Origin of the sequence: Noviherbaspirillum sp. (assembly GCF_036563305.1) — a bacterium.
Lineage (GTDB): Bacteria > Pseudomonadota > Gammaproteobacteria > Burkholderiales > Burkholderiaceae_D > Noviherbaspirillum.
In genome coordinates, this window is record NZ_DATCMQ010000016.1 from 281086 (window position 1) to 392334 (window position 111249).

Here is a 111249-nt window from a genome sequence, read left to right on the forward strand (position 1 = left end):
CCGGTTTCCTTGCGGCGGGTGGAGGCGCTTCCGGTTTCGGAGCGGGTTCGACCTTGGGTGCTTCCGCTTTCGGCGCCTCCGGTCTTGTCGCCTCTGCTTTCGGCTGCTCGGCCTTCGGCGTGGTCTTCGCGGCGTCCGCCTTCAGGCGGGCGATCCGCGCCTTGGCCAGCGCCGCGAAGCGCCCGTTGGGATAAGTGTTCAGGTAGGCCTCGTAATCGGCCGCGTGACTGCTGTCCTTGATCGACTCCCAGAAGGCCAGTTCGTACTGTTCATTGCCGTCCTTCGGCAGGATCGCCACCGGGACCAGCGCCGCCGCCGCCGCAGGCCGCGCGCCCCGGTCGGCCAGCGTCGGCGCGGCGGGAAGCAGCAGCAAGGCGAGCAGTAGCGAGGAGGGGCGTTTCACTTGACAGTTCCGGTCGTGGTTGCCTGCTGGCGAGGCCGTACGCGGCTGTGCCGCCAGCAGTCGCGTGTTCATCTTTGGTTGGTATCGGCATGCCTATTCTGTTCAATATCAAACGGCCGCGAGTATTTTCCATCGCGCCCCGGCTTGTGGCCTAACGTGAAGAGCACGCCTTCACCCGTCACCCATGCCGCGTCCCCGCGGCCTGCCCAAGTGAAAACACTTACTGCCGCCAGCAGTCTCGTTGCCGCAGCCGTGTTCGGCCTTCCCGTCCTCGCACAGGAAAGTCCTGCGCCGCCTGGCGCGCGCGTCTATTTCATCTGGCCGCAGGATGGCGCGGTGATCAACGGCGGCAGGTTCTGGGTGCGCATGGGGTTGCGAAACATGGGCGTGACGCCGAAGGGAATCACGCACCCGATGGCGGGCCACCACCACCTGCTGGTCGACACGCCGCTACCGCCGGCGGGAGAGCCGATTCCATCGGATCGCAACCACCTGCACTTCGGTGCCGGCGAGACCGAGGCGCGGGTCGAGCTGCCGCCCGGCAGGCACACGCTGCAGTTGCTGCTCGGCGACCATGACCATGTGCCGCATGTGCCGCCGGTGCATTCGAAGCAGATCACGGTGACGGTACGGTAGGGGATGCGATGAACAGGGCAACCGCGGCGCTCGCTTTCCTCCTGATCTCGAACCTCGCCGTCGCCGCCGGCACGCCGGCTCCGGCTGACGCCTATCTCTACATCGGCTGGCCCAACAACGGCGAGGTGATCGCGGCCGGCAAGCCGTTCCGGGTCTGGTTCGGCCTGCGCGACATGGGCGTGGCGCCGGCCAACGTCAAATACCCGAACACCGGACATCACCATTTGCTGATCGACACCGAACTGACGCCGCCGGGACAGGAGATCCCGTCCGACCGCAACCACCTGCACTTCGGCGCCGGCGAGACCGAGACCATGCTTGAACTTCCGCCTGGCCGGCATACCTTGCAACTGTTGATGGGGGATGAGAACCACAGGCCCCACGACCCGCCGGTCTTCTCGCGGAAGATCACGATCACGGTCAGGTGAGCACCGCGGGGCCGGCGACCGCAGACCAGGACGCACCAAGATGGACAAGGGCAATCCTTCCGCCACGCATGGCAACGCCGTGGCCGCGTACCTCGAGATCATCGGGGACAGTGGCGGCCAGCCGGCATTCTTTCCTATCCAGGACGAACTGGTGATTGGCCGCGAGCCGCAGGATTCGCTCGGTCCGGGCCGCTTCCTGTGCATACCCCGGCACACCATCAGCCGACGCCACGCGCGCATACGGTGCCGCGGCGGGGAGTACTTCATCGAAGACCTGCATTCCTTCAACGGCACCTACGTGACAGGCAGCCGGCTGGCGCCGGGGCAATGGCATCCGCTGCATGACGGCGAGGAACTGGCCGTATCCAACACACAACTGGTATTTCACTCGCTGGTTGCGCCACCTATCGGCGCGATGCCCAGCATCATTTCGATGTCCGTCGACGCCAGCGACGCCACCCGCTTCGTCGCGCCCGCGCCCGACGCCAGCAAGGACGACCTGCAGCGTGCGGTGCAGAAGCTGCATGCGATGGCGCAGGTCAGCATCGCGCTCGGCGCGGTGAAGGACCAGGACACCTTGATCGAAAAGATCATGAACTTCATCTTCGACCTGTTTCCGCTGGCGGAGCGCGCCTTCATCGTGCTGCGCCGGAACAAGGGCGAGCAACCGGCGCCGGTGGCCGCGCGCCGCCGCGACGGCAAGGCCGAGGACCCGGCGCAGGCGCAGCTGTCGCGCACGCTGCTGCGCGAGGTGCTGGAGAAAAAGCGCGCGATCCTTTCGGTCGATACCCTGGCCGATCGTCATTTCGGCGCCCAGCATTCGATCATCGCGCAGGCCATCCGCAGCGTGATGTGCGTGCCGCTGCTGCTGGAAGACGAGTGCCTCGGCCTGATCCAGGTCGATACCTCATCGGATCCGCATGCGTTCAAGGAACAGGACCTGGAGCTGCTGACCGGCGTGTGCGCCGAGACGGCGGTCGCGCTCAAGAACTTCCAGCTCTATTCGGATATTGAGCAGCTGCTCGATGGTTTCGTGCGCGCATCGGTGCAGGCCATCGAGGAACGCGACCCGGTGACCGCCGGGCATTCGTTCCGGGTCGCCGCGTATGCCAGCCACCTGGCGCAGGCGCTGGAGCGTTCGGACGATCCGCAGTACCGCCGGTTTTCGTTCAGCCGCGACCAGCTGCGCGAGATCCGCTACGCGGCGCTGCTGCACGATTTCGGCAAGGTCGGTGTGGCCGAGCATGTGCTGCGCAAGGAAAAGAAGCTGTATCCGAAAGACATGCTGCTGCTGGAGCAACGCTTCCTCCATGCGCGCGCCTGTCTCGAGCGGCAGGCGTACCGCAAGCTGGTCGGCGGCGCGGCGGAAGCGGGCGGCCTGCACGGCGCGCGCGCGCGGATGGAGCAGGAACTGCAGCAGGAATTCCACCGGCTCGACAGCTTCCTGGAAGCGATCCGCAGCGCCAACGAACCGTCGATCTCCCATTGCGAGGGCGGGCACAATCTGCGCGAGATCCTCGACTATGGATACGAAGACGGCAACGACAGCGCGCGTTTGCTGCACCAGGCCGAATTCGAGGCGCTCAGTCTGCCCAAGGGGTGCCTGACGCCGGAAGAGCGCCGGCAGATCGAATCGCATGTGGCCGATTCCTATTCCTTCCTGATACTCATTCCGTGGACGCGCGACCTCGCCGCCGTGCCGACGATCGCGCATGGTCATCATGAAAAGCTCGACGGTTCCGGTTACCCGATGGGGTTGAAGGGAAACCAGATCAGCGTGCAGACACGCATCCTGACCATCTGCGACATCTTCGACGCGCTGACCGCCGCCGATCGCCCATACAAGAAAGCGGTGCCGGTGGAGCAGGCACTGGATTTGCTGTCTGCCGAATGTCGGGCGCAAAAGCTCGACGGCGGCCTGTTCCGGATCTTTGTCGAATCGCGGGCATGGACGGCCGCATGACTGCCGCGTATTCGGGAGATGGAAAGATGCGATTGTCAAAGTCATACGGGAACGTTCTGTGGCTGCTGGGCGCGGCTGCCCTCGGCGGCTGCGCCGATGTGTCGATGCCGACCTACCAGCGGCCGGAAGCGCCGATGAAGACCGCCTTCACCGAGCGCGAGGAGGCGCGTCCGCAAGCCAGCGAAGCCGTGCGGCAGGACTGGTGGAAGGAGTTCAGCGATCCCTACCTGGACAGCCTGATCGAGCGCGCGCTGGTCAACAACGTCGACATGCGCATCCTCGCCAGCCGCATCCGGCTGGCCGAGTCGCAGGTGGGCGAGGCGCGCGCCGGCGCGCTGCCGACGCTGGACGCCGGCGCCGGCGCGAGCTTCGAGAAGAGCACCGGCCAGAAATTCAGCAAGCAGTTCAACCTCGGCACCCAGGTCAACTGGGACATCGACATCTGGGGCAGGGTGGAGAAGGGCGTGCAGGCGCAGACCGCCGGCTTCCGCGCGAGCGAGGCCGACTGGCGGGCCGGCTATCTGAACCTGGTGGCCGGCGTCGCCACCACCTACTTCCAGATCCTGCAGCTGGACCAGCAGATCGACCAGCAGAAGGCGACCCTGGCCAAGAACAGGGAGATCCTCTCCACCTATGAGGCAATGCACCAGAACGGCCTGATACCGAATACCCGCGTGCTGCAGCAGCGCGCGGAAATCAACCGGATGACGACCGACATGCTGGAGCTGGCCCGGGCGCGCGAGCTGGCCGGCAATGGCCTGTCCACGCTGCTGGGCACGCCGGCCGGCGAATTCAAGGTGCCGCACGGGTACCTACAGGACAAGGTGCGGCTGCCGCAGGTGCCGGCCGGTATCCCGGCCGAGCTGCTCAAGCGGCGGCCGGACATCGTCGCCGCCGAATACCGGGTGCTGGAGACCTACAACCTGGTGGGGCAGGCGAAGCTTGCGCAACTGCCGTCGATCAGCCTCACCGGGCGCGGCGGCACCTCCAGTTTTGCGCTGACCGACCTGCTGCGCTCGTTCTCGTTCGGCCTGCTGCCGAGCATTAACATCCCGATCTTCGACCCGAACCTCAAGGCGCGGATACGCTCCTCGCAGGCGCAGTCGGCGGTGAGCGAGGAGGAATACCGCAAGACCGTCATCGCCGCGCTGGAGGAAGTCGAGAACTCGCTGGTCAACCTGGACGCCCACCGCAAGCAGCGCACCGAGCTGCAGCAGCAGGTCGAGCACCTGCAGGTGGTGGCCGCGCAGACCGAGGCCCAGCTCAGGGAAGGCGTGGTGTCGCAGCTGGAAGTGTTCGAGACGCAGCGTTCGCTGCTTTCCGCACAGCTGGCCCTGTTGGCCAGCCACCAACAGATACTGTCGGATACCGTCACACTTTACAAGGCGCTCGGCGGCGGCTGGCCCCCGGTCGACGTGGCGAGTGCGGGCAGATGAGCAACCTCTCCATGTCGGACCAGCCATACGCCCACGCCGAATCAACCACGGCCGATCCGGGGCAGGCACGGACCGGCGCGGCCGAGTACGAAATCGTGCTCAAGCCGCTGTCGCATCCCGAACTCGACGACATCTGCATCGAGGAAAACCTGTTTGCGGTGGGCCGCACCGAGCCGCCGTTCGATACCTATGCTTCCGCCATCGTTGCCGACCTGTCGCGCCGCCATGCGCGCATCTTCTGCGAATACGGCGCCGTCTTCATTGCCGACCTCGACAGCAAGAACGGCACGACCGTCAACGGCGTGGACATCCAGCAGAAGATCAGCCGGCTGCACGACGGCGACGAGATCTGCTTCGGCCGCAGCCTGTCGTGGCGCGTCCACCTCGGCAACCCCGCGCGCTGCGGCGCTTCCCGGGGAACGGCCAGGCTGGCCGGCCTGACACTGTCGCCGCGGCGCGAGGACGGCGGCCTGCAGCCCATCGTGATCACCCGTTTCCCATTCCTGATCAGCAAGGCGGATGATGCCTTCGCGCAGTACCGGAACGACAATCCGCACCAGGTCCACTACCTGTCCCGCCGCCACGCCCACATCTTCCTCAAGGGCGGAACGCCCTGGATCGAGGATCTCGGCAGCACCAACGGCACCTTCGTCAACGAGCGGCGGCTGGATGAGCATGCGGTGCCGCTCAAGGATGACGACGTGCTCGCGTTCGGCGGCCACCATTTCGTCTACACCGCCCGGCTGCAGATGGCGGAAGACCCGGTCGAGCCCACGGTGACGATGCTGGCGCCCGCCCCGTCCCCGGGAAAGGCGGCGCCGGCGGCGCCGGAAGCGCTGGAGCGCACCACCTTCGTTGCCGCTCCCGATTCCTTCCTCGATATCTTCTGCGTGGAGCAGGGGCAGGCGGAGGATGCCGAGGCGGCCTCCGGTCCGGCGCCCGAGACGGCGGCAGAGCCGGCCGCAGGGCCGCAGCGTGCGCGGCAGCGGCGTCGCCGCGGCAAGGTGGGCACGCTGATCGACGAACTCATGGGCGCCTTCCACGGGGACCAGCCCGTTCCGCGCAAAGGCCGCGTTGGCTGGTACGCCGCGGTGCTTGTCGTGATGCTGTCGGTCGGACTTGCGGCCTGGTGGAGCGGCAGCGAGGAGCGCCGGCTCAAGCAGTTGCTGGAGAACGGCGAGGATGCGCAGGCCGCGGCGCTCGCGACGGCCGCGCTGGCGCGCCAGCCCGGCGACGGCAGCCTGCAGGCGCTCGCCACCGAGGCCGTGCTCAGAACATGGGTGCCGCGCTGGATGGCGGCGCAGAAGGCGGGCGACTTCACGCGCGCGGCCGGGCTCCTGCACGACATGGCCGCCGCCGGCAAGGACAACGCCGACATTCCGCCGCTGGTGCGGGAGCTGGCATGGGTCGGCAAGCTGCAGGCCTTCGTCGCGCGCCGGCCGGGGGCGAACGCGCCGATCCGGATCTTCGCCGACGAGGAGACCATCAAGTCGCTGCTGTCGCACTGGGACCAGGATACGCAGTCGCACCAGCGCGCGCTCTCGCGCATTGCCGCCCATGTGCCGGCGTTCGCCGATCCCTATGCCGCCGCGCTCAGCCAGGTGCGCGCGCTGCAGGCGGAGAACGCGGTCTACCTGGCCGCCATCGACCGGCTGAAGGCGACGATTGCGTCCGAGCTCGAGCGCGGCCGTGCGCAGGCGCTGCGGCCGGTGCTCGACGAGTATGCATCGAAGTATCCGCGCATCGACGGGCTGGACGCGCTGCGCAACGACCTGAGGCAGTACGCGGCGATCGAGAGCGACCTGCGCGAACACGACCTGGGCGGGCTGGCGCTGCACCTGGGGCGGGCACGGCTGTCGACGCCGCCTTTTAAGGAGCGCCTGCGGGCGCTGACGGAGCAGGGACTGGCTCCGGGCGACGCGGTACGCAGCTACGGTCCGGTGCTCGCCGCCTGGCACAAGGGTGACGCGCAGGCCGCGCTCGAACGCCTGCAGCAGATCAGGGCCGGCGCCTGGGACGACGGTATAGCGCGGGAGGTGGCGCACAAGCAGGCGGTCCTCGCGCAGTTCGAGGCGCTGCGGAAGGGGCGCGACGCCAGGGGGCAGGACGAGCGGCTCCTCGCGTTCTACGGCGCGCTCGATCCGGAGCAGGACCGCTGGTTTGCCGAGGCGATGGCGCCGGAAATGCTGCGCCTCAAGGAGGCGGTGCTCAGGGGCGCGCAACAGCGCATGGCCGGCGCCGAGGCGCTGTGGGGCGAGTACCAGGTCAACGGCGGGTTGGAACAGGGACAGCGCATGGAGCAGGGCGTGTCCGCCCGTTTCCGGGCGCAGGCCGGTCTCCTGTCGCGCGCAGCCGCTTCCGCCGCGCAGGGCGTGCGCGCGCACCAGCAACTCGGGGCCGACACGCCGGTGCAATGGCGGCAGACTGCGTCCGCGATCCAGGCCGAGCTGCGTCAGCAGCGCAGCGCGCTGCATGAAGCCGGGGCCACGCTTGACGCCGCCACCTTGCGGGACAAACTTGCCCTGCTCAGGGAGCCCGAAGATGAATGACCGGTCGCTCCGGCCGCTGGCGGAGGCGCTGGAGGACCACAGCGCCGAGGGCATCTCGCTGCTGAGCGAGGAACCATCGCGTTTCATGCTGGCGACGGTGTTGACCATGCTCGGCCTGGTGGTGGTCGCGCTGCTGTGGTCGTTCTTCGGCCGCGCCGACGTGATCGTGACCGCGCAGGGCAGCCTGATGCCGGACTCCGAAGTGCGCAGGCTGTATGCGCCGATCGACGGCGAGCTCGCCAACCTCTACATCGCCGAGGGCCAGCCGGTGTCGAAGGGCGACGTGGTTGCGCGTCTGTATGCGCGCGGGGCGATCGAAGCCGCCACGCGTGCGCTCGAGGCGCAGCTCAAGCTCGAGGACGCCGAGCGCGAATGGCGCGAGTTTCCCGAGAAGGAGGCGATGCTGCAGCGGCGGGTCGCGACGCTGCGCAAGCAGATGGAGGTGGAAGAACGCCTGCACGAGAAGCGTACCGCCGAGGGCACCTCGCTCCTTGGCGAAGGACAGCGCGCCCAGATGCAGGAAGCCCGCACCAACGTCGAGGACGCACGCCGCGCGCGCGACGCCGCGCGCGAGGAGGCCGACAAGTATGCACGCCTGTTCAAGCTTCCCGGCGGTGGCGGCGTTTCGCAGCTGCAGGTCGAGACCAAGAGAAATGCACTGCAGGCCGCCGAGAATGCCTACCGTGTCGCGCAGTCGCGCCTGAGCGAACTTACCGCGCGCCAGAGCCTGGAATTCGGCCAGGCCAAGGCGCAGCTGGAGACCAGCGGGCAGGAACTGTCGCGCCTGCGCCTGCAGTACGAGGCCGCGGTGCGCGAGGTCGCCGTCACCGAGGACAAGCTGCGGCTGCAGGTGCAGACCGCCAGGCTGGTGGCCGATGCCGCGGCCCGCATCCGCTTCGAAAACATCGACAAGGACAACTTCCTGCTGATCCTTGCCGGCGTCGATGGCGTCGTTACCGAGCTGACCTCGACCCAGCCCGGCGACAAGCTGCAGGCCAACATGCCGCTGGCCGGCATCGCTCCCAAGAGCGCCCGTCCGTTGCTGCGGGTGGAGATCGCCGAGCAGGACCGGGCCTTTTTGCGCGAAGGGCTGGCGGTCAAGCTCAAGTTCGCCGCTTTTCCATACCAGCGCTACGGGCTGGTCGACGGGACGCTGGAGTTCATTTCACCGGCGACCAAGCCGGGCGCCAGGGACAAGCAGCCGGTGTACGAGGGAAGGATCAGGCTGGAGCGCGACCACTATCTGGTGGGGGAACAGAAATATCCGTTGCGGTACGGGATGACGGCAACCGCGGAGGTGGTGGTGAGGGAGCGAAGGCTGATCGACCTGGCGCTGGATCCGTTCAGGCAGGTGGGGGGATAGACATTCTTTGCTGCCGGGTCCGCGCCCTGTCTACAATACGGTACCGCCGCTGATGCTTCCCATTGAAGGCTGGGCCGGCATGGCCAGCCGGGCGTCGGCGTGCCTCCCTGCCGCTGCTCGCGCACGCTTCCTGATTTGCCTGTGCCAGTATCGGCCGAACCCGGTCGGGAAGGAGTGTGCTCGTGCGCCTGCACTGGTTGATTTTCCTCGTGCTGTCCGGCAGCCATGCCGTGCTGTTGCTGGATGCCCCTTACGCGCTGGCGCCCGCCGTCGCCGCGACGGTCTATGGGCCGCTGGCGTTGTTGCATGCCTTCGGCGTACCCGTGCTCGCGCCCGCGCCCTCCGGCGGGTGGCCCGGGCTGTCGCTGCTCGGCTGGGCGCTCGTCATCGCGCTGTGGACCGCCGTCTGGTGGACTGTGGCGTCCATCCTGTCGGGCGTGCACAAGAAGATGCATACCAGCGGATGAGGGAGGATGGCCTCCCGCGGTCCGGGCAGTACCCGGCAGCGCCGCGGCAGCCGGGTACGGCAACCCATCCTGCGCACGCCCGGCCCCGGGCAAGCGACCGCCGGCAAGCGTCAGTGCAGGTGGCGCTGACGGCGACCTTCAGGCTCTTCCGTCGCCTCTTCATCCAGGTCATCGTCGAGGTCGTACTCCGCCAGCCGGCAGGCGAGATCGCAGGCGATTTCCCTGGTGGTGAAACAGGTGACGGGAGCGCCGCCCGTGTCTTCCACCCAGCAGAGCGACACCTCCTGGCGATCAGGCGTGAGCACGGCGCCTTCCATCACCAGGTAGCGACCGAAACGCCGGACCGCTTGTTTGGCAAGAATCTCCACTGTTCCCTCCGTATAGCTTTCCCTGTCGTCGACTCCCTGGTTCGAACCCGTCCCGTTCGTCATCAAACCCGCTGCGTCGTCGGGGCGTTGGGGCGGGCGGGTTTGCCGGCCGCCTCGCCTTCCGGCGCGCTGCGTCATCCGCGTCAGGCACCCGACATGGCCGCTGCCATGCTTCCTGCCCTCAGGCGCATCGCGCCCTCAAGGTAATCCATGAGCGCTGCGGCATCGAGCGTCGTGCCGGCGCAGCCGACGTGGCCGTCGGGCCGCAACAGGAAGAAGGACGGCATGGGCAGGTGCGCGCGGCGCAGCACCGCGTCGTTGTGTTCATCCCGTGGCACCGCGAGGATCTGCACATCGCCCGGTAAATTCGCCACCCCTTTGTGCTCGGGGGCCGGCTGGCCGAACAGCAGCAGGGTGAACCGGGTGTCGTCCAGCCTGGAGAACAGGTCTTCCGCCGGGCAGTGCGGCGTGAACCGCAGCGCCAGCCAGGGAAAGCGATCGCCGGCACATGGCGCATCACCGGGAAGCGGGCTGAGCATGCGGGACAGCGGGCTGCGCGCATAGCGGATGCCGATCTGCGAAATGGTGCGGAAGGCCAGGCGCCGCCCGCGTTCCCGGCGCATTGCCATGGAGATCGCCCTGGGCAGGATGCGCGTACGGAAGACCTCGGCGTACCACCGCGGGGATACGAAGAATGTAAAACCCTGGTCGGTGGTCCTGAGCAGGCGCTCGGCAACCGGCGCACGCTCGGTGTCATACGAATCGAGCAGACCCGGGTCCGCCCGTCCGGCGCACACGAGTGCCAGCTTCCACGCCAGGTTGTAGGCATCCTGCAACCCGGTGTTCATGCCCTGCGCGCCCACCGGACTGTGGATGTGCGCCGCGTCGCCCAGCAGAAAGCAGCGGCGGTCGCGGAACCGCGCGGCGCGGCGGTGATGCACGCGATAGGGAGAGAACCAGCCGCAGCGCTGGAACGCCAGCGGGATGCCGGCTTGCCGCACGATAAAAGGCGCAACCTGCGCGAACGTAATGTCCTCGCGGGCACGCAGTTCCACCGGCACGATTCCCACGACGCGCCAATGATTTGCGCCGCGCATCGGGAAGAACAGATGGAAACCGCGCCGCCAGAGGAAGATATTCAGTTCGCCGGGTGTCATTCCGCCCGTCGCCTCGGTGTCGGCAACGAAGAACAGGTCTTCATACGGCGCGTCCGCGAAGTCGATGCCGCACAGGCGGCGCACGCTGCTGTGCGCGCCGTCGCAGCCGGCGACAAACTCCACGTGCACCTCGCGCGTCGTGCCGTCCGCCTGCCCGAGGGTAGCCGCCACGCCGTCGTGCGACTGGTCTAGCGCGAGGAGCCGGGTATTCCAGCTGACCGCATGGCCGCGATCCTGCAGGCACGCGCCGAGCAGGCGTTCATTGTCGTCCTGCCCGAGGATCAGCAGGAAAGGGAAGGGACTCAGGTCCTGCCCGATGTCCCCCATCGGCACGCGCGCGGCACGACGTCCTTCGGTCCATATGTTCGCGCCGTCAACCCGGTGGCCCAATGCCACCGCGGCAGCCGCAATGCCCAGATGGGAATAGATCTCCAGCGTGCGCGCCTGTACGCCGAGCGCCTTGGTACGGACGGAGGGGCCCGCGTTCTGGTCGATGATGCTGATCCTGACGCCGCGCCTTGCCAGCTGGTTCGCGAGCATCAGTCCGGTCGGTCCTGCGCCGACGATGAGTACCTCCGCATCCATGCGCCTCTCCCGCCAGGTTGATTTCCGCATGCCATCGAGACTGCTTCCTTCGATGCATCGGCCGGCATGCCACGCCGCCTGCTGCCCTATGAATACGCGCGGCAGTGGCCGGGTGATTGAGATCCATCAAAGGACAGAGGCGCAAAACCGGCGCAGGATCGGCTGCGGAAGATCGGGAGCATGACTGCATGATGGGGACCAATCTTCCCGAAAGGAGCATTTGATGCGCGCTGCATTGCCGATGTCCGGCAGGCCCGCTATTGCACCGCGGCTGACACGCGCGACGCGGCCGGGCCTTTCGTATTGGGGGCGTTGATCGACCTCGGCGGATGCGGACAGGGCGGGGCCGCCTGCACGCCGGTACGACGCACAACCGGAGATGGCAGGCGGGGAAGCGCCAGAGTCTTCCCGCCCGGCGTGCTCAGTGCAGCGCCGCCTTTGCCGCTTCCTCCGGCGAGAGGCCGTCGTAGAACATGTCGGTAAACCATTCCACCTGTTCTTCGATATGCTCCTGGGCCTGGGCCAGCGTTGCGCCGCCGGCAACAAGAAAGCCTTCCACTTCGGTGCACCACTGTATCAAGGCGGCTGTTTCCGGATCGATCTTTTCCTTCTTTGGCATCAATGTTTCCTGTGTGTGGTGACGTTTGCAGCGGCGCGCCGGCGACGACGGCTGCGCTTCTGGCGCGCCGTGCAGATAGTGCGGATCATACCAGCGCTGCCCTGGCCCCACGGCGTGCACAGCGAGAAGTCGCGGCAGGGCCGCACCGCAAATTGCGTGCCGCCGGGCCGCGGCGCAAGCGTGGTGTACGCTATGCGGGCAATCGTTCCGCACCGGCGATGGCCGGACGTCACTTCAACCCTTTTCGCAGCGAACGCCAACGTGACAGACATCCACCATCTCACGCCGCAGGATGTGCCTTTGCTCGAAGCACTCCTGGACACTTTCGGCGAAGCGTTCAACGACCGGGAGACCTACACGGCCAGGCGTCCGAGCGCGCAGTACCTGCGGCGACTGCTCGACGGGGACGCCTTCATCGCGCTGGCCGCGCTGAAAGACGGCGTGGTGGTGGGCGGCATCGCCGCCTACGAGTTGCGGAAATTCGAGCAGGAGCGCAGCGAGATCTACATCTACGATCTTGCCGTGGCGGACGGCCATCGAAGACAGGGGATCGCGACCGCCATGATCGGCAAGCTGCAGGAGATTGCGGCAGCCCGCGGCGCCTGGGTCATCTTCGTCCAGGCCGACACCGCGGTGGAGGATGCACCCGCGATCGCCCTGTACACCAGGCTGGGCGTGCGCGAGGAGGTTCTGCACTTCGACATACCGGTGCCGGGCGGGCGCCACGCCGGATAGCGTTCTCACACGGGAGGCATTCCGGTGTCACGCAAGCATGGCGCGCTTGCGCGGCGCCCCGCGACCTGCCGCGCATCATCGATCCCGGTCACCCTCAGCGCCTGCAGCGGCACATGCACGCGATTCCAGCCGGGCAACGCGGTCGGGCGCCGCCTGCTGCTGAAGCCGCCTTCGCCGACTTCGGCGAGAATGACGGTTGTTCGCAACGGAGGCTCCATGACGTATGAAGAATACCTGGATGAAGTGACAACCCTGATCACCGAGAAATACGATGTCAGCGACGAGGAGGCGATCACGCAGGTGATGCGGGCCCAGGAAGCCGGCTACTTCATCCAGCATGACGACCTTCCCGAAATGCGCACCCAGGAGCGGGCCGAGCAGGACGCGACGACCATTTTCGCTCAAAGCAACAAGTCGCGGCCGCACGCGCCTGCGAAGCGCGGCGGGAAAAAAAGCAAGGCATAGGCGCTTCATGGACGCGCTTCCCATGCCGCCCTGAAGTGCAGTGGACCAGGCAAGGACGCGTCCGGCACCGGTGCCTGACATGACGCAGCGCAGACCGTTCTGTTGTTCGCCGCGGCGTGCGGTTGGCGCCCTGAGATCATCGGGTCGGAACCAGGCCATTGTTGCTCCTGCGGTCCCGCGGCCGAGGAACGGGTAATGATCGGCCTAGAGCCTAGAGCAGCACTTCGACGGTGCTACGCCGCCTCGTGCGCCAGGTCGGCGGGGGACGGCCGTGCGAGTAGCGATTGCGCCAGCGTGAAACTTCTTACGATCGCTTCGAACGCCTGCTCCTGCAGTGCCGGGGACGGCACGCGCAATGCGTAAGCCGGGTGATAGCTGGCGATCAGCCAGCGTCCATCGACGTGCACCGGCTGGTTCAGCATCCCGGTCAGGTCGACGGTACTGGCATGCAGCAGCGACTTGAGCGCAGTTGCACCGAGCGCGATCACGACTTCCGGCTTCCGTTGTGCCAGTTCCTGCTCCAGCCACGGACGGCAGGCGGCCATCTCCTGCTGCGCGGGCGTCTTGTGCAGGCGCCGCTTGCCGCGTGGCTCGTGCTTGAAGTGCTTGACCGCGTTCGTCAGGTACAGCGCGTCGCGCGCGACGTCGGCCCTGCGCAGCGCGCGATCGAGCAGCGCACCGGCGGGGCCAACGAACGGGCGGCCCGCCAGGTCCTCCAGATCGCCCGGCTGCTCGCCCACCACCATGATGCGCGCGTCCCGCGGACCGCAGCCCGGCACGGCCTGGGTCGCCTGCCGCCACAGCGGGCAGCGCCGGCAGGCGTCGAGATCCGAGGGCAGGGCGCGTTCGGGTTGCGCGCGCTCGGCGGCGATCGCAATGCGCGCGCCTTCGCGTGCGCCCACTGCCTGTGCCTGCGCGGTGATGCGGGCGCCGCGCGCAGCATCGCTCACCAGTTGCGGAATCAGTCGTGCTTCCGGCATCAGCTTCCAGTAGCGCGCCGGCATATGCTGTTCCATCGCGGCCGTGTTCAGGCGCGCGGGATTGAAGATGCTGCGGTAGTAGGCCAGCCACAAGCCTTCGCCTGCATCCTCGATCTCTTCGATCCGCTGCGCGGGCGGTCCCTCGTGCAAGCGTTCGCCATCCCACAGCATGCTGCCTTCCGGCGTGGCGATCAGGAACGTCGCGCCGCCCATGCGCCGGGCGAAATGGGCCGCGATCTCGTCCAGGATATCGTGGCGCGGCTCGAACCAGCTGACAAAACGCGGCGCACCGACGGTAGGCGGACGCTCGCGGAAGCGAAGGAAGGCATGCATCTTGTGCGTATCGATACGGACTGCCCGGGCCATGCGATACAGGCGTTCGCCGTCGATGTCGGCTTCGGACATGACCTCCCGTTCGCCCGCGCACCAGCGCCACAACACTCGGTACAGCAAGGACCAGCGGTCCGGCGCGCGGAACCGGGCGGCGGACCGCAGCAGGTCCAGCACATGGCGCGGCACGCGCGCCGATGCGCCAGCGTGCGCGGCTTCGGCAGGTTCGGCGGCGCCGCGCTGCGCCTGCGCGAACAGGCCGGCGTCTTCGGCATCGATCCACTCCACCGCATGCGGCGCGACGCCCCGGTGCAGCAGGGAGCGTGCGGCACTTCGCCAGCCGGCAAAGTTCGTTGCATGCGCGGTCACCTGCGTCATGCCGCCGCCAGTGCCGGCCACAGGTCGAGCTGGCGCTCGGGCTGTTCCGCGAGGGCCGTGCGCAATGCCGACGACGGCGCCCCGTCGTTGTGCGGGCGGTAGTCGGCGGTGACGATGAACGGCTTGAGCTTGTCCATCGAGCAGCGCAAGCGCGCAAGGTCCGCATAGCGCACGCGGCGCAGGCGGCGCAGCGCGACGATACGTTTGGCGTTGCGCAGGCCGATGCCGGGCACGCGCGCAATCATCGCCGCCTCGGCGCGGTTCAGGTCAAGCGGAAAACACTCGCGGTGCGCAAGCGCCCAGGCCAGCTTGGGGTCGATATCGAGCGCCAGGTTGCCGCTGTCCGGCAGCAGTTCGCGCGCCCCGAAGCCGTAGCCGCGCAACAGGAAATCGGCCTGGTACAGCCGGTGTTCGCGCAGCAGCGGCGGCGGACGCCGGGGTAGCGCGCTGGGGCTTTGCGGGATAGGGCTGAACGCGGAGTAGTAGACACGCTTCAGGCGGTAGCCGCCGTACAGCGTCTCGGCGGTTGTCAGGATCGTGGCGTCGTCGGCGGCGTCGGCGCCGACGATCATCTGCGTGCTCTGGCCGGCGGGGGCGAAGCGGGGCGCCTTCGGCTCCTCGCGCTTTTCGTCGAGCCGCCTGCGGATCGATCCCATGGCCACCTTGATGGTGGAAACCCGCTTTTCCGGCGCCAGCGCCTGCAGGCTGTCCTCCGTCGGCAGTTCGATGTTCACGCTCAGGCGATCGGCATAGCGTCCCGCCTCCTCGATCAGCAGCGGGTCGGCGTCGGGAATGGTCTTCAGGTGGATGTAGCCGCGGAACTGGTGCTCTTCGCGCAAGGTCTTCGCCACCAGCACCAGCTGCTCCATCGTGTAATTGGCCGAGCGGATCACGCCCGAGCTGAGGAACAGGCCGTCGATGTAGTTGCGCAGGTAAAACCCGACCGTGAGCTTGACCACCTCCTCGACCGCAAAGCGCGCGCGCGGCACGTCGCTGCTGCGGCGGTTCACGCAGTACTGGCAGTCGTAGACGCAGAAATTGGTCAGCAGGATCTTCAGCAGGGATACGCAGCGTCCATCCGGCGTGTAGCTGTGGCAGATGCCGTTGCCGGTCGTCGCCCCGAGTCCGGTCTTGTGCTGCGAGCTGCGCTTGGGCGCGCCGCTCGACGCGCAGGAAGCGTCGTACTTCGCGGCGTCGGCCAGGATCTCCAGCTTGTCGAGTAACTCCATTTGCCCTCCCGCGCCAGTGCGCGAATACTGTTCATCCGTACAGCATTATAGGGAAGGGACGGACAGGCTGCTCGACAAAAACGGGGATTTGTTCCGGTGTTTGCAATGTGCAAAAACCGGCAGCGGGAGGGTTGTCACGGCGTCACCGCCGTCACGGTTGCTGCCAGCACAATGTGTATTGTGCAGCCTGACGTTCAGGCAAGAAGTCGGCTGCCAACGCGTGCCGCTCCTTCGGCAGAGCTGACAGCCGCCGCGTTTCCTGGCCTGAGCTGCCAGGCTGTATCGCGCTGCGGCGCGCTGCCGCCGGGCGGGGACACCGCGGCCGGTGGCGAGTATCCGCAGGCGGAGGATTTTCCGAATCCTGCAACGCGGGAAGGCGATCACGCCGTCCCGTCCCGGACGCGGTCCTTGCTGCCTACTGCTTCTGCTGCTTCTGTTCCGCCAGCAATTTCAGCACTGCCTGTGCTGCCTCGACGGAGGAAGCGGGATTCTGGCCCGTGATCAGCATGCCGTCGATCTGCACGTAGGACGACCAGTCCGGCCCCTTCGAATAATTGCCGCCGCTCTGCCGCAGCGCATCCTCGACCAGGAAAGGCACGACCTTCGTCAGGCCGGCCGCTTCCTCCTCCGTGTTGGTGAAGCCGGTGACGTGGCGTCCCTCGACCAGCGGCTTGCCGTCGTGGCGCTTCGCGTGACGCAGTACACCCGGGGCATGGCAGACCGCCGCAACCGGCTTGCCGGCGGCAAACATGCTCTGGATCATGGTCAGCGAGTCGGCATCATTCGTCAGGTCCCAGAGCGGCCCGTGACCGCCGGGATAGAACACGGCGTCGAATTCCTCGTGGGAGACGCTGGACAGCAGCACGGTATTGGCCAGCGCCTCTTGCGCCTGCTTGTCCGCCTGGAAGCGCCGGGTGGCCTCGGTCTGCGAATCGGGTTCGTCGCTTTTCGGATCGAGCGGCGGCCGGCCGCCCTTGGGCGAGGCCAGCGTCACATGCGCGCCGGCATCCTTGAACACATAGTAGGGCGCTGCAAGTTCTTCCAGCCAGAAGCCGGTCTTCTTGCCGGTGTCGCCGAGTTGGTCATGGGAGGTCAGGACGAACAGGATATTCATCTTTTTTCCTTGTTAGGTAGGCAATACGCTGGTAGATATCGCGTGCAGGCGGAAGTTCATCCGGCCGCGGTGTCGTCCACCAGGCTCGGCGGCGCCTCCGGCAATGGCTGGCCGAGCGGAATGTGAATGATCAGGGTAGTGCCCCTGCCGGGCGCGCTGTCGATCCGGAACTCGCCGTTCAACGCATGCACCCGTTCCTCGACGCCGACCAGGCCGAACGAGTTGCCGGACTTGCGCTGGGTCGGCACGATCCCGATGCCGTTGTCGGTGATCTTCAGCACCAGCTGCGCATCCGCCTGGTACAGGTCGACCAGGACATAGGTCGCGTTCGCATGGCGGATCACGTTGGTCAGCGATTCCTGCAGGATGCGGAAGAGGGATGTGGCCAGGTTGTCGTCGACCTCGAGGTCGCGCTCGTCCATCCGCAGCTCGCAGCCGATGCCGGTGCGCCGGCGGAATTCGGCGACCTGCCACTCGAAGGCGGCGGTCAGGCCGAGGTCGAGCACCGCCGGGCGCAGGTTGTTGATGATGGTCCGGATCGTCCTGACCGTCGCATCGATCTGCTCCAGCGCGCTGCGCACCTTCTCGTTCAGCCGCGGATGACCGCGCGCGGTGCGCGCCTCCAGCATCGATACATCGATGCGTAGCGCCAGCAGCGTCTGCCCGAGCTCGTCGTGGATCTCGCGTGCAATCCGCTTGCGCTCCTCCTCCTTCACCCGGTCCTGGTAGGCGGTCAGCTCGCGCAGCAGCTCGCGCGAGCGCTGCAGCGCCTCCACGGTCTCCTTGCGGTCGCTGATGTCCATGATGGTGCCGCGCAGTAGCGGCATCTGCCCGTCGTGGCCGAGGCGAGCGATCAGGTGCACCCAGCGCGTGCTGCCGTCGAGGCGGGAGATGCGGTGTTCCGCGTTGAACTCCTCCTCGCCGGCGAGGGCGCGGTTGAGGCCGGCGCGCACGACCTGGCGGTCGTCCGCATGCACGCGGCGCAGGAAGTCGTCGTATTTCTGGTGCGTGCGGAAATGGCTCATGCCGAAGATGCGGCTGGTCTCCGCCGACCAGTGCATCGTCTTGGTGTTCGGCTCCAGCGTCCAGCTGCCGAGATGGGCCATGTGCTGCGCTTCCGCCAGGCTTGCCTCGCTGTTGCGCAGGTCGTGCGTCATCTCGCGGGCGAGTTCCACCGCGCGGCCGCGGGCGGTCATCATCGAGTAGTAGATCGCGTAGAGAAGGGTACTGCCGGCAATCCCGCCGATCAGCATGATCCAGGGCAGCGTCAGGTCGAAGTCGCTGGCGAAGGCGTGGCGCCCGGCGCTGAATTCGGCTTCCCAGATGCGCGGGCCGACGTTCAGCATCACCCGCCTGACATGGGCGTCATGCGCCGCGGGATCGACGCCGGCGCCGCTGTCGAACAGCAGGCGCTCGGGATCGACCGTGCCGCTGACCGGCTGCCTGCCGGTGCCGCCGTCGAACACCCTTACCCGCATGTTCGCCAGCGTGTGCTCATCCAGCGCGCCCGCCATCAGCAGCGTGAGGTCGATGCCGGCGCCGACCGATCCGAGGTAGGCATTGCGGCGGTCGGCGACGGTTTCCAGCGGCATCGCGCTGCGGTACAGCGGAATGCGGATCGCCAAGCCGACGTGGTCCTGCGGCAGCTTCATGTGGATCAACCGTCCGGATGACGTGATCTGTCCGGAATCGCGCGAGACCGACAAGGCGTCGGCCGCCCGCGGGTTCGCCATCAGGTCGAGGCCGAAGGCGGCGTCGTCGGCGCTGGTCGGTTCGAGATAGGTCAGTATCTCGTACTCGTCCCGCCGGCCGGCGGGACGGATGTCGAAGGACGGGTAGCCGCCCGGCGCGATGCTCGTGTCGTTGCGCACGGCTGCGACAAAGTCGTCGATCCCGGCTTCGGTGACCCGTTGGGCGAAGTTCAGGTTGTCGATGCCGGGGAAGCTTTTTTCCAGGTCGAGCTGGCGGACATAGGCGACGAATTCGGCGCGGCTGACATCGTTCCGGGAGGCGAACAGCGCGGCGGCGCCGCGCAGCACGTCGACGTGGGAGCGCACGCGGGTCTGGATGGAGAGGCGGGCATTGTCCGCGTGATAGTTGAATTGCGCCTCGGTCTTTTCATCGACCACGCGAACGACGAGCAGGTACAGCATCAGGGAGACTGCCACGCCGAACCACCATGCAGTGGAGGTGAACAGCGACATGAAAAAGCGCTTGGAAATTCGCATCTCGGGTCGTCAGGTCTTATCGCCGTTCGCGGCGCACCCTGCCAGTGTATTACGGTTTGCCGCCGATGGCGCCTGCCGCGTCGCCCGCGCCCGGCCTTGGCCCTTGCCACCGCTTCCGGCATCCCGGTGCCGGGCTTTTGCAGCTTGAGGCCGGTCAAACCCCGTGCCCTTATGCAAGAGGCCGGGCGGCGCGACGAAATCCGGCGCGGCATCGCGACTTGCGAATAGAATTACCTGGTCTTCAACCCGTGCAGCCCGTCCGCCATGCCGACCGTCGATCCCCGCCGTCTCCTGCTTGACATGTATGCCGCCGCGGTGGAGGCGGTCAGCCCCGCGCGCTGCCTGCCGGACTTCCTGCCGCCGCCGCCAACGGGACGCACGATCGTGATCGGCGCGGGCAAGGGCGCCGCCGCCATGGCCAAGACCGTGGAGGACCACTGGCAGGGCGAGATCGGGGGCCTGGTCGTGACGCGCTACGGGCACGGCAGCGACTGCCGGCGCATCGAAGTGGTGGAAGCGGCACATCCGGTACCCGACGAAGCCGGGCGCGAGGCGGCGGGCCGCATGATGGGGCTGGTGCGGGGGCTGCGGGAGGAGGACCTGGTGCTGTGCCTGATTTCCGGAGGCGGCTCGGCGCTGCTGGCGTTGCCCGCGCCGGGCATCAGCCTGGAGCAGAAGCAGGCGATCAACAAGGCGCTGCTGCGGAGCGGCGCGAATATCGGCGAGATGAACTGCGTGCGCAAGCACCTGTCGGCCATCAAGGGCGGCCGCCTTGCGCTGGCGTGTGCGCCGGCCAGGGTGATCACGCTGCTGATTTCCGATGTGCCCGGCGACGATCCCGGCGTGATCGCCAGCGGCCCGACCCTGCCCGACCCGACCACCTGCGGGGAGGCGCTCGCCATCCTGCGCAAGTATCACATCGAGATACCGGAAGCAGTGGAGCGACACCTGCTGTCGGGCGACGGCGAGACGCCGAAACCGGGAGACGCGCGCTTCGCCCGCAATACCCATCATGTGACGGCCACGGCCCAGCAGGCGCTGGACGCGGCGGCGGAGGTGGCCAGGCGCGCCGGCATCACGCCATTCATCCTGTCCGACGACATCGAGGGCGAGGCGCGCGACGTCGGACTGGTGCACGCCGCCCTTGCGCGCCAGGTCGCCCTGCGCAACCAGCCGTTTCCCCGCCCCTGCGTGCTGCTGTCGGGCGGCGAGACCACCGTCACCGTGCGCGGCGACGGACGCGGCGGGCGCAACGTCGAATTCCTGCTCAGCCTGGCGGCGGCGCTCGACGGACTCGACGGGGTGCATGCGCTCGCGTGCGACACCGACGGCATCGACGGCTCCGAGGACAATGCGGGCGCGCTGTACGGGCCCGACACCCTGCGCCGCGCGCTGGAACGCGGCCTGCGGCCGAGGGCGATGCTCGACAATAACGACGGCTACGCCTTCTTCGCAGCGCTGGGCGACCTGGTGGTCAGCGGCCCGACCCGCACCAACGTCAACGACTTCCGGGCAATCCTTATCCTGTAGCCGGCCGCGTCGCCGGACGGCGTCAGCGCGGCCGGAAATGGCGGAGGAAGTCGAGGAAGACGCGGGCCGACAGGTCGGCATCGTCGGCGGTCATCGTCTCCAGCGGGTTGTGGCTGATGCCGCCATTCCCGCAGCGGGTGAACAGCATGGCCACGTCCGTAACCGCCGCCATCGCCATCGCATCATGGCCGGCCCCCGAGCTGAGCAGGAAGGGTTCGACGCCGGCACGGCGGACGGCACCGGCTAGCTGGTCCATCAGCCAGGGCGCGCAGGGCACGGCCGCGGCCGTCAGCAGCGGCTCCAGGCGCCATGCGATCCCGCGCCGGGCACAGATGCCCTCGACCTCCCGCAGGATGTCGGCGACCGCGGCGTCGCGCGTCGCGTCGTCCGCCGCGCGGATATCGAGCGACAGCCGGCAGGCCCCCGGCACCACGTTGACGGATCCGCCGGGCACGTGCAGCTGGCCGACGGTGCCGACCAGCGACGGCGCCTGCGCGCAGCGCCGCTCGACGAACAGCACGATCTCGGCCGCCGCCGCCGCGGCGTCCCGGCGCATCGCCATCGGCGTGGTGCCGGCATGACTCGCGACCCCGTCCAGCGACAGCTGGTAGCGGCTACTGCCGGCGATGGCGGTCACGACGCCGACCGGCAACCCGTGCTCCAGCAGTACCGGTCCCTGTTCGATATGCACTTCGACAAAGCCGAGCAGGTCTTCCGGACGGCGCGCGATCGCGGCGATGGCGCCCGGATCGTGGCCGGCGTCGAGCAACGCGGCGCGCATGCTGGCGCCTTCCGCATCCCGCCGGTCCAGCAAGCCCATGTCGAAGCGTCCGGCGATGGCGTTGCTGCCCAGGAAAGTGCTCCTGAACCGCACGCCTTCCTCTTCCGAAAAGCCGACGACCTCGAGATGGAAGGGCAGGCGCTCGCCGCGCGCGTGCAGGTGGCGCACGACCGCGATCGGCAGCAGGATGCCTTCGCGGCCGTCGTACTTGCCGCCGTTGCGCACGGTGTCATAGTGCGACCCGGTCATCAGCGTGCGCGCATCCGGCCGGTCCGAGGCATAGCGCCCGACCACGTTGCCGACCGCGTCGATGTGCACCTCCATGCCGGCCTCGCGCATCCATGCCGCGAGCTGCGCCGCGGTCTTGCGGTGGGCGGCGGTCAGGTAGGCGCAGGTCAGTCCCTGGGCGTCGTCGCTCCACGCGCCCAGCGTCTCCGCCCATGCCATGATGGTGTTGCCGAGCGCCGGCACATGGCCGAACAGCGCGTTCAGGCGCAACTCGGCGATGCGATGGATCTGCCGCAGCGCTTCCGCCATCTCGTCCGCACGGCCGTTGTTCACGCGCCGTGCGAAGGTGGCGATGATCTCCTGCCGCGCAAGCCCGGTGCCCAGCGGACCTTTCACGGCAAGTATGAAAGGAAAGCCGAACTTCGCGTTGTACCCGGCGTTCAGCCGGTGCAGCGTCTCGAACTCCTCCGGGCTGCATTGGTGCAGGCCGGCGTTCGCCTGCTCCCCCGTCGATTCCTTCGTCAGTGCGCCGGCAATCGCCGCCTTGCCCGCGAGTTCCGGATGCGCCCGGATCAGGTCGAGCTGCGCCTGCTCGCCCGCCGCGGCGACCGTGCGCTGCAAGGCCTGCTTGAGGGCGTCCAGCGAGGCAAACGGACGGGCCGCCGCGGCCCCGGCGGGAATCCAGGGCGAGTGTTCATAGATGCCGTGCAGCGCCGCCGAGAAAGCCTCTGCGCTGCAGCCGTTGAGCTGTTCGAGGGTAAGCGTCATGCCGGCTGCTCCGCGAAAGGGTGGGTGGCGCGCCAGTGCCGTGCGATGTCGATGCGCCGGGCGACCCACACCTTGTCATGCGACTGCACATAGTCGAGAAAACGGGCCAGCGCCGCCGCACGGCCGGGGCGTCCCGCCAGCCTGCAATGCAGGCCGACCGACATCATCTTCGGCCGGTCCAGGCCTTCCGGGTCGCCTTCCTGGTACAGCACGTCGAACGCGTCCTTCAGGTAGTCGAAGAACTGGGTGCCGGAATTGAAGCCCTGCATCGCGGCGAACCGCATGTCGTTGGCATCGAGCGTGTAGGGTACGATCAGTTGCGGCCGGACCGCCGGCCGGCCGTCGGCGTCGGTGAAACGCACCTGCTCCCAGAAGGGCAGGTCGTCGCCGTAGCAGTCGGCGTCGTAGACAAAGCCGCCGTGCTCCATCACCAGCCGCCGGGTGTTGGGCGAGTCGCGGCCGGTGTACCAGCCGAGCGGCGCGGCGCCGGTCATCTCGCGGATGATCTGCACCGCCTCCCGCATGTGCGCCCGCTCGGTCGCCTCGTCCACCTGCTGGTAGCTGATCCAGCGCAGTCCATGGCAGGCGATCTCGTGGTCCAGCTGGAGGAAGGCGGACACCGCCTCCGGGTTGCGCTTGAGCGCCATCGCGACGCCGAACACGGTGAGCGGCATGCGGCGTGCCTCGAACATCCGCAGCAGCCGCCAGAGCCCGGCGCGTGCACCGTATTCATAGATCGATTCCATGCTCATGTGCCGCATCTCGAACGCCTGCGCGCCGATGATCTCGGACAGGAAGGTCTCCGACGCCCTGTCCCCGTGCAGCACGCAGTTCTCGCCGCCCTCCTCGTAATTGAGCACGAACTGGACGGCGATGCGGGCGCCGCCGGGCCACCTGGCATGCGGCGGCTTCGGGCCGTAGCCCTTCAGGTCGCGGGGATAGTTGCTGTAGGTATCGGACACGGATGGCCTTGCGCGGGATGGAATGAGGGATGAGACGGATGGTAAAGCGTGCTGCCGCCGGCGATATATGGCGACGCTGATAACAGGGCTGGCCGGCCGGATATACCGGGCCCTGCTGCGCTGCTATCTCGACAACAGCGCGCGCGCGGTGCTGCCCACCAGTTCGCGCAGCCACTTGTGCTCCGGCGCCTGGTGCACGCGCTGGTGCCAGAGCTGGTAGAAGCGCATCGGCGGAAACTTGACCGGCACCTTGAAGACCTTCAGCGGCAGGTTCTTCTCGTAGAAACGCATGAACTGGCGACCGGTCGTCATCACCAGGTCGGTGCGGGTCAGCATATACGGAATCATCCCGAAATACGCCGACTCCACCACCACGTTGCGGTGCAGTCCCTGCTTGTCGAGCCAGGACTCGATCACGCCGTAGTACCCGGGCAGCATCTGCGACGGCGCCACGTGCGGCAGCGACAGGTAGTCCGGCAAGCTCATCTTGTCGGGGTCGGTGCGCAGCGCGTACGCGCAGTCGGCCCGCATCATGCAGGCGATCTCGTCCTCGAACAGCTTGGACATGTGCAGGTGGGCCGGCGGCTCATCCCAGTTGGCGATGACGATGTCGAGTTCGCCGTCGGACAGCAGCTTCAGGTAGTTGATCTCCGGCCCCAGGCCGTGGATCACCACCCGGCTCTTCGGCGATTCCCGCCTTACGGCGGCAACGACGCTGGGCAGGAACTGGCTGTCGAGGTAGTCGGGTGCGGCGATGTGGAAGCTGCGCGCCTGCTGCTGCGGCGCGAAGGCGACCTTCTGCGTGAACAGGCGCTCGGCTTCGTCGAGGATGCGCTTGGCCGGCTTCATCAGGCTTTCGCCGTGCTGCGTCGGTACCATGCCGCGGGCGCCGCGCACCAGCAGGGGGTCCCCGGTCAGCTCGCGCAGCTTGCGCAGCGAGGCCGAGATGGATGGCTGGGGCTGGTTGAGTTTCAGCGCGACCCGGGAAACGTTTTTTTCCGACAACAGCAGGTACAGGATGCGTATCAGGTGGATATCCAGGTGGTCCGGCAAGCCTGCCATGGCTTTCCTCTTATAAGGATTCTCGTATTTCAAATATACTTGATGGCCGATGTCGGTAGCTAGCGGAAACGCTATCTTCGACATCGGGTCTATTGGTCGCAGCGGCGCTTTCGACAGTGCGCGACCACCGGGGAAAGCATGCTTCCCCCCTCGTCTGAAGCGCCCGCGGAGGCAGACGAGCTTTCACATGGGGAATGCATGGAAGCCTTGCTGCTCAACTACGGCGTTGAATGGCTGAACCTGCTGGTGCGCTGGCTGCACGTCATCACCGGCATCGCCTGGATCGGCGCCTCCTTCTATTTCGTCTGGCTCGACAATACGATCCGCCCGCCCAGGCCCGGCTCCGACCTTGAGAAGGCCGGCGTGTCCGGCGAGCTGTGGGCGGTGCACGGGGGCGGGTTCTACAATCCGCAGAAATACCTGGTGGCGCCGAAGCAGCTGCCGCAGGACCTGCACTGGTTCAAATGGGAGGCGTACAGCACCTGGCTGTCAGGCTTCGCGCTGCTCGTCATCGTGTACTACTTCAACGCATCGGCGATGATGATAGACCGCTCGGTGGCCGACCTCGCGCCCTGGCAGGCAGTCGCCGTCGGGCTGGGCACGCTGGTGATCGGCTGGACCGTCTACGACCTGCTGTGCCGGTCCCCGCTCGGCAGCCGGGAAGGCCTGCTCGGCATTGTGATGTTCCTGCTGATCGTGCTTGCCGCCTACATCCTGTCGACGCTGCTCAGCGGGCGCGCGGCCTACCTGCACGTCGGCGCCATGATCGGCACCATCATGGTGGGCAACGTGCTGATGCTGATCATCCCCGGCCAGCGCAAGATGGTCGAGGCGATGAAGGCGGGCAGGGCGCCCGACCCGGTCCACGGGCTGCGCGGCAAGCAGCGCAGCGTCCACAACAACTACTTCACGCTGCCGGTGCTGTTCATCATGATCAGCAACCACTATGCGATGACCTACAACCATCGCTACAACTGGCTGGTGCTGGCGGTGATCATGGCGGCCGGCGTGTTGATCCGCCATTTCTTCAACCTGAGGCACAAGGGCCGCATCGCCTGGGGCTATCCGGCCGCCGGCACGGCGCTGCTGTTCGGCCTGGCCGTCGCCATCGCGCCGCGGCCGCCGATGCAGGCGCCGCAGGCGGGTCCCGCAGCAGCGGCAGCAAAGGTGGACGCGGCGGCGCTGCAGCCGGTGATTGCCCAACGCTGCGCGACCTGCCATGCCGACCGGCCGACGCAGCCGGGCTTTGCGTCGGCGCCGGCAGGCGTGATGCTGCATACGCCGGACCTGGTGCGCCAGCATGCGCAGCGGGTCTACCAGCAGACGGTGCAGCTGAAGGCCATGCCGCTCGGGAACCTGACCGGGATGACGGACGAAGAGCGCGCGCTGGTCGCGCGCTGGTTCGAGGCCGGCGCCCGCTGAGGCAGGCCGCGCAGGACAATCACACGGACAACGGAAACATAATGACTACCTTGCTTATTGACGGATTCACCCTCACCGCGGAACAGGTCGTCGCGATCGCGCGCGATCCTTCCCTCCGCGTCGGCCTTGCGGATTCCTCCCGCGCCGCGCTGAAGCAGAGCCGCGACTACATCGAGTCGACCTGGATGCACGACGAGGCGCCGATGATGTACAGCTTCAATACCGGCGTCGGCCTGCTGAAGGACACCCGGATCAAGGTCGAGCACATCGGCCTGTTCCAGACGCAGATGATCAAGGCGCATGCCGCCGGCATGGGCGAGCCGTTCCCGGAAGAGGTCAGCCGCGCCACCATGCTGCTGCGCGCGAATGCGTTTGCCAGCAACTACTCGGCGCCGCGGGTCGAGGTGGTGGACCGGTTGCTGGACTTCCTGAATGCCGGCATTCATCCGGTGATGCCGCAGAAGGGCTCCGTCGGAGCGTCCGGCGACCTCGCGCCCCTGGCCTACCTGGCGGCGGCGATCGCCGGTTTTCCGCAGGCCGAGGTGATCTACCGCGGCCAGCGCATGACCGCGCCCGAAGCGATCGCGCAGGCCGGCATCGCCCCGGTCGCGTTCGCGCTCAAGGCCAAGGATGCGTCGGCCCTGATCAACGGCTGCACCGTGTCGCTGGCCGTCGCCGTGCTGGCCGCCCGCGATGCGCGCGACATGCTGGCGGACGCCTGCCTGTCGCTCGGCCTCACGCTGGAGGCGCTGCGGGCCGAAATGTCCGCCTTCGACGAGCGCATCCACCGCGCGCGTCCGCATCCCGGCCAGGTGCGCACCGCGGCCATCGTCCGCAAGCTGCTGCAGGGTTCCACCCGTACCACCCACGCCGCCCGCGCCGTCCAGTTCCCGGAGGAGTCGCGGCGCACCGACATCCCGTACACGCCGCGCATCCAGGACGTGTACTCGCTGCGCTGCGCGCCGCAGGTCTACGGCCCGGTGTTCGACGCGCTCGCCTACGTCGACACCATCATCGGCAATGAAATCAACGCCGCCACCGACAACCCGCTGATCTTCGACAAGGAGGGCGGCGGCTTCGAGATCATCTCCGGCGGCAATTTCCACGGCCAGTACCTGGCGCAGGCAATGGATCTGCTGGCGATGGCGGTGACCGACCTGGGCAGCATCTGCGAGCGCCGCATCGCGCGCCTGATCGACCCGACGCTGTCCTGGGGATTGCCGCGCAACCTGATGACCGGCATCCGGGGCGTCAACACCGGCTACCCGGTAGTGCAATGCTCGATGAGCGCGCTGGTGATGGAGAACCGGACCCTGTGCATGCCGGGCAGCGTCGACAGCATCCCGGCCAAGGGGAACAGCGAAGACCATATCTCCAATTCCACCTGGTGCGCGCGCAAGGCGGCGACCGTCGTGGCCAACACCCAGTACATCGTCGGCGTCGAGATGCTCGTCGCCGCGCAGGGCCTAACGCTGACCGAACCGCTGCTGCCGGGCTTCGTGCTGGGGCAGGGCACGCAGGCGGCGTATGACGAGATTCGCCGCCAGATCCCGGCCTGCCTCGACGGCGACCGCTGGTTCCATGACGACATCGCGGTCGCGCGTTCCTTCGTGCAGACCGGCTCGGTGCGCAACGCCGTGGAGAAGAAGATCGGCAGCTTTGCCTGAGGTCCGGCCGGGTCCCTGCTAGCCGAGCTGGACGCCGACGTCGAACGATCCTGCATAGCCCTTGCCCTGCTCGCGCAGGGCGAGCATCAGCTCCCGCCCGCTGCGGCGGTAGATGCCGTCCGACCGGTTGATGCGGTCGCGCGGGCTGCGCCTGGCGTAGGGCGCCTGCGCCATCACGCTGTCGGTGACGGCGTCGTCGAAGTAGAGCTGCGAGGTGAGCTCGTACGGCTTTCCGTTCTTGCCGCGCGCGATCACCTTGAAGTGGATGTGCACCGTGCGGCCGGGATACCAGCCCGGATAGATGGTGCGGAAGCGCGCGATGCCGTTGGCATCGGTACGCTGGTAGCCGCGCAGGTACATCGAGCGGCTGCCGTCGATGCCGGAGTAGTTGCCGTCCGCGTCGGCGTGCCAGACATGCACGATCGCTCCCTTCAAGGGCGTGCAGACGGTCGCTTCGGCCGCCTGCACGCGCAGTTGCAGCGCCAGCGGCACGCCGTTGCGCCGGCTGCCGTCCGACGGATCGCTGCGCAGGTCGCTGCGGTTGAGCCGGTGGTCGAGGAAGTACGGGCCCTCGGTCTGTTCCGCGGTGATCACGCAGGCCGGGCGGCCGGCCGGTGCGGGTTGCGCCTGACCGCGCGGCGCGGCCACCGCGGCGGCGAGGGCGATCAGGGTGCGGCGTCGCGCCTGGCTGGGTGCGTCCTTCATCATGCATTCCTCCTTGGTAGAACAGGGGGATTTTAGCGCCGGCGGCTGCGCGCGGCGCTGTGCAGCAGGAGGCCGGCGCCGAAGGCGGCGTACACCAGGAACAGCGATGGCCGGGACAGGTGGGCCTCGTAGCCGGGATTCAGGCGCTGGGGGACCACCTTGTAGTCGACGAAGCAGGCCAGGGCCGCCACGGTCGCGGCGCCGCCGGCGGCGACGGCCAGTTCGCCCCGGTCCGCGCGCTCGCCAAACCATTTCTCGTAGAAAACAGCCCAGAAGGTGGCGGACGCGTGGTGGATGCCGTAGCCCAGCGCCGTGTAGCGCCCGCTCGGCCCGTCCCGCCGCTTGGCCCGCTCGCCCCACAGCCAGTGGCTGGTGGCGTTGGTCGGCGCATAGGACGAGCCGCTTTCCTTCCGGCCGCGGCGGCTGATGGCAATGGTCGAGAGGATGCTGGCGCTGCTTCCTGAAAGGATCGCGTCGCCCAGCGCCTGGCGCCAGGTTTTCATGGTTTTCCTTCGCGGCTGGAGGTGGATGAACTCGGGGCTGGGCTTCCCGGTCGTAGTTGTACTATTTGTGACGCAGAAAGAGGGAAACCGGTTCCCGTCAACAGGGAGAACATCTTGGTCGTGCTGCTCACCGGCGCAAGCGGCTTCATCGGAAGACACGTGGCGGACGCGCTGGCGGCGGCCGGACACGAGGTGGTATGCGCGGTGCGCGACCCGTCCCGCCTGCACGATGCCCGTTTCCGCCATGTCCAGGCGGATTTCACACGCGACTTCGCGGCGGCCGATTGGCTGCCCCGCCTGGCCGGCGTCGACGCGGTGATCAACGCCGTCGGCATCATCCGCGAAACCGGCGGCCAGACCTTCGAGGCCATTCATGACCGCGCGCCGCGCGCCCTGTTTGCCGCCTGCGTCGAGGCGGGGGTGCAGCGGGTGGTCCAGGTCTCGGCGCTCGGCGCGGACGCGCAGGCGCAAAGCCAATACCACTTGAGCAAGAAGCGGGCGGACGACTTCCTGCGCAGCCTGCCGCTGCCGTCGGTGATCATCCAGCCGTCGCTGGTCTTCGGCGCCGGCGGCACCAGCGCCCGGCTGTTCACCACCATCGCCAGCCTGCCGCTGGTCGGGCTGCCCGGCGCGGGTCGGCAGCAGGTGCAGCCGGTGCATCTCGACGACGTGGTCGCGTCCGTCGTGGCGGCCCTGGAGGCGGCCCCGCGGGAGGGCAGCCTGACCGTGCCGGTCGTCGGTCCCCGGCCGATGGCATTGCGCGATTTCTTCGGCGGCCTGCGGCGGGCGATGGGCATGGGGCGGGCGCTCTTCGTGCCGACGCCGATGCCGCTGGTCAGGCTGGGCGCCGCCGCCGGCAGTCGGCTGCCGTCCAGCCTGCTGGACCCGGAAACCCTGCAGATGCTCGAACGCGGCAATACCGGCAACGCGGCGCCGCTGACCGCATTGCTGGGAAGGTCGCCGCGGCCGCTCGAGCGGTTCATTCCCGCGGCCGACGTTCCGTCGGTCCGCCTGCGCGCGCAGCTCGGCTGGCTGCTGCCGCTGCTGCGCATCAGCATCGCACTGGTCTGGATCGTGACCGGCATCGTGTCGCTCGGCCTGTATCCGGTGCAGGACAGCTATGCGCTGCTGGGGCGTACCGGCATCCCGCCGGTGCTGCAGCCGCTGATGCTGTACGGCGCGGCGCTGCTCGACTTCGCATTCGGCGTCGGCACCCTGGCCCTGCGCGGGAAATGGCGGCGACGACTGTGGCTGGCGCAATTCGCGCTGATCCTGTTCTACACCTTCATCATCACCTGGCGCCTGCCGGAGTTCTGGTTGCATCCCTATGGCCCGTTGCTGAAGAACCTGCCAATGCTGGCGGCGATCTGGCTGCTGTTCGAACTGGAGGAAAAACGCTGATGGACTACGTGACCCTGAAGTGGCTGCATATCATGTCCTCGACGTTCCTGTTCGGCACCGGGGTCGGCTCCGCCTTCTACATGCTGTTTGCCAGCCTCGCGCGCGACGTGCGGGCGGTCGCCTTCGTCACCCGCTACGTGGTGATCGCCGACTGGCTGTTCACGGCGACGACGGCGGTCATCCAGCCGCTGACCGGCTGGCTGCTGATCCGGACCGCCGGCTTCCCGATGAACAGCCGCTGGATCATGTGGTCGATCGGCCTGTACGCGCTCGCCATCGCCTGCTGGCTGCCGGTGGTGTGGCTGCAGATGCGGCTGCGGGACGTGGCGGCACGGGCCGCCGCCGCCGGCCAGCCGCTGCCGCCCGAATACTGGCGCTACCTGCGGATCTGGGTGCTGCTCGGCATCCCGGCGTTCTTCGCCTTCGTGATCATCTTCTACCTGATGGTAGCCAAGCCGGCGTGAGCGGCCCGGCAGGAAAGGCAAGTTCGCGTAAGATGATGGCCGCATCGACTTTCCGCACCTGCCATGACTGAATTCTCCAAGGATATCTACACCGAACCCCGCTTCGACCCCGATACCCTCGCCAACCTCGGCCCGCTGCGCGGCATGGCCGGCGTCTGGGAAGGCACGCGCGGGCTGGACATCAAGCCCAAGGCCGACGGCGCGCGCAAGCAGGCCTTCGTGGAGCGCTTCGAGCTGCAGCCGATCGATCCCCAGACCAACGGGCCGCAGCTGTTCTACGGCTTGCGCTACCACCAGCACGCGCGCAAGCCGGGCGAGGCCAAGACCTACCATGACCAGATCGGCTACTTCCTGTGGGAGCCGGCGACCGGCAGCATCATCCAGACGGTGGCGATCCCGCGCGGGCAGGTCGCCATGGCGGTCGGACAGGCGGCGGCCGACGCCGCCAGCTTCGAGCTGGTCGCCACCAAGGGCCATGCCAGTTTCGGCATCTGCTCCAACCCGTTCATCGCCCATGCGTTCGACACGCTGGAATACAGGATCAAGGTAACCATCAACGACGACGGCACCTGGTCCTACGACGAAGACGTCGTGATGATGATCCGCGGCCAGCAGGAGCCTTTCCACCACAAGGACCGCAACACCTTGCACCGGGTCGGCGAGCCCTTGCCCAACCCCGCGGTGCGCGGGTGAGATGAGACCGGAAATGGAGAACACGGACGACAGCCCCGCGCTGCAGCCGGAACGGCCCTGGATCGCGCTGCACACCACCTACGACGTCGAAGCCTGGATAGACAGCTACAACCGCGACCTGCAGCGGGCGGTGGATCCGAGGAACACCACCGGCTGCGGCATTTGCTTCATCCTCGCGCATGGCGGCGAGATCTACCTGCATACGAATGCCGACGGCGACGTGCTGCTCGACGTGACGCCGGAGGCGGAGTGGGTGGGGCCGTTGATCACCGCCGCCACGCGGGTGCCGGCGCCGCCGTCGCAGATCTGGTCGCTGCCGGGGGACGCCTTGACGGCACTCGTGCTAGGCCTGAGCCCGCTGGTCGCGGCCACGCGCATCGTGCCACGGCATGACTACAGGGTGAGGAAGTACTGAGGGTGGAAAGACATGGAGGCGGATGAAGCCTCCGCCACGCCTGCGGGCCCGGCATGCCAGTGCTGGTCCGCGAACACAACGGCACCGTCGGGGCGTTCCGACCGGACGAGCAGCATGCGTTGGCCGTCGACCAGGCCGAGCCATTCGGGATCAAGTGGGCTGCGCCACTGCGAACGGAAGAATATCAATTTCCCATTGTCGTGCCACTGCGCCATCTTGCTTCTGAAACGGTCCGGATACTGGTTAGCAGGACAGGCGATGTTTGCCCAAGGATCGCAAATCGCAATGTCTGACGGCCATTCCCTCATGCTTTTTCCCAGCATGCCATCCGGAAGCAAGCCGACCAGCGTCACCGCGTGCAGACCGCCGAGCCCAAGCCGCGAGATGTGCAACGCCGGGTCCAGCTCCGATAGCTTGTCCTCCGCCGCTTGGGCCAGCGAATCGCAGACCTGGCTGCGCGCGCGCCAGACACGGCTCGAGAACGGGCGCGTATCCACGGACTGCGGAGCGCCGAGCGAAGGGTCCTCGTGCTCTGCCCGGCGAAGACGCAGGTTTTCCTCGAGCGGGTCCTTGAACATGCTGAACTTGTTCCAGGATTTCACGGCGCCTTCCCTGCAGTACAGGTCCGCGCGGACATAGCGGAGTGCGTCAGTGGCGAAAAGCAGGTTGAACGCCCCGGGCCATACCTCGCAGGCCGGGACGGCGCCGGGATCCGATTGCGCGGGCGCTCCGCTGACGACGTCGCTGGCGGCGCCGGCTGTCGAACGCGCGCCTTCGAGTTCCGGCGCCGACCAGCGCCTGCGCAGCCTGGCGTCCGCCGAGCGGCCGCTCGCCACGCAGGCCATGACGGCACAGGCGGAGGCCGGCCTGTGCCTCGGACCGGAACTTGCGGGCCGCCGACCGGCGTCAGACGCCGCGCCGGCGGCGGTGTCGTCAAGGCCGCGGTCGGAAGCGACGACAGCCACGGCTGTAGCGGGAGCGATCACGGGAGAGGGCAGGCAAGCGCGAGAGCAAAATCGTTTGTGCCTTCGCGCGGGCCGCGGTTCCAATCGAAGCGGCGTCTACCCCCGGCCCGTCAGCCCGGCGGCCTGCCTTTCTCGCACATGCACGGCCCGTCCGCCGCTGTACGTCGCAGCCACCGCCCGGTCATCCCCCAGCAGCGCAAATGCGAACAGCAATTCCTCCAGGCTCTCGGTGCGCGCCGTCCGCCGCGCCAGCAGCGGCGTCGCCTGCGGATCGAGCACAATGAAGTCCGCTTCCGCGCCTGCGGAAAATCCGCCTATCGTGCCTTCCAGCTGCATGCTCCGTGCGCCGCCGAGCGTGGCAAGGTAGAACATGCGCAGCGCCGGCAGGTAGGTGCCGCCCATGCGCGCCACCTTGTACACCGCATTCATGGTCTGCAGCATGGAGAACGCGGTGCCGCCGCCGACATCGGTCGCGAGCGACAGCGGTACCCGGGCGGCATCGGCGCGGGCGAAGTCGAACAGGCCGCTGCCGAGGAACAGGTTGGAGGTGGGACAGATCGACGCCGCCGACTGTGTTTCGCGCATGCGCGTGCGGTCGTGCTCGTCCAGCCAGATGCAGTGCGCGTACATCGCGCGCGGGCGCATCATGCCATAGCTGTCGTAGACGTCGAGATAGCTGCGCGAAGCGGGGAACAGGGACTTCACCCAGTCGACTTCATCCGTGTTCTCGGCGACATGGGTCTGCAGGAAGGTGTCCGGGTAGGCGCGCGCCAGTTCGCCGGCAAGTTGCAGCTGCGCTTCGGTGGAGGTCGGTGCGAAGCGCGGCGTGATGGCATACAGCTGGCGTCCCTTGTTGTGCCAGCGCCGGATCAGGTCCTCGCTGTCCCGCACCCCGCCTTCCGCCGTGTCGCGCAGGAAGTCCGGGCAGTTGCGGTCCATCAGGATCTTGCCTGCCACCATGCGCAGGTTGCGCCTGTGACTCTCCTCGAAGAAGGCGTCGGCCGATTCCTTGTGCACGGTGCAGTACACCATGGCGGTGGTGGTGCCGCATCGCAGCAGCTCATCGAGGAAGAAGCGGGCGACTTCGGCCGCATGTTCGGGATCCTTGAACCTGCTTTCGTTCGGGAAGGTGTAGGTCTCGAGCCAGGGCAGCAATCCCTCGGCCGGCGACGCGATCATGTCGGTCTGCGGATAGTGGATGTGGGTGTCGATGAAGCCGGGAACGATGAGTTTTCCCCGGTAGTCGTGCACGACAGCGTCGGGCGGCAAGGCCGGGTGCAGCCGGACATGGTCGCCGGCGGCCAGCACGCGGCCGTCGGCCACGACCAGCAGGCCGTCCTCGTGCCACGCGTGGGCCTGCCCGCTGAACGCGGGGTCGTCGTTGAAATGCAGGATGCTGGCGCGGTAGGCCTGGCAGCCGGCGGGGAAGGGTATTGACATCATCATGTTCCTCGGCCGAGGCCGGTATCGTGTTGGTTGGTTCTCAGGCGTGGGCGGGGCGCGCCTCGACGCCGCTTGCGGCCGCCTGCTGCGCCTCCCACGCCTGCAGCAGCTGGGCACATACCGACGCGGCGATCACCGCGGGTTGCTTGCCGTCGATGCCGGGCAGGCCGATGGGGCACACCATCGTCTCCAGGGCTGCGGCCGGGACGCCGCGTTCGCGCAGGCGGTGCTCGAACTGCATCCGCTTGGTGTGCGAGCCGATCAGGCCGACCCATCCGGCATCCGCGCGGCGCAGGATGGCTTCGCAGAGGCGTTGGTCCAGCGCATGGCTGTGGGTCATGACCAGGTAGCTGGCGCCCGGCGCGGCGGCGGCGACCAGGGCTTCCGGCGTATCGGTGACTTCGGCCACCGTATTGGGCGGCAGCGACGGCGGGAACAGTTCCTCCCGTTCATCCACCCAGGTGACGTGGCAGGGAAGCTCTCCCAGCGCGCGCACGATGGCCGCGCCGACATGGCCCGCGCCGAAGAGTAGCAGATGCGGGCGAAACGCGCGGCAGGCGTCGGCAAGCCAGCGGCCGCCACCGGCGTCGCGCAGCAGTTCGGTGGATGAGGCGGCGCCGGGCTGCGGCGTGCCGGGGGTGCCTGCCAGCAGGCGCCCGTCCTCGTCCAGCAGCGCTGCCGCCCCGCCGTCCAGCGCAACCAGGCGCCAGCTGTCCTGGCGCCCCTGCCAGCGCGCATGCAGCCCGCGGAACAGGGGCAGGGTGGCCGGATCGACCAGCTCGAACGCGAGATGCACGACGCCGCCGCAGCACTGGCCGAGCGCCGGTCCGAGCGGAAAGCGGGCCAGTTGGCGCGCCTCGCCGCCGGCCAGCATCGCGCGCGCCAGTTCGACCGCGCGCAGTTCGAGGTGGCCGCCGCCTATCGTGTCGAATTGTCCATGCGCGCTCACCAGCATCTTGGCGCCGGGTTCCCGCGGGCAGGAACCTGCAATACCGGCGACCGTGACCAGCACCGCCGGCACGCCGCGTTCGCCGAGCGCGAGCAGCGCTTGCAGCCAGTCGTTCATGTCGCCGCCGCCCGCACCGCATCCACCGCATCCAGGATCGCCTCCGGCGTCGCCGGTGCCTGCAGCGGCGGATTGTGGCGGTAGTCGCCGACGGCGGCGATGGCATCGCGGATCGCGAAGAAGACGGAAAAAGGAAGCAGCAGCGGCGGCTCGCCGACCGCCTTTGACCGGTGGATGCTGTCGGCGACGTTGCTGTTCTCGAACAGCCTGACATGGAACGCGGACGGGCAGTCCGACACGGCCGGTATCTTGTAGGTGGAAGGGGCATGGGTCATCAGCCTCCCTGCCGCGTTCCACCACAGCTCCTCCGATGTCAGCCAGCCCATGCCCTGGATGAAGCCGCCTTCCACCTGCCCGATGTCGATGGCCGGATTGAGCGACTTGCCGGCGTCGTACAGCACATCGGCGCGCAGCAGTTTCCATTCGCCGGTCAGGGTGTCGACCACGACCTCGGCCACCGCCGCGCCGTACGCGAAGTAATAGAACGGGCTGCCGGTCATCGTCGACGCATCCCAGCTCAGGCCGGGCGTGGCGTAGAAGCCGTCGGACCAGAGCTGCACCCGCGCGTTGTAGGCGCGGCGCACCAGCGAGGGAAACGGCTCGGCGCTGCCGCCGGCATGCACGTGATTGTCGGCGAAGCGCACCTCCTCGGGGGCGACCTGGTACAGCTGCGCGGCGAAGGCCGCCAGCCGCTCGCGTATTCTGCGTGCGGCGTCCTGCGCCGCCTTGCCGTTGAGGTCGGCGCCGGTGGACGCGGCCGTCGCGGAGGTGTTGGCGACCTTGCTGGTGTCGGTCGCGGTGGCGCGTACCCGCGAGAGGTCGAGCCCCAGCTCGTGCGCGACCACCTGCGCCACCTTGGTGTTGATGCCCTGGCCCATCTCGGTGCCGCCGTGGTTGACCAGCACCGAGCCATCCACGTAGACGTGCACCAGCGCCCCCGCCTGGTTCAGGTGCGGCAGGTTGAACGAGATGCCGAACTTGACCGGCGTGACCGCCATGCCCTTCTTCAGCACCGGGCTAGAGGCGTTGAAGCGCCGGGTGGCGGCGCGCCGTTCACGATAGCCGCTGTCGGTCTCCAGCTGCGCGACCAGTTCGTGGATCACGTTGTCCACCACCTTCTGGCCGTAGGGCGTGAGGTTGCGCCCCTCGGCGGCGCCGCGGCCGTAGAAGTTGATGCGCCGCACGTCGAGCGCATCCTTGCCGAGATTGCGCGCGATCTCGTCGATCACGTATTCGATCGCGATTGCGCCCTGCGGCCCGCCGAAGCCGCGGAACGCGGTGTTCGACTGCGTATGGGTCTTGCCGCACAGGGCCAGGATGTCCACGTCGGACAGGTAGTAGGCATTGTCGAAATGGCAGACGGCGCGCGTGGCGACCGGCCCCGAGAGGTCGGCGGAGAAGCCGGCGCGCGACACCATTTCGACACGGGCGGCAGCAATGCGGCCGTCGTCGTCGTAGCCGATCTCGTATTCATAGTGGAAGCAATGGCGCTTGCCGGTCACCAGCATGTCGTCGTCGCGATCCGCGCGCAGCTTGACCGGGCGCCCGAGCCGAGCCGCGCTGATCGCCGCCGCCGCCGCCCACAGCGCGGACTGCGATTCCTTGCCGCCAAAACCGCCGCCCATGCGCCGGCATTCCACGGTGACGTGATGGGAGTGCAGGCCAAGCGCGTGCGCGATCACATGCTGCATCTCCGACGGATGCTGGGTAGAGCACCAGACGTGCATGGTGCGGTCTTCCCTGGGCACCGCATACGAAATCTGGCCCTCCAGGTAGAACTGCTCCTGGCCGCCCACATGCAGCGCTCCCTTCAGCCGGTGCGGCGCCTGCGCATAGGCGCGCTGGAAGTCGCCGCGGGCGAGCCGCATCGGCGGCAGCACCAGCGACTGCGCCTGCTTGGCCTGTTGCGGCGTGAGGATGGCAGGGAGCTCCTCGTAGTCGACCTGCGCCAGGCGCGCGGCGCGGCGCGCGTTGTCGTGGGTGTCGGCCACCACGATGAAGATCGGCTGTCCGACGTACTGGACCAGGCCGTCGGCCAGGATCGGGTCGTCATGAATGATCGGGCCGCAGTCGTTGAAGCCGGGGATGTCACGGGCGGTGTACACCGCCACCACGCCGTGTGCCTGCCTGACGGCGTCCAGGTCGACGGCGCGCAGCTTCGCATGGGCCTTTTGCGACAGGCCGAGCGCCGCGTGCAGGGTGCCGTGCAGTTCCGGGATGTCGTCGGTATACGTCGCTTCGCCGAGCACATGCAGCCGCGCCGACTCGTGCGGATGCGGCTTGCCGGCCTGGCTCCAGGCCGGGGGCGCCAGCGCCGCGAGGGATTCGGGTCTGTTCATGATGCTGTCCTCATGCCGCAAAAACATGCACGGCCCCGGCCGGGAGCGGATCGGCCGGGCGCGTCTCCAGCCAGAAACGACGCAACAGGTTCTGCGCGGCCTTCATCCGGTATGCGCTGCTGGCGCGCATGTCGGTGAGCGGCGCGTAGTCCTGCGCGAGCTTCGCCGCCGCATCCTGCGCGGCCGCTTCGTCCCAGGTCCGGCCTTGCAATGCCGCCTCGGCCTGCGGCGCGCGTCGCGACGTCGCCGCCATGCCGCCGAATGCGATGCGTGCCTCCCGGATCGTGCCGCCATCCAGTGTCAGTGCGAACGCCGCGCACACTGCCGAAATGTCCTGGTCGAATCGCTTGGCCAGTTTGTAGGTACGGAACGCAAGGCCTTCCCGCGGCAGCGGAATGCGCACGGCCTCGACCAGCTCGTCGGGGCGCAGGTCCTTCTTCTGGTAGTCCAGGTAGAACGCGTCGAGCGGGAGCACCCGCCGGCCCGTGGCGCCGTGCAGCACGACCTCGCTGCCGAGGGCAATCATCCAGGGGGCGGAGTCGCCGATCGGCGACCCGTTCGCGATGTTTCCGCCGAGGGTGCCCGCATTGCGGATCGGCAGCGAGGCGAACCGCTGCCAGAGTTGCTGCAGCGCCTGCGGGTAATGCCGGCAGGCCGCGCGGTAGGCGTCGTCCAGCGAAACCGCCGCGCCGATTTCCAGCATGCCGTCCCGTTCGACGATCCGTGCCAGCTCTCGCACCCGGTTGACGTGGATGATGTCACCCAGGTCGCGCAACTGCTTGGTCACCCACAATCCTACATCGGTCGCGCCGGAAAGAAGGGTGGCATGCGGATGTTGGGTGCGCAGCGCGACCAGCTGCTCCAGCGTGCGCGGCGCATGGAAGGACCGGCCGGCATGGGTATAGCTGAAGCACTCCTCCCGCTGAATCGCCTGCAGCGCCTGCTTGAGCGCCGTACGATCGAAAGCCACCTTCGGCAATTCCTGCATGCGCCGCGCGGCGTCGATGATCGGCCGATAGCCGGTGCAGCGGCACAGGTTGCCCGACAGCGCGTCGTCGATCTCGCCGCGCTCCGGCGCCCGGCCGTCCTGCTCATGCTTGAGATACAGGCTCCAGAGCGACATCACGAAGCCGGGCGTGCAGAAGCCGCACTGCGATCCGTGACACTCGACCATTGCCTGTTGCACGGGATGCAGGCGGTCCGTGTGATGCAGGTCCGGCGGCGTCGGGGCCGGTTGCGCCGGGCCTGGCTGTTTCAGGTCTTCCACCGTGAACAGCGCCTTGCCGTCCAGCGCGGGCAGGAATTGTATGCAGGCATTGACGGTCTTCAGTTCCACATCATCGCCTTTCAGCTCGCCGACCACGACGGTGCAGGCGCCGCAATCGCCCTCCGCGCAGCCTTCCTTGGTGCCGGTGCAATGGCGGTCCTCGCGCAGGTGCTGCAGGACGGTCCGGGTCGTCCCGACGTCCTTGATTTCATGCAGCTGGCCGCGGTGGAAATAACGTATGGCTGAAGACATGCTCTCTCCGTCTGTGCGCCTGCCGCGCTTGTCATCCTGTCAAGAGACGGTAGCGGGACGCATGGCTGCCGGGACCCGGCAAGTCCCGATGATGCGGGATGCCGCTGGCGTCGTGCGGCGGCTGCTGACATAGTAGGTATACAAGCTGCCATATATGCAGCGGCGCCGGTTGCGGGACAGCAAACAGGCGTCATCCGCCAGCGGGGATGCTCGGTATATCGCGGACTGGATGGCCGCCCGGCGCGCGGAAGCTATGATGGCTGCCACATTGGAGAGAGGAGGGAAGGAATGGGGAAACTGAGCACACATGTACTCGATGTCACGCAGGGCAAGCCGGGCGCCGGCGTCGCTTTGGCGCTATACCTCGTCGAGGGCGACAGCCGCCGGCTGCTGAAGCAGGCCGTGACCAACGGCGATGGCCGTTGCGACGGCCCGTTGCTGCAGGACGGAGAGATGCGAACGGGGATGTATGAGCTGGTATTCGACGCCGGCGATTATTTCGCGGCGCAGGGCATCGGGCTGCCGCAGCCGCGTTTCATCGACAGGGTGACGATTGCGTTCGGCATCGCGGATACAGCACAGAACTATCATGTGCCGCTGGTCGTGTCGCCATGGTCGTACTCGACCTATCGGGGAAGCTGAGGCGTGCCGGACCGGCGGCGCCATGCGCAATGCGCGGCGCCGCCCACCGCCCCGCACGGACCCGTCGCGTTGATGCAGCGGGATGGGAGGCGGTTGCGCATGCAATGGCTGGCGAAGGCAGGGCGGGTGGCGGCAGGCTTGGGGAAGTAGGGGAAGCAGGGGAAGTCGTGCAAAGACCGCGATGGGTGACATCGGGACCGCGCGCTGGCGCGGGCGGCATGGAGTGCTGCGCGGAGGGACGCACAGAGGCAGCAAGAATCCCGGCGTCGAATACGCGGGACCCTGGGATCGCCGGCACCTGCGCGTCCGTGGGGTGCCTATGTCGGTCTGCAAATTGCTGCTTGAACGTTGAACGTCTGTACGAGGGCTGAACGTCTGTACGAGGGTTGCGCGTCCGCACGAAGATAGAACGACTGGACGCGGACCGGGCGACGGGATGAGGATCGGCCGCGGACTGGAAGAAGCTTGAGCCATGTCGGCAGGGTGGCAGTCCGCCGGCGCCCGCCGGCCTTGCCTCGGTTGCGCGGGCCGCGGCAGTGCGCCGGCTGCACACGCTTCCGCATCTCGTATTGCATCGACATGCGGCAGCACCGTTATTCCGGAAGTAGGCCATGAGAAATTGCATATTTCATTGCAATTTCGGCACTGCTACGCTTGATGTGTCGGTCAGGACTTTCGCCGCATGCCGACGATCTCTCAGCGGATCGTCCGCTGTCGGCCGACAAAGCCGGACCGACGACTCCCTTCGGGGCCTTCAATGTAGGTCAACTTTCAGGAGGAATCATGGCGTTTGCAGTACTTTCGGAGGACGAAGTGGCGGCGGTATCCGGCGGCTTTGGCATTCCAGGTGCAGTGCTGGGTGGGGTCGGAAGCGGTATCGGGTACTGGTACGACAATCCCAGCGCAAATCTTCCCGGGCTGGTCACTTCCATCGGCACTGGTGCCCTCGGTGGCGCGCTGGGCGGGGTGGCCGGTTGGGGCATAGGTCTGAGCGGCGGCCTTTACGGGAATGAAGTGGGTTCGTGGTACTGACCAGCGCGACCTGCCGCCGAAGACCGTAGGTGATGAACAGCTTCTTCGACATTGGCCTGTTTGCCCTAGGCTTTGCTGCGCTCTTGCGCGACGCGCATTACCTGCGCAAGGGCGCCGTAGTACCTGCGCTGCTATGGGCTGCGGTGGCGTGGGCCGCTCTCATGGCGCGCGGTATTTTCCATGGCCCGCCACGGCCCATCGAGGAGCACGTCGGTTTCGGTTTTCTCTATGCCCTGGTATTTTTTGGCGTGACTGGCGTTGCACTTTTCCTCGGCAAAAGAGGAAGGCGCTGAAACCCGGACGCGTGAACGGCTTCGCGCATCGCCCAACCGGTCCGCATCCCTGCCAACGTTGTCAACAGTACGCGGCCTCGCGATAGAGGTCGCGTACATTTTCCTTTCTGTTCCCTTGCTCCTTCCTTCATTCCGGTTCAATCGCCCTGGCTGGCTGGCTGGCTGGCTGGCTGGATTGTTGGCCGGCTGGCTGGTTGGATCACCCCCTTGCTGGTTCGATCGGTCTGACCAGTTCCTGCACTTCTCTTGGTGCGATTACTCCTGCTGTTTCAACCAGCCTTGTTGGTACTACCCCTGCTGTTTCAATCAGCGTTGTTGGTGCGAATACCCCTGCTGTTTCAACCAGCGTTGTTGGTGCGAATACCCCACCTGTTTCAACCAGCGGGTTAGTGCGAATAGCCGTCCTGCTTTAATCAGCCTGACTGCGTGACTGATCCTTACTACTGCATGCACACTTGCTGGTTCGTCCCCCCTTGCTGGTTCGTCCCCCTTACTGGTTAATCTCCTGTAGTTGTCATTCACTTTCGAGTTTGCTTTCTCCTGGCTTCATCTCCTCGTGCTGCATGGACTTCTGCTGGCACATGATCTCCACCTGCCGCTTCAACACTTTTTTCTGTTCAATTGCTCCTTTCCGTGTTTCACCGCTGCCGCTACTTCCAGAACGCCTCGAGCGGCACAGCAGCAGGTGCACTCCGATACATCGCGCGACCGGAACTGCAACTGCACGCCTGGCGCAGGACGACTGCTTTGCGATGAGCATATCGAACGAGGTATAACGCAGACCGACAAACGGGACGAAGACCGACAGCGTTGCCTGCATATGGGCCGGACCCCAAGTTTCGGGTTGGTGCAGCCGGGGACCGGCTTCCTGATGTGAAGAGGTGCGTGCAGAGGTGCGCCCCGCATGCATGCGACATGTGTAGACGCGCAAGTGCGCGGTGTGCTGTTGCGCACGGCGCAATCCGACTGCTGTCAACCTGTCAGCGGTCGCCCGTCCTCTGGCGGATCCTTTCGCGATGGTTTGGCGAGAACGATTGAGTCCTGCTGTATTTTTCCGTTCGCCAGCACAATCACCCGGTCGGCGGTCGCAATCGTCTCGGGTCGGTGCGCGACGATCACCCGGGTGATCGCCAGCGACTTTACTGCGGCGTTGACTGCATGTTCCCGTGCAAGATCGAGATGGCTTGTCGCCTCGTCGAGGAACAGTATCCTGGGACGCTTGTACAGCGCGCGGGCGAGGAGAATGCGTTGTTTCTGGCCGCCCGACAGCACGGTACCCATGTCCCCGATCAGGGTGTTCCAGGCCATCGGCATGGCTTCGATATCCTCGGCGACCGCGGCCATACCGGCACATGCCGCGATCCAGTCCGCGTCGGCCTCGGGATCGAAAAAACTGATGTTCTCGGCGATCGTGCCGGCAAACAGTACATCGTCCTGCATGACGGTTCCCGTCATGGTCCGCAGCCGTGCCTTGCCCATACTGGCAAGTGGCACGCCGCCGATCCTGACCGTTCCCTCGTCCGGGGAGAGGATGCCGAGCATGAGGTTGATCAGCGTGGTTTTTCCGCCGCCGGAGGGGCCGGCGATGGCGACGGACTCGCCAGCGCCGATCCGCAGGCTCACGTCGTCGAGGACGAAGGGCTCCTGCTCGCCGTAGCGGTACTTCACCCGGGATAGCTCGATGGTCGCGGCCGGCCACGCTGCCTGGCTTTCCTCGGGGCCAGCGATACGATCATCGGTGACACCGTCATCCTCGGGCGGGGTCAGGACGATGTCCGCCAGCCGTTCCCCGTGGAGGCGCAGCATGCCCACTTCGACCAGCTTGTCGACCAGCGCGCTCACCCGGTTGTCGAACTGCCCCTTGTAGGCATGAAAGGCGATCAGCGCGCCAACCGTGAAATGGCCGTCGATGACGAGACGGGCGCCGAGCCAGATGATGAGGATGTTTTCGATGCCGAACAGCAGCCCGTGCGACAGGCGCAGCAGCAGCTGCAGCTTCTGGGTCCGGAGATCGGCGTTGACCTGGTCGACCAGCAGCGCCAGCCATGACGCATGGCGTGCCTCCTGGCGATGGAACAGCTTGATCGCCTTCATTCCGCGCACCGTCTCCAGGAAATGGCTTTGCTGCTTCGCTGCGTGAACGATCTGCTCCTCGCTGGCCCGGCGCAGAGGGCCATACCATGCCCAGCGGCCAAGCGCGTACAGGCTCATGGCGCCGACGGCAATCCACCCGAGCATGACGCTGTAGATGAACATCAGCGCCAGCGTGGCCACCGTCATGATCCCGTCGAGCACCGCCTCCAGGAATGCACTCGTCAGCGTTCGCTGGATCTGGTCGATCGCGCCGAAGCGCGAGACGATGTCGCCCAGGTGGCGCTTCTCGAAATACTGCACCGGCAGCCGTGCCAGGTGCGTGAATGCATTGGATCGCCACTGGATGTTCAGCGTCGTCCCGGTGTACATCAGCACCCAGCCCCGGGCGGTGCCGATGCCTTGTTGCAGCAGCATCAGCAAGCCGAAGCCCAGCGCCAGTGTCGTGAGCAGGTCGCGGTCGGCGGATACCACCACATTGTCGACCACCCATTGCAGGAAGAACGGACTGAGCAGCGACAGCACTTCGAGCGAAATGGCAAGCAGCAGGACCTGCGCGAGGGATCCGGACAGGCCGGTGACTTTCCCGACGAGCGCGCCCAGCGCGAGCGCTTGCCGCGCCGACCGCGGTTGAAAGTCGGATGCAGGCCAGAGTTCCAGCGCGACGCCGGTAAAGGATGCCGATACTTCCGCCATCGTCAGCCGGCGCACGCCAAAGGCCGGGTCGTGGATCGTGACCGCCTTCTGGCTTACCGACCGGAGCACCACGAAGTGATTGAAGCGCCAGTGCAGGATGCAAGGCAGGCGCAACTGGCGCAGGTCGTCCATCTCCAGCTTGACGGCACGAGACGACAGCTGCAAGCGCCCGGCCAGCCGGGTCAGGTGCGCGAGCGTCGTCCCCTTGAGCGAGATCGGGAAGCGATGTCGAAGGCTGCAGAGGTCGGTGCGATGTCCGTGGTAGCCGGCAACCATGCCGAGGCAGGCGAGCCCGCATTCGGCCGCCTCGGTCTGCAGCAACACGGGCAGCCTGGTGGAAAAGCCGAAGGAGAGCGCCTCCGGAAGCACCGCGGCGAGGCGGCGCATCAGAGCTTACGCCCCATGCTGTAGAGCGGCTCCAGCACCCATTCGTACAGGCGGCGCGTCTCCTGCAACACGTCGGCTTCCACGCGCATCCCGGATTGCAGGGCCTGTGGGCGGCCATAGGCGACGACCGCCTGGGCGGCGAGCCTGACGGTAATCCGGTACACCGGCTCGCCCCGCTCGATGGCGGCGTCACCCGCAAGCTCGTCTCCGGGCAGCGCGGTGCGCGCCACGTCGGCAACGGTGCCTTGCGCATGGCCAAATTTCTGGTATGGATACGCGACGTAGCGCAGCAGCACCGCGTCGCCCGGCCTGACAAAGCCGACCGCGCGACTCTGCGCGTAGAGATGGGCCTGCAGCACGGCGCCTTCCGGCACGATGCTGACCAGCGGGCGCGCCGGATCGACCGACTGTCCCGGTTCGGCGATGGCAGCGGTGGCGATGCCGGATTCCGGCGCGCGGATGGCAAGGTGGCGACGCGCTTCGTTCTCGGTCAGTTCCTGTTCAATGCCGACGATGGCGCGCTCGACCTGCGCCTGCTGGTTCTCGTGCCGCAGGCCGAGACTGCCGTATTCATGGCGCTGCGATGCCAGTTCGCGGGCTGCGGCCATGCGTTCGCGTTCCAGGTTCTGCAGGCGATTGCGCTGGTCGAGCACGTCCGCATCCTTCTGCTGGAGATGCTCGCGCGAGATGTAGGCCTGTGCCAGCAACTGCGCGTGGCGCGCCCGGGTTTCTTCCGCCAGCCTGACCCGGGTCTCCTGCCCGGCAATCTGGCCGTCCAGCTTCTCCATCTCGCGTTGCAGGCTCTCGATCCGCCTTCCCAGCGCCGCGTGCTCTTCGCGATGCAGGATCCGATGCTTGTCGCGTTCCTCCTGAAGCGACTGCCGCCGGGCGCGCAGCTGTTCGCTGACAAGCGCGTGGGTGCTTCCCTGTGTGCTGCTGTGCCGTTCGCCGGAAAGCGTGTAGAGGACATCACCCCGCTTGACGGCCTGGCCTTCGGCCACATGCCTGTCGACGATGACGCCGGCCTGGGGTGCATGGACCTTGACCAGGCCGGTCGCAGGCATCAGCTGCCCGGACACCGTGCTGCGCCTCGTATAGGAGCCTGTTGTCAGGAACAGGATGACCGCGGTCGCGCAGGCGAGTGCGCCACCGCACATCAAGGTGAAGGAAAGCGGACGGGCGAGGACGATATCGCCCATCCAGTGGCCGGCGCGGGCGTGCACCGCTTCTGTGCGAAATAGTGTGTTGTCCTTGGCCATACGTAAGCAGGTGTGGGAATCGTGGCGCCGCACTACCGGGGCAACTTCCCTGCCTCGGCAGCGGTGCTTCGCGGATATCGATGAAGCCCAGCGATGCTAACAACCCGCTTGCCATCGGCAAAGCTGGAATTTCTCATGGTCGTCGCGCCGATGTCGCATGGGCTCAGTGTCGCGGCATCAATACGAACGCCACTGCAGGTAGCCCAACGCCACCGCCTTGCTGACAGCCTGCGCACGGTTCGAGGCGCCAAACAGGCGGATCAGTGTTGCGACATGATTGTTGACCGTGCCTTCACTGATATGCAGGCGGGCCGCGATCTGCTTGGAAGCCACGCCCTCGCGCAGCAACAACAGAATCTCTTCCTGCCGGGGCGTGAGCCGGATCGGCGCGGGACGGACGTCCGGTGCGGCAAACACAGGCCGGCCCTCGATCACTGCATGCAGGTCCGATGTGAAATCCGCGAGCGGGGCAGTGCAGAGCAGGTAGCCCAGCATGCCGGAGATCCTTGCCTCGTGTATCCACGACGGGTTGCCGGAGCGGGCAAGCAGCACGCAGCGGTCCGCCAGGCCGAGCAGGCAGAAGCGGCGCGCGAGCGACAGCCCGTCGGCGCCGGGAATGTCAGGGGCGAGGAACACCCTGTGCCAGGCAACGTCCGATTCGATTGCGGTCATTGCGGAAGAAGCGCAGTCGCAAGTCGTCGTCACTATCCCGCGGTCCATCCTGTGGATCAGCTGTTGCAGCGCAAAGGCAACCAGCGCATGGTCCTCGACGATGAGGACGCGTTTGATGTCGGAGTCACTCTGCACCCATATCCTCCCAATGCCGATGGATCCGTATGCGAAGCATTCGATTCTAAGTAAGCGGCAATCCGGATGGCAACCGCAGATTTGTCTTCCATTCCTGGTCTGGCGGTCGCCATGGCGCGACCGGAATGGCTTGCACTTCCCGCCGGCCCCGATGCTGCCTGACATTCCGAGCGACGCACGGTCCTGTCCTGCGTCGCCGGCATGAGAAAGTGCATGTGTCTTGTCTGCGTCATTCCTCCCAACGCGTGAGGAATTGCCCGTTTCGCGTCGCGCGGGCGCCGCCTATGATGCGTTCCGCCGGTGTATATATCGCGCGCCTCGCAGAACGGCGCTGGTGATCTGACGCAGGTTCGGATGGGTGCGCCGCCGCCGTTTGGATTTCATCATCGGGAGGAAGTGCGCGTGACACTACAGGTGGGTCCGCGCCCGCGCCCGCGACCGCGACCGCAAGGCAGGCGGCGTCAGCATGCGGTGCGGCTCATGTCCGTTCCGCTGGCGTCGGGGACTCGGCGGAATCTCGTGCCTATGGCGGCGTCTGGACGGGCTGAAATACAAGCCAACGTCTCGTGTATGCATCGAGCGTGTCGCTGCATTCGCACTGAAACGCGCTGACAAAAGGACGCAAAGCCCGTGACATGATCATCGCCGTGGTTGATGTGGGGCAGCAGGGACCCCGAAGAGGCTGGGGCTGTCGGCAGTCCGGTTTGGCAAACGGTTGAAATTTCTACGCTGCGACCATGAAGCCATGGCGCCGTGGGGCGGAGCGCTTCGCGGAGAAACGCAGGAAGGCGCAGGCCGTACGCGCTCATAAACGTCATGACCCTGCGCTGGCCATCCAAGCATGGCGATCGCACCGCGCTTGAAATGCCATGTGCTGAAGGTGCCCGCGTACCGCGCAAAACCCGCGCGCGCGTGGTAGGGTCAGGATCAGACCGCCTTCATCATTCCAACAGCGCCGCGGGTGTGTCGTGCCAGGAGAAGCAAGCGGCTTTACCGTCAGTACTTTCCGTCGGTATCCGGCTCAATTGTCTACCGACTGTAGAGACAGCGAGCAGGCTCCATTGCGGCACAGGCTCGCCCTACCATGCTGTTGTCACGGCAGTCGCCACCCATGCCGCGCCAGAATGTACGTCGTATGCGGACTGCGCGCAATCGCGCATGCATGTTTCCCCTGCGGGGCTTCCGTCGTGTTTGCCGGGAAGTACGAGCGGAGCGGATTCCAAGGCGTTGCGGCAAGCGCGTCCACCGGCCACGCGCCGGCGGACAGATGCACCGTGGAGCGTACCCCGGCAACGGATGCATGCCACGCGGTGCGGCGCGGGCGCGCTCACAGGGATGAGGTTGCCGTCGCGTCGCACGCGGGGAGGAAGCATGCGCTAAACACGCTTGCTCGACATTCTGCTGCTGAGGTAGATCGAATACAGCGCGGACAGGCCGACCAGGCCGTAGATCACGCGCGAGATCGTGCTTCCTTCACCAAACAGCATCGCCACCACGTCCAGGTCCATCAGGCCGACCAGGCCCCAGTTGATGCCGCCGATGATCAGGAGCAGCATCGGTATCCAGTCCACGGCGGTCATGCGCTTGACAGTATGGACGGAGCGGGCACCTCCATTGCTGCGGCGGTCAGGGATATGTCGTCGCTCTGCGTGATTCAGTGTTGCTGCCATGGTAGCCTCCTTGCAAGATCAATCGGCAGAGCGGCGCCCTGCGTCGGGTCGGTTCGCGATGCAATCTCCATGCCGGTGGCGGCTGGTCATTCGGCGCCGATGTACATGTAGCGGAATACAAACACGGCGGCAATGATCCAGGCAATCACCGGTACTTCGCGCGCCCGCCCCGTCAGCAGTTTCAGTGCCGAATAGGAGATGAAGCCGAACGCGACGCCGTTGGCGATGGAGTAGGTGAACGGCATCATCAGTGCGGTGATCACGGCGGGTACGCTCTCGGTGACGTCGTCCCACTCGAGGTCGGCCAGTTCGCGCAGCATCAGGCAGGACACGTAGAAGAGGGCGGGGGCGGTGGCATAGCCCGGGACCGCGCCCGCCAGCGGCGCGATGAACAGGCAGGCGAGAAACAGCAGGGCCACCGCGACGGCGGCCAGGCCGGTGCGTGCGCCGGCCTGCACCCCGGCGGCGCTCTCGATGTAGGCGGTGGTGCTGGAGGTGCCGAGCAGGGAGCCGGCGGCGATGGCGGAACTGTCGGCCAGCAAGGCCTTGTTCAGCCTGTCCATCTTGCCCTGCCTGAGCAGGCCGGCACGGCTGGCGACACCCATCAGCGTACCGGTCGCGTCGAACAGTTCGACCAGGAAGAACACCAGGACCACGTTCAGGATGCCGATGGACAGCGCCGCCGAGACGTCGAGCTTGAGCAGCGTCGGCGCCAGCGAGGGCGGCGCGGAGACGATCCCCTGGAACTGGTTTCCGGCGACGATGAAGCTGAGGAAGGTGACCAGCACGATACCGATCAGGATCGCGCCTTTGACCCGCAGGCGTTCCAGCGCGACGATGATGAAGAAGCCGAGGATGGCAAGCAGCGCGGATGTCGCATGCAGGTCGCCCAGCGTGAGCAGGGTGGCGGGATGGGCGGCGACGATGCCGGCGTTCTTCAGCGAGATGATGGCCAGAAAAAGGCCGATGCCCGCCGTGATCGCGATCCGCACGGAGCGCGGGATGCCGTTGATGATCATTTCCCGCACCCGGATCACGCTGATGAACACGAAAAGGAGGCCGGATATGAATACCGCGCCGAGCGCCGCTTCCCAGCTGTAACCCATTCCCTGTACCACCCCGTAGGCAAAATAGGCATTGAGGCCCATGCCGGGCGCCATGGCGATCGGATAATTCGCATACAGACCCATCACCAGGGAGCCGAGCGCGGCCGCCACGCAGGTGGCGACGAACACCGCGTCCTTCGGCATCCCGGCGTCGCCCAGGATGGAAGGATTGACGAAGATGATGTAGGCCATGGTCAGGAAGGTGGTCAGGCCGCCCAGCAATTCGGTCCGTACATCCGTTCCGTGCTCTTTCAACTTGAACAGACGCTCAAGTGCGCTCATGCGTTCTCCTTGTTCTTGGCAAATTGTCACGGACGGCGCCGTGCGCGGTCCCCTGGTGCGATATTTACCCCAGCTTTTGCTTCCCGGCGTTGTCCGTGCACAGGCCTTGCTCTTCCTATATCACTGCGCTGACTCTACAATTCCTGTCCCGCAACATGTGGGTCGAGGGTACAGGCGAATGCACCGGTGCACATACCGCCGGGCCCATATTTGCCATAAAGACAAAGGTATATGGGTTCCGGGGATATCCTGTAATTTTTGCCAGTAACAAGAATGATTGACGACAGACCGACTACCGCGGCGCGTTCGTGCGGTAGCGCCAGACCAAGCGAGATATGCAAAGCCGCCTGACCCTCAGCAGCATCACCAAACGCTACCCGTCCGTGGTGGCGAACGACGGCATCGACCTCGACGTGCTGCCAGGCGAAATTCATTCCATCCTCGGAGAGAACGGCGCCGGCAAGTCGACCCTGATGAAGATCATCTACGGCGCAGTCCGGCCGGATGCCGGCAAGGTGTTCTGGGACGGCCGGGAAGTCCACATCGCCAATCCGGCCGAGGCGCGCAAGCTGGGCATTGCCATGGTGTTCCAGCATTTCTCCCTGTTCGACACCCTGACCGTCGCCGAGAACATCGCGCTCGGGCTGCCCGGCGATACCGACCTGCGGGAACTGAGCCGCCGCATCGAGAGCACTGCCCGTCAGTACGGCCTCGACCTCGAGCCGCAGCGCCATGTGCACACGCTGTCGGTCGGCGAATGCCAGCGGGTCGAAATCGTGCGCGCGCTGCTGGCGCGGCCCAAGCTGCTGATCCTGGACGAACCGACCTCCGTCCTGACGCCGCAGGCAGTGGAGAAGCTGTTCGGGACGCTGCGTCAACTCGCTGCGGAAGGTTGCAGCATCCTCTACATCAGCCACAAGCTCGACGAAATCCGCTCGTTGTGCGACAAGTGCACCGTGATGCGCGCCGGGAAGGTCACCGGGGTCTGCGATCCGACGCGGGAAACCGCCGCCAGCCTGTCGCGCATGATGATCGGTGCCGAACCGCCAGCAATCCGCGCCGTGCCCCGCGCGCCGGGCGAACAGCGCCTCGCCCTGCGTAATCTGACGCTGCCGAAAAGCCATCCGTTCGGCACCGCGCTGGCCGGCATCAGCCTCGACCTGCACGCCGGGGAGATCCTCGGTGTCGCGGGCGTGTCAGGCAATGGCCAGCAGGAACTGCTGGCAGCGCTCTCAGGCGAAGACATGCGCGCTGCAGCGGACGCTATCCTGCTCGGAGGCGAACCGGTCGGCCGCCTCGACGCGGCCCGGCGGCGCCGGCGCGGTCTGGGCTTCGTGCCGGAAGAGCGGCTCGGCCGCGGAGCCGTGCCAGACCTCTCGCTGGCGCAGAATATCCTGCTGTCGCACCAGGAGCGCGAGACCGTCACCCGCGGAATGATCCGTTTCGGCGCGATCCGGCAGCTGGCATCGTCGGTCATCGACCGGTTCAAGGTCAAGGCGCCGGGGCCGCAGGCGACCGCCGGCAGCCTTTCCGGGGGCAATCTGCAGAAGTACATCGTCGGGCGCGAGGTGATGCGCGACCCGAAGGTGCTGGTTGTCGCCCAGCCGACATGGGGGGTGGATGTCGGCGCCGCGGCGCAGATCCGCGCCGAGCTGGTCGCGTTGCGCGACGCCGGCTGCGCGCTGCTGGTGGTGTCCGAGGAACTGGATGAGCTGTTCGAGATTTCCGATCGCCTGGTAGTGATTGCCAAGGGCCGGCTGTCGCCCTCGATACGCAGGGAGGATGCCACGGTGGACTTGATCGGACTATGGATGAGCGGACTGTGGGACGACGCCGCGGGCCAGCGGGAGGACACCCATGCTTAAGCTGGAAAAACGGCCCGCCCCCTCGGTCCTGATGTCCTGGCTGTCGCCGCTGCTCGCGGTGCTGCTGACGGCGCTGTGCGGCGCCATCCTGTTCGTCTCGCTCGGCAAGGATCCGGCGCAGGGGCTCTCGGTCTTCTTCCTCGACCCGCTGGCCGACCTGCAGGGCTGGGCCGAGGTCGGCGTCAAGGTGGCGCCGCTGCTGCTGATCTCGGTCGGGCTGGCGATCTGCTTCCGGGCCAACGTGTTCAATATCGGGGCCGAGGGCCAGCTGGTCCTCGGCGCGATCGCCGGCGGCGCAGTCGCCCTGTACTTCGACCAGGGCGAGGGCGGCGGGGCGTTGATGATCACGCTGGTGCTGCTGGCCGGCGCGGCGGGCGGCATGGCGTGGGCGGCCATCACGGCCTTCCTTCGCGACCGCTGCAATGCCAACGAGATCCTGGTGTCGCTGATGCTGGTGTATGTCGCGCAGCTGCTGCTCAGCCTGCTGGTGCACGGCGTGCTGCGCGATCCCGAGGGGTTCAACTTCCCGCAGTCCCGCATGCTGTCGGACGGCTTCCTGCTGCCGATGATCGTCGAGGGCACCCGCCTGCATCTCGGCCTGCCGCTGGCCCTGGGCGCCGCGCTGCTGGCCTGGATATACCTGTCCCGCAGCTTCGCCGGCTACCGGCTGCAGGTGGGCGGCATGGCGCCGGCGGCCGCGCGCTACGCGGGGTTTTCCTCGCGCCGCGCGCTGTGGGCATCAATGCTCGTCTGCGGCGCACTGGCCGGCATCGCCGGCACCGTCGAGGTGATCGGGCCGATCGGCCAGCTCACACCCTCGGTCTCCCCGGGCTATGGTTTTGCCGCCATCATCGTCGCCTACGTCGGCCGGCTGCACCCGGTGGGCGTGGTGTTCTCGAGCTTCGTGATGGCCCTGTTCTATATCGGCGGCGAACTGTCGCAGTCCCGCCTCGGGATGCCAAGCGCGATCACCGGCGTGTTCCAGGGGATCCTGCTGTTCGCGCTGCTGGCCTGCGACGTGCTCATTCACTACAAGCCCAGCTGGAGGAAATAATGGAATCGTTCGCTCCGCTGATCGCCGCGTCGATCAATGCCGGCACGCCCCTGATGCTGGCCGCGCTCGGCCTGCTGATCAACGAGAAGTCCGGGGTGGTCAACCTCGGCGCGGAAGGCATGATGCTGGTGGCGGCCATCGTCGGCTTCGCCGCGGCCTCGACCAGCGGCAGCTTTGCCCTCGGGTTTGTCGCCGCCGCCCTGGCCGGCATGCTGCTCGGCGGCTTCTTCGCGCTGATGACGGTCTGGCTCGGGACCAACCAGTACGCCACCGGGCTCGCCCTGTCGCTGTTCGGCGGCGGCGCCTCCGCCTACATCGGCATCAGCTTCGTCGGCCGCAGCCTCGAAAGCGCGAAGCACGCGCTGCCCTTCCTGTCCGAGCTGCCGTTCGTCGGCGTCGCGCTGTTCCGCCAGCATCCGGTGGTCTACCTGTCGCTGCTGCTGTGCGCCGGCATCGCATGGTTCCTGTACCGTACGCGCGCCGGCCTGGTGCTGCGGGCGGTCGGCGAATCGCCGTCGTCCGCCCATGCGCTCGGCTACAACGTGCGGCTGATCCGCCTTGGCGCGCTGCTGTTCGGCGGCGGCTGCTGCGGGCTGGCCGGCGCCTTCATGTCGCTGGTCTACACCCCGCTGTGGGTCGAGGGCATGGTGGCGGGCCGGGGCTGGATCGCGCTGGCCCTGACCACCTTCGCCACCTGGCGGCCGGCACGCGTGCTGGCCGGCGCCTACCTGTTCGGCGGCGTCACCATCCTGGCCTTCCATGTGCAGGGACTGGGCGTGCCGGTCGCCGCCCAGTGGCTGTCGATGCTGCCGTACCTGGCGACCATCCTGGTGCTGGTGCTGATCTCCACCAATGCAAGCTGGATCAAGCTGAACATGCCGGCGTCGCTGGGCAGGAATTTCAATCCGCACTGATCGGCGGATAATAGGGGGTTTACGGGTTTCTCCCCTTGCCGATATCCCACCGGCAAGGGGCGCTGATAAGAACGAGTGGGATACACCTGTAGAGGAAAACATGTCGAAAAGCTTCATGCGCGGTGCCCTGGCCGCGCTTGCCGTCCTGCCTGCGGTTGCCGCCGCCCCCGCATTCGCCGCCGATCCGCTGGGCGTCGGATTTGTCTATGTGAGCCCGATCGGCGAAGCCGGCTGGACCTTCCAGCACGACATGGCCCGCAAGGAGATGGAGAAGGCGCTGCCCGGGAAAGTCACCTCGCGCTTCGTCGAGAACGTCCCGGAAGGCGCCGATGCCGAGCGCGTGATCCGCGACCTCGCGCAGCAGGGCAACAAGCTGATCTTCACCACCTCGTTCGGCTACATGAACCCGACGCTGAAGGTGGCCAGGCAGTTCCCGAACGTGAAGTTCGTGCACCTGACCGGTTACAAGACCGCTCCCAACGTCGCCACCGTCAATGCCCGCTTCTACGAGGCACGCTACCTGGCCGGCGTCCTTGCCGGCAAGATGAGCAAGTCCAACGTGGCCGGCTATGTCGGCGCGTTTCCGATCCCGGAAGTCCTGCAGGGAATCAACGCGTTCACCCGCGGCATGCGCAGCGTGAACCCGAAGGCCGAGGTGCGCGTGGTCTGGGTCAACAGCTGGTTCGATCCGGGCAAGGAACGTGACGCCGCCATCACCCTGATCGGGCAGGGCGCGGACGTCGTGACGCACCATACCGACTCGCATGCGACGGTGCAGGCGGCGGAGGAAAAGGGCAAGTTCGCGGTCGGCTATCACTCCGACATGAAGAAGTTCGGCCCAAAGGCGCAACTCGCAGCCGTTACGCACCACTGGGGCGACTACTACACCAAGGCGGCGCAGCAGGTCGTCGAAGGCAAGTGGAAGTCGACCGGGGTCTGGGGCGGCATCAAGGACGGCTTCGTCAAGCTGGAAGCCATCAATCCCGCCGTGCCGAACGACGTGAAGCAACTGGTGGCCGCCGCCGAGAAGGACATCGCCTCCGGCAAGCTCACCCCGTTCGACGCGCCGGTGAAGGATAACGAAGGCAAGGTCCGCCTCGACAAGGGCGCGCTCAACGACGACGCGCTCAACAAGATGGACTACTACGTCGAAGGCGTGGTCGGCAAGCTGCCGACGAAGTAAGCGCTGATGATGAACGAAAGGCCCGCGACGCGGGCCTTTCTGCTTCTGGCCGGGCCGGAATCGGCCCGGCAATGTCGTGGAGCGCGGCGCGGGCGTTGCTGCAGCCTCCAGTCCAAACAGGCCGCCGCCGGGTTGTTGCGGCGAATATCGGCGATGCAAGTTGCCGGGGGTGTGGCCCAGGTGTGGCCGATGACGGCGAGGAGGCAGCATGGACTTCATGGTCAATATCGATGTCGACGACATCGCCCGCGCCGAGCGCTTCTACCGGGAGGCATTCGGTCTCCGGCCCGGCAGGCGGCTCGGCCCCGGCGCCCTCGAGATGCTGGACGGTCCGGTGCCGCTGTGGCTGTTGCAGAGGGAGCAGGCATCGTCGGCGGTGCCGGGTGCCGGCGCCACGCGTGACTACGCGCGCCACTGGACCCCGGTGCATCTCGACTTCGTGGTGGAGGACATCGACCGTGCGCTGGCGACCGCGGTCGCGGCCGGCGCCCGGCTTGAGCAGGAAGTCTCGACGCATGCATGGGGCCGGCTGGCCCCGATGGCCGATCCGTTCGGTCACGGCTTCTGCCTGATCCAGTTCCTCGGCCGCGGGTATGACGAAGCGGCTACGCCGCGAACACCGGATTCACCGAAAGCACCTTGACCTTGGCGGCCGGGTTCTGCACGACGTCCGGATCGTTGCGGTAGTTCCAGTAGCGTTCGTAGGCGAACTCGACGTCCTGGATGGTGCTGCAGCCGGCGAAGGGACTGTCCGGGTTGCGGGTGTCGACGTTCTCGGTGCGGATGGCCCCGAACCGGCACGGCTCGGCGGTGACGTCGACGGTGATCGCAACTACCTGGAATTCCATATCCGCTCCTCGTTTCAAGAAATGACTGTAGCAGGCGGCTTGGCCGCGCTCCCCGATCTTGCTCAAGCGCTGGCGCCGGCGCCGCCGGGACCGCCGAGCATCAACGCCAGTTCGCCGCTGTCGATCAGCTTCCGCAGTTCGGTGGCGCCGCCGATCAGGACGCCATCGACAAACACCATCGGAAAGGTCGGCCAGCCGGTCCACATCTTCAGCGCATTGCGTCGTCGCCACTGGCTCAGGTAGCTGCCGTACTCGAGATAGCGGTAGGGCGTGCCGATCGCATCAAGCGCCCGTCGCGCCTTGCGCGGAAACGGGTTCTGCGCCATGCCGACCACCACCACGCGGCTGCCCGCCATCGCCGCCTCCACCTCGTGCACGATCCCGGTGTGATGCCCGGCGACGCGGTTGCGGATGGCTGGGTGGAGGCGGGTCTCGTCGAGGATGGGGCGGGGCATCGGCAACTCCGGGTGCGGGGTGGACTGAACACGCCATTGTAGCGAGCGCACGGAAAGGTCGCCGGAGCGGGTTTTGTTGGTATTGGGGAAAGCGGAAAAATCGGCTGCAAGCCGCATGGATATTGGGTAGAATCGCTTGTACTGTATGGATAAACAGTAGTCTGAGAGAAACGGCGGCTGCCGTTTTCCACGTTATCAGGAGGTCATCATGTTCAAGACGGGCACTGCAGTAGGCGCCGGCCGCTGGCCGAACCGCCATGCGCATCCGGAGCACTGGCACAAGCCGCTGCGCGGGCAGGTGATGGATATCTGCGACGTGCGCGCCTGGGCGAATTCCATCCACTTCCCGGAGGACGTGCCGCACGCCGGCGAGGTCATGACGCTGGCGCTGCGTCTGCAGCGGGAAGGCAAGCTGCAGGGACTCGTGCCGGTGATCTGGGACTGCAACACCCATCGCCGCGTATGCTGGGAGAGGCTGGAAGCGTTGCGCAGCTACGAGGACGACGTCGTCCTCTGGCGCGCCGCCAAGGCCCTGCGGCTGGACGAGATCGAGCACCCGCGCCGCCGCCGTCCGCGCGACATCCGCGAATTCCTGCCGCAACAGCAGCAGCACCTGGCGCTGGCCTGAGGGGTGGCGCCTCAGGCCGTGCCCGGCACGGTTTCCGGTGCCGCCGCGCCCTGCAATTTCCCGTCACCGAGCGCCTGGTCGAGTGCGGCGACAACGTCGCCGGCGAGCGTACGGAGTGCATCGAGCCGGTCCATCCGCAACTCGCCGGCGCGCAACATCGGTTCCAGTTCGGAGGCGCATGCCGCGAGTGCGGTGGCGCCCACATTTGCCGCCATCCCGCGGATGTCGTGCACAACGGCCGCGGCTGTGGCGGGGTCGGCCGTTACATCGGCGCGGTCGAGACGGGCGATGCCGTCGCCGAGTGTGTGCCGCATCATGCCCAGCACTTTCCGGTAAAGCCCGGCATCCCCGCCCAGGCGATCAAGGGCGCCACGGGTATCGAAGCCGGGGATGTCCAATCCGGCGAGGGCAGGCGGAAGATCCCGCTCCGGTCCCGGCCCGTCAGGCTCGCCCTGCCGGGCGCCGTCCTGCGGCAGCCACCGTGCCAGCACCTGGTAGAACCTGCCAAAATGAATCGGCTTGCTGATGTGGTCCTGCATGCCGCTCTTCAGGCATAGCTCCCGGTCGTCGGGGCCGGCATGCGCCGTCATGGCGATGACCGGCAGGCCGGCGTAGCGCTCGTCCATCCGCAGCCTGCGCGCTGCCGCATGGCCGTTCATCTCCGGCATCTGTATGTCCATCAGCACCAGGTCGTAGGCGCCCGGTCCGGCGGCGAACAGCATGTCCAGCGCCAGCCTGCCGTTGTCGGCCACCGTGCATGCCACGCCTGCTGCGCGCAGCAGCTCGCATGCAATCTGCTGGTTCACTTCGTTGTCCTCGACCAGCAGCACCCGGCGGCCGTCGAGACGCGGCGGCGCGTGTTCCGCGTGCGCGGCGTCGTGCTCCCGTATCGGTTCGCCGGCCTGCCCGACATCGCTGTCGCCGACCTGCAGCGCAGGCAGCACTGCGGCCGCATACTGCCGGCGCGCCAGGCCGAAGCGCAGCGCAAAACTGAAGCAGGCGCCCTTGCCTTCGTCGCTGCGCAGCGCGATTGTCCCGCCCATCATCTCCACCAGCCGCTTGCTGATTGCCAGGCCAAGACCGGTGCCCCCGTAACGGCGGGTGGTCGATTCGTCGGCCTGGGTGAAAGGCTGGAACAGGCGCGCCTGCTGCTCCATGCTGATGCCGATGCCGGTATCCTCGACTTCGAAGCGCAGCGTGACACTGCCGCTGTCGGCGCCGGCGAAGGTGCAGCGCACGCGCACCTCGCCTTGCGGCGTGAACTTGACCGCATTGCTTACCAGGTTGATCAGGACCTGTCCCAGCCGCAGCGGGTCGCCGTTGAGGTGGCGGGGCACGTCGTCGCCGACCTCGACCAGGTAGCGCAGGCCGTTGTCGGCCGCCCGCTGCGCGGTCACCGTGCTGAGGTTGGACAGCACATCATGCAGCGAAAAGTCGGTCTTCTCGACATTCAGCTTGCCCGCCTCGATCTTCGAGAAGTCAAGGATGTCGTCGATGATGCCGAGCAGGGAGACCGAGGCGCGGTGGATTTTTTCCACATAGTCGCGCTGCCTGCCCGCGAGCCCGCTGCGCAGCGCCAGATGGGCCATGCCGATCACTGCGTTCATCGGGGTCCGGATCTCATGGCTCATGTTCGCGAGGAAGGCGGATTTCATCTCGGAGGCCTGTTCCGCCCCGTCGCGCGCGCGCTCCAGCGCCCGCTCGTGTTCGCGCAGTTCCTGGTTGATCCGCGACAGTTCGGCGGTGCGCTCCGCCACCCGCTGCTCCAGTACCCGCTCGGAACGTTTCAGGCTGTCCACCAGTTGCTGCTGCGCGCCTTCCTTCTCCCGCTTGATCTGGTTGAAGCGGTCGGCCAGCGTCAGCGACAGCAGCAGCATCTCCAGCGCCGATCCGAGCTGCATGCCGTAGACCGAGAGGAAGGTGGGGATGCCCTGTACGCCGGAGCTGCGCGCCGCCGTCAGGATGGCGGCGAACAGCAGGCAGCTGAAGGCGAGCAGGAAGAAGCGGGCACTGCGCTGGCCGCGGATCAGCGTCACGATGCCGATGATCAGCGCCAGCACCATGTTCGCGACATCGAGCGCGATGCCGGGGGCGATCATGCGACTGTAGGGCAGCACCGCGAAGCCGATGATCTGCAGCAGGTTCAGGAACAGGAAACCGCTGACCACCCGGTCGAGCCATGGCACCGTCTGGCGCATGGAAAACAGGTCGCGCTGGAACAGCAGCAGCGTGAAGCCGGTCAGGGCGAAGCCGACCATCGAGGAGATCTGCGACCAGCCCGGCGAATCGGGCCAGAGAAACTGGAAGCCGATCCCGCTGTATGCGACCGTCGACAGCGCGTTGGCGCCGACGAACATCACGTAATACAGGTAGGTTCGGTCGCGCAGCGAGGCGAACAGCAGGAAGTTGAACAGCCCGAGTGCCAACAGCATGCCGAAATACAGGGACTGGGCGATGTATTCCAGCAGGCTCTGCTTGGCGAAAGTGCGCGGCTCCCACAGCCTGGCCGGAATGTCGAGCGAGGTGCCGGAGGCGACGCGCAGGTAGTAGGTGCCGATCGACTTGGCAGGCAGCTGCAGCGGGAACACGAAGTTGCGGTGGTCGTAGGGCCGGGCATGGAAGGGCATCGCATGGCCGGTGGAAACCCGCCGGAAACCGCCTTCCTCCGGTATGTAGAGTTCAAGCGAATGCAGGTGCACGAAGGGAATCTCGAGCAGGCGCTCCAGGGTGCGCCGGTTCGGGTTGCCGAAGGTGATGCGCAGCCAGATAGCGGACGAGCGCAGGCCGAAATTCAGCGAGTCGGTGTTTTGCAGCGAGGGCCGGAAGCGTTGCTCGAAATCCGGGCTGGCGACCTCATCGATCGTCCACTTTGCATCCCGGTCTTCCAGCACGTCCCAATACGGGGTGAGGCTGAGCGGACGGGTGCCGGTGTCGGTATCGACGCGCAGGCCCCCGGCGGCCACCGGCGCCCAAGCCACCATGCAAAACAGCACTGCCATGCACAGGCGAATCAAGACTGCGGTACCGGACATCGGGCCTCCTGCCGTACAGGCGCCCGCCGAATGCGGATATTGCCTGCAAGAAAAGGGATCATGCTAGCAGCAGCGGCAGGTCATCGGTAGAGGGTGGCCGGCTTTTGGATTGAAAAGCGCGCCAGAAGCGGGAAGTTGGCGGGATGACAAGCTGCAAGGCGTGCCTGCGACAAGTCTTGGCAAGCCAGGCGCGCAAGCGTATCTTGTTGAATACAAGAAATTCCACCACAGGGCGTCGCGCCCGGTACGGGAGGAGACGATGAGCGTCAGCATCACGTTTAACAGCGCGTACCGGATACCGCTCGCGAGCGCGTTCTTCATGGCCCGACACCCGGTCCTCGACCGGTCGCACCGGCCGGTGGCGCATGAACTGTTGTTTGGCCGCGTCGGCAACGCCGGGACGAGCGCCGGCGACGAAGCCAGCGATGCCGACAGTGATGACGATGCCCACGGGACCGGCGGCACGCGTGCCGCCCCTGCTGGCGCCGACCGGCCTGCGCATGCGCCGGTGATCGAGGACGTCGCCCGTCACGGTCTGCTTCGCATACTGGGCGACCTGGCAGGGATTCTTCATATCGACGAGGAGGCGCTGCTGGGCGACAGCGTGCAGCAATTGCCTTTCAACCGGGTGATCCTCGAACTGGCGCCGCACGTGCCGCTGTCCGACGCCACCGTGGTGCGCTGCGCGCAACTGGCGGCCGCCGGGTATCGCTTCGGCCTGCGTCCGGCGGGGATGTCCGGCCTGGACGCCCTGCTGCCGCTGGTGCAGGGCATCCGCATCGACGTCACCGGCATGGACGCCGAGACGCTGCGGGCTGCCTGCAACCACTACCGGGGACAGGGCAAGCGGATGTATGCGGCGGGGGTCGAAACGCTCGCCCGGTTCCAGCTGTGCGCCGAGCTCGGCTTCGACTATTTCCAGGGCTACTACTTCACCGCGCCACAAGTCCTGCCGGGCAGGAGGCTGTCGCCGTCCCAGCAGGCAATCGTGGAACTGCTGTCGCTGCTGGCGTCGGACGCAAGCGACACCGCCGTCGAGCACCGCATCAAGGCCGATGTCGCGCTCGGACTCAACCTGCTGCGACTGGCCAACACGCCGGCGTGCAGCACCCACCGCATCGACTCCCTGCGGCAGGCCGTCATGGTGCTGGGCCGCAACCAGTTGCAGCGCTGGCTGCAGGTGCTGCTGTATGCGGACGGCGGCGGCCAGGCTGCATCGAACCTTGCGCTGAGTTCGCTGGCCGCGGTGCGGGGCCGGCTGATGGAGCTGGTGGCGCAAAAGCTCATGCCGGGCAACCGGAGCATTGCCGATACCGCGTTCACCGTCGGCATCATGTCGCTGATGGATACGCTGTTCGGCATGCCGATGGACGAACTCCTGCGACAGCTGCCGGTCGGCGACGAGGTGCAGGGGGCGCTGCAGTGCCGGCAGGGCTATTTCGGCCGGCTGCTCACGCTTGCCGAGCATGCGGAACGGCAGCATCAGCCGGAGATGCTGCTTGCCACGCTCCGCGGACTCAGGTTGTCTTCGAGGGATTTCTACCTGCTCCAGCTGGCCGCCTACGAATGGAGCGACCAGGTCAACCGCGAACTGCGCTGACAGCAGATCCGGCCGCCGTCGCGGCTCGCCGGCGGCGAACTAATGCGGCATTGCCCCGTCCTACCGGAAGAATGCGCCTGCGTGGAGGATGCCGATGACAACGACCGAGAAGCAGCAGCCCGGCGAGGGTGCCGGCAAGGGAGGCAAGGGACTTGCCGACCTCAACATCACCGCAGCCGATCCACCCCTGCCGGAAGAGAACGCCCATCCGTCGCCGGCCCGCACGCCGTCCAAAGGGCTGGAGAACCAGAACGTCACCCAACCGGCCGGTCTGGACGTCCGGCGCGAGCAATGAAGCCCTTGGCAGGCCTGCTGCGCCTGCTGCCGATGCTGCTGCTGGCTGCCTGCGCCGGCACGCGGGAGGGGCCGCCATTCACGATGCACCCCGGGGACAGGATTGGGCTGCTGGTCGAGACGACGGACGCGCCGGTGCATACCCACTATCACACCGACGCCGGGGCCACCGTGCGTTCCGCGCATGCCTACCCCTACGCCTGGCAACTCGACGCGGCCGTCACCGAGGTGATCCGCCGGCAGTTGACGGTGGCGGGCTTCACCGTGGTCGACCTGGAGGCGCAGGGCATGCGGCATGGCGAGCTCGACGGCGTCGTCGCTCCCTCGGGCAGTCAATGGGCGCCGCCGGCGGGCCCGATCGCGGAACAGTTGCGCCAGCAGGGCGTGCGCGCCGTGGTGCTGGTCAGGGATGCGCGCACCCTCGCTGCGCTCGATTGCGCGGACGGCCCCTGCGACGAGCATCTGGCCGAGGGGCCGGGACTGTACAGCCGCAGCGTCGGCAACGCTACCAGCTTCCGCGCCGTCGCCGGCTTCGACTGGCATGTCTACCTGCTCGATCCCCCTGGCGATCTGGGCGCAGCGCAGCCCCTGCGCAGCACCTTGCGGATGCCGGCTGCCGAACTGCACGGTTTTCGCCGCCCCGCCAACCTGTACGCGATGACTGAAACGGAACTGGCACCGGTGAGAAAGCGGCTGCTCGAGTATGTGGAGGCGACCGCCGAGGATGTGGTGGGGATGCTGGGAGGCCGGCGGGTGGTCGAGGTCGAGCAGGCGTCCGTGCATGTGCCGGACACCAGATGAAGCGGCCCGTGCGGAAGAAGCGGATGGCGCCATGTCGGCACATGCGCGCCGGGTAAATCACCGGGCAGGTGAATCTTGAGCGGCCAGCAAACGCTCGAGGTCGGCGACCTGCTGTGCAAGCCTGGCATTCTCCGCCGTGAGCCTGTCATTCTCCGCCGCCTTCTGGTCCCGGTCCGCGGCGACGGCGTTACGCTGTGCCTGTAGTGCCGGGATCAGTTTCTCCAGTGCGCTGTTGCGGGTCGCGAGTGCCGTGTTCGCTTGGCCGTCGGCCAGCGTGTGGCAGGCGAGCGCGGCCAACTTGCTCTCCAATCGGTCATTGCGTTCGAGAACAGCATCGATTTGCCGTTTCAGGTCATCGATCTCCTCTGCCGCGGACGCCTCAGCCACCTTGAGTTCGTCACGTTCGTCAATTAGTCCTCCATGCTCGGCGGTGAGCGCGGCGTGCGCTTCGTGCAGCTTCCCATACCGTTCGTTCAGGTCTTCCAGCACGCGTTGCAGCTTCGCCCCCTCTCCCTGGATCTCGGTCGCTCTTTGGCCGAGGGTCGCCGCGAAGTCATGCAGGTGAGCGTAGCGATCCGCCGAGGCGCTTAGCTCCGCGTCGAGCCATGCTGCGTCGTCCTTCACCTTTGCCAGCGACTGCCGAAGGTTGACAACCTCTGCTTCCGCCGACGCCCGCTCTCCTTGTACTTCGCCCAGCTGCAGCGTATGAAGCACTTTTGCCAGTGCCTTGTCGCTCCGGGCGGCAGCAAGATCGCCCTCGCACGTCCGGAGCCGTTCCTCCAGCGCCTGTATCTCCCCGGTCAGCCTGGAGATGTGTTCATTGAGCGCATTCAACGCGCCGGCATGTTTTTCCCGGACGGACTTGAGACCGTCCCAGGCCTGCCGCGCGCGTTCGTCGGCGTCGGCGCCCACCGGTCCAAGGTTGGTCAGCAACTGGCGGAGGCAGGCATTGTCATGCGATAGATCTTCGATGTGCTCTTCCGCCGCGCGCAACATCGATGCGCTGTTCCCGGGCGTTGGCGCCCGCATCGTCGCGGCTACCGTCACGCTCTTCGGCCTGGGCGACGTAAAATCGGCAATCGCCTTGTTCAAGCCAGCGATCCGCTTCTCCAGGCCAGCGATCCGCGTCTGCAGGAGCGCGACGCCTGGATCCGGATCGTCCGCTCGTCCTTGCGTGGCAGCGGAGGACAGGCGAGTGCCGGCCGTCGCGCCAGGCCAATCCTGGCCGGCGATGTTGCGAAGCGCGCGGGTCCGCGCCCCCGCTCGCGCGTGCGGCCCCGGCGTGTGTGTCCCGGCCTGGCGCGGCGCCGACGTCTGCGGCGTTTCCTCCGCTTCGGGAATCGCCGGCAAGCCGCTGTGCGACGACGAGAAACTGGCCGGATGGAGGTAGGTTGCGGGCATTTTTACTTGCGGTGTTGTATGGACCGCCATGAGTGGAGCCTGACGATGCAAGGTTCCATTGCCCGCGTGTGGAAACAGGGAAGCAGGTGCAAGCTACTTGCGCGACACCCAGCCGTTTTCCTGGAGGTAGAAGCGCAGCGGCATCCCCGCCCAGTCGCCTGCATATGCCACTCCCACCCTCGGCGCCGCCACGACACGGTCCCGCAGTTCCTCGCCGGCGTCTTCAATGAAGAGTTCATTCCCCAGCAGATCCTCGCCGTTCAGTCGTCGGTCAATTCCGAGCGCGCGGCACAGCAGTCCCGGGCCACGGGTGTTGCCGCCGATCCCCGTCACGGGCTCCAGCGCGCGGATCAGGACAGCAGCACCGTTGCCTTCGGCTTCGGTGACGACGTTCAGGCAGTGATGGATCCCGTAGATCAGGTAGACATAGGCATGGCCAGGCGGCCCGTACATCACCCTCGTGCGCGGCGTGACGCCCTTGGAGGAATGGGCGGCAAGGTCGTGCGCGCCGACGTATGCCTCGACCTCGACGATGCGACCGCGCATACGCCGCGCGCCGTCCACGCGGACCAGGTGCTTGCCGAGCAGGTCGCGTGCGACCGTCTCCGTGTCGCGATCGTAGAAACTGCGGGGAAGTTTCAGGTTTGCCGTCATCCGCGTCAGTACGCCCGGCTGCCCTGCAGCAACCTGCCGTCGGCGAGGAAGCCCCGGAATGCGGCTGCGGGGACCGCCGCGCTGAAGTAGTGTCCCTGCACCTCGTCGCAGCCGAAGCTGCGCAGCCGCTCGATCTGCGCATGGGATTCAACGCCCTCGGCGATCACCCGCAGCTTCAGGCTGTGCGCGAGGTTGACGATGGCATTGGTGATGGCGTCGTCGTCATCATCGACGAGCATGTCGGCGATGAAGGACCGGTCGATCTTGATCTTGTCGATCGGGATCTGCTTCAGGTAGCTGAGGCTGGAGTAGCCGGTGCCGAAATCGTCGATGCTGATGCCGACGCCCACCTCGCGCAGCCGCATCGCCAGCTCGGCCACCAGCGGCGCCCGCCGCATGATGGCGCTTTCGGTGATCTCCAGCTCGAGCAGCGTGGCGTCGAGGCGCGTCTCGGCGAGGATGTCGGTGACCTGGCTGGCGAACCCTTTCTGCTGGAACTGGATCGGAGACACGTTGACCGCCACTGGTACCGGGCGCAGGCCCTGCAGCTGCCAGCTGCGGCACTGGCCGCAGGCTTCCCGCATCGCCCATTCGCCGATGCGGTTGATCAGGCCGCGCTCCTCCGCCACCGGGATGAACTCCAGGGGAGACAGGAAACGCCCGTCCGGCCGCTGCCACCGCAACAGGGCCTCGGCGCCGATCACCAGGCCGCTCCGGGCGTCGATCTGCGGCTGGTACCAGAGGCTGAGCTCGCCGCTATCGAGCGCGTGGCGCAGCTGACGCTCGATCTCCGTGCTGCGGGTGATCTGGAAATTTAGTTCTTCGGTGAAGAACTGGAAGTTGGCGCGGCCGTGGCTCTTGGCCTCATACATCGCGGAATCGGCGTGCCGGATCAGTTCTGCCGCTTCCTTCGCATCATCGGGAAAGACGCTGATGCCGATGCTGATCGTCGTGTGGATCTCGTTGTCCTGCAGCCGGTAGGGACGGGCGGTAGCGGCCAGGATCTTCTCGGCGACGTTGGCGGCCTGCCCGCCGCGTTCCAGGTCGGGCAGCACCACCAGGAATTCGTCGCCGCCGATGCGCGCCACCGTGTCCTCCTCGCGCACGCAGTCCTTCAGCCGCTGCGCGATCTCGCGCAGCAGCAGGTCGCCGACATGGTGGCCAAGCGAGTCGTTGATGTTCTTGAAGTTGTCGAGATCCATGAACAGCAGTGCGACGCGGGTGCCGACGCGCTGCGCAACCGGCAGCGCCTGGGCCAGGCGGTCGTTGAGGAGCTGGCGGTTGGGCAGGCTGGTCACGCTGTCGTAGTAGGCCAGGGTCTGCACCTGCTGTTCGGCGCACTTGCGTACGGTGACGTCCGTGCTGACGCCGTCGAAACGCAGCGGTCGGCCGTTCTCGTCGTACACCATCCGGCCCCGGCAGTGCAGCCAGCGCACGCGGCCGTCGCCGCGCCGGATCCGGTATTCCGAGTCGCAGGTCTGGTTCTCCGGGCACAGGCCCCGCAGTCGCGCCTCGACGTCGGGCCGGTCCTCGGGAAAGACCGACTCCAGCCAGAGTTGCGGCCGCTCGAGAAAGGCAGCGGGAGGCAGCCCGAACACCTGCTCCACCGACGCATTGATGTAGTTGAGCCGGCTCAGGTCGGGGGAGAACGACCAGACGACGTCCACGATCGACGCCAGTATGCCGTTCAACCGTTCCTCGCTGGCCCGCAGGGCGGCTTCCGCCTGCTTGCGTTCGGTGATGTCGCGACAGATCAGCTGGATGATCTGCCTGCCGTCCATGTTGATCGCGCGCGCGCTGACGTCGAGTTCCCGCGGCGCGCTGCCACGCCGGAGGTCCAGTTCGAACATTGCGGTGCCTCCCGGCTGCAGGCCGTCGAGCGCCTTGTCGAGCGCCTCGCGGCCGACGGCCGGAAACAGCGCGGCCAGCGGCGTGCCGAGGATTTCGGCGCGGCGCCGTCCGAGCATCTCGCACGCCCTGTCGTTGGCTTCCACCGTCCGTCGGGCGTCGTCGGCAAGCAGGATCATGTCGTTCGCATAGCGCGACAGGAAGTCGTAGCGGCGCCGCAATGCCCGGTGCTCGCTGGCGGCCTGCAGCGCGCTGAGCCGGTAGCGGGCGTCCTTCTGGCGCCACCACAGCAGCAGGACGGTGCCGAGCAACGCCAGCGAGGCAAGCCAGATCGCGCCGATGCTCCAGCCGATGCGGCTGGTCCCGGCGCGCACCGTTGCGCTGTCGACCGCCGTGACCAGGTACCACGGCACGCCTGCGACCTTGCGCGTCACCGCGTACAGTTCGGCGCCGTCGTCTGTCCGCATCGTGAACTGCCGGCTGCGGCCGGCGGCCAGGGCGCGCAAGTCCTCCGGCTTCAGCGGCAGGATGTCGTTGGGCTGGAAGAACTGCAGCGGCCCGCCGGCGCCGGCCACCACGGCGTTGCCATCCCGGATCTCGACCAGCAGGGCAGCCGTGGAGGAGGCCAGTTGCGCGGACGGGTCGGCCAGCGGCGAGAAGTGAAAGGCGGCATTGGCGCGCAGCACCAGGACCGAACGCATCTGTTCGCTGCCGGCCGCGGTATCCAGCAGCGGGGTCGCAATGTCGACTACCGTTACGGGCGCCCCCCGGTGCAGACTGAGATGGATTCCGGAGATTTCCGTCGTGTTGCTGTCGAGGGCCCGCTGCACGGTTTCCGCCGTCGCCGAGTCCGGCGCTTCGATCCGTTCGTCGGTGGTGATGCGCACGCTGCCGTCGACGTCATGGATGGCTGCCTCCAGGTAGCTGTAGGTGGCCTTGACCGCCCGCAGCTGTTCCTGCATCCGTTGCCGGGCGAGGTCGTCCGGCGCGCCGCGCGCAATCCATTCATGCATCGTCTCGCCGAGGAAACGGCCGCTGCTGAATACGAGGGCGTCCGCCAGGCGCTCGCTGACCCAGTTCGACAACGCGGTGCTCTCGGTTTCTGCCACGCGCGCAAGAATTTCCTCATTGCGCACTTCCTGGTTGTGGACCAGGCGGCGATAGGCGGCGAAGCCGGCCGCCAGCGACACCACCAGCAGCAGCAGGAATACGCCGGCCGCGAGGCGGGCGTACGGCGGCGCGCGGCCTCCTGCGCGGGGATTGCCTGCCGGCGAAGACATGTCCATGACAAGATGTGTGACGGAGAACAACAGTAAGCAGCCACTCACGCGTGGCGTATTGCATTTGACTACCGTACCGGCGCGTCGTTCGTCGATACTTGCCGCCGGACAGGGCGGCCGGGGCGGCTACCAGGTATCGATGAACCGCCGCTTGCGCCCCTCCCCGGGCGTCACCGGCGGTACCGAGCGCAAGCCCCGCAACAGCCATTGGCGCGACTGCTCCGGATCGATCACATCATCGATCTCCAGGAAAGAGGCCATATTGATCGCCTTCCCCTTTTCGTAAGATTCCGCCACCATGCGCTCGAACAGGGCCTGCCGCTCCAGCGGATCGGCGACTGCCTCCAGTTCCTTCCGGTAACCCAGCCGCACGGCCCCTTCCAGGCCCATCGCGCCGAACTCGCCGCTCGGCCATGCGACGGTGAAGAAAGGCGCATGGAAGCTGCCGCCCGCCATTGCCTGCGCGCCCAGCCCGTAGCCCTTGCGCAGCACGATGGTAAACAGCGGCACGTCGAGGGCGGCGGCAGTGACGAACATGCGCGACACATGGCGGACCATGGCGGTACGCTCCGCATCCGGCCCCACCATGAAGCCCGGCGTATCGCACAGGGACACCATCGGCAGGCCGAAACCGTCGCAGAGTTGCATGAAGCGGGCCGCCTTGTCCGCCGCGTCGGCGTCGATCGCTCCCCCGAGGTGCTTCGGATTGTTGGCGATCAGGCCAAAAGGACGGCCTTCGATGCGGATCAGGGCGGTGACGATGCCGCGCCCGAAGTCCCGTCGCAGCTCCAGCACCGAGCCGATGTCGGCCAGCGTCTCGATCACCGTCCGGATGTCGTACACCCGCAGCCGGTTTTCCGGGATCAGCTGCCGCAGCCGTCGCTGGTCCGCCGCATCCCAGGCGGTGACGCTGCCCTGGAAGTAGGACAGGTAGTGCTTGGCGACCCGCACCGCCTCCTCCTCGTTGCGCACCACGACGTCGATCACCCCGTTGGGCGCCTGCATCGAGACCGGTCCCACTTCCTCGGGAGCGTACACGCCGAGACCGCCGCCCTCGATCATGGCCGGGCCGCCCATGCCGATGGTCGCGTTCTCGGTGGCGATGATCACGTCGCAGCAGCCGAGCAGCGCGGCATTGCCGGCGAAGCAGCGGCCGGAGACGATGCCGACGCGCGGCACCAGGCCGCTTAGCCGGGCGAAGGTGAAGAAGGACATGCAGTCCAGGCCCGCCACCAGCATCGCATCGGTGTCGCCGGGACGGCCGCCGCCGCCTTCGGCAAACAGCACCACCGGCAGCCGCCACTGTTCCGCCAGCTGGAACATGCGGTCGGTCTTCTTGTGGTTCATCATGCCCTGGGTGCCGGCGAACACGGTGTAGTCGTAGGACAGCATCATGCAGCGCGACTGTTCGTCGCCGAACAGCGCGCCGTTGACGCTGCCGATACCCGCGACCAGACCGTCGGCGGGGCTCATGCGGACCAGCTCGTCGAGCGAACGGCGGCGCCGCTGCGCGGCCACGGCCAGCGCACCGTATTCAATGAAGCTGCCGTCGTCGCAGAGGTCGGCGATATTCTCGCGCGCGGTACGCTGGCCGGTCTTGCGCCGTTTCGCGACTGCGTCCGGGCGGCGGCTGTCGAGGCCGATGTCGTGGCGTTCGCGCGCTTCGGCCAGGTCCGCACGGATCGCGTCCGGGTCGGCTTCGCTGTCGCCGGCGACCGCGGCGGCCTCCACTTCTGCCGGTTCGAGGAACAGCAGCGGCTGGCCGTGCGCCAGCACATCGCCCTTGCGCACCAGCACCTGGCGCACCACGCCGCTGGTTTCGGCATGGGCCACGTGCTCCATCTTCATCGCCTCCAGCACCGCGACCGGCTGGCCGGCGCGCACGGTCTCGCCTTCCGCCACGTCGACCGACACCACGCTGCCCTGCATCGGCGCCGGCAGCGCAACGCTGCCCGGCGGCGTTGCAATCGTGGCGGGGCCGGCCGCGGCGTCGGCCGCACGCGCCTGCGCATGGAGCCGGGGAAGGACGGCGGCGCCCGGCGCCAGCAGCGCCTCCATGCCTTCCTCGACGAAGCGGGTATGGATGCGATTGGCGACGACGTCCGGATGGGTCAGCAGGTTCTGCAGGAGACCGGCGTTCGTCGAGACGCCGTCGATGCGGAATTCGCACAGTGCGCGGTAGGCGCGTGCCAGCACATCCTGGTAGCGCGGCGAGGGACTGGACACGATCAGCTTCGCCAGCAGGGAGTCGAAGCCCGGATTGCTGGTGTAGCCGGTGTAGCCATAGCCGTCGACGCGCACGCCCGGGCCGGACGGTGGCTCGTAGGCCGCAATGGTGCCGCCGCCCGGCGTCGCATTGCCCTGCGCGTCCATGCCTTCCATGTTGATGCGGAGCTGGACCGCGAAGCCGCGCGGCGCCGGCACCTGGTGCTGCGCCAGCCCGAGATCCGCCAGCGTGGCGCCGCCGGCGATCTGCAACTGGGCCTGCACCAGGTCGATGCCGGTGACCTGCTCGGTAACCGTATGCTCGACCTGCAGGCGCGGGTTGGCCTCGATGAAGTAGAAGTTTGCATCGGCGTCGTCGCGCGCGGCGTCGACCAGGAATTCGAAGGTGCCGAGTCCCGCATAGCGCGCCTCTTGCGCCATCAGCAGCGCCGCCCGCAGGATGCGCTCGCGCAGCGCGGGATGCAGCGAAGGGCTGGGCGCGACTTCGACCAGTTTCTGGTTGCGCCGCTGCAGCGTGCATTCGCGTTCCCAGCAGTGGGTGACGGCGCCCGTGCCGTCGCCCAGCACCTGCACCTCAACATGGCGGGCAGCGGGCAGCAGCTGCTCCACATACAGGGCACCGTCGCCGAACGCCGCCTGGGCTTCCGAGCGGCAGCGTTCATAGGCGGCCGCGACCTCGTCCGGCCGATGCACCGCACGCATGCCGCGCCCGCCGCCACCGGCGATCGCCTTGATCATCATGCCGGCCCCGCCGAGCGAGGCGAGAAACGCCTCCGCCTGGCCGGGCGTGACCGCCTCGTTGATCCCACGCGGGACGGGAACACCGGCGCGCTGCGCCAGTCCCCGTGCCTGCGCCTTGTCGCCGAACAGGCGCAACACCTCGGGTGACGGCCCGACGAACCGGACGCCGTGCGCCGCGCAGAGCGCGGCGAATCCAGCGTTCTCGCTGAGAAAGCCGTAGCCGGGATGGATGGCGTCGCAGCCGGTTTCCAGCGCGAGGGCGACGATCTGCGCGGCGTCGAGGTAGGCGGCGGCGCCGCGTCCTTGCAGCGGCAGCGCGCGGTCCGCCTTGCGCAGGTGCAGCGATGCGCTGTCGTCGTCGGAATAGACCGCGGTGCTGGGAATACCCAGGTCGGCGGCGGCGCGCGCGATACGGATGGCGATTTCGCCGCGATTGGCGATCAACAGGGATGTGATGGTCATGCTGAAAGGCGGATGGTTGGAATGGGGAAGGAGGGCGGAAGCGCCGCGCCGCGCCCGGCGCCGCGCCCTGGCCCTGCCGACCGGATGCAGGATGAAGCGGTCGCCCGGGGCATGACCTCCGCCGCCCGGCGGAGAATGCGCGGCTCCGGCGCCTCGGCGGCAAGTGCGATGGCCGGGGCAGAGAACGAGCACAGCGACTGGCTCGGCATCAGTTCGCCAGCGTCGGCGATCGGGCCGCTCAGCCGATCGATGAAGGTCGCCTTGACGTTTTCCGCTGCCGAGGCGGATGTGGCGGCGGCCCCGAATACGGCGCCGACGGCAATGCCTGCTGCTGTCTTCCTCATCTTTGTCTCCTCATGGTCGGCCTGTTGTCGGTTCTGATGTTGTCGTTGCCGCTGCTGTCGTTGTCGCTGCCGGCGGCCCGGTTGCCGCCGGCGCGGGGCCTGCGCGCCAGTGCACGCGGCGCCGTCTCGGCGCCTGCGATCCGCAGCAGGACGCCGGTCAGCTCCTGCACCATCGCGTCCGGCTTGATGCGGCCTCCCGGCTTGTACCAGGTGTACATGAAGCCGGCGATGCTGCCGATCGCCAGCCCGGTCAGCTTGGCGTCGTGGAAGTCGAGCTCGCCGTCGCGCCGCGCCTGCTCCAGCAACGCGCACAGGTCCTCGTAGAAGCGCCGCGCCATCGCGCGCAGCTTGCGCATGAAGGCGGGCTGCAGGGCGCCCGCCTCGCGGTAGGCGAAGGTGCCCGACTTGAAGTACGTGATGTTGGCCGCCGCAAAACGGTGCAGCCCGACGCGCAGCTTCTCGATCGCCGGGCGCACGTCGTCCTCGAAGTGCAGCGCGGTCAGGCAGGCATGGGAGGCCCGCCAGGACAGCGTCTCGAAGATGTCGTTCTTGCTGGCGAAGTAGTAGTAGAGGTAGGGCTTGGTCACGCCCAGCCGTTCGCAGATGTCGGCGATGGTGGTGCCGGCATAGCCCTTGCGGAAGAAAAGCTCTTCTGCCGCCTGCAGGATCTGCTCGCGCTTGCGTTCATGCGCCGGGGCGGCGGCGGTCGTCTTCCTGTTCATGGCTGGACGCAGGGGCAAGCCCGCGGGAATGGTCCGGGATATACCGGCTGGTAGGAATTTTATACCAGCCGGTATGTCATTTTTCCGGAGACGGGACGGGTTTGCGCGGAATCAAGGCAGGCTGACGGCGCCGGCGACATTCTCACTTTTGCCATCGCGGCGGCACAGAAAATCGGAGACGGCAATGATGAATGCAATTCCCCCGCTGCAGGGAGAGAAGCCCCTGCATGAGTACCTGCGCGAGCACGCGCGCCGGCAGCCTGGCAAGACCGCCTACAACTGGTACGGACGCGAGATCAGCTATCGCGAACTCGACGAACTGAGCGACCGCTGCGCCGCGGTGCTGGCGCGACGCGGCGTGCGCAAGGGCGACCGTGTCGTGCTGTTCCTGTCCAACTGTCCGCAGTACGTGATCGCGCACTTCGGCGTGCAGAAGCTCGGCGCCGCCGTCAGCCCCTGCAGCCCGTTGTTCAGGAAGCATGAGCTCGAATACCAGGTGGCAGACCTCGGTGCCGAGGTGATCGTCGCCGCCGACAGCCTGTATCCGGTCATTGCGGAGGTGCGCGCCAATACCCGGCTGCGGCATGTTTTCCTGACCGGCTACGGCGACCTGCTGCCGGAACAGCCGGCCATCGACGTGCCGCCGGAAGTGCGCGCGCCGAAGCAGCGGGTGGAGGGGACCATCGACCTGCTGGCCGCGCTGGCCGAAGAGCGCGGCGCGCCGCCGGCGCCGCAGCTGGACATGGACGACGTGGTGCTCCTCACCTATACCTCGGGCACCACCGGCATGCCCAAGGGCGCCATGCTCACCTACCGCAATGCCTTGTTCAAGACCGCCTGCGCGACCAGCGCGGGCGGAGTCGCCAACGACACCGTCACGCTTGCCATCGCGCCGCTCTACCATATCGCGGGCATGCTCATGGGGATCAACGTCACGATCTACAGCGGCGCCAGCGCGGTGCTGCTGCATCGTTTCGATCCGTCGGCGGTGCTGCAGGCGATCGACCGCTACCGCGTCAGCCACTGGTACAGCATCGCCCCGATGAATGTCGCCGCGATGCAGGCGGCGGACGCCGGCCGTTTCGACCTGTCCTCGCTCAAGATCAATCCCTGCACCAGCTTCGGCATCACGCTGACCGAGCCGCTTGCCGCCCAGTGGCGCAGCTTCACCGGCGATTGCCAGACCTTCGAGGCGGCCTATGGGCTGTCCGAGACCCACACCTGCGACACCGGCATGCCGCGCGACGCGATCCGCTGGGGCACCCAGGGTCGGCTGATGCCGGGCGTCGAATGCCGGATCGTCGACAAGGACAGCGGCGCGGTGCTGCCGCACGGGCAGATGGGCGAGATCACGCTGCGCAGCCCGGGCAACTTCAAGGGGTACTGGAACAAGCCGGACGCGACCGCCGCCACGCTGCGGGACGGCTGGGTGCATACCGGCGACATGGGGATGCTGGACGAGGACGGCTACCTGACCTTCAGCGGCCGCTTCAAGGAAATGATCAAGGTATCCGGCTACAGCGTGTTCCCGGAGGAGGTGGAGACCATCCTGGTCAAGCATCCCGCGGTGCGCCAGGCCGCGGTGATCGGCGTGCCGGATGCGACCAAGGGCGAGGTGATCAAGGCCTTCCTGGTGCTCAAGCCGGACGCGGCCGACGTCACGCCCGAGGAGATCATCGCCTGGAGCCGGGAGCAGATGTCGCCGTACAAGGTGCCGCGAATGATCGCCTTCCGCAGCGCGCTGCCGGCGACCGGCGCCGGCAAGGTCCTGCGCAGGCTGCTGAAGGACGACTGATCAGTGCAGGAAGCGGCCGTCGCGGGAGATGGCCGTCAGCTCCACGTAACGCGAGCCGTTGTGGTTGGTGCGGGAGAAGTTGACCAGGTAGCCGTCCATGTCCCAGCGCCCGATCGACTCCAGCCCGGCAATGAAGGCCTCCCGCGTGGGGTTCTTGCCGGCGCGGCGCAAGCCTTCCACCACCACCTTGGCGGTAATGAATCCTTCCATCGAGGCGAACGACCAGTTCTTCACCCCCATCTTGGTCATCACCTTCTGGTACTCGCGCACGATGCCGCTGGTCGCCGAGAACGGGTAGGGCGCGACCTGCGATATCACCACGCCCGGCCCGTCCTTGCCGAGCGCCTGCACCGATGCCTGGGTGCCCATCACCGATATCGTGAAATACTGCGTGCCCGGCGCGATCGTGTTGTAGGCCTTGATGAACTCCGTGGTCGACTTGCCGGTGGTGATCATCACCACCGCCTGCGGCCGCGTCGCCGCCATCGCCTGCGCCGCCGTCGCCGCGTCTGCGCCGCTTGCTTCCAGGGGCACGGATGCCTGCACCGCCATCTTCTGGTTGCCGGCCGCCCGCTCCAGGTGCCCGATGCCCTCCTTGCCGAAGGCATTGTTCTGGTACACCACGCCGAGCTTGCGAATGCCGCGGATGTCGAGGTGCTCGACGATCTTCGCCAGTTCGTCGGCATAACCGGCGCGGATGTTGAAGATCAGCCGGTTGTGCGGGGTCCGCACGATGTCGGAGCCGGTGTACGGGCCGATGCTCGGGATGCCGGCCTCCGCGATGATGGGCAGCAGCGCCTTGTTGGTCGGCGTGCCCGCCATGTTCAGCAGCGCGAATGCCTTTTCCTTCTCGATCAGCTGCTTCGCATTGGCGACGCCTTTCTCCGTGCTGTAGCTGTCGTCCAGCGTCAGCAGCCGCAGCTTGCGGCCGTGCACGCCGCCCTGCTCGTTGATGTATGCGAAATAGGCATTGGTGGCGGCGGTGGCATCGACGCCGATCTCGGCCAGCGGGCCGCTGAGCGAACTCGTCTTGCCGAACAGGATCTCGTCGGCGGCGGCTTGCGCGCGGACCTGGCCGGCCGCGCACAGGGCGACGAAGGAAATGGCAAGGGCAGGGTGCAGCAGATAACGCAGTGGCGATTGCATGGTGTCTCCTCCAGAGTGAATGGGTATGGCGCCGGTTCTCGGTCTTGTTGTGGGTACTGGCGGCCGGCGGATGCGCGGCGGTGAGGCGGGAAGGGCGGCGGTTGTGCCGCCGGCTTCCCCCTCCGCGGATGGGAGAGGGAAGCGGGTGATGCCGGCGACCGGCTCAGGCGAGCGCGGCGGCGTACTTCTCGAGATGGTGGTCGGTGCTGCCGAACTGCAGCTCGATCGCCATCAGGCGCTTGAAATAGTGGCTGACGTTCAGCTCGTCGGTCACGCCCATGCCGCCGTGCAGTTGCACCGCCTGCTGGCCGACGAAGCGGCAGGCCTGGCCGATCACCACCTTGGCGGCGGACAGGGCGCGCTCGCGCTGGGCAAGGTCGGTGTCGGTGCACCGCACCGCCGCCAGGTAGCTCATCGAGCGCGCCTGCTCGATATGCAGGACCATGTCGGCCATCCGGTGCTGCAGTGCCTGGAACTTGCCGATCGGCTGGCCGAACTGCTTGCGGTCGCGCGCGTATTGCACGGTCGCCGCCAGGATCTTGTCGAGTGCGCCGACCGCTTCCGCGCACACCGCGGCGAGTCCGAAGTCGAGCACATCGGCCAGCGCGCGGCCGGCGTCGCCCGGGGTGCCGAGCAGGGCGCCGGAGGGCAGGAACACCTGTTCGAGATGCAGCTCCGCGGCGCGCGTGCCGTCAACCGTGGTGTAGGCGGTCTTGCGGATGCCGGCCGTGTCCGCCGGCACGCAGAACAAGGCCAGCGGCCCGTGTTCGCCGGCCCGGCCGATGCGGGCGGTGACCAGCAGCAGGTCGGCGGAGGCGCCGTGCGCGACCACGCTCTTGTGGCCGGTCAGCACATACCCGCTGCCCACCTGCCAGGCGCGGGTGGCAATGTCCATCCGGTCGAAGCGGGTCTGCGGTTCCTCGTGAGCGAAGGCCGCGATCTTCTCGCCGCCGGCCAGGGCGGGCAGCAGCGCCTCGCGCTGGGCGTCGTTGCCGAGCAGCGCGATGGCCCTGGTCGACAGGACGGCGCTGGTCAGGAAGGGTTCCAGCAGCATGCCTTCGCCGACTGCGGTCATCGCCAGCATGGTCTCGATCGCGCCGCCACCGAGGCCACCGTCGGCCTCCGGCACGTTCATCGCCAGCAGGCCTATGTCCGCCAGTCCCTGCCACACCTCGCGGCTGTAGCCGTCGGGCGACTTGTCCTTGATCTGGCGGCGCTTTTCGAAGTCGTATTCCTTCTCGACGAAACGGCGCGTGGTATCCAGCAGCATCTGCTGTTCTTCGGTAAACGTGAAATCCATCGCGTCCTCCTACAGTCCCAGGATCATCTGGGAGATGATGTTCTTTTGAATCTCGTTGGAGCCGCCGTAGATCGACAGCTTGCGCATGTTCAGGTAGTTCGCCGACAGCGGGATCGCATAGAACGGCCCCACCGTGTCGCCCTGGTAGCCGGCCGCCATCGCTTCGCGGCGCAGCGGCAGCGCATAGGTGCCGACCGCCTGCACCAGCAGCTCGGTGATCGCCTGCTGGATTTCGGTGCCCTTGATCTTCAGGATCGACGCCTCCGGACCCGGCGCGCGGCGCTCGGCTTCGGCCGACAGCACCCGCAGGTTGGTGATTTCCAGCGCGGTCAGGTCGATCTCGACCTGGGCGATGCGGGAAGCGAACATCGGATCCTTGATCAGCGGCCGGCCGTTCTTGGTCTCCAGCGAGGCGATGCGCTTGAGGCGCGCGATCTCGCGCTTGGCGATGCCGATGCCGGCGATGTTGGTGCGCTCGTGGCCGAGCAGGAACTTGGCGTAGGTCCAGCCGGCGTTTTCCTCGCCGACCCGGTTCTCTACCGGTACCCGCACGTTCTCGAACCAGACCTCATTGACCTCGTGCGCGCCATCCATGGTGATGATCGGGCGCACCGTGATGCCCGGCGTCTTCATGTCGATCAGCAGGAAGGAGATGCCGCGCTGCGGCTTGGCTTCCGGATCGGTGCGCACCAGGCAGAAGATCCAGTCCGCATACTGGCCCTGCGTGGTCCACGTCTTCTGGCCGTTGACCACGTAGTGGTCGCCGTCGAGCACGGCGCGGGTCTTCACCGACGCCAGGTCGGAGCCCGAGCCGGGCTCGGAGTAGCCCTGGCACCACCACTCGTCCGCGGACAGGATCTTGGGCAGGAAGCGCTGTTGCTGCGCGGGCGAACCGTATTGCATGATCACCGGCGCCACCATCTTCAGGCCGAAGGGGATCGCGCGCGGCGCGCCTGCGGCGGCGCATTCCTCGTCGAAGATGTACTGCTGGGTCGGGCTCCAGCCCGGGCCGCCGAATTCCTTGCGCCAGCCGGGTCCGCCCCAGCCCTTGGCGTGCAGGATCTTCTGCCAGCGCACGTAGTCGTCGCTCTGCAGGATCAGGCCGTTGATCACCTTGTGGCGGATGTCGGGCGGCAGGTTCTCTGCGACGAAGTCGCGCACTTCCTGGCGGAAGGCGATCTCATCGGGCGTGAAGTTAAGGTCCATGTGTTCCTCTTGCTTGATGTCGTTGTGCGCCGCGGCCCCCTGCGCCGCCAATTTGGCGCAGGGGCAGGGGCGGCGCTGGTCGTGTCAGTGTCAGAACGCGGCGATGCCGGTCTGCTCGCGTCCGAGGATCAGCGCATGGATGTCATGCGTGCCTTCGTAGGTGTTGACGACTTCCAGGTTGACCATGTGGCGGATGACGCCGAACTCGTCGGAGATGCCGTTCCCGCCGAGCATGTCGCGCGCCATGCGCGCCACGTCCAGCGCCTTGCCGCAGGAATTGCGCTTCATCATCGAGGTGATCGCCACCGCGGCGGTGCCTTCGTCCTTCATGCGGCCGAGGCGCAGGCAGCCCTGCAGGCCCATCGTGATCTCGGTCTGCATGTCGGCCAGCTTCTTCTGGATCAGCTGGTTGGCGGCGAGCGGCTTGCCGAACTGCTTGCGGTCCAGTACGTACTGGCGGGCGGTATGCCAGCAGGCCTCGGCGGCGCCGAGCGCGCCCCAGGCAATGCCGTAGCGGGCCGAGTTGAGGCAGGTGAACGGGCCCTTCAGTCCGCGCACCTCGGGGAAGGCGTTCTCTTCCGGGCAGAACACTTCGTCCATCACGATCTCGCCGGTGATCGACGCGCGCAGGCCGAACTTGCCCTGGATCTTCGGCGCCGACAGGCCTTTCCAGCCCTTCTCCAGCACGAAGCCGCGAATCGCGCCTTCGTCGTCCTTGGCCCAGACCACGAACACGTCGGCGATCGGGGAGTTCGAGATCCACATCTTGCTGCCGGTCAGGCTGTAGCCGCCCTCGACCTTCCTCGCGCGGGTCACCATCGATCCCGGATCGGAGCCGTGGTTCGGTTCCGTCAGGCCGAAGCAGCCGATGTATTCGCCGGTGGCCAGCTTGGGCAGGTATTTCTGCTTCGTCTCTTCATTGCCGAACTCGTAGATCGGCACCATCACCAGCGAGGACTGCACGCTCATCATCGAGCGGTAGCCGGAATCGACACGCTCCACTTCGCGCGCGATCAGGCCGTAGCTGACGTAGTTCAGCCCCGGACCGCCGTACTGCTCGGGAATGGTCGGGCCGAGCAGGCCGAGCTCGCCCATCTCGCGGAAGATCGCCGGGTCCGTGGTCTCAAGGCGGAAGGCTTCCAGGACGCGCGGCTGCAGCTTGTCCTGGCAATAGGCGTTGGCGGCGTCGCGCACCATGCGCTCGTCGTTGGTCAGCTGCTGGTCCAGCAGCAGCGGGTCGTCCCAGTGGAATTGCACTTTGTTGGTAGCCATGATGTCTCCGGGTTAGATTCGTTCAAGCACGACGGCCAGTCCCTGGCCGACGCCGATGCACAGGCTGACGACAGCGTAGCGGCCGTTGCGGCGCGCCAGCTCGCGGCTGGCGGTCAGCGCCAGGCGGGCGCCCGAGGCGCCCAGCGGATGGCCGAGCGCGATCGCGCCGCCGTTCGGGTTGACGCGGCTGTCGTTGAAGTCGATCTCGAGCAGCTTCAGGCACCCCAGCACCTGGCTGGCAAAGGCTTCGTTGATCTCGATGATGTCCATGTCGGACAGTTTCAGGTTGGCGCGGTCCAGCGCCTTGCGGATCGCGTAGACCGGGCCGATGCCCATGATGCGCGGCTCGACCCCGGCCACCGCGGCGGACAGGATGCGCACCATCGGCGCCTTGCCCGCCTGTTCGCCCGCGGCGCGGCTGCCGACCAGCAGCGCGGCCGCACCGTCATTGATGCCGGAGGCATTGCCTGCGGTGACGACGCCGCCCTCGAACAGCGGCTTGAGCTTCTCGAGCGTCAGCGCAGTCGTCTCCGGACGCGGATGCTCGTCCTGGTCGATCAGCACCGGCGGCGTCTTGCGGCCGGTAGGTACGCTGATCGGGTGGATCTCGCCGGCGAAGAAGCCGTCGGACAGCGCCGCGTGGTATTTCATCTGCGACGCGAGCGCGAAGGCGTCCGCCTGCTCGCGGGTGATGCCGAACTCCCGGGCCACGTTGTCGCCGGTCTCCGGCATGGTGTGGGCGCCGTACTCCTTGGTGACCCTGGCGTTCGGGAAGCGCGCGCCGATGGTGCTGTCGAACACCTTGAAGTCGCGGCCGTAAGCGGCCTCCGACTTGCCCACCACGAACGGCGCGCGGCTCATGCTCTCCACGCCGCCGGCGATGAACAGGCTGCCTTCGCCGCAGGTGACCGCACGCGCCGCATCCATCACCGCAGCCAGGCCGCTGGCGCACAGGCGGTTGACGGTCTGGCCGCCGATGGTCACCGGCAGGCCGGCCGCGAGCAGGGCGTTGCGTGCCACGTTGCGGGCATCCTCGCCTGCCTGGTTGGTGTCGCCGAGGATCACGTCCTCGATCTGTTCCGGCTTCCAGGGATTGCGGGCCACGACGGCGCGCATGACTTCCGCCGCCAGGTCGTCCGGGCGCACCGGCGCCAGCGAACCCGCATGGCGGCCGAACGGCGAGCGCAGGCCGTCATAGATGTAGGCGTCGAGCATGAATCAGATCTCCTTGTGGTGTAGGGACAGGCCGAGCAGCGCACGCCGCTGCAGCCAGGGGCTGGGCCGGTAGCGGGCGTCGCCGGTGAGTTGTTCCAGATTCTTCAGGATGGACAGGACGGTCTGCGTGCCGAGCTGGTCGCCCCAGGCGAGCGGGCCGACCGGATAGCCGAGGCCGAGCGTGACCGCGCGGTCGATGTCGAGCGGTTCGGCGATGCCCTGCTGGGCGATCTCGCAGGCGATGTTGACGATGTGCGCGACCACGCGCTGCGTGACCAGGCCGGCGCTGTCGCGGATCACGCTGACCGGCACGCCGTTGCCGCCCAGCGCACCGCAGGCCATCGCCAGGTACTCGGGCGTGGTGGCGGGGTTGGTCATCACCACGCGCCGCCTGCTGCCGTCGAACACGCTTTCCACCGCCACCGTGCGGCGCGGATCGAGCCGTTCGCGCACGCAGCAGGTGGTGGCATCCTCGCCCAGCGGCGTCACGATGCACAGCGCGCCATCGCTCGGCGCGGCGCCGCTTTCGATCTGCACGCCGGCGGCAGCCACCAGCGACGACACCTTTTCGGCCAGCTCCGGCCGCTCATTGCTGATCCAGACGCTTTGCGGCAGTTTCGCCTGCTGCGGCGGCTCGGCGATGGCTTCCTTCTTGCCGTCCGCCGCATAGCGGTAGAAGCCCTGCCCGACCTTCTTGCCGAGGGTGCCGGCAACCAGCATCTGCCGTGTCAGGCCCTGCGGCCGGAAGCGCGGCTCCTCAAAATACTGATGGTAGATCGATTCCATCACCGGATGCGAGACATCGAGTCCGGTGAGGTCGAACAGCTCGCAGGGGCCGAGGCGAAAGCCGGCGGTGTCGCGCAGGATGTTGTCCAGCACGGGCACGCTGGCAATGCCTTCGGCCAGGATGCGCATGCCTTCGGTGCCGTAGCCGCGCCCGGCATGGTTGACGATGAAACCGGGCGTGTCCTTGGCGCGCACCGCGGTATGGCCCCAGTGCTTGCCGAGGGCGAGCAGGTAGTCGACGACGCCGGCTTCGGTCACCAGTCCGCCGATCGCCTCGACGATCTTCATCAGCGGCACCGGGTTGAAGAAGTGGAAGCCGGCGACGCGTCCCGGGAATTTGAGCCCGGCCGCGATCGCAGTGACCGACAGGGACGAGGTGTTGGTGGCGAGGATGGCGTCCGCGCCGAGGATGTCTTCCAGCGAGGCAAACAGGGACTTCTTGGCGTCCAGGTCCTCGACGATGGCCTCGATGACGACGTGCGCGCCGGCCAGGTCCTGCAGGCCGGCACAGGGCCGCAGCCGCGCTGCTGCGGCATCCGCCGCGTCCTGCCCCAGCTTGCCCTTTTCCACCAGTTTGCCGAAGGTGGCGTGCAGTTCTTCCCGGGCAGCGGCGGCGGCGCCGTCGCGGCTGTCTGCCAGCCGCACGGTGGCGCCCGCGAGCGCGGCGATCTGGGCAATGCCGCGGCCCATCACGCCGCAGCCGATCACGCCGACTGTCAATTGGGGAGAGCCGGGCTGCGGCAGGCGAGCTAGATCCATGTGTGTCTCCGCTGGGGTTCAGTGAAAGCGCTGCGGGGTTCTGCAATGCAGAATAAGTGCTTACAAAATGGAACTGTAGGCGTTTTCAGGCCGTCATGTCAAGAAAACCCCGCTGTGCGGGCATTCTTCGGACTGACTTTCCGGCGCGGGGTTTCCATTGCAGGTTGTTATTCCGCCCGGCGTCTGCCGGCAAGTACCGCACAGCGGAACCTTATTCTGCATTTCGTTGATTTTCGCCACTGCTTGTGCCAGTATTGCCTGCATGTCAAAGGGCGTCGGATGTGGCGGGAACGCTGCGTTTGCGGGACGTTTTCCGGCGCGTGCTTCCCTTCCCGGGCGGATTCGCCGATGATCCTGCCGCACCGGAAAGCCGGCAGCGTTACTGAACAGGCATATGCCCGGCACAACCGGGCCAACAGGTTGAACGATGAGATCGATGGCACAGAGCGTGGAAGAGCGGGTGGGTGAACAGGCGGGCGCGGCGCGCGTGTCCAATGCGAAGGAAGATCGGCATTTCGTGACGGCGCTGGCGCGCGGACTGGAGCTGCTGTCCTGCTTCCGCTCCGGCGAGAAAATGCTGGGCAACCAGGAACTGGCCGATCGCGCGCGGCTGCCGAAGTCGACCGTCTCGCGGCTGACCTATACCCTCACCAAGCTCGGCTACCTGCAGTACGACGAGGAAGTCGGCAAGTACCGGCTCGGCACCGCCAGCCTGGCGCTCGGCAGTGCGATGCTGTCCAAGCTCGACATCCGGCAGTACGCCCGGCCCTACATGCAGGAGCTTGCGGACCTGTCGCATGCCACCGTCTCGCTGGGCATGCGCGACCGCCTGAGCATGATCTACGTCGAGAACTGCCGCAGCCAGGCGGCGCTGACCTTGCGCCTCGACGTCGGCGCCCGCATTCCGATCGCCTTGACGGCGATGGGCCGCGCCTACCTTGCCGAAACCCTGGACAGCGAGCGCGCCGATATCCTGGAGCGGGTGCGCGAGCTCGACGAACTCAAATGGCCGGCGATCCGCGACGGTGTCAACCGGTCGCTGGAAGAGTACCGCCGGCTTGGATGCTGCACTTCCTTCGGTGACTGGCAGCGCGATGTCAATGCCATCGCCGTCGCCTTCCGTCCCGCCAACGGCAACGCCATCCTCAGCATCAACTGCGGCGGCCCCGCCTTCAATCTGTCTCCGGAGTTCCTTCTGAACGAGGTGAAGCCCCGCCTTCTGGAGGCTGTTGAGCGGCTGCGGCGCGTGTAAGCGACGCCAGCATTTCACCGCATTCGACGACCGCGTTGCTGCTGATCGCGGCGCTGTCCGCCGCCTGGGTGCGTCCGCGTTTCGCCCGCAGCGGCGCATCCCTTTCCTCCTGCATGGTCAGCCACTGGTGATAGGACTGGTGCCGCCTGCCGCCGCGCAGGGCCGGCAGGCTGCCGGGAAACAGCGACAGTGGCGTCACGGCGATCACCTCGACGCCTTCATCCGGCTCCGCCAGCACCGGCAGGAAATATTCATGGACGAAAGCCACCCGCACTCCCGGCTCGGCAAGCGCGGATGCGACCTGTTCCCGCGTCGAGTGCGGGCTGATCTGGCGGATGCGGCATCCGGCGATGCGGCAGCCTTCGACGATACTGAGGTAGACCGGATCATTGTGCAGCAGGATGGCGACGGCTTCGTTGCGCGTCATGCCGAGGGCGGCCAGTCCGCCCGCAATGCGGCGAGCATGGGCGGCGACTTCCAGGGACGCGGCGTGCCGGCGTCCGGCGGGTTCTTGAGACATGTGTGGCAATGGCCCCGTGGGCCGTTATTCTGGGCTCCGGGACTGTAGACTTTTTTGCAGCCAGCGGCAACTTGTCCGAACGTCACAGTGAAGCCGATGCTGCGTCCGCCTGCCCAGATGCGGACGGGGGGCTTGCATTCCTTGCTATAGTTCAGCCACATGGGGGGCGGCGCGCGCGGTTTTGGATTGCGAAATGCGTTGAGTCAGATCAAAGGAGGCCGCCGGCCCAGCGCTAAGATGGCAGCCGTCCCGGACTGTGTCCATCCTGGCGCGCCCGCTGCGAATGAACCTTTGAAGGGAGTTTGAAAATGACAGATGTCGTAATCGTCGCCGCGGGCCGGACCGCCGTCGGCAAGTTCGGCGGGGCGCTGGCGAAGGTCGCTGCTTCCGATCTTGGCGCGCATGTGATCAAGAGCCTGGTCGCCAGGTCGGGCATCGCCCCCGAAATGATCAGCGAAGTCATCATGGGGCAGGTGCTGACGGCCGGCGTGGGACAGAATCCCGCGCGGCAGGCGGTGATACGCGCGGGGCTCCCGGACATGGTGCCCGCCATGACGATCAACAAGGTCTGCGGCAGCGGTCTCAAGGCGACTCATCTCGCCGCCCAGGCAATCATGTGCGGCGACGCCGAGGTGGTGATCGCCGGCGGACAGGAGAACATGAGCGCGTCGCCGCATGTGCTCAACAACTCCCGCGACGGCTTCCGGATGGGCGATGCCAAGCTGGTCGACACCATGATCGTCGACGGCCTGTGGGACGTCTACAACCAGTACCACATGGGCATCACGGCCGAGAACGTGGCGAAGAAGTACGGGATCTCGCGCCAGGAGCAGGACGAGTTCGCCGCCGCCTCGCAGAACAAGGCCGAGGCCGCGCAGCAGGCCGGCAAGTTCAAGGACGAGATCATCCCGCTGGAGATTCCCGCCAAGAAGGGATCGGTGGTGTTCGACAGCGACGAATTCATCAAACCCGGCGTGACGGTTGATGCGCTGGGCAGCCTGCGTCCCGCCTTCGCAAAGGACGGCACCGTCACCGCCGGCAATGCGTCCGGCATCAACGACGGCGCGGCCGCGGTCATCATGATGTCCGCCCGGAAGGCGGAGGAGCTGGGCCTGAAGCCGCTGGCCCGCATCAAGGCCTATTCCTCCGCCGGCGTCGATCCCTCGGTCATGGGCATGGGTCCGGTACCCGCGTCCCAGCTGTGCCTGCGCAAGGCCGGCTGGACCCACGAAGATGTCGACCTGATGGAAATCAACGAGGCGTTTGCCGCCCAGGCCATCGGCGTCAATCGGGAAATGGGCTGGGATACCGGCAAGATCAATGTGAATGGCGGCGCCATCGCAATCGGTCATCCGATCGGCGCATCCGGCTGCCGCATCCTGGTGACGCTGATCCACGAGATGATCCGGCGCGACGCAAGGCGCGGGCTTGCCAGCCTGTGCATCGGCGGCGGAATGGGCGTGGCCCTCGCCATCGAGCGTTGAGGAAAAGCATGCAGTGCGGTAGTCGTATCAAGTCCGATAAACAATAAAACTGAGAGAGCGAACATGGCACGAGTAGCGTTGGTAACGGGAGGTATGGGCGGCCTGGGCGAGGCGATCTGCATCAAGATGGCTGCGCTCGGCTATCAGGTGGTCACGACGCACTCGCCCGGCAATACCCGGTCGGGGGAATGGCTCGAGTCCATGGCGCAGCAGGGATTCAAGTTCCGCGCCTATCCCTGCGACGTCGCCGACTACGACTCGGCCAAGTCCTGCATCGAGGCGATCAGCGGCGAGATCGCGCCGGTCGACGTGCTGGTCAACAATGCGGGCATCACGCGCGACATGACCTTCAAGAAGATGGACAAGGTCAACTGGGATGCGGTGATGCAGACCAACCTCGACTCGGTCTTCAACATGACCAAGCAGGTCTGCGACGGCATGATGGAGCGCGGCTGGGGCCGCATCATCAACATCTCCTCGGTGAACGGCCAGAAGGGCGCCTTCGGCCAGACCAACTACTCGGCGGCCAAGGCCGGCATGCACGGCTTCACCAAGGCGCTGGCACTCGAAGTCGCGCGCAAGGGCGTCACCGTGAATACCATCTCGCCCGGCTATATCGGCACCAAGATGGTGATGGCGATTCCGGGCGAGGTACTGGAGAGCAAAATCCTGCCGCAGATCCCGATGGGACGCCTCGGCAAGCCCGAGGAGGTGGCAGGCCTGGTCGCCTACCTGGCGTCGGACGAGGCAGCCTTCCTGACGGGCGCGAACATCGCGATCAACGGCGGTCAGCACATGTTCTGACGGCACCCGCAGGACAACCAGGCCCGGACGCAGCGCCGGGCCTTTTTTTCAGCCTGCTTCCGGAGCGTGTCTTCCGGCTCAGGCCGCAGGTGCGTCGTCCGCGGGCGCCGCGTCGAGCACCGCCTGCATCCGCTCCACCAGCAGCGGCATCTGCAGGTAGCCGAGCGTGACCAGGTCCAGTTTGCCGTCGCGCTCCAGCACGAGCGCAGGAAAGCCGTTGACGCCCCAGCGCTGCGTCTGCTGGAAGTCTTTCCCGGTCGCGCGCACTGCCGCTTCGGATCCCCATAGCGCGATGAACTCCCCGGCGCCGGCCTTCACGCCGGCAGCCTCCAGCGCCGGCAGCGCAACCGCGGCCAGCGTCTCGCCGCTGGTCACGTCGCGGCCGTCGACATAAAACGCCCGCTGGACCGCGGTGAACACGGGCAGCGCCGCCGACGGCGACAGCAGGCGTGCGGCGACCACGGCGCGACATGCAGGCTCGGTGTCGTAGACGAAGCCCGGTCCGGTCATGCCTGTGTCAGTGAAGGGGAGGCCGGTGCGCGCGGCGACTTCCTCCCAGTGGCCGCGCAGCATGTTCCGGAACGTGTCGTCGGCGGGCTGGCGGTTGTACGCGCGCAGGCCGCCCGTGACGACATGCACCGGCAAGCCGGGAAGGCCGGCCTGCAGCGACGCCAGTTCGGGGCCGAAACCGTAGCACCAGGAGCACATCGGGTCGGCGATATAGATGAGGCTGGCCATGGCATTTCTCTCTTTCGTGGACGATGCCCGAATGGTACCCGGGACCGGCGCCGGGCTTTGCGCAAGCACGGCGCGGAATACCGCCCTGTTCTTGAAATATGCCCGTTTTACGCAGTCCCTTTCATGAACTCCATGGGCGAATGGTGATCTATCCGGCAAGGCCCCGGGCGAAGGCACGGGCGCGCTTGTATTCACGGCCGCGGCGAGTCAGGCTGCCGGCCGGCGCGGTCACCCGCGCCGCGCATCCCGAGATTCTTGGAGAGGTTTTATGCGAAGCGATTTTTTGCAGCGATTCGGACCGGACGTTGACGAGGCGCACGAAAAGGCCCGGCGCGACGTCATGAAGACGATCGAGGCACACGGCACCAGGGACATGACCGACCTGGCCGACATGACGGAAGGCGAACGCGCCAAGTGGTTCTTCTGGAATCTCCATGAGAACCTCGAGGGCTTCCGCAAACTGGAGCCGACGCTGATCGGCCAGATCATGTGCACCCAGCTCACGGTCAGCGACGGCCTGTCGATGGAGACCGAACGAATGGGCATGGAAAAGAAGATCACGCTCACCTGCCGCTGGCACCTGCGCCTCGCGTATTCGTCCTACCAGAACGAGGAAGCCTATCCGATCGGCGACGGTTCGGTCGACCTGTCGGTCACCAACGCGCTGCCGACCGATCCGCCGCTGCAGAAGAACCAGAAGGGCTACCTCGACAACGACAACTCGCTTTATCCGAACCAGCTCTACCTGTTCGGCTGGGTGACCGAGCAGGCGTGGAACGAGATCAAATCCCATCTCTACACGCCGATGCCGAACTGCCAGACCGATATCGTGCTGCGCGACGACTGCCTGTTCCCGGTGAAAGCCGGTTTCGGATTCGTGGCGGGACCGCCAGGGGCCATCGGGCTCACCAACCTCGAGTTCCGCGTCTCCTCGCATTCCGTGGAACGGCGCTCGAACCGCCGTGCAGAGAGCCTCCAGCGTTGATGCGGGAGCAGCGCCGCCGGCCTTGGTCTTGCTGTGCTGCAATGCACAAAAACATCATTGAAGTCGCACTTGTCCTTCTCTAAAATGTCGCGTGTTGCTTCGCAACATAGAGCGATACAACTTACTCCCACACGCGCAGCATTTCAATGGAGATGACATGTTTCTGAACAAAGACCAGATTTCCGAGACCACGAGGGCCAGTGTCGAGTCGCAGATCGCGCTCTACACCGAATTTACCAGCAAGGCGCTGGAAAACTTCGAGAAACTGGTCACTCTCAATCTCACCGCCGGCCGGGCGTCCCTCGAGGAAGCGGCGGCGGCGTCGCGCCAGATCCTCGGTGCGAAGGATCCGCAGGAATTCATGTCGCTGGTCGCCGCACAGACGCGTCCCAACATCGACAAGGCCGTGTCCTACGGCGGGCACCTGGTCAATATCGCCGCGTCCATGCAATCCGATATCGGCAAGCTGGCGGAAGCCCAGGTCAGTCGTTTCGGACAGCGTGTCAACGGCATGGTCGAGGAGGCTTCCCGCGGCACGACCGGCGCGCCGGAGAACATGGCGGCGTTCTTCAAGTCCGCGTTCGACCGGGCGACTTCCAACTACGAGCAGTTCACGAAGACGACCCGCCAGGCAGCGGAAGCCTTCGGCGCCGCAACGGGACCGGCTGCGAACGCGACTGGCGCGGCATCGCCGGTGCCACCGATGCCGCAGGCGGCATCCACGGTTGCCACGGTCAGCAAGGCCTGACGTCTTTCCCGGGCACGGGGCCGCGGAATCGCGGCCTTTTTCATTTTTGCGCGTTGCCGGGGAAGCGCGGCGTGCCGGTTTCATGCTCGACCCGGCACCCGTTCACCAGGAAGGAAATCGCATGGTAGTAGCCCGCCAGCGCCAGCAGTTCGAGCAGCTGCTCGTGCGTGAATTCCTGCGCCAGCGCCTGCCAAAGCGGCTCGCTGACCTGAGCCGCGTCATGCAGCGCGTCGGCCAGTTGCAGCACCAGTGCGTCCCTTTCGCTCCAGCACGGCGCCGGCAGCGGCCCGCAGGTGGCGGCGACCTGCTCTGCATCGATTCCCGCCCGGGCTGAGAAGTAAGCCACGTGGACTCCCCATTCGTACTCGGCGCCGCAGCGCGCGCAGGTGCGCAGGATCATCAGCTCGCGCTCGCGCAGGCCGAGCGGACCCGGATCGAGCAGCGCGCCGGCAAACATCCTCTCGAGGATGCGCGGGCTGCGGACCATGGTGCGGAACAGGCGCAACGGCTCCTTTCCGGGTGGCGTGATGCGGGCGAGCAGGCGGGTGCTGGTGTCGTCGAATGGTGGCGATGCGGGTTCCATGCGCGGCGTCATGATTTCTCCTCTGGGTTGGATGGGCAGTGTTTGCGAGCCTTTGCAGAAGGCTACGTTTACTGTAGCATAACGCTACCAAAACAGTAGTGAGGATCAAAATGGCGGGACCGATGCCGGGAAACCGGGTGCGCGGATCGCAGACCGGCAGGCCGATCATGGCGCTGTTCGACCTGTTGGGGCGGCGCTGGCTGCTGAGAATCATGTGGGAGATGCGCGATGACGCGCGCCTGAGCTTCCGCGAACTGCGCGAGCGCTGCGACGCGATGTCACCGACGGTGCTCAATCAGCGGCTGCACGAGATGCGCGAGGCGGGCATCGTCGAGCTGGACGAGCCTGGCGGCTACGGACTCACCAAGCCGGGACGGCAGCTGCTGGAAGCGCTGCTGCCGCTGCAGCGCTGGTCCGAGCACTGGCAGCGAAGGATGTCGAAACAGGCGGCGGCGGAAGAGAAGCCGGCGGCCCGCAAGACCGGCCGCGGCAGCCGCTAGGCGTCAGCCGGCGGCGACCACCCGGATCCGCAGGTCGCCCAGCGTCACCACCTGGCCGGGCCGGATCTTGCACGTCTTGCGCAATTCGGTCCTGCCATCGACCGCGACTTCGCCGCTGGCGACGAGCGCCTTGCCGGCGCCGCCGCTGTCGACCACGCCGACCAGCTTGAGCAGCTGGTTCAGCTCCACGTGTTCTCCCTCGACCGCGAACTCAAGCACTTGCATCGCGACCTCCGTCGAGCGTATTGCCCGCCTTGTCCAGCCAGACCGCGAGGTTCGCGTGCAGGTCCTCCTGGCTGAACGAGCAGCTTTCCTCGGTGAACAGGCTGCCTGCCTCGAGGCGGCCGAGAAGGTCTTCCATCACCTCGCCGTACCGGGGCGGAAGTGCGGCAAGCAGTGCGGGTTGTCCGCGCCACGCCTGGCAGAAGTTGCCGATGGAGATGCGGTTTTGCTGCAGGTCCAGCAGGCTGCCGCGCAGCGCCAGCAGGGCGGTATCGTGGTTCATGGATGCGATGTGTGCGGGAAGGACGGCCATTGTAGCCTTGTCAGGGCGAGGCCGCGGCAAAGGTATTGCACGCGCTGATCTCGCCGCTGTCGATGCCGCGGCGGAACCAGCGCACCCGCTGCGCCGAGGTGCCGTGAGTGAAGGAGTCCGGCACCACCTGGCCCTGCGACTGCCGTTGCAGGGCGTCGTCGCCGATTGCGCTGGCCGCATTGAGTCCCGCCTCGACGTCGCCTGCCTCGAGAATGCTGCGGGTCCGGTTCGCATGATAAGCCCACACCCCCGCAAAGCAGTCCGCCTGCAGTTCCAGGCGCACCGACAAGGCATTGGCTTGCGCTTGCGGCGCCCGTTGCCTGGCCTCGTGCACCTTGTCCGAGATGCCGGTCAGGTGCTGGACGTGGTGGCCGACTTCATGCGCGATGACATACGCCTGCGCGAACTCTCCCGACACCCGGAAGCGCTCCTGCATCAGCTGGTAGAAACTCAGGTCGATGTAGATCTGCCGGTCCGCCGGACAGTAGAAGGGGCCCATTGCCGACTGTCCGGTGCCGCAGGCAGTCGGCGTGCTTCCCGAAAACAATACAAGGCGCGGCTTGTCGTAGCGCGCCCCTTGTGCGGCAAACAGTTCGGTCCAGGTATCCTCGGTGTCGGCCAGGACCGTGGAGACGAACTGCGCCATGCGGTCGTCGGCCGGCGGGCCCTGCCGCACTTCCGCGACCTGGGGCGGCCCGCCTGTCAGCAGGCTGAGCACCATCATCGGGTCCACGCCGAGGAAGTAGGAAGCGACCACCGCCACCGCCACGGTTCCCAGTCCGACCGAGCGCCCGCCCAGTCCGAAACCGCCGCCGCCCCGGCGGTCCTCGACGTTCTCGCTCTGCCGATTGCCTTCCCAACGCATATCCGCCTCCCTCGTCCGCATCACGGGACAGAAGAAGCAAGAATCGCGCTAGAACAGCACCTGCTTGGTGATCGCCACCTTGAGAATGTAGGCAAACAGGAGCAGCGCAGTGACGAAAGCGAATGCCCGAACGGGCTTGGGCCGTCCCTGCCGGAGCGCGATGGCGCCGAAGGCGATGTAGCCGACCAACGCCAGTACCTTCGCGGTCAGCCAGTCCTGCACGAACGGATACTGGTTGCCGAGGACCACCAGCACCAGTGCGCTGGCCAGCAGCAGCGTGTCGATCACATGCGGTGCGATGCGCAGCAGGCGCTTTTGCAGGAGGGCCGAGCCGCCCAGCATCAGCATGCCGCGCGTGAGGAACAGGAGCCCGCTGAGGACGGCGAAGCTCATGTGGATATGTTTGAGTGCGAGATAGCTCATCAGGTCCTTTGATGTCGTGTGGTTGGCGGCCCCCGACGGCGGGGGCGTGCCATTCTACCAACAGGGCGCCGTGCGGTCGGCGGCGTCTTGTCATGCGGATACATATAGGGCGGACGAATATGAGTTATCCCCATCGGAAATTGGATTAATGCCTGTCCGGTCCATACACTACCTTTCGTAAAGTAATCAACCGAGAGGAATACATCATGTCCACCATGACCATCACGTCTCCCGCCCACGTTGCCGGCCAGGGCTATCTGCAAAACGTCGCCGCTGCTGCGCGCGCACTGTTCGCCGCGATCTTTGCCGTGCGTCCGCAGGTCCGGACCGTGGCCGTTGCTGAAGTAAAGACCGACGAAGTGTCGATCGCCCGCCTGTACCGTCTTGCCGGTTCATATGATTCCGTCATGCCGAACCTGGCCCAGGAACTGCGTGCGATCGCCATGCGCGCCTGAGCGGCAACAGGCACGAAAGACGGGCAAAGCCACGACCGGCGACGGCGCGGCCCGTAGCCACAGCCGGCAGTGCGCCGGCGACGAAGCAAGCTGGAAGGGCGGTGCGCATGCGCCGCCCTTTGCTTTTTTTATTCCTTTTTCTGCATCATCCTTGCCGGATCTGCCGGAAGGTGAGGTTGATGCGCGGTCCGCAGACCCGCTTTTCCTTCATGATCGCGTGCTGCCAGCAGCGTTGCGTCGATCCCCGCATCAGCAGCAGGCTGCCGTCCTCGAGGGCGATCGAGACCGGCCGTAGCGCCTTGTCCTGCCGGTGCCGGAAACGGAAGACCCGGGTCTCGCCGAGCGATACCGACGCGATTGCCGGCGCCGGGCCGAGTTCCGGTTCGCCGTCGCTATGCCAGCTCACGCTGTCCTCGCCGTCGCGGTACAGGTTGAGCAGCACGCTGTTGTAGCGCTCGCCGGTGGCCGTCTCCACTTCCGCTTTCATGCGCAGCAGCGTCGGCGTCCAGGCGAGCGGATGGAACGCGCGGCCGGAATAGGTGTAGCGGCTGCCCGCATCGCCGTACCAGGCCGACAGCCGGGGCTGCAGCCGCTCCTGGTTCCAGACAATGATGCGCTCCTGGCGCCAGGCGGTCTCGTCCAGCAGTGTGCGCAGCAGGGCGGTGCTCGTCGGCGGCCGGTAGAAGCCGCGCGCGAAACGGACGTCGGCATCCGGCATCGGTACCGCCTGCAGCGTTGCGGCGTCATCGAACAGGTCGGTCATCCGGTGTAGCGGAAGCGGGGCACCGGCACGCCGTCCACCATCACATCCTCGAAGAACATGTGCGCTTCGCGGTGTACCAGCTGCGGCCAGTCCGTTTCGTACAGCGGCCGGTACACCACGCATACCTCGCCGGTTTCGGTGTTGCGGGACAGTCCGAGTACGAAATACTTCCGGCCCTTGTAGTGTTCGTACACGCCGGGACGCACCGTCATACCCGCACCGAGGGCATCGCCGCTCATCTCGGCCACAGCACCATCTGCGTGCAGCGGAAGGTGGCGATCAGCTTGCCGCTTTCGCGGTGGCGCACGAGCGCATCCCATACCTGGGTATTGCGGCCGAGGTGCACCGCCTTGGCCTCGCAATCGACCACGCCGTCGCGGGCGGTGCCGAGGAAATTGCTCTTCAGCTCGATCGTGGTGAAGCTGCTTGCACCCTCGGGCAGATTCGCCACGCATGCGTAGCCGCAGGCGGTGTCGGCCAGGGTGACCACGCTGCCGGCATGCAGGAAACCATTGGGCGCGAGGTGGGTGTTCTGCACCGTCAGTTCCGCCTGCAGGCTGCCGTCGCCGATGCCGGTCACGCGGATGCCGAGCAGGCCGGGCAGGTAGCCTTCGCCGATGCGGTTCAGTGACGTCAGGTCTTTCGCCTTTTCCATCTTCTTTCCTTAGTCTGCGGCCGGCGCCTGTTGCGCTGCCCTCTGCGCAAGCTGGAAAACCGTCCTGGTGAGTGTATCCATGTCCACGTCCTGCATCATGTCGGCAAATGCCTGCTGCGCGTCCTTCCACATCGGCAGCGCCTGCTGCAGTCTCTCCTGCCCGGCGGCGGTCACATGCCAGTGACGTTCGCGGCGGTCGTCGCCGCGGCTGACCGCGATCCATCCGCCTTCCTGGATGATCTTCAGCGTACGGGTAAGCGTCGTGCTGTCCATCGCCAGCATTTCCGCGATCTCGCCGGTGGTCAGGCCAGGGCGCGCGCTGAGCAGTCGCAGGATGCCGAACTGGGTGATCTTGAGTCCGGATGGCTTGAGCGCGCGGTCGTACATCTGCGTGACGATGCGCGACGCCTGGCGGATCGAGCCGCAGTAGCAGGGAATCTTGACGGGTTTCACGTGGCAATCGGGAAGGGTGAGGGAGCAAGAATAAATGTACATACATCCATTGTCAAACCGGCGGCATCCTCAGGGAAAATAGAAAAAATTACATTGAACTTCGCCCAGTGCCGCTCTTTCCAATGGGTTCGACAAGCGATGGGGAGAATCAGAATGGCATTTCCTGAAAGGGACGAAGGACACTACTACCAAGCGGCCTACGCGGAACCGCCGCGGCGGCGCCGCGCCGCGGGATGGCTGCTGGTCGCCGGCGTGGCGCTGGCAGCGTCGGCTTACGTGGTGCGCGAACGCACCCGCAAGGCGGAGGGTGAAAATCCGCCCGTCGGGCAATTCATCGAGGTCAACGGCATACGCCTGCACTACATGGAGCGCGGAGAAGGGCAGCCGCTCGTGATGCTGCACGGCGACGGTTCAATGATTCAGGATTTCATGGCGAGCGGGCTGGTGGACATGGCCGCGCAAAAATACCGGGTGATCGTGTTCGACCGTCCGGGCTACGGCTACAGCGGGCGGCCGCGTTCGACCATATGGACGCCGCAGGCACAGGCGACACTGCTGCAGCAGGCGCTGCTGCAGCTGGGCGTCGAGCAGCCGGTGGTGCTCGGCCATTCGTGGGGCACGCTGGTGGCGATTGCCCTGGCTCTCGATTTTCCGGAGCGGGTGCGAAGCCTGGTGCTGGCTTCGGGTTACTACTATCCGAGCCTGCGCATGGACGTGCCCCTGGTGTCGGGCCCGGCGATCCCGGTGGTCGGCGACCTGATGCGTTATACCGTCTCCCCGCTGGTCGGACGCGCCACGTGGCCGGCGCTGCGGCGGAAGGTGTTCAGCCCGGCGGAGGCGCCGGAGCGCTTCATGCGGGAATTCCCGGTCGAGATGGCATTGCGTCCGTCGCAGCTGCGCGCGAGCGCGGCGGAGGCGGCAATAATGATCCCGGCTGTGATGGCGCTACGCCATCGCTACCATGAACTGGTCCTGCCGGTCGCCATCCTGGCGGGCGATGGCGATCGTATCGTGAGTACCGGCGCGCAGTCGGAGCGCCTCCATGGCGAACTGCCGCAGAGCAGCCTGCACATCACCCATGGGGCCGGTCATATGCTGCACCATGTCGCGCCGATGGAAGTGATGGCGGCGATCGACCACATGGCCACGGCAGTGGGCGCGATGCCGCAGGCGGCGCTCGCCATCGGCCAGGTGCAGGCGGCGGAGGCGCGGACGCGCTAGGCCACGCTAGGCGAGTACCAGGCGGTAACGGCTCGGCGGCACTCCCGTCGCCGCCCGGAAGCGATGGCTGAAATGGCTGAGGTCGGCGTAGCCGCAACGGTCGGCGACCTGCTGCAGGGGCAGCGCGGTGTGCTTCAGCAGGCCGCATGCACGATCGATGCGGCGCGCGGCGATCCACGCATACGGCGCCATGCCGAACGACATGCGGAACATGCGCGCCAGGTGAAATTCCGACATGCAGGCCTGTTCTGCCAGCATGCCGAGGGTCAACGGTTGTTCGAGGCGGTCATCGATGAATTCCGCGAGGCGTCGCCGTACAGCCGGACTCAGTCCTCCGCGCAGCTTCTGGTCGCGCCGCAGCACCGCCTGCGCATGCAGCAGCTGGTCCAGCGCCGCATGCGCGGTTTCATTCAGCCGCAGGCTTGCATCCGGTCCGTTCCACTGCATCGCCGCCAGTCCGCCGCAGAGGCGGGAGATTGCCTCGTGCTCGAAATAGGTCCGGTCGGCGAGCGTCAGTTCGCGTGGCTCGCGGTCGAGTTCGACCACCGCCCGGCGGGTGAAATGCTGGGGCAGGAAATACAGGTGCAGGAAGCGCAGCTGGTCGCGGACCACCCAGCGCGATTCGTGCTCGTCGGGCAGGGTGCACAGCCGGCCCGGGCTGCCGAACAGGCCGGGCAGGTCGTTGCGTTCGGTCCGATAGCCGCCACCGAGATAGCAGGACAGGGTATGGTGGCCCGGACGCAGGTACTCGGTCTCTTCCTCCGTCGTCTCCCGTCGCCAGATCGCCAACGCCATGTCGTCCCCCAGCCAGGCGAAACGCTCCAGCTCGGCATTGGTTCCGCGCAGCGTATTGAATACGGCGTGGCCTATGGCGTCTGGCGGGATGTCGGGCGGGATGGTCGGCATGGCTTTTCCTGTTTTCCGCACTCTACCATTTCCATTGCAGGCGGCGTGCCGGCCGGCGGCCGGGTGCGCAAGAAGCGCAAGAATAGACAAGTGGCAGGTCCATGCCGGCCAATTGCGCAACTTCAGACAAGCCGTCCGGCGGGCGGACCCGCATCCTGCACTCCGTCTTGAAAGGAATGCGTATGAATGCGATGCTTTATCTTCTCACGGTGCTGATCTGGGGTTCCACCTGGATCGCGATCAAATGGCAGCTCGGCACCGTGCCTGCCCCGGTCTCGATTGCCCTGCGGTTCTGGATCGCCGCCGCCGTCCTGCTGCTGATCCTGCTGGCACAACGCCGCAAGCTGATGCCGCCTCCCGGCGCCTGGCGCTACCTCGTGGCGCAGGGCGCCGCCCTGTTCTGCTGCAATTTCCTGTGCTTCTACTACGCCAGCCAGTGGGTCGCGAGCGGGCTGGTCGCGGTCGTATTTTCCACCGCCCCGCTTTGGAACTCGGTCAACGGACGCCTCTTCCTCGGTCGCCCGCTGCAGCCGCAGGTCATCGCCGGCGCCATGCTGGGACTGGCGGGGATCGCGCTGCTGTTCCTGCCGCAGCTGAGCGGACATTGGGATGATGCGGGCATGCTGGCCGGCCTCGGCCTGGCACTGCTCGGCACACTGTTCTTCTCGAGCGGGAACCTGCTGTCCTCGCGCATGCAGGGGCTCGGGATGTCGCCGTGGCTGACCAACACCTGGGCCATGTGCATCGGGGCGGGACTGCTCACCGTGCTGGCGCTGGCGCTGGGCATGCCGTTCACGATCGAGAACGACGCGCGCTACATTGGCTCGCTGCTGTACCTGGCCGTACCCGGTTCGGTCATCGGCTTCACTGCCTACCTGCTGCTGGTCGGGCGCCTCGGCCCGGAGCGCGCGGCATACTGCACGGTGCTGTTTCCGGTGGTGGCGCTGAGCATTTCAACGGTGTTCGAAGGCTACCGCTGGAGTCCGGCGGCGTTCGCCGGACTCGCCTGCGTGCTGGCGGGGAACCTGCTCGCCTTCCTGCCTCGGGCGGCGCTGCCGTCCTGGCTTGGCAGGGGCGCAACGAGCAGCTGAATCGCTCAATAGGAGGTGCGGTAGCGGTGGCCGCGGAAGTTGAGCACCATGCCGCTCGGCGTCATGCGTTCCAGTACCAGCCCGGGGGCGACCTCGTCGCCTTCACGCATCAGGCGCTTGTTGATGAGGACCGAACGGTCGGCTGCATTGCCTGAGTAGATGTAGCCGCCGATCTGCAAAGGCGGAATCTCGCGCTGCACCTGTTCCGGCAGTTCGCGCAGCGCGGGGACGGCAGGCTGGTCAGGGGGTTGCGGCTTCGCCTGCTGCGGCGCCGGCGAAGCGCTGCGCCGTGACGGGCCGTTCGCGGCGGCTTTCTCTGCCGGCTTCTCTGCCGGCTTCTCGGCCGCCTTCTCGGCCACCTTCGCCGCATCCTTCTCTGTCCGGCCCGTCGTTCTTTCGGACGTCTTCACGGAAGCCTTGTCTGCCGCCGTTCCGGCCGCCTTGTCCGCCGTCCTGCCGGCCCGGGTGTCGGCGGGCGGGTCGGCGGGCTTGCGCACCGCAGGCTTCTCGCTTGTACCGGGCGGCGCGGATTCCGCAGGGGCAGGCGCTGCCGTAGCCGGCGCCGGCAGCGTGACCGGTGCGGCGGCGATCGTTGGCGGGTTGGCAGCCGCTGGTGGAGTGGCAGCCGCAGGCGGGACGGCCGGCGCCGGCGGCGACGCGACTGCGGCGGCATCCTGCCGGGCCGCCTCGGGCGCGCGCGCCACCAGCCACCCGCCGACGCCAGCCGCGAGCAGCCCGGCGGCAATTGCCCAGGGCAGCGGGCGCTGCCACCACGCGGGCGCCGGGCCGGGAATGGCGAAACTGTGCGGTGTATGGATGGAAGGCGCGTTGCCGCTGCGGCGTTCCGCTTCGGCCTTCTTCAGCGCTTCGAGGATATAGGACATGATTTCATTCGGCTGGTGTTATTCCGCTGCGGGGGGCGTCACCTGCAGGTTGGCGAGCAGGCGGGGTTCGTCGATGCCGGCGGCGCGGTTGATCTGCATCGCGGTGGCGGCGCCGACGATGCCGTCCGCCGCCAGGCCATGCACCTGCTGGAACTGCAGCACGCGGCGCAGCATCTTCTGGTCGAAGGACTGGCCCGGGGCCGGCCCGGGTTCGCCCGACAGCCGCGCCAGATGCGAGGCGGTCCAGTCGACCGCCTCGCCCTGGTCGCCGGTCTTGAGCGGGCCCGCGAAACCGGGCGGCGGCCGCCACAGGGTGACGAACACGCCGTCGAACTGCCTTGCCAGGGTCACCACCGGCACCGGCTTGCGCTGCGCGCCGAAGCGCAGCGTCGCGTTGGCTTCATCGAGTCTGGTCAGCAGCGCGAAGTAGGGGTTGCCGGCGTCGTCGCGGAGCTTCAGGGCCGCCGGCCGGTCGAGCCGTCTCAACTCGGCGAGGCCGCCGCTGCTCCAGTGGCAGCGCAATCCGTGCCCGGGCGCGTCCTCGCATGGGTCGTTCCCGGGCAGCGAGGTACCCCAGAGGCGTGCGAGCAGGCGGATCGCCTCGGCCTCGGTGGTGACCGGCGGCTCGGTTTCGGTATCCGCCGCGGCCGCCCGTGCAGGTTCTGCCGGCTTGGCTGCGTCGGGTGCGGCTGCAGGAGCAGTGTTGGTTGCCGCTGCGGCGGCAGTTTCCGGTCCGGTCGCCGGCTCCCGCCCGGCGGAGGCGACCGCCGGCCAGCCGAGCGCAGTGCGTGCCTGTTCCCAACCCGCTTGCAGGTCGCGCGCCACGGCGGGATCGCGTACTGCCCATCCCGCCGCGCCTGCCAGCAGGGCGGCGACCAGCACCAGGGCAAGCGCCGGCCGGCGCGGCCGTCTCACCTCCAGCGACGGCCGGCCCTGTGCTGCATGCTGCTTGCGGTTCCCGGCGAACAGCTCCTGCGCCGCGCCGTCAACAATGCGCCGGTCGATCGCGCTCACCCCTTTGGCATACCCGCCGAGCAGCGCGCGGTCGCAGAGCAGGTTGATCAGGCGCGGAACGCCGCGCGCCAGGCGGTGTATCTGCCGGACCGCCTGCGGCGCAAAGGGCGAAGGCCCGGTGAGACCGGCGGCGCTCAGGCGGTGCTGGATATAGCTGGCGGTTTCCGCCTCGCTCAGCGCGGTCAGGTGGTAGTGCGCGATCACGCGCTGCGCGAGCTGTTCGAGTTCCGGCTGCGCGAGGATGGCGCGCAGCTCGGGCTGGCCGATCAGGATGATCTGCAGCAGCTTGCGCTCGTTGGTTTCGAGATTGGTCAGCAGGCGCAGCTGCTCCAGCACGCCCGGCGCCAGGTTCTGCGCCTCGTCGATGATCAGGACGCTGTTGCGGCCGTCCGCATGCGAGGAGAGCAGGAACTGGTTGAGCGCATCAACATAGCGCTTGTTGCTGTTGTCGTCGCCGGCCGGGCCGGGCTCGATGTGGAACTCGTCGCAGACGGTTTGCAGCAGCTCGGTCGCCGTCAGGCGCGGATTGAAGATGTAGGCGACGTTGCAGTTGGACGGGACCTGTTCGAGAAAGCAGCGGCAGATCGTGGTCTTGCCGGTGCCGATGTCGCCGGTCAGCACCACGACGCCGCCACCGCTGTCAACGCCGTACAACAGGTGCGCGAGCGCTTCCCGGTGGCGCTCGCTCATGAAAAGGTAGCGCGGGTCGGGAGAAATCGAGAACGGAGCCTGGGTGAGCCGGAAGAATTGCGTGTACATGGCGGCCTGCAATCAGTCGGGTGGCAAGGATAGCATGGTGCCTGCAACCGGTACGCCGGCGCGGCCGCCCCTTTGATAGAATTCAATTCCACGTATCAACATTGCTCCCCATGTCCACCCCTTTCGTTCCCATTGGCTGTCGCGAATGCCGCGATGGCGCCGGCCTCGACTTCGGGATTACCATGGCCTTCCAGCCCATCGTCGACATTCGGCAGCGACGGGTGCATGCTTATGAAGCGCTGGTGCGTGGCACCAACGGCGAATCGGCGGGCTGGGTGCTGGGCCAGGTCAATGCCGGCAACCGCTATCGTTTCGACCAGACGTGCAGGGTGAAGGCGATCGAGCTGGCCGCGCGCCTCGGACTGGCCGACCGCCCCGATTGCAAGCTCCATATCAATTTCCTGCCCAACGCGGTCTACCGTCCCGAGACCTGCATCCGCGCGACGCTGGAGGCCGCGCGCGGGGCGAGGCTGCCGACCGACCGCCTGGTATTCGAAGTCACGGAGGGTGAGCAGGTGCAGGACGAAGCCCATCTGCAAGGCATCTTCACCGAGTATCGGAAGCACGGGTTCGCCACCGCCATCGACGACTTCGGCGCCGGCTATTCCGGCCTGAACCTGCTTGCGAATTTTCAGCCGGACATCATCAAGCTCGACATGGCGCTTACCCGCGGCGTCGACCGCGACCGCGTCCGGCGCAGCATCGTGTCGGGTGTCCTGCTGGTGTGCCGCGAGCTGGGGATCCGGCCGGTGGCCGAAGGCGTGGAGACGGCGGACGAGATGGCCGCGCTCGCCGACCTCGGCATCGAGCTGGTCCAGGGCTACCTGCTCGGCCGTCCCGCCTTCGAACAGATGCTGGAACCGACCTGGCCCGATTGAATGTCAACCGAGGAGCTGCGATGCGTAAATTGATTTTGCCGCTGTTGTTGTGTTCATTGATGTCGGTGCCGGCGTGGGCACAGGGGCCAATGAAGCCCGGACTGTGGGAAATGAAGGTCAAGTCCGACGCACTGAAGAACATGCCGAAGATTCCGCCGGAACAGGTGGCCCAGATGCGCAAGATGGGTATCGAGGTGCCGCAGATCCAGGACGGCGCGATGGTCACGAAGGTGTGCGTCACGAAAGCGATGGCCGAGAACGAGCAGCTGCCCGGCCTGGAGAAGAACGAGGCGGGCTGCCAGACGAAGAACGTCCAGCGCAGCGGCAGCGGCTACAGCGCCGACATCGTCTGCAGCAGCGACGCGATGAAAGGCGAGGGCAAGGTAAAGGCGACGTTCAGCGGCAACGAGAGCTTCACGTCCACCTACGATTTCAAGGGCACCGTGCACGGGCAGCCTGCGAACCAGCATTCCGAGCAGAGCGGGAAGTGGCTCGCGGCGGACTGCGGCAGCGTCAAGCCCGCCGGCGCGGCGGCGAAGAAGTAGGCAACGCCCCTCCGCGGCCGCTGTTCAGCGCGGCTTGCGGCGCATCTCCGCGAGCAGCGCATCGAGGGCCACCGAGCGGTGGCCCGCCCGCCATACCAGGTGGGTGCGCGCCCGCGCCACCTTGGCGGGAAGCGGGAACGCCTGGACCTCGGTGCCCGCATGCACGACCTGCAGCACCGAGCGCGGCACGATCGCCACTCCCGACCCGGCGGCGACGCAGGCCACGATCGCATGGTAGGACCCCAGCTCCAGCACCCGGTCCGGCACCACGTCCGACATCGATAGCCAGTCTTCGAGTATCCGCCGGTACGAGCAGCCGGTCGTGAACGCGATCACCGTTCGCCGTTGCAGGTCGTCCGGGGATTTCACGCGCGCGGTGTTGGCAGGGGCGATCAGCACCAATTCCTCGGTGAAGGCTTCCTGCATTTCCAGTTCGGCGGTATTGAACGGTTCGGCGACGAAGGCCGCCTCCACCTCGAAGCGGTGAACCCGGCCGATCAGCGCGCCCGAGGTGCCGGTCGCCAGCTCGATCTGCACGTCAGGATAGGTCTGGTGGTAGCGCGCCAGCAAGGCCGGCAGGCGTGCCGCGGCGGTGCTTTCCATTGTGCCGATACGCAGCGTTCCGCGCGGCGTGCCGCTGCGCAGCGCCGCCTCCGCTTCCGACGACAGGCGCAGCAGCTGGTCCGCATAGGCCAGCAGCAACCTGCCTTCGGCTGACGGCACCAGCTTGCCGCCCTGGCGCTGGAACAGCTTCACCCCAAGACGGTCTTCGAGGTTCTTCACGCGGGTGGTCACGTTGGACTGCACCCGGTTCAGCTGGCTGGCCGCCTTCGTGATGCCGCCAAAGTCCACCACCGTCTTGAAGATGTGCAGCGAGTCGAGATCGATGTTTCTCATTTTGAGAACCTCCTATCTTCATTATTCATTTTTATTAATGGTCGGGTCAAGCTAGACTATGAGCATGGATACCCGAGACCTTCCCCTTTCCGCCGGCCATGCTCCGGCTGCCGCCGGGCCGGTCGCCAAGGCATTGGCCGGCCTGGTCGCGCTCGCGGTGGCCATGGGCATCGGCCGTTTCGCCTTCACGCCGGTCCTGCCGATGATGCTGCAGGATGCCGGGCTGTCGCTGGCCGGCGGCGGCCTGCTGGCCTCGGCCAACTACCTCGGCTATCTGCTTGGCGCGCTGAGTGCAATGGTGATTCCCACCCGCCCGGAACGGGCGATCCGCTTCGGCCTGCTTGCGATTGCGGCGAGTACTCTGGCGATGGCGGCGCCGCTGCCGTACGCCGGCTGGCTGGTGTTGCGTCTGCTGGCGGGGATGGCGAGCGCATGGGTGCTGATCTCGGTGTCGGCTTGGTGCCTCGGCACGCTGGCGGCTTACCAGCGTCCCTTCCTCAACAGCCTGGTGTTCGCGGGCGTCGGCAGCGGCATCGCCGCCGCCGGCCTGCTGTGCATGCTGCTGGTCGCGGCCGGATGGCATTCCACTGCCGCTTGGGCGGCGCTCGGCGTTCTGGCGACGCTGGCCAGTCTCGCGGTGTGGCGCAGCTTCCGCCTGCCGCCTGCCGCCGCCGCCGCGACCGCACCGGCCGCCGCCGCGGGCTTGCGCTGGAATGGCGAAGCGCTGCGCCTTGTGCTCTGCTATGGCATCTTCGGTTTCGGCTACATCATTCCCGCCACCTTCCTGCCGGTGATGGCAAAGACCGCGCTCGCCGGTTCTCCCGCCTTCGGCTGGTCGTGGCCGGTGTTCGGTTTCGCCGCGGCGCTGTCCACCTTGTGCGTGGCCGCGCTGGTGGCGCGCTTCGGCAATCGTCGCTTGTGGCGGGCTTCGCAACTCGTCATGGCGGTCGGCGTGCTGCTGCCGGCGTTACGGCCGAATCTGTTCACGGTCTTCGTTGCCGCGCTGTGCGTGGGCGGCACTTTCATGGTGATCACGCTGGCCGCGCTGCAGGAGGGAAAGAGGGTGGCGGGCGCCAATGCGACCGTGCTGATCGCCGCCATGACCTCGGCCTTCGCCGCAGGCCAGATCATCGGGCCGCTGACAGTCGGGCAGGACGGTTTCTCCGGCGCCCTGACGCTGGCCGCCGGGATGCTCGCGGCCGGCGCGCTGCTGCTTTTTTCTTCAACCAGGGAACATTGACATGAGCAACCAGAAACCAGGACTCGCCGATTGCATGCCGGGCCCGGAACGGATGCCGGCGCTGCCGCCGGAGGCAATGGACGAGGCGCAGAGGGCGGCCGCGCAGGCGCTGATCGACGGCCCGCGCGGCGCGGTGTTCGGCCCCTTCATACCGCTGCTGCGGAGCCCGGAACTGATGAACCGCCTGCAGAAAGTGGGCGAGTACCTGCGCTACCAGAGCGCACTCGACACCCGTGTCAACGAGTTCGTGATGCTCATCGTGTCGCGCCAGTGGACGCAGCAGTTCGAGTGGTGCATGCACTATCCGCTGGCACTGAAGGCAGGCGTGGCGCAGCCGGTGCTGGACGCGCTGGCCGAAGGACGTCGTCCGCCCGGCATGGCCGCGGACGAGGAAGTCGCCTGGGAGGTCTGCGACGAACTCCAGCGCATGCATGGCCTCTCCGACGTCACCTACGGCCGGGCGGTCGAATGCTTCGGCGAGCGCGGGCTGCTGGACCTGCTCGGCCTGGTCGGCTACTTCACGACGGTGTCGATGGTGATGAACGTGGCGCGCACGCCGCCCATGAAGGACGCAACCGCCGCGCCCCTTGCTTCCTACCCGTTGTAGCGCACCATACGCGGCGGTTTGCCGCTCGCGGGCTTTATGGCATATTCCTGTCAGGCGCGGTCGCGCACCGATGAGGAAGGGAAGCAGATGCTATTTTTGAAAAGTACGGTCGCGCCGGTTGCGCCCGGCGTGTACGCGGTGGACGTCGCGGCCAAGCCCCCCGGCAAGACGTTCATGATCTATGCCGCGGTGGATGCGGCGGCGCCGCCCGAAAGTTTCATCGCGGCCGTCGAGGCGATCGGCTTCAAGCAGGTGCTGACCAAGCCCTACACCCACAATGACGGTACCAGGGTGGTCGACATCCATTTCCAGAAGCCCGGCACCGATATCTTCGAAGGCTGGACCAATGCGGAGAAGGATGCCAACCTGGCCGCGATGGAGCAGGTCTTCGCCGGCTTCAGCATCAGCGTCACGCCGCGCGTGATGTCCCTGGCCGAGGCGTTCCGGTAGCGCGGACGCCGATGCGACCGGCGTGCCCGGTTGCTCGCCACCGAATGTCGCCAGCGCCAGCGGCGCCTGTGCCGGAGGCCCTCCGGCCGCTCCCCGAGCACGATGCGAACACCGCCCGCAGCGCCGTTCGGCGGAACGCGCGCGCCCGCCGGCGGCCCGGGAGACCGGTGCGTTCTGCCTCGCCGGGCGGCGACGCAAGCACAGTCGCGGCAACAAGGCGTTTGTGCTAGTCTTGCATCCCTCGCGGGCGACGCACATCACGCTTCGCCCGCCGGATAGACGCTGTTTGCCTTCTCCCATATCGTCGGGGGAATCCGGGGCGCCGTATAGCACGGCCGCCTCCGGCCACGGAACGCCGCCGGCTTACCCGCCGCCCGCGCGCACCGCCAGCGATGGCGAAGTGATTCTGCAATCCACCCTGAGCACCATGATCCCGGCTGCGCCACCACGCGGCGAGGGACGCTTCCTCCTTTTTCCGCCGCCGGCGCGGGACGAGGCAAGGGACGGCACCGCACGCCGGTGGCGGCCCCTGATGACGACGACAAATACGTACGGCAACCGACGATCAACCAATACAGTATCAATATGACAACTCTGGAGAAGCAAGCACTCGAGTACCACGCCGCCGGTCAGCGCGGCAAGGTCGCCATCGCGGTGACCAAGCCGGTCGGCAGCCAGGCCGACCTGTCCCTGGCGTATTCGCCCGGTGTGGCCGCCCCCTGCGTGGAAATCAGCAAGGATCCGGCCAAGGCCTACGAATACACGGCGAAGGGCAACCTGGTCGGCGTCGTCACGAACGGCACGGCAGTGCTCGGCCTCGGCGACATCGGCGCGCTGGCCGGCAAGCCGGTCATGGAAGGCAAGGCGGTGCTGTTCAAGAAGTTCGCCGGCATCGACTCCTTCGACATCGAGATCGACGAGACCGACCCGGACAAGCTGGTGGCGATCATCGCCGCGCTGCATCCGACTTTCGGCGGCATCAACCTGGAAGACATCAAGGCGCCGGAATGCTTCTACATCGAACGCGAGCTGCGCGAGCGCCTCACCATCCCGGTCTTCCACGACGACCAGCATGGCACCGCCATCGTCGTCGGCGCCGGCCTGCTCAATGCGATCGCGCTGACCGGCCGCGACATATCCCTGGTCAAGCTGGTCTGTTCCGGTGCCGGCGCCGCCGCGATGGCCTGCCTCGACATGGTGGTGGAACTCGGTGTGCGGCGCGAGAACGTGTTCGTGTGCGACAGCCGCGGCGTGCTGACGACCGCCCGCGAACTGAGCGGGGAGAAGCGCGCCTGGGCGCAGGACACGACCGCCGCGACACTGTCCGACGTGATTGGCATGGCCGATGTGTTCCTCGGACTGTCCGGCCCCGGGTTGCTGACGCAGCAGGACGTGAAGAAAATGGCGGCCAGGCCGATCGTGTTCGCCCTGGCCAACCCGGAACCCGAGTTGAGGCCCGAGCTGATCCGCGAAGTGGCGCCGGACGCCATTGTCGCCACCGGGCGTTCCGACTATCCGAACCAGATCAACAACGCGCTGTGCTTTCCCTACCTGTTCCGCGCGGCGCTCGACACCGGCGCGCGCAGCATCAACCAGGCAATGAAGCGCGCCTGCGTCGAGGCGCTGGCGGCACTGGCGCGCGAAGACGCGGGCTTCGGCCCGGCCGGCATCGTGCCCGGCCTGCTCGACAAGCGCCTGCTGACCAGCGTGACGCCGCGTATTGCCGCAGCGGCGCATGAAAGCGGCGCGGCCCCGGGCAGCTTCGACGAAGCCGCCTGCCAGGCGCGCCTGCAGGCGCTGGCCAGGACGCTGCTGTAGGCGTCAGGACGGAAATCAGGCGGCGTTGTCCGCCTGCACCGCCCGGATTTTGTCCAGCAGTTCGGTCCAGCGGAACGGCTTGCCGATGAAGGCGAAATCGTCGAGCTCTCCATATTCCGCAGTCAGCACCTGGACCGGGTAGCCGGAGGCGAGCAGGATGCGCACGTCGGGGCAAACCTTGCGGGTGAAGCGGGCCAGTTCGATGCCGCTCATCCCCATCGGCATGACGACATCGGTGAACAGGACGTCGATGTCGCGCACCCGTTCGAGGATGGCGACGCCGTCGAGGCCATTGCCGGCAGTGAGCACTTCGAACCCGAGGCTCTGGAAAATCCGGGTTGCCAGGTCCAGCACGTCCTGGTCGTCCTCCACGATCAGCACCTTGCCGCTTGCCGCCGCCTTCTCCCGCACCGGCGTCTCTCCGCTCGCGGGCGCGGCCAGCGGGAAGTACAGCGTGACCGTGGTTCCCTTGCCGACCTCGCTGTCGATCGTCATGCCGCCGCCGGACTGGGTGACGAAGCCGTAGGCCTGGCTGAGACCGAGGCCGCTGCTGACGCCGCCGTGCTTGGTGGTGAAGAACGGTTCGATTGCGCGGTGCGCCAGGTCGGGCGGCATGCCGATGCCCGAGTCGCCGACCGTGACCGTCGCATAGCTGCCGGCCAGCAGGCCGGCGGCGGCATTGCGCGCGCCGAGCTGCGCACGGCCGGTGGCGATACGCAGCGTTCCGCCGTCAGGCATCGCCTCCTGGGCATTCATCACCAGGTTCAGGAGCGCGTGCTGGAACTGCTGGCTGTCCACCGACACCACTGCGCTCTCCGCGTCAGGATCGATCACGATCGCGGTCGCCGCCCCGCAGGCGCGCCGCAGGATGGGCTCGCTTGCCTCGATCAGCTTGTTCAGGTCCTGCCGCTCAGGCATCAGCACCTGCCGGCGCGCGAAAGCAAGCAGCTGCCGCGTCAAACCCGCCGCGCGTTCCGACGCCCGCTGCGCCTTTTCCAGCACCACGATGTCGCTGGCGCTGCGCAGCCGCGACGCGAGCAGGTCGAGACTGTTGACGATGACTGCCAGCGCGTTGTTGAAGTCATGGGCGATGCTGCCGGTGAGCTGGCCCACCGCTTCCAGCCGCTGTGCCTGCAACAGCCTGGCATTGGCCCGTTCCAGCGTCTCGCCGGCGAGCTTGCGATCGGTCATGTCGCGCGTGATGCGGGCAAAGCCGAGCAGCCGGCCGTCGTCGTCGCGGATCGCCTGCAGTACCGTGTGGGCCCAGAAGCGTGAACCGTCCTTGCGCACGTGCCAGCCTTCGCTCTCGTGCCGGCCAAGATCTGCGGCGGTCCTGAGCGCCGCCTCGCACTTGCCCGCCGCGCGCTCCTCCGGCGCATAGAACACCGAGATGTTGCGGCCGAGGATCTCGTCCGCCGCATAACCCTTGATACGCTGCGCACCTGCATTCCAGCTGCTGACGGCGCCGGCAGGGTCGAGCATGTAGATGGCGAAATCCTGCACGCTGTCGATCAGCAGCTGGAAGCGCCGTCCGTCCTGCAGGACGTCCTGCATGCGATGGTTCGAATTGGTCAAAACTTGCTCCGCCTTGGTGTTGCCGCCGGCTCGCCCGGCAGGATGCAGCCAATTATAAAGTCCTGAAGGAAATACGCGGCGAGGGGGGGAAATGGCACGCGGGAGGGAGAAACATGACCGGCCGCGAATGCGGCCGGTCAGTTGGTGCAATCAGGTTGTCCGATCAGGTCGCCCGGGCGAGGCCGAGGCTTTCGACCGTTTCCTTTTCTTCCCTGAAGGTCTCCTGCGCGAACTTGGTGTAGTCGGCGCTGTTCATGTAGATCACCGGCTGGTCGAACTTCTCCAGCGTCGCGATCACCAGCGGATCCTGCAGGACCTTGCGGAAGGTCTCGTCGAGGCGCTTGACCAGGGCCGGGTCCATGCCTTTCGGACCGCCGATGCCGAACGGGGAGTCGGACACGGTCTGGAAGCCGAGCTCCTGCAGCGTCGGCACATTGGGCCAGCGCTTGGTGCGCTTGCTGCCGTAGGTGACGAGCAGGCGCGCGCGTCCGGCTTCGACGGCCGATGCCCAGCCGGTGGCGTCGCTGTGTCCCATCACATGGCCGCCGAGCAGGGCCTGCATGCCGTCGGCATTGCCCTTGAACGGCACGTGCAGCAGCTTGATGCCGGCGCGGCGCGTGAACTGCTCGACCACCAGGTGCGGCGTCGTGCCTGTGCCGGTGGAACCGTAGGTGAAGGCTTCCGGATTGGCCTTGGCATAGGCAACGAGATCCTTGATGCTCTTGATCGGGGAATCCGACCGGACCACCATGCCGAAGGTATAGCCGGTCAGGCAGGAAATGAAGGTCAGGTCCTTCAGCGGGTCGAAGGACACCTTCTGCATGTGCGGCAAGCGGAAGATGCCGAGCGGCAGCTGCGACAGCGTATAGCCGTCAGGCTGGGCGCGCGCGAGTTCGCCCGCGCCGAGGATGCCGCCGGCGCCCGGCTTGTTCTCGATGATGACGGTACCGCCGATGTTGCGCGAGAAGCTCTCGCCAATGGCGCGCATCACCACGTCGGTGGAGCCGCCGGCCGGCCAGGGGCAGAGCAGGCGGATCGGGCGGTTCGGATAGCCGGACTGCGCAAACGCCGGCAAGGCAAGCGCGGCGCCCGCGGCGGCCGTGGATTTGAGAAAGTCGCGGCGCGAGAGGGTGCGTCGTGTCATGGTTGTCTCCAGTAGGTGGCAATGTGTGTTGATCTGGTCCGGCGCGGCTCTCCGGCCGCGGTTCAAATTGCCCGCCTATGCTACTGGATATCGACGTTCTTTACCATGGCGCGCTCTACCCGGCCAGGATGCGGTGGTGGAACGCAAGGTGATCGTCGATGAAGGTCGAGATGAAGTAGTAGCCGTGGTCGTAGCCCTGGTGCAGCCGCAGCGTCAGGGGCTGGCCAGCGTCGATGCAGGCCTGTTCGAACTGCAGCGGCAACAGTTGCTCCTTGAGGAATTTGTCGTCCAGCCCCTGGTCGATGAGTATCCCCTGCGGAAACGGCGAGCGACGCTTCCGCATCAGCTCGGCGGCATCGTGCTCCAGCCAGGACGTGCGGTCCGGACCGAGGTAGGCGGAGAATGCCTTCTCTCCCCAGGGACAGCGGCTGGGCGAGGCGATCGGCGCGAACGCGGAGACGGAGCGGTAACGGTCGGGATGGCGCAGGGCAAGCGTGAGCGCCCCGTGACCGCCCATGGAATGGCCGAAGATGCCGGCCCGTCCGGCGTCCGCGTTGAATTCGCGGTGCACGAGATCGAACAGCTCGCCTGCGACCCATGACTCCATCCGGTAGTGGGCATCCCAAGGCGGCTGGGTTGCATCGACGTAGAAACCGGCGCCGCTTCCCAGGTCCCACTCCCTGTCCTCGCCTTCGATGCCGGCATTGCGCGGGCTGGTATCGGGCGCGACCAGCATCAAGCCGTACTGGGCGGCAAGGCGCTGGGCGTTGGCCTTGATCATGAAGGTCTCTTCGGTGCAGGTGAGGCCGGCGAGGTAGAACAGCACCGGCACCAGTTCGCTGGTCTCCTGGGGCGGATGAAACACCGAGAAACGCATCGGCAGTCCCGTCTCGCGGGAGTCGTGCCGGTAGAACGCCTGGACGCCGCCGTGGCAGCGATGTTCCGACAGGATCTCGACCATGCTTTTTCCTAGTAGAGGACTACCGAACGGATCGACTCGCCGCGCTTCATCAGGTCGAAGCCTTCGTTGATCTGGTCCAGCGCCAGGGTATGCGTGATCAGGTCGTCGATGTTGAGCTTGCCTTCCATGTACCAGTCGACGATCTTCGGCACGTCGGTGCGGCCGCGCGCGCCGCCGAACGCGGAGCCCTTCCACACGCGTCCGGTGACCAGCTGGAAAGGCCGCGTGCTGATTTCCTGCCCGGCGGCGGCGACGCCGATGATCACCGACTGCCCCCAGCCCTTGTGGCAGCATTCCAGCGCCTGCCGCATGGTGGTGGTATTGCCGATGCATTCGAAGCTGTAGTCGGCCCCGCCGTCCGTCAATTGCACGATGGCGTCGACCACGTTGTCGACATCCTTCGGATTGATGAAGTGCGTCATGCCGAACTTGCGGGCGATCTGCTCGCGCTCCGGGTTGAGGTCGATGCCGATGATCTTGTCGGCGCCGACCATGCGCGCGGCCTGGATCACATTGAGCCCGATGCCGCCGAGGCCGAACACGACGACGTTGGCGCCGGCCTCGACCTTCGCCGTGAACAGGACGGCGCCGACGCCGGTCGTGACGCCGCAGCCGATGTAGCAGACCTTGTCGAAGGGCGCGTCGCTGCGGATTCTGGCGAGCGCGATTTCGGGCACGACGATATGGTTGGCGAAGGTCGAGGTGCCCATGTAGTGGAACAGCGGCTTGCCGTCGATCGAGAATCGGCTGGTCCCGTCGGGCATCAGGCCGCGGCCCTGCGTGGACCGGATCGCCTGGCACAGGTTGGTCTTCTGGGACAGGCAGAATTTGCACTGCCGGCATTCCGGCGTGTAGAGCGGGATAACATGGTCGCCGGGCTTCAGCGAACGTACGTCCGGGCCGACTTCGAGCACGACGCCGGCGCCTTCGTGGCCGAGGATGGCGGGAAAGATGCCTTCGGGATCGGCCCCCGAAAGGGTGTAGTAATCGGTATGGCAGATGCCGGTCGCCTTCACTTCCACCAGCACTTCGCCGGCGCGCGGTCCGGCCAGGTCCACTTCAGCGACGGCGAGCGGTTCGCCGGCCTTCCATGCAATCGCAGCCTTGGTCTTCATCGATCGGTCTCCTCGGGTTGGATGGACATGATGCCATTGATCCCGGCAGGACGTGACCGTTCGATCAGGTATTGCGGATCACCACCAGGCGGGACAGGCCGAACAGGTTGACCTTGCGGACCGACTGGATTTCCCAGTCGTACTTCAGGATCTGCTCGTTGTAGCAGAAGTCGGACCGGAAGCCGATGCGGTTGGCGAGCGAGCGCACGGCGCGCTCGAGGAACCACCAGACGCGGCTGCCGCTGAAGTGGTTCAGGATCAGGATCGTGCCTCCCGGCTTGCAAACCCTGCGGATCTCCGCCACCAGCCTTTCCGGATGCGGCGTCACCGACAGCACGTACGGGATGGCGACGCAGTCGAAGCTGTTGTCCGGGAATTCCATCATCTCCGCGTTCATCGCAGCCAGATGGATGCTGCGCTCCGGCATCTTGCTCGCCCGTTCCCGCGCGATCTCCAGCATGTGATCCGAGATGTCGATGCCGACGATGGCGGAAGTCGCCGGATACTGGCTCAGCGTGAGACCGGTGCCCACGCCGACCTCGAGGATGGATGCGGGGGACAGTGCGCGCACGGTCTCGGTCAGTGCCTTGCGGCCGGGCTCCAGTACCGCGCCGAACAGGCTGTCGTAGACCGGGGCATAGAAGCGGTACGTGTTGACGACGTTATCGACGGAGATGGGATTCATAGTTCTTTTTTGTGAGTTGTCAAACTGGTATTAAGACCCTGCGGCACCAGAAAGTTCAGCCCGCGGCGGTCTGCACGTTACATAACGGAAAGCTAGCGGAGCTGCCGGCCCTGGCGCACGGCGTGGTTCTGAATGTCTTCCAGTTCGATCTCGATTGCCTTGGTGCTGATCAATATTTCGTACAGTGAAAAAAGCAGCGACACCACGAGCAGGAAGATGCTCGCGCCGAAAACA

At 66.8% G+C, this 111249-nt stretch carries 104 protein-coding genes (2 of these 104 cut by a window edge); 44 read left to right on the plus strand and 60 right to left on the minus strand.

Annotated features, from left to right (window positions below):
- On the minus strand, positions 1-403 hold the start of the coding sequence (locus VIM12_RS17750; protein WP_331943131.1) for a formylglycine-generating enzyme family protein. 809 nt of this gene lie to the left of the window's left edge; 403 of the gene's 1212 nt are visible here — the first part of the coding sequence; it begins with the start codon at positions 401-403; the stop codon falls past the left edge of the window.
- A 210-nt stretch (positions 404-613) separates the two neighbouring features.
- On the opposite strand from VIM12_RS17750, the gene VIM12_RS17755 reads away from it, so the two are divergent.
- The 7 genes from VIM12_RS17755 (at position 614) to VIM12_RS17785 (ending at position 9245) form a co-directional block, all read left to right on the plus strand.
- Complete coding sequence (locus VIM12_RS17755; protein WP_414691805.1) at positions 614-1039, plus strand: DUF4399 domain-containing protein; 426 nt, start codon at positions 614-616, stop codon at positions 1037-1039.
- 8 nt (positions 1040-1047) lie between these two features.
- Positions 1048-1467: a DUF4399 domain-containing protein gene (locus tag VIM12_RS17760; protein WP_331943133.1), complete on the plus strand. Its 420-nt coding sequence runs from the start codon at positions 1048-1050 to the stop codon at positions 1465-1467.
- 40 nt (positions 1468-1507) lie between these two features.
- Positions 1508-3430 carry an HD domain-containing phosphohydrolase gene (locus tag VIM12_RS17765; protein ID WP_331943135.1) on the plus strand — a complete coding sequence of 641 codons (1923 nt, stop codon included), beginning with the start codon at positions 1508-1510 and terminating at the stop codon, positions 3428-3430.
- 32 nt (positions 3431-3462) lie between these two features.
- Positions 3463-4866 carry an efflux transporter outer membrane subunit gene (locus VIM12_RS17770; protein WP_331943137.1) on the plus strand — a complete coding sequence of 468 codons (1404 nt, stop codon included), beginning with the start codon at positions 3463-3465 and terminating at the stop codon, positions 4864-4866.
- On the plus strand, positions 4863-7415 hold the full coding sequence (locus tag VIM12_RS17775; protein ID WP_331943139.1) for an FHA domain-containing protein: 2553 nt from the start codon (positions 4863-4865) through the stop codon (positions 7413-7415). The genes VIM12_RS17770 and VIM12_RS17775 overlap by 4 nt, the downstream gene beginning before the upstream one ends.
- Positions 7408-8778: an HlyD family efflux transporter periplasmic adaptor subunit gene (locus tag VIM12_RS17780; RefSeq protein WP_331943141.1), complete on the plus strand. Its 1371-nt coding sequence runs from the start codon at positions 7408-7410 to the stop codon at positions 8776-8778. The genes VIM12_RS17775 and VIM12_RS17780 overlap by 8 nt, the downstream gene beginning before the upstream one ends.
- A gap of 182 nt (positions 8779-8960) precedes the next feature.
- Positions 8961-9245, plus strand: a complete 285-nt coding sequence (locus tag VIM12_RS17785) for a hypothetical protein (RefSeq protein ID WP_331943143.1) — start codon at positions 8961-8963, stop codon at positions 9243-9245.
- Positions 9246-9355: 110 nt separating this feature from the next.
- Here VIM12_RS17785 and VIM12_RS17790 read toward each other — a convergent pair whose 3' ends face one another.
- The 3 genes from VIM12_RS17790 to VIM12_RS17800 all read right to left on the minus strand — a co-directional run bounded on the left by VIM12_RS17790 (position 9356) and on the right by VIM12_RS17800 (position 11974).
- The gene (locus VIM12_RS17790; RefSeq protein ID WP_331943145.1) at positions 9356-9676 is read right to left on the minus strand and encodes a hypothetical protein; all 321 of its coding nucleotides are present in this window, start codon (positions 9674-9676) and stop codon (positions 9356-9358) included.
- Positions 9677-9756: 80 nt separating this feature from the next.
- The gene (locus VIM12_RS17795; RefSeq protein ID WP_331943147.1) at positions 9757-11355 is read right to left on the minus strand and encodes an FAD-dependent monooxygenase; all 1599 of its coding nucleotides are present in this window, start codon (positions 11353-11355) and stop codon (positions 9757-9759) included.
- Positions 11356-11776: 421 nt separating this feature from the next.
- Complete coding sequence (locus VIM12_RS17800; protein WP_331943149.1) at positions 11777-11974, minus strand: hypothetical protein; 198 nt, start codon at positions 11972-11974, stop codon at positions 11777-11779.
- 261 nt (positions 11975-12235) lie between these two features.
- Here VIM12_RS17800 and VIM12_RS17805 point away from each other — a divergent pair, with 261 nt between their 5' ends.
- The gene (locus VIM12_RS17805; protein WP_331943151.1) at positions 12236-12709 is read left to right on the plus strand and encodes an AAC(3)-I family aminoglycoside N-acetyltransferase; all 474 of its coding nucleotides are present in this window, start codon (positions 12236-12238) and stop codon (positions 12707-12709) included.
- 216 nt (positions 12710-12925) lie between these two features.
- Complete coding sequence (locus VIM12_RS17810; protein ID WP_331943153.1) at positions 12926-13174, plus strand: hypothetical protein; 249 nt, start codon at positions 12926-12928, stop codon at positions 13172-13174.
- A gap of 233 nt (positions 13175-13407) precedes the next feature.
- Here VIM12_RS17810 and VIM12_RS17815 read toward each other — a convergent pair whose 3' ends face one another.
- The 4 genes from VIM12_RS17815 to VIM12_RS17830 all read right to left on the minus strand — a co-directional run bounded on the left by VIM12_RS17815 (position 13408) and on the right by VIM12_RS17830 (position 19433).
- Positions 13408-14862 (minus strand): UdgX family uracil-DNA binding protein, encoded by a 1455-nt coding sequence (locus VIM12_RS17815; RefSeq protein ID WP_331943155.1) that lies wholly within the window; start codon positions 14860-14862, stop codon positions 13408-13410.
- A complete protein-coding gene (locus tag VIM12_RS17820) occupies positions 14859-16091 on the minus strand; it encodes a putative DNA modification/repair radical SAM protein (RefSeq protein ID WP_331943157.1) in 1233 nt (410 codons plus the stop codon). Before VIM12_RS17820 ends, VIM12_RS17815 begins: the two co-directional genes overlap by 4 nt.
- Positions 16092-16506: 415 nt before the next feature.
- Positions 16507-17205 (minus strand): type 1 glutamine amidotransferase domain-containing protein, encoded by a 699-nt coding sequence (locus tag VIM12_RS17825; protein ID WP_331943159.1) that lies wholly within the window; start codon positions 17203-17205, stop codon positions 16507-16509.
- A gap of 56 nt (positions 17206-17261) precedes the next feature.
- The gene (locus VIM12_RS17830; RefSeq protein WP_331943161.1) at positions 17262-19433 is read right to left on the minus strand and encodes a CHASE domain-containing protein; all 2172 of its coding nucleotides are present in this window, start codon (positions 19431-19433) and stop codon (positions 17262-17264) included.
- A 264-nt stretch (positions 19434-19697) separates the two neighbouring features.
- On the opposite strand from VIM12_RS17830, the gene VIM12_RS17835 reads away from it, so the two are divergent.
- Complete coding sequence (locus VIM12_RS17835; protein WP_331943163.1) at positions 19698-20963, plus strand: glycerate kinase; 1266 nt, start codon at positions 19698-19700, stop codon at positions 20961-20963.
- A gap of 22 nt (positions 20964-20985) precedes the next feature.
- Here VIM12_RS17835 and VIM12_RS17840 read toward each other — a convergent pair whose 3' ends face one another.
- The 3 genes from VIM12_RS17840 to VIM12_RS17850 form a co-directional block, all read right to left on the minus strand.
- The gene (locus tag VIM12_RS17840) at positions 20986-22740 is read right to left on the minus strand and encodes an allantoate amidohydrolase (RefSeq protein WP_331943165.1); all 1755 of its coding nucleotides are present in this window, start codon (positions 22738-22740) and stop codon (positions 20986-20988) included.
- Positions 22737-23702 carry an allantoinase PuuE gene (puuE, locus tag VIM12_RS17845; protein ID WP_331943167.1) on the minus strand — a complete coding sequence of 322 codons (966 nt, stop codon included), beginning with the start codon at positions 23700-23702 and terminating at the stop codon, positions 22737-22739. Before puuE ends, VIM12_RS17840 begins: the two co-directional genes overlap by 4 nt.
- 123 nt (positions 23703-23825) lie before the next feature.
- Positions 23826-24764 (minus strand): LysR family transcriptional regulator, encoded by a 939-nt coding sequence (locus VIM12_RS17850; protein ID WP_331943169.1) that lies wholly within the window; start codon positions 24762-24764, stop codon positions 23826-23828.
- 198 nt (positions 24765-24962) lie between these two features.
- Between VIM12_RS17850 and VIM12_RS17855 the strand changes: the two genes are divergently transcribed.
- Complete coding sequence (locus VIM12_RS17855; RefSeq protein ID WP_331943171.1) at positions 24963-26186, plus strand: urate hydroxylase PuuD; 1224 nt, start codon at positions 24963-24965, stop codon at positions 26184-26186.
- Between the two features lie 41 nt (positions 26187-26227).
- On the plus strand, positions 26228-27853 hold the full coding sequence (locus VIM12_RS17860) for an aromatic amino acid ammonia-lyase (RefSeq protein ID WP_331943173.1): 1626 nt from the start codon (positions 26228-26230) through the stop codon (positions 27851-27853).
- Positions 27854-27871: 18 nt separating this feature from the next.
- Here the strand turns inward: VIM12_RS17860 and VIM12_RS17865 are convergent, their stop codons facing one another.
- Together VIM12_RS17865 and VIM12_RS17870 are read right to left on the minus strand one after the other, a co-directional pair.
- Entirely contained in the window at positions 27872-28561 is a 690-nt protein-coding gene (locus VIM12_RS17865) for an intradiol ring-cleavage dioxygenase (RefSeq protein WP_331943175.1), read from the minus strand.
- Positions 28562-28590: 29 nt separating this feature from the next.
- Entirely contained in the window at positions 28591-29061 is a 471-nt protein-coding gene (locus VIM12_RS17870; protein ID WP_331943177.1) for a hypothetical protein, read from the minus strand.
- Positions 29062-29181: 120 nt separating this feature from the next.
- Between VIM12_RS17870 and VIM12_RS17875 the strand changes: the two genes are divergently transcribed.
- From VIM12_RS17875 to VIM12_RS17890, 4 genes are all read left to right on the plus strand, one after another.
- Positions 29182-30462 (plus strand): SDR family oxidoreductase, encoded by a 1281-nt coding sequence (locus tag VIM12_RS17875; protein WP_331943878.1) that lies wholly within the window; start codon positions 29182-29184, stop codon positions 30460-30462.
- On the plus strand, positions 30462-30926 hold the full coding sequence (locus VIM12_RS17880; protein WP_331943179.1) for a DUF2269 domain-containing protein: 465 nt from the start codon (positions 30462-30464) through the stop codon (positions 30924-30926). Before VIM12_RS17875 ends, VIM12_RS17880 begins: the two co-directional genes overlap by 1 nt.
- A 63-nt stretch (positions 30927-30989) precedes the next feature.
- Positions 30990-31619, plus strand: coding sequence for an FABP family protein (locus VIM12_RS17885; protein WP_331943181.1), 630 nt, complete (start codon positions 30990-30992; stop codon positions 31617-31619).
- A gap of 13 nt (positions 31620-31632) precedes the next feature.
- A complete protein-coding gene (locus tag VIM12_RS17890; RefSeq protein ID WP_331943183.1) occupies positions 31633-32034 on the plus strand; it encodes a hypothetical protein in 402 nt (133 codons plus the stop codon).
- On the opposite strand, the gene VIM12_RS17895 is transcribed toward VIM12_RS17890, so the two are convergent.
- The 5 genes from VIM12_RS17895 to xdhA all read right to left on the minus strand — a co-directional run bounded on the left by VIM12_RS17895 (position 32013) and on the right by xdhA (position 39366).
- On the minus strand, positions 32013-32636 hold the full coding sequence (locus VIM12_RS17895) for a hypothetical protein (protein ID WP_331943185.1): 624 nt from the start codon (positions 32634-32636) through the stop codon (positions 32013-32015). The two genes, VIM12_RS17890 and VIM12_RS17895, sit on opposite strands and share 22 nt — an antisense overlap.
- Positions 32637-33095: 459 nt before the next feature.
- A complete protein-coding gene (gene guaD, locus VIM12_RS17900; protein ID WP_331943880.1) occupies positions 33096-34442 on the minus strand; it encodes a guanine deaminase in 1347 nt (448 codons plus the stop codon).
- Positions 34443-34482: 40 nt separating this feature from the next.
- On the minus strand, positions 34483-35508 hold the full coding sequence (gene xdhC, locus VIM12_RS17905; protein WP_331943187.1) for a xanthine dehydrogenase accessory protein XdhC: 1026 nt from the start codon (positions 35506-35508) through the stop codon (positions 34483-34485).
- Positions 35505-37847, minus strand: a complete 2343-nt coding sequence (gene xdhB, locus VIM12_RS17910) for a xanthine dehydrogenase molybdopterin binding subunit (protein ID WP_331943189.1) — start codon at positions 37845-37847, stop codon at positions 35505-35507. Before xdhB ends, xdhC begins: the two co-directional genes overlap by 4 nt.
- Positions 37848-37857: 10 nt before the next feature.
- Entirely contained in the window at positions 37858-39366 is a 1509-nt protein-coding gene (xdhA, locus tag VIM12_RS17915) for a xanthine dehydrogenase small subunit (RefSeq protein ID WP_331943191.1), read from the minus strand.
- 288 nt (positions 39367-39654) lie between these two features.
- On the opposite strand from xdhA, the gene uraH reads away from it, so the two are divergent.
- The 3 genes from uraH (at position 39655) to VIM12_RS17930 (ending at position 41333) form a co-directional block, all read left to right on the plus strand.
- The gene (uraH, locus tag VIM12_RS17920) at positions 39655-40008 is read left to right on the plus strand and encodes a hydroxyisourate hydrolase (RefSeq protein ID WP_331943193.1); all 354 of its coding nucleotides are present in this window, start codon (positions 39655-39657) and stop codon (positions 40006-40008) included.
- A gap of 783 nt (positions 40009-40791) precedes the next feature.
- On the plus strand, positions 40792-41040 hold the full coding sequence (locus VIM12_RS17925) for a hypothetical protein (protein WP_331943195.1): 249 nt from the start codon (positions 40792-40794) through the stop codon (positions 41038-41040).
- Positions 41041-41072: 32 nt separating this feature from the next.
- A complete protein-coding gene (locus VIM12_RS17930; RefSeq protein ID WP_331943197.1) occupies positions 41073-41333 on the plus strand; it encodes a hypothetical protein in 261 nt (86 codons plus the stop codon).
- A gap of 514 nt (positions 41334-41847) precedes the next feature.
- Here VIM12_RS17930 and VIM12_RS17935 read toward each other — a convergent pair.
- From VIM12_RS17935 to VIM12_RS17960, 6 genes are all read right to left on the minus strand, one after another.
- The gene (locus VIM12_RS17935; protein WP_331943199.1) at positions 41848-42264 is read right to left on the minus strand and encodes a hypothetical protein; all 417 of its coding nucleotides are present in this window, start codon (positions 42262-42264) and stop codon (positions 41848-41850) included.
- A gap of 41 nt (positions 42265-42305) precedes the next feature.
- A complete protein-coding gene (locus VIM12_RS17940) occupies positions 42306-44507 on the minus strand; it encodes a peptidase domain-containing ABC transporter (protein ID WP_331943201.1) in 2202 nt (733 codons plus the stop codon).
- Positions 44507-45766, minus strand: coding sequence for an HlyD family secretion protein (locus VIM12_RS17945; RefSeq protein WP_331943203.1), 1260 nt, complete (start codon positions 45764-45766; stop codon positions 44507-44509). The genes VIM12_RS17940 and VIM12_RS17945 overlap by 1 nt, the downstream gene beginning before the upstream one ends.
- 177 nt (positions 45767-45943) lie before the next feature.
- Positions 45944-46573 carry a response regulator transcription factor gene (locus VIM12_RS17950; RefSeq protein ID WP_331943205.1) on the minus strand — a complete coding sequence of 210 codons (630 nt, stop codon included), beginning with the start codon at positions 46571-46573 and terminating at the stop codon, positions 45944-45946.
- 1376 nt (positions 46574-47949) lie between these two features.
- Positions 47950-48243: a DUF378 domain-containing protein gene (locus VIM12_RS17955; RefSeq protein ID WP_331943207.1), complete on the minus strand. Its 294-nt coding sequence runs from the start codon at positions 48241-48243 to the stop codon at positions 47950-47952.
- Positions 48244-48329: 86 nt separating this feature from the next.
- Complete coding sequence (locus VIM12_RS17960; RefSeq protein WP_331943209.1) at positions 48330-49631, minus strand: NCS2 family permease; 1302 nt, start codon at positions 49629-49631, stop codon at positions 48330-48332.
- 335 nt (positions 49632-49966) lie between these two features.
- On the opposite strand from VIM12_RS17960, the gene VIM12_RS17965 reads away from it, so the two are divergent.
- The 5 genes from VIM12_RS17965 to VIM12_RS17985 all read left to right on the plus strand — a co-directional run bounded on the left by VIM12_RS17965 (position 49967) and on the right by VIM12_RS17985 (position 55290).
- Positions 49967-51496, plus strand: coding sequence for an ABC transporter ATP-binding protein (locus VIM12_RS17965; protein WP_331943211.1), 1530 nt, complete (start codon positions 49967-49969; stop codon positions 51494-51496).
- Positions 51489-52550, plus strand: a complete 1062-nt coding sequence (locus VIM12_RS17970; protein ID WP_331943213.1) for an ABC transporter permease — start codon at positions 51489-51491, stop codon at positions 52548-52550. Before VIM12_RS17965 ends, VIM12_RS17970 begins: the two co-directional genes overlap by 8 nt.
- Positions 52550-53464 carry an ABC transporter permease gene (locus tag VIM12_RS17975; RefSeq protein ID WP_331943215.1) on the plus strand — a complete coding sequence of 305 codons (915 nt, stop codon included), beginning with the start codon at positions 52550-52552 and terminating at the stop codon, positions 53462-53464. Before VIM12_RS17970 ends, VIM12_RS17975 begins: the two co-directional genes overlap by 1 nt.
- A gap of 100 nt (positions 53465-53564) precedes the next feature.
- Positions 53565-54647 carry a BMP family ABC transporter substrate-binding protein gene (locus tag VIM12_RS17980; protein ID WP_331943217.1) on the plus strand — a complete coding sequence of 361 codons (1083 nt, stop codon included), beginning with the start codon at positions 53565-53567 and terminating at the stop codon, positions 54645-54647.
- A gap of 208 nt (positions 54648-54855) precedes the next feature.
- Positions 54856-55290 (plus strand): VOC family protein, encoded by a 435-nt coding sequence (locus VIM12_RS17985; RefSeq protein ID WP_331943219.1) that lies wholly within the window; start codon positions 54856-54858, stop codon positions 55288-55290.
- On the opposite strand, the gene VIM12_RS17990 is transcribed toward VIM12_RS17985, so the two are convergent.
- Together VIM12_RS17990 and VIM12_RS17995 are read right to left on the minus strand one after the other, a co-directional pair.
- The gene (locus VIM12_RS17990; RefSeq protein WP_331943221.1) at positions 55253-55495 is read right to left on the minus strand and encodes a hypothetical protein; all 243 of its coding nucleotides are present in this window, start codon (positions 55493-55495) and stop codon (positions 55253-55255) included. The two genes, VIM12_RS17985 and VIM12_RS17990, sit on opposite strands and share 38 nt — an antisense overlap.
- Before the next feature lie 62 nt (positions 55496-55557).
- Complete coding sequence (locus VIM12_RS17995; RefSeq protein WP_331943223.1) at positions 55558-55950, minus strand: glutaredoxin domain-containing protein; 393 nt, start codon at positions 55948-55950, stop codon at positions 55558-55560.
- A gap of 208 nt (positions 55951-56158) precedes the next feature.
- Between VIM12_RS17995 and VIM12_RS18000 the strand changes: the two genes are divergently transcribed.
- Positions 56159-56578 carry a hypothetical protein gene (locus VIM12_RS18000; protein ID WP_331943225.1) on the plus strand — a complete coding sequence of 140 codons (420 nt, stop codon included), beginning with the start codon at positions 56159-56161 and terminating at the stop codon, positions 56576-56578.
- An 11-nt stretch (positions 56579-56589) separates the two neighbouring features.
- Here the strand turns inward: VIM12_RS18000 and VIM12_RS18005 are convergent, their stop codons facing one another.
- A complete protein-coding gene (locus VIM12_RS18005) occupies positions 56590-59610 on the minus strand; it encodes a hybrid sensor histidine kinase/response regulator (protein WP_331943227.1) in 3021 nt (1006 codons plus the stop codon).
- Positions 59611-59869: 259 nt separating this feature from the next.
- On the opposite strand from VIM12_RS18005, the gene VIM12_RS18010 reads away from it, so the two are divergent.
- The 3 genes from VIM12_RS18010 (at position 59870) to VIM12_RS18020 (ending at position 62305) form a co-directional block, all read left to right on the plus strand.
- On the plus strand, positions 59870-61210 hold the full coding sequence (locus tag VIM12_RS18010; protein WP_331943229.1) for an EAL and HDOD domain-containing protein: 1341 nt from the start codon (positions 59870-59872) through the stop codon (positions 61208-61210).
- 94 nt (positions 61211-61304) lie between these two features.
- Positions 61305-61505 (plus strand): hypothetical protein, encoded by a 201-nt coding sequence (locus VIM12_RS18015; protein ID WP_331943231.1) that lies wholly within the window; start codon positions 61305-61307, stop codon positions 61503-61505.
- Positions 61502-62305 carry a hypothetical protein gene (locus VIM12_RS18020; RefSeq protein WP_331943233.1) on the plus strand — a complete coding sequence of 268 codons (804 nt, stop codon included), beginning with the start codon at positions 61502-61504 and terminating at the stop codon, positions 62303-62305. The genes VIM12_RS18015 and VIM12_RS18020 overlap by 4 nt, the downstream gene beginning before the upstream one ends.
- Before the next feature lie 57 nt (positions 62306-62362).
- On the opposite strand, the gene VIM12_RS18025 is transcribed toward VIM12_RS18020, so the two are convergent.
- From VIM12_RS18025 to VIM12_RS18050, 6 genes are all read right to left on the minus strand, one after another.
- A complete protein-coding gene (locus VIM12_RS18025; RefSeq protein ID WP_331943235.1) occupies positions 62363-63757 on the minus strand; it encodes a hypothetical protein in 1395 nt (464 codons plus the stop codon).
- 42 nt (positions 63758-63799) lie between these two features.
- Positions 63800-64360: a DNA-3-methyladenine glycosylase gene (locus tag VIM12_RS18030; RefSeq protein WP_331943237.1), complete on the minus strand. Its 561-nt coding sequence runs from the start codon at positions 64358-64360 to the stop codon at positions 63800-63802.
- A gap of 5 nt (positions 64361-64365) precedes the next feature.
- Entirely contained in the window at positions 64366-67488 is a 3123-nt protein-coding gene (locus VIM12_RS18035) for a bifunctional diguanylate cyclase/phosphodiesterase (RefSeq protein WP_331943239.1), read from the minus strand.
- 126 nt (positions 67489-67614) lie between these two features.
- Positions 67615-70917, minus strand: coding sequence for an acetyl-CoA carboxylase family protein (locus VIM12_RS18040; protein WP_331943241.1), 3303 nt, complete (start codon positions 70915-70917; stop codon positions 67615-67617).
- A complete protein-coding gene (locus VIM12_RS18045; RefSeq protein WP_331943243.1) occupies positions 70914-71261 on the minus strand; it encodes a hypothetical protein in 348 nt (115 codons plus the stop codon). Before VIM12_RS18045 ends, VIM12_RS18040 begins: the two co-directional genes overlap by 4 nt.
- Positions 71258-71983, minus strand: a complete 726-nt coding sequence (locus VIM12_RS18050) for a TetR/AcrR family transcriptional regulator (protein WP_331943245.1) — start codon at positions 71981-71983, stop codon at positions 71258-71260. The genes VIM12_RS18045 and VIM12_RS18050 overlap by 4 nt, the downstream gene beginning before the upstream one ends.
- 187 nt (positions 71984-72170) lie before the next feature.
- Here VIM12_RS18050 and VIM12_RS18055 point away from each other — a divergent pair, with 187 nt between their 5' ends.
- A complete protein-coding gene (locus tag VIM12_RS18055) occupies positions 72171-73778 on the plus strand; it encodes an AMP-binding protein (protein ID WP_331943882.1) in 1608 nt (535 codons plus the stop codon).
- On the opposite strand, the gene VIM12_RS18060 is transcribed toward VIM12_RS18055, so the two are convergent.
- From VIM12_RS18060 to VIM12_RS18085, 6 genes are all read right to left on the minus strand, one after another.
- Positions 73779-74924: an ABC transporter substrate-binding protein gene (locus VIM12_RS18060; protein WP_331943246.1), complete on the minus strand. Its 1146-nt coding sequence runs from the start codon at positions 74922-74924 to the stop codon at positions 73779-73781.
- 163 nt (positions 74925-75087) lie between these two features.
- Positions 75088-76224 (minus strand): acyl-CoA dehydrogenase family protein, encoded by a 1137-nt coding sequence (locus tag VIM12_RS18065; RefSeq protein ID WP_331943248.1) that lies wholly within the window; start codon positions 76222-76224, stop codon positions 75088-75090.
- A gap of 9 nt (positions 76225-76233) precedes the next feature.
- Positions 76234-77430 carry an acyl-CoA dehydrogenase family protein gene (locus VIM12_RS18070; RefSeq protein WP_331943250.1) on the minus strand — a complete coding sequence of 399 codons (1197 nt, stop codon included), beginning with the start codon at positions 77428-77430 and terminating at the stop codon, positions 76234-76236.
- Positions 77431-77520: 90 nt separating this feature from the next.
- Positions 77521-78702, minus strand: coding sequence for an acyl-CoA dehydrogenase (locus VIM12_RS18075; protein ID WP_331943252.1), 1182 nt, complete (start codon positions 78700-78702; stop codon positions 77521-77523).
- Positions 78703-78714: 12 nt separating this feature from the next.
- Entirely contained in the window at positions 78715-79917 is a 1203-nt protein-coding gene (locus VIM12_RS18080; RefSeq protein ID WP_331943254.1) for a 3-oxoadipyl-CoA thiolase, read from the minus strand.
- A gap of 3 nt (positions 79918-79920) precedes the next feature.
- Positions 79921-81462: a 3-hydroxyacyl-CoA dehydrogenase gene (locus VIM12_RS18085; protein ID WP_331943256.1), complete on the minus strand. Its 1542-nt coding sequence runs from the start codon at positions 81460-81462 to the stop codon at positions 79921-79923.
- Positions 81463-81898: 436 nt separating this feature from the next.
- Between VIM12_RS18085 and VIM12_RS18090 the strand changes: the two genes are divergently transcribed.
- The gene (locus tag VIM12_RS18090; RefSeq protein WP_331943884.1) at positions 81899-82714 is read left to right on the plus strand and encodes an IclR family transcriptional regulator; all 816 of its coding nucleotides are present in this window, start codon (positions 81899-81901) and stop codon (positions 82712-82714) included.
- Here VIM12_RS18090 and VIM12_RS18095 read toward each other — a convergent pair.
- Positions 82635-83234, minus strand: coding sequence for an AMP-binding protein (locus VIM12_RS18095; protein ID WP_331943258.1), 600 nt, complete (start codon positions 83232-83234; stop codon positions 82635-82637). The two genes, VIM12_RS18090 and VIM12_RS18095, sit on opposite strands and share 80 nt — an antisense overlap.
- Before the next feature lie 308 nt (positions 83235-83542).
- On the opposite strand from VIM12_RS18095, the gene VIM12_RS18100 reads away from it, so the two are divergent.
- Positions 83543-84718, plus strand: a complete 1176-nt coding sequence (locus VIM12_RS18100) for an acetyl-CoA C-acetyltransferase (protein ID WP_331943259.1) — start codon at positions 83543-83545, stop codon at positions 84716-84718.
- Between the two features lie 63 nt (positions 84719-84781).
- Positions 84782-85522, plus strand: a complete 741-nt coding sequence (phbB, locus tag VIM12_RS18105) for an acetoacetyl-CoA reductase (protein ID WP_331943261.1) — start codon at positions 84782-84784, stop codon at positions 85520-85522.
- 78 nt (positions 85523-85600) lie between these two features.
- Here the strand turns inward: phbB and VIM12_RS18110 are convergent, their stop codons facing one another.
- The gene (locus VIM12_RS18110; protein WP_331943263.1) at positions 85601-86260 is read right to left on the minus strand and encodes a DsbA family protein; all 660 of its coding nucleotides are present in this window, start codon (positions 86258-86260) and stop codon (positions 85601-85603) included.
- 268 nt (positions 86261-86528) lie between these two features.
- Here VIM12_RS18110 and VIM12_RS18115 point away from each other — a divergent pair, with 268 nt between their 5' ends.
- The gene (locus VIM12_RS18115) at positions 86529-87245 is read left to right on the plus strand and encodes a hypothetical protein (protein WP_331943265.1); all 717 of its coding nucleotides are present in this window, start codon (positions 86529-86531) and stop codon (positions 87243-87245) included.
- 157 nt (positions 87246-87402) lie between these two features.
- On the plus strand, positions 87403-87993 hold the full coding sequence (locus VIM12_RS18120; RefSeq protein ID WP_331943267.1) for a phasin family protein: 591 nt from the start codon (positions 87403-87405) through the stop codon (positions 87991-87993).
- 40 nt (positions 87994-88033) lie between these two features.
- Here the strand turns inward: VIM12_RS18120 and VIM12_RS18125 are convergent, their stop codons facing one another.
- Entirely contained in the window at positions 88034-88588 is a 555-nt protein-coding gene (locus tag VIM12_RS18125; RefSeq protein ID WP_331943269.1) for a carboxymuconolactone decarboxylase family protein, read from the minus strand.
- 98 nt (positions 88589-88686) lie between these two features.
- Here VIM12_RS18125 and VIM12_RS18130 point away from each other — a divergent pair, with 98 nt between their 5' ends.
- Entirely contained in the window at positions 88687-89076 is a 390-nt protein-coding gene (locus VIM12_RS18130) for a helix-turn-helix domain-containing protein (RefSeq protein WP_331943271.1), read from the plus strand.
- A gap of 3 nt (positions 89077-89079) precedes the next feature.
- Here VIM12_RS18130 and VIM12_RS18135 read toward each other — a convergent pair whose 3' ends face one another.
- Genes VIM12_RS18135 through VIM12_RS18150 form a run of 4 tightly spaced genes read right to left on the minus strand, consistent with a single transcriptional unit; the run spans position 89080 to position 90899 of the window.
- Positions 89080-89301 (minus strand): RNA-binding S4 domain-containing protein, encoded by a 222-nt coding sequence (locus VIM12_RS18135; RefSeq protein WP_331943273.1) that lies wholly within the window; start codon positions 89299-89301, stop codon positions 89080-89082.
- Positions 89288-89581 (minus strand): hypothetical protein, encoded by a 294-nt coding sequence (locus VIM12_RS18140; RefSeq protein WP_331943274.1) that lies wholly within the window; start codon positions 89579-89581, stop codon positions 89288-89290. Before VIM12_RS18140 ends, VIM12_RS18135 begins: the two co-directional genes overlap by 14 nt.
- Before the next feature lie 40 nt (positions 89582-89621).
- The gene (ypfJ, locus tag VIM12_RS18145; RefSeq protein WP_331943275.1) at positions 89622-90476 is read right to left on the minus strand and encodes a KPN_02809 family neutral zinc metallopeptidase; all 855 of its coding nucleotides are present in this window, start codon (positions 90474-90476) and stop codon (positions 89622-89624) included.
- A gap of 48 nt (positions 90477-90524) precedes the next feature.
- Positions 90525-90899 carry a SirB2 family protein gene (locus VIM12_RS18150; protein ID WP_331943276.1) on the minus strand — a complete coding sequence of 125 codons (375 nt, stop codon included), beginning with the start codon at positions 90897-90899 and terminating at the stop codon, positions 90525-90527.
- Between the two features lie 206 nt (positions 90900-91105).
- Between VIM12_RS18150 and VIM12_RS18155 the strand changes: the two genes are divergently transcribed.
- On the plus strand, positions 91106-91354 hold the full coding sequence (locus VIM12_RS18155) for a hypothetical protein (RefSeq protein WP_331943277.1): 249 nt from the start codon (positions 91106-91108) through the stop codon (positions 91352-91354).
- Between the two features lie 145 nt (positions 91355-91499).
- On the opposite strand, the gene VIM12_RS18160 is transcribed toward VIM12_RS18155, so the two are convergent.
- The 4 genes from VIM12_RS18160 to VIM12_RS18175 are packed head-to-tail and all read right to left on the minus strand — an operon-like array spanning position 91500 to position 93225.
- The gene (locus VIM12_RS18160) at positions 91500-92117 is read right to left on the minus strand and encodes an alpha-ketoglutarate-dependent dioxygenase AlkB family protein (RefSeq protein WP_331943279.1); all 618 of its coding nucleotides are present in this window, start codon (positions 92115-92117) and stop codon (positions 91500-91502) included.
- Complete coding sequence (locus VIM12_RS18165; RefSeq protein WP_331943281.1) at positions 92114-92329, minus strand: DUF1653 domain-containing protein; 216 nt, start codon at positions 92327-92329, stop codon at positions 92114-92116. The genes VIM12_RS18160 and VIM12_RS18165 overlap by 4 nt, the downstream gene beginning before the upstream one ends.
- Positions 92330-92352: 23 nt before the next feature.
- Positions 92353-92772, minus strand: a complete 420-nt coding sequence (locus VIM12_RS18170; protein WP_331943283.1) for a PaaI family thioesterase — start codon at positions 92770-92772, stop codon at positions 92353-92355.
- A gap of 9 nt (positions 92773-92781) precedes the next feature.
- Positions 92782-93225 (minus strand): MarR family winged helix-turn-helix transcriptional regulator, encoded by a 444-nt coding sequence (locus tag VIM12_RS18175; RefSeq protein ID WP_331943285.1) that lies wholly within the window; start codon positions 93223-93225, stop codon positions 92782-92784.
- 153 nt (positions 93226-93378) lie between these two features.
- On the opposite strand from VIM12_RS18175, the gene VIM12_RS18180 reads away from it, so the two are divergent.
- Positions 93379-94446: an alpha/beta hydrolase gene (locus VIM12_RS18180; protein ID WP_331943287.1), complete on the plus strand. Its 1068-nt coding sequence runs from the start codon at positions 93379-93381 to the stop codon at positions 94444-94446.
- A 6-nt stretch (positions 94447-94452) separates the two neighbouring features.
- Here VIM12_RS18180 and VIM12_RS18185 read toward each other — a convergent pair whose 3' ends face one another.
- A complete protein-coding gene (locus VIM12_RS18185) occupies positions 94453-95352 on the minus strand; it encodes an AraC family transcriptional regulator (RefSeq protein WP_331943289.1) in 900 nt (299 codons plus the stop codon).
- Between the two features lie 182 nt (positions 95353-95534).
- Here VIM12_RS18185 and VIM12_RS18190 point away from each other — a divergent pair, with 182 nt between their 5' ends.
- Entirely contained in the window at positions 95535-96443 is a 909-nt protein-coding gene (locus VIM12_RS18190; RefSeq protein ID WP_331943291.1) for a DMT family transporter, read from the plus strand.
- A 5-nt stretch (positions 96444-96448) separates the two neighbouring features.
- Here VIM12_RS18190 and VIM12_RS18195 read toward each other — a convergent pair whose 3' ends face one another.
- Both VIM12_RS18195 and VIM12_RS18200 read right to left on the minus strand, forming a co-directional pair.
- Complete coding sequence (locus tag VIM12_RS18195) at positions 96449-97327, minus strand: general secretion pathway protein GspB (protein WP_331943292.1); 879 nt, start codon at positions 97325-97327, stop codon at positions 96449-96451.
- Positions 97328-97345: 18 nt separating this feature from the next.
- The gene (locus tag VIM12_RS18200; RefSeq protein WP_331943293.1) at positions 97346-99100 is read right to left on the minus strand and encodes an AAA family ATPase; all 1755 of its coding nucleotides are present in this window, start codon (positions 99098-99100) and stop codon (positions 97346-97348) included.
- A 182-nt stretch (positions 99101-99282) separates the two neighbouring features.
- Between VIM12_RS18200 and VIM12_RS18205 the strand changes: the two genes are divergently transcribed.
- Both VIM12_RS18205 and VIM12_RS18210 read left to right on the plus strand, forming a co-directional pair.
- Entirely contained in the window at positions 99283-99978 is a 696-nt protein-coding gene (locus VIM12_RS18205) for an EAL domain-containing protein (RefSeq protein WP_331943295.1), read from the plus strand.
- A 20-nt stretch (positions 99979-99998) separates the two neighbouring features.
- Positions 99999-100523 carry a DUF3617 domain-containing protein gene (locus VIM12_RS18210; RefSeq protein WP_331943297.1) on the plus strand — a complete coding sequence of 175 codons (525 nt, stop codon included), beginning with the start codon at positions 99999-100001 and terminating at the stop codon, positions 100521-100523.
- Positions 100524-100547: 24 nt separating this feature from the next.
- On the opposite strand, the gene VIM12_RS18215 is transcribed toward VIM12_RS18210, so the two are convergent.
- The gene (locus tag VIM12_RS18215; protein WP_331943299.1) at positions 100548-101420 is read right to left on the minus strand and encodes a LysR family transcriptional regulator; all 873 of its coding nucleotides are present in this window, start codon (positions 101418-101420) and stop codon (positions 100548-100550) included.
- A gap of 64 nt (positions 101421-101484) precedes the next feature.
- Between VIM12_RS18215 and VIM12_RS18220 the strand changes: the two genes are divergently transcribed.
- The 4 genes from VIM12_RS18220 to VIM12_RS18235 all read left to right on the plus strand — a co-directional run bounded on the left by VIM12_RS18220 (position 101485) and on the right by VIM12_RS18235 (position 105535).
- A complete protein-coding gene (locus VIM12_RS18220) occupies positions 101485-102660 on the plus strand; it encodes a YbfB/YjiJ family MFS transporter (RefSeq protein ID WP_331943301.1) in 1176 nt (391 codons plus the stop codon).
- Between the two features lies 1 nt (position 102661).
- Complete coding sequence (locus VIM12_RS18225) at positions 102662-103267, plus strand: carboxymuconolactone decarboxylase family protein (protein WP_331943303.1); 606 nt, start codon at positions 102662-102664, stop codon at positions 103265-103267.
- Between the two features lie 87 nt (positions 103268-103354).
- Entirely contained in the window at positions 103355-103717 is a 363-nt protein-coding gene (locus tag VIM12_RS18230) for a hypothetical protein (RefSeq protein ID WP_331943305.1), read from the plus strand.
- Between the two features lie 585 nt (positions 103718-104302).
- Positions 104303-105535, plus strand: a complete 1233-nt coding sequence (locus tag VIM12_RS18235) for a malic enzyme-like NAD(P)-binding protein (protein WP_331943307.1) — start codon at positions 104303-104305, stop codon at positions 105533-105535.
- 15 nt (positions 105536-105550) lie between these two features.
- Here the strand turns inward: VIM12_RS18235 and VIM12_RS18240 are convergent, their stop codons facing one another.
- The 6 genes from VIM12_RS18240 to VIM12_RS18265 all read right to left on the minus strand — a co-directional run.
- On the minus strand, positions 105551-107110 hold the full coding sequence (locus tag VIM12_RS18240; protein WP_331943309.1) for a PAS domain S-box protein: 1560 nt from the start codon (positions 107108-107110) through the stop codon (positions 105551-105553).
- A 163-nt stretch (positions 107111-107273) separates the two neighbouring features.
- Positions 107274-108254, minus strand: a complete 981-nt coding sequence (locus VIM12_RS18245) for a tripartite tricarboxylate transporter substrate binding protein (RefSeq protein WP_331943311.1) — start codon at positions 108252-108254, stop codon at positions 107274-107276.
- Positions 108255-108369: 115 nt separating this feature from the next.
- Positions 108370-109215, minus strand: coding sequence for an S-formylglutathione hydrolase (gene fghA / locus VIM12_RS18250; protein WP_331943313.1), 846 nt, complete (start codon positions 109213-109215; stop codon positions 108370-108372).
- Positions 109216-109223: 8 nt separating this feature from the next.
- Positions 109224-110330, minus strand: coding sequence for an S-(hydroxymethyl)glutathione dehydrogenase/class III alcohol dehydrogenase (locus VIM12_RS18255; protein WP_331943315.1), 1107 nt, complete (start codon positions 110328-110330; stop codon positions 109224-109226).
- A gap of 64 nt (positions 110331-110394) precedes the next feature.
- Positions 110395-111015, minus strand: coding sequence for a class I SAM-dependent methyltransferase (locus tag VIM12_RS18260; protein WP_331943316.1), 621 nt, complete (start codon positions 111013-111015; stop codon positions 110395-110397).
- Positions 111016-111107: 92 nt separating this feature from the next.
- A protein-coding gene (locus VIM12_RS18265; RefSeq protein ID WP_331943317.1) for a DUF2721 domain-containing protein crosses the window boundary here: on the minus strand, positions 111108-111249 show its final stretch. The gene runs 287 nt beyond the window's last position; the window shows 142 of its 429 coding nt (coding positions 288-429); the start codon falls outside the window, past its right edge; its stop codon occupies positions 111108-111110.

Bases quoted from the DNA above. Each gene is read 5' to 3' on its own strand.
- VIM12_RS17930 (WP_331943197.1), top strand. From the start codon at position 41,073: ATGAACAGCTTCTTCGACATTGGCCTGTTTGCCCTAGGCTTTGCTGCG.
- VIM12_RS17975 (WP_331943215.1), top strand. From the start codon at position 52,550: ATGGAATCGTTCGCTCCGCTGATCGCCGCGTCGATCAATGCCGGCACG.
- VIM12_RS18235 (WP_331943307.1), top strand. From the start codon at position 104,303: ATGACAACTCTGGAGAAGCAAGCACTCGAGTACCACGCCGCCGGTCAG.
- VIM12_RS18015 (WP_331943231.1), top strand. From the start codon at position 61,305: ATGACAACGACCGAGAAGCAGCAGCCCGGCGAGGGTGCCGGCAAGGGA.
- VIM12_RS18060 (WP_331943246.1), bottom strand. From the start codon at position 74,924: ATGCAATCGCCACTGCGTTATCTGCTGCACCCTGCCCTTGCCATTTCC.
- VIM12_RS17960 (WP_331943209.1), bottom strand. From the start codon at position 49,631: ATGAGCGCACTTGAGCGTCTGTTCAAGTTGAAAGAGCACGGAACGGAT.
- VIM12_RS18125 (WP_331943269.1), bottom strand. From the start codon at position 88,588: ATGACGCCGCGCATGGAACCCGCATCGCCACCATTCGACGACACCAGC.
- VIM12_RS17760 (WP_331943133.1), top strand. From the start codon at position 1,048: ATGAACAGGGCAACCGCGGCGCTCGCTTTCCTCCTGATCTCGAACCTC.
- VIM12_RS18005 (WP_331943227.1), bottom strand. From the start codon at position 59,610: ATGTCCGGTACCGCAGTCTTGATTCGCCTGTGCATGGCAGTGCTGTTT.
- VIM12_RS18215 (WP_331943299.1), bottom strand. From the start codon at position 101,420: ATGAGAAACATCGATCTCGACTCGCTGCACATCTTCAAGACGGTGGTG.
- VIM12_RS18170 (WP_331943283.1), bottom strand. From the start codon at position 92,772: ATGGAAAAGGCGAAAGACCTGACGTCACTGAACCGCATCGGCGAAGGC.
- VIM12_RS18195 (WP_331943292.1), bottom strand. From the start codon at position 97,327: ATGTCCTATATCCTCGAAGCGCTGAAGAAGGCCGAAGCGGAACGCCGC.
- VIM12_RS18225 (WP_331943303.1), top strand. From the start codon at position 102,662: ATGAGCAACCAGAAACCAGGACTCGCCGATTGCATGCCGGGCCCGGAA.
- VIM12_RS17815 (WP_331943155.1), bottom strand. From the start codon at position 14,862: ATGACGCAGGTGACCGCGCATGCAACGAACTTTGCCGGCTGGCGAAGT.
- VIM12_RS17925 (WP_331943195.1), top strand. From the start codon at position 40,792: ATGGCGTTTGCAGTACTTTCGGAGGACGAAGTGGCGGCGGTATCCGGC.
- VIM12_RS18230 (WP_331943305.1), top strand. From the start codon at position 103,355: ATGCTATTTTTGAAAAGTACGGTCGCGCCGGTTGCGCCCGGCGTGTAC.
- VIM12_RS18135 (WP_331943273.1), bottom strand. From the start codon at position 89,301: ATGCAAGTGCTTGAGTTCGCGGTCGAGGGAGAACACGTGGAGCTGAAC.
- VIM12_RS18115 (WP_331943265.1), top strand. From the start codon at position 86,529: ATGCGAAGCGATTTTTTGCAGCGATTCGGACCGGACGTTGACGAGGCG.
- VIM12_RS17965 (WP_331943211.1), top strand. From the start codon at position 49,967: ATGCAAAGCCGCCTGACCCTCAGCAGCATCACCAAACGCTACCCGTCC.
- VIM12_RS17855 (WP_331943171.1), top strand. From the start codon at position 24,963: ATGGAAGCCTTGCTGCTCAACTACGGCGTTGAATGGCTGAACCTGCTG.
- VIM12_RS17970 (WP_331943213.1), top strand. From the start codon at position 51,489: ATGCTTAAGCTGGAAAAACGGCCCGCCCCCTCGGTCCTGATGTCCTGG.
- VIM12_RS17790 (WP_331943145.1), bottom strand. From the start codon at position 9,676: ATGACGAACGGGACGGGTTCGAACCAGGGAGTCGACGACAGGGAAAGC.
- VIM12_RS17945 (WP_331943203.1), bottom strand. From the start codon at position 45,766: ATGGCCAAGGACAACACACTATTTCGCACAGAAGCGGTGCACGCCCGC.
- VIM12_RS18220 (WP_331943301.1), top strand. From the start codon at position 101,485: ATGGATACCCGAGACCTTCCCCTTTCCGCCGGCCATGCTCCGGCTGCC.
- xdhC (WP_331943187.1), bottom strand. From the start codon at position 35,508: ATGAACGACTGGCTGCAAGCGCTGCTCGCGCTCGGCGAACGCGGCGTG.
- VIM12_RS17870 (WP_331943177.1), bottom strand. From the start codon at position 29,061: ATGAAAACCTGGCGCCAGGCGCTGGGCGACGCGATCCTTTCAGGAAGC.
- VIM12_RS18130 (WP_331943271.1), top strand. From the start codon at position 88,687: ATGGCGGGACCGATGCCGGGAAACCGGGTGCGCGGATCGCAGACCGGC.
- VIM12_RS17890 (WP_331943183.1), top strand. From the start codon at position 31,633: ATGGAGAACACGGACGACAGCCCCGCGCTGCAGCCGGAACGGCCCTGG.
- VIM12_RS17820 (WP_331943157.1), bottom strand. From the start codon at position 16,091: ATGGAGTTACTCGACAAGCTGGAGATCCTGGCCGACGCCGCGAAGTAC.
- VIM12_RS18205 (WP_331943295.1), top strand. From the start codon at position 99,283: ATGGCCTTCCAGCCCATCGTCGACATTCGGCAGCGACGGGTGCATGCT.
- VIM12_RS18140 (WP_331943274.1), bottom strand. From the start codon at position 89,581: ATGAACCACGATACCGCCCTGCTGGCGCTGCGCGGCAGCCTGCTGGAC.
- VIM12_RS18090 (WP_331943884.1), top strand. From the start codon at position 81,899: ATGGCACAGAGCGTGGAAGAGCGGGTGGGTGAACAGGCGGGCGCGGCG.
- phbB (WP_331943261.1), top strand. From the start codon at position 84,782: ATGGCACGAGTAGCGTTGGTAACGGGAGGTATGGGCGGCCTGGGCGAG.
- VIM12_RS17885 (WP_331943181.1), top strand. From the start codon at position 30,990: ATGACTGAATTCTCCAAGGATATCTACACCGAACCCCGCTTCGACCCC.
- VIM12_RS17800 (WP_331943149.1), bottom strand. From the start codon at position 11,974: ATGCCAAAGAAGGAAAAGATCGATCCGGAAACAGCCGCCTTGATACAG.
- VIM12_RS17880 (WP_331943179.1), top strand. From the start codon at position 30,462: ATGGACTACGTGACCCTGAAGTGGCTGCATATCATGTCCTCGACGTTC.
- VIM12_RS17990 (WP_331943221.1), bottom strand. From the start codon at position 55,495: ATGGAATTCCAGGTAGTTGCGATCACCGTCGACGTCACCGCCGAGCCG.
- VIM12_RS18160 (WP_331943279.1), bottom strand. From the start codon at position 92,117: ATGACCGACCTGTTCGATGACGCCGCAACGCTGCAGGCGGTACCGATG.
- VIM12_RS18065 (WP_331943248.1), bottom strand. From the start codon at position 76,224: ATGGATTTCACGTTTACCGAAGAACAGCAGATGCTGCTGGATACCACG.
- VIM12_RS17795 (WP_331943147.1), bottom strand. From the start codon at position 11,355: ATGGATGCGGAGGTACTCATCGTCGGCGCAGGACCGACCGGACTGATG.
- VIM12_RS18200 (WP_331943293.1), bottom strand. From the start codon at position 99,100: ATGTACACGCAATTCTTCCGGCTCACCCAGGCTCCGTTCTCGATTTCT.
- VIM12_RS18050 (WP_331943245.1), bottom strand. From the start codon at position 71,983: ATGAACAGGAAGACGACCGCCGCCGCCCCGGCGCATGAACGCAAGCGC.
- VIM12_RS18165 (WP_331943281.1), bottom strand. From the start codon at position 92,329: ATGACGGTGCGTCCCGGCGTGTACGAACACTACAAGGGCCGGAAGTAT.
- VIM12_RS17995 (WP_331943223.1), bottom strand. From the start codon at position 55,950: ATGCCCCGCCCCATCCTCGACGAGACCCGCCTCCACCCAGCCATCCGC.
- xdhA (WP_331943191.1), bottom strand. From the start codon at position 39,366: ATGTCTTCAGCCATACGTTATTTCCACCGCGGCCAGCTGCATGAAATC.
- VIM12_RS18245 (WP_331943311.1), bottom strand. From the start codon at position 108,254: ATGACACGACGCACCCTCTCGCGCCGCGACTTTCTCAAATCCACGGCC.
- VIM12_RS18100 (WP_331943259.1), top strand. From the start codon at position 83,543: ATGACAGATGTCGTAATCGTCGCCGCGGGCCGGACCGCCGTCGGCAAG.
- VIM12_RS17980 (WP_331943217.1), top strand. From the start codon at position 53,565: ATGTCGAAAAGCTTCATGCGCGGTGCCCTGGCCGCGCTTGCCGTCCTG.
- VIM12_RS18010 (WP_331943229.1), top strand. From the start codon at position 59,870: ATGAGCGTCAGCATCACGTTTAACAGCGCGTACCGGATACCGCTCGCG.
- VIM12_RS18185 (WP_331943289.1), bottom strand. From the start codon at position 95,352: ATGCCGACCATCCCGCCCGACATCCCGCCAGACGCCATAGGCCACGCC.
- VIM12_RS17780 (WP_331943141.1), top strand. From the start codon at position 7,408: ATGAATGACCGGTCGCTCCGGCCGCTGGCGGAGGCGCTGGAGGACCAC.
- VIM12_RS18110 (WP_331943263.1), bottom strand. From the start codon at position 86,260: ATGGCCAGCCTCATCTATATCGCCGACCCGATGTGCTCCTGGTGCTAC.
- VIM12_RS17860 (WP_331943173.1), top strand. From the start codon at position 26,228: ATGACTACCTTGCTTATTGACGGATTCACCCTCACCGCGGAACAGGTC.
- VIM12_RS18095 (WP_331943258.1), bottom strand. From the start codon at position 83,234: ATGTCTCAAGAACCCGCCGGACGCCGGCACGCCGCGTCCCTGGAAGTC.
- VIM12_RS18035 (WP_331943239.1), bottom strand. From the start codon at position 67,488: ATGTCTTCGCCGGCAGGCAATCCCCGCGCAGGAGGCCGCGCGCCGCCG.
- VIM12_RS17830 (WP_331943161.1), bottom strand. From the start codon at position 19,433: ATGCGAATTTCCAAGCGCTTTTTCATGTCGCTGTTCACCTCCACTGCA.
- VIM12_RS17835 (WP_331943163.1), top strand. From the start codon at position 19,698: ATGCCGACCGTCGATCCCCGCCGTCTCCTGCTTGACATGTATGCCGCC.
- VIM12_RS17985 (WP_331943219.1), top strand. From the start codon at position 54,856: ATGGACTTCATGGTCAATATCGATGTCGACGACATCGCCCGCGCCGAG.
- VIM12_RS18080 (WP_331943254.1), bottom strand. From the start codon at position 79,917: ATGCTCGACGCCTACATCTATGACGGCCTGCGCTCGCCGTTCGGCCGC.
- VIM12_RS17825 (WP_331943159.1), bottom strand. From the start codon at position 17,205: ATGAATATCCTGTTCGTCCTGACCTCCCATGACCAACTCGGCGACACC.
- VIM12_RS18070 (WP_331943250.1), bottom strand. From the start codon at position 77,430: ATGGACCTTAACTTCACGCCCGATGAGATCGCCTTCCGCCAGGAAGTG.
- uraH (WP_331943193.1), top strand. From the start codon at position 39,655: ATGGGGAAACTGAGCACACATGTACTCGATGTCACGCAGGGCAAGCCG.
- VIM12_RS18000 (WP_331943225.1), top strand. From the start codon at position 56,159: ATGTTCAAGACGGGCACTGCAGTAGGCGCCGGCCGCTGGCCGAACCGC.
- VIM12_RS18255 (WP_331943315.1), bottom strand. From the start codon at position 110,330: ATGAAGACCAAGGCTGCGATTGCATGGAAGGCCGGCGAACCGCTCGCC.
- VIM12_RS17810 (WP_331943153.1), top strand. From the start codon at position 12,926: ATGACGTATGAAGAATACCTGGATGAAGTGACAACCCTGATCACCGAG.
- VIM12_RS18030 (WP_331943237.1), bottom strand. From the start codon at position 64,360: ATGACGGCAAACCTGAAACTTCCCCGCAGTTTCTACGATCGCGACACG.
- VIM12_RS17955 (WP_331943207.1), bottom strand. From the start codon at position 48,243: ATGGCAGCAACACTGAATCACGCAGAGCGACGACATATCCCTGACCGC.
- VIM12_RS18085 (WP_331943256.1), bottom strand. From the start codon at position 81,462: ATGGATCTAGCTCGCCTGCCGCAGCCCGGCTCTCCCCAATTGACAGTC.
- VIM12_RS17765 (WP_331943135.1), top strand. From the start codon at position 1,508: ATGGACAAGGGCAATCCTTCCGCCACGCATGGCAACGCCGTGGCCGCG.
- fghA (WP_331943313.1), bottom strand. From the start codon at position 109,215: ATGGTCGAGATCCTGTCGGAACATCGCTGCCACGGCGGCGTCCAGGCG.
- VIM12_RS18020 (WP_331943233.1), top strand. From the start codon at position 61,502: ATGAAGCCCTTGGCAGGCCTGCTGCGCCTGCTGCCGATGCTGCTGCTG.
- VIM12_RS18180 (WP_331943287.1), top strand. From the start codon at position 93,379: ATGGCATTTCCTGAAAGGGACGAAGGACACTACTACCAAGCGGCCTAC.
- VIM12_RS18120 (WP_331943267.1), top strand. From the start codon at position 87,403: ATGTTTCTGAACAAAGACCAGATTTCCGAGACCACGAGGGCCAGTGTC.
- ypfJ (WP_331943275.1), bottom strand. From the start codon at position 90,476: ATGCGTTGGGAAGGCAATCGGCAGAGCGAGAACGTCGAGGACCGCCGG.
- VIM12_RS17775 (WP_331943139.1), top strand. From the start codon at position 4,863: ATGAGCAACCTCTCCATGTCGGACCAGCCATACGCCCACGCCGAATCA.
- VIM12_RS17850 (WP_331943169.1), bottom strand. From the start codon at position 24,764: ATGGCAGGCTTGCCGGACCACCTGGATATCCACCTGATACGCATCCTG.
- VIM12_RS18260 (WP_331943316.1), bottom strand. From the start codon at position 111,015: ATGAATCCCATCTCCGTCGATAACGTCGTCAACACGTACCGCTTCTAT.
- VIM12_RS17865 (WP_331943175.1), bottom strand. From the start codon at position 28,561: ATGATGAAGGACGCACCCAGCCAGGCGCGACGCCGCACCCTGATCGCC.
- VIM12_RS18040 (WP_331943241.1), bottom strand. From the start codon at position 70,917: ATGACCATCACATCCCTGTTGATCGCCAATCGCGGCGAAATCGCCATC.
- VIM12_RS17940 (WP_331943201.1), bottom strand. From the start codon at position 44,507: ATGCGCCGCCTCGCCGCGGTGCTTCCGGAGGCGCTCTCCTTCGGCTTT.
- VIM12_RS18190 (WP_331943291.1), top strand. From the start codon at position 95,535: ATGAATGCGATGCTTTATCTTCTCACGGTGCTGATCTGGGGTTCCACC.
- VIM12_RS18150 (WP_331943276.1), bottom strand. From the start codon at position 90,899: ATGAGCTATCTCGCACTCAAACATATCCACATGAGCTTCGCCGTCCTC.
- VIM12_RS18210 (WP_331943297.1), top strand. From the start codon at position 99,999: ATGCGTAAATTGATTTTGCCGCTGTTGTTGTGTTCATTGATGTCGGTG.
- VIM12_RS18045 (WP_331943243.1), bottom strand. From the start codon at position 71,261: ATGAGGAAGACAGCAGCAGGCATTGCCGTCGGCGCCGTATTCGGGGCC.
- VIM12_RS18075 (WP_331943252.1), bottom strand. From the start codon at position 78,702: ATGGCTACCAACAAAGTGCAATTCCACTGGGACGACCCGCTGCTGCTG.
- xdhB (WP_331943189.1), bottom strand. From the start codon at position 37,847: ATGAACAGACCCGAATCCCTCGCGGCGCTGGCGCCCCCGGCCTGGAGC.
- VIM12_RS18055 (WP_331943882.1), top strand. From the start codon at position 72,171: ATGAATGCAATTCCCCCGCTGCAGGGAGAGAAGCCCCTGCATGAGTAC.
- VIM12_RS18155 (WP_331943277.1), top strand. From the start codon at position 91,106: ATGTCCACCATGACCATCACGTCTCCCGCCCACGTTGCCGGCCAGGGC.
- VIM12_RS17840 (WP_331943165.1), bottom strand. From the start codon at position 22,740: ATGACGCTTACCCTCGAACAGCTCAACGGCTGCAGCGCAGAGGCTTTC.
- guaD (WP_331943880.1), bottom strand. From the start codon at position 34,442: ATGATGTCAATACCCTTCCCCGCCGGCTGCCAGGCCTACCGCGCCAGC.